Genomic DNA, 115,343 nt, shown 5'->3' with positions numbered 1-115,343 from the left:
AACAGCTGCGTTTGCTTAAAACGTTGCGATAATTGCTCTAAATCTTTAATTCGTTTGCTTCTATCAGCTTTATCTATCGGAAGGTAGCCGCTAAAGGCGTAGCTTTGGCCACTAAATCCAGAAGCCATTAGCGCTTGCAGCATGGCATTTGGTCCAACCAATGGCACTACTTTAATTTGTTGCCTGTGAGCTTCCGCAACAATGTCAGCCCCTGGATCGGCTACGCCGGGGCATCCAGCTTCGCTCATTAAACCAACGTTAATTCCTTTATTTAATTCTTGGAAAAAGGGTTTCAAAGAGTTTCCTCGCTTGTGTTTGCCATAGTCGTGAATTAGCAATTCGCTCTGCGGTATTTTTAATCCTGCCTCCTTTAAAAATTTTCTTGCAGTTTTTTCGTTCTCTACTATATAGGTGTTGATACTGTTAATGGTATCTACTAAAAAAGGAGTAAATGATTTGCTAGCTGCGTTATCAGCTAATGGTACGGGAACTAAATATAAAATGCCTTTCTGCATACAAAATTAAAATTTATAAAAACAAAGGTGCGCAAAGATTGTTCTGTTAAGTTGCTTATGTATCAAATTTAGTTCTACTTAGCGCTAAGGTTGACATATTTTCAATACATAAACCCTTCTTTCTCTGCTGAAACATACGTCAAATATAGTTAAACAGCAAGTTTCTCTTCCATTTGGTAAGCTTTAACGCAATTTAACATTAATTGGTTCTCAAATTGATATACGCTTAACGTTAGGTTAAATAATAAAATTTTAAAACACACAAACATGAAAAGGCTAATGAGATTTCCGGCAATGGTATTCGGGCTTTTTTTGCTGCTAGCAGGAACCACCCAAAGCGCAAAAGCACAATACGACGATGTTTCTTTGCAAACATTTTATGATGAGCTGTCGCCGTACGGCACATGGATTAACGACCCTGAATATGGTTACGTTTGGCGTCCGGATGTAGACCAAGGTGAGTTCAGACCTTATTACACCAATGGACGTTGGGTAATGACCGAGTATGGAAATACTTGGGTTTCTAACTACGATTGGGGTTGGGCTCCGTTTCACTATGGCAGATGGATTTACAATCGTTACAACAGATGGGTTTGGATTCCTGATACTACTTGGGGACCAGCATGGGTAAGCTGGAGAAGTGGCGGTGGTTATTACGGATGGGCACCTTTGGCACCAAGCATCAGTATCAACATCAATTTCGGTCCACGTTACGTAGTGCCTGATTTTTGCTGGAACTTTATCCCAGAGCGACACATTTATTATACCAGCTATCCTAGATATTACAGCGGTAGAAATAGGGTTTATATCCAAAATACCGTGATCATCAATAACACTTATGTGCGTAATAACCGAACTTATTACACCGGCCCAAGAGTTGATGACGTAAGGAGAGCTACCAATAGAAACGTAACAGTTTATAACGTTTCGAGAGTAAACAGTAGAGCTGGCGGAAACAGAATCGAAAATAACACGGTAAACATTTATTCTCCTCGTCCAACTAGAGGCGTTGACAATGCTAAAGCGGCACCGAGAGAAGCGGTAACTGGTGATATCAATAGAGGTAGAATTGATAGAGGATCTGCTGGCGATTACAGGGGCCGCGACAATGGAAGTTATAACAGCAATAATGGAAGAGGCGAACGTTATAGCAATAGAAATGTAGATGATAGCAATATCTCTCGTGGTCGCGATAACAATAATGTGCCTAATAGAGAAAGCAGAGCAGCTGATGACAATCGAAACACCGACAGAGGAACCGTTTTTGGAAGATCTAGAGATGCAAATGGTACATTCGATAGAGGTAATAACACTCAAAATAGAGAAAGTAACGACAACAGAGTTGTAGATAGAGGAAGTGTTTTTGGAAGATCTAGGGAAAACAATAATCCGACAGAGCAAAGAGCTACACCTCCTGCAACACAGGAACGCAGCAGACCAACATTTCCTTCTCGTTCGCAAGAAAATAGCAGCCAACCAAGTACGCCACCTCAACGAGTTGAGCGTATGGAGCGCCAGCAGCCGCAACAACAACAACCACAACGAATGGAAAGAGCGGAGCGTAGTGTTCCGCAATCTTCTGGATCAAGTGGAAGAGGCAGTGAAGGCAGCAGTAGACCTGGCCGTGGCGAGAGCAGCGGCAGACCCGGAAGGGGTTAAACAAAGTGAGAGGGTGGTCAATTGGCCACCCTTTCTTATTTAAAGTAATTCGGTGATTTATAGAAGTTTCAATAAAATTTTTGTCCTTAAAAAGCAAAAGCACTCTGTTTTTGTTATATCTTCGAATTTAGATTTTAACAATTATTTATGGAATTTTTAAGTAGTCCAGAAGCCTGGATATCACTGCTAACTTTAACAGTTTTAGAAATTGTATTAGGGATCGACAACATCGTCTTTATCTCCATCTTAGCAGGTAAACTGCCTCAAAATCAACAGAAAAAAGCAAGGCAATTAGGCTTGGCTTTAGCAATGATTACACGCGTGCTATTGCTAATGTCTTTAAGTTGGATCATGCGCCTAACAGCTCCGTTATTCAATATTGGCGACTGGGTTGGCATTACTAATCCAGAGTGGTTAGAAAAATTGGCCATATCGGGTAGAGATTTGATCTTGCTGGTTGGAGGTTTGTTTCTTATTTATAAAAGTACTCACGAAATTCACAATAAATTGGAAGGTGAACATGAAGAAGAAGGAAAGGCTAAAACTCATTCCTTCGCAGGCACCATCGTTCAAATTTTAATTTTGGATATTGTTTTTTCTCTTGATTCGGTAATTACAGCGGTAGGTATGGCAGATCATATCGAAATTATGATTGCCGCAGTAGTCATTGCCGTTTTAATTATGATGGTTTCTGCTGGTGCAATTAGCAATTTCGTTAACAAGCACCCAACGGTTAAAATGCTAGCACTTTCGTTCTTGCTCCTTATCGGAGTGTCTCTGTTAGCGGAAGGATTAGATCAACATATTCCTAAAGGTTACGTGTATTTTGCTATGGCGTTTTCAGTTTTGGTGGAGATGTTGAATTTAAAGATGAAAAAGAATGCATCAAAGCCAGTAGAGCTACGTAATACGCCAAAAAAAGACAGCGAATAAAAAATATTAGACAATGTTTGGAAAAGGGCTTTCGGAAACGAAGGCCTTTTTTTGCTAGTCTTAAAGTTTAATCAAAGGCTTTTGTTTTCCATCTTTTCACTGCATACTTTTTAATACCTTTGCTCCTCAAATAAAAATTATGGTATCTTTCTTCGAATCTAATTTAGCGGAACTTTCTGTGCATCATGTAGGTAATAAGTCCAATGAAGAGTATTATTCGCTTTCTGAAAGCTCTATGCATGTACAGGATGAAATGTTGAACCAGTTACTGAAGCAATATTTTCTTTCGCCCTTTCAAAAAGTGAATGAAGTTTTTCGTTTTACACATCCGGGAAACGATTTGAATTCGAATGAAATTTATCGTGTAGTAACTGAAATTTTTGCTGACGGATCCACGTTTCACGAAAACAGTAAAAACATCGCTACTTACTTATTTGAGGTAGCAGATCATCCAAAAATTAAAGGGGGGGAGTTATATGTATGTTACTTTGAAAACTTACAAATAGAAGGCGATTTGCATGACGCAGTAGGTATTTTTAGGTCTGAAAGTAAAGAGAGTTATATCAGAGTTTTCCCAGAGCAAAGCGGATTTAACATCAGTTACGAGCAACAAGGGATCAATATCAATAAATTGGATAAGGGCTGCCTTATTTTTAAAACGGATAGGGAAGAAGGTTATAAGGTGGTGGTAGTGGATAACACCAGTCGCACCTCGGATGCTGCCTATTGGAAAGATCAGTTTTTAATGTTAAAAGTGCGTAACGATAATTTCAACCAAACACAAAACGTAATGGATGTGTACAAGAGTTTCGTTACAGAGAAATTGGATCAGGAATTTGAAGTAGAAAAAACGGATAAGATCGACTTGCTTAACAGATCGATGAAATACTTTAAAGAGAAGGAAACTTTTGACATGGATGAGTTTGCTAATGAGGTGATTGCGAATGAAGAAGGCGTAGCACTTTTTAAAAGTTACAAGCAATCTTACGAAGAGGAATTTGATACACCAATTGCGGATACTTTTGATATCTCTACTGCTGCGGTGAAAAAACAGGCGAAGGATTTTAAAAGTATTTTAAAGCTCGATAAAAACTTTCACGTTTATATTCATGGCAATAAAGAATTGATTGAAAAGGACTACGATGCTGAGCGTGGAATGAATTGTTATAAGCTTTATTTTAAGGAAGAGCTTTAAAATTTAGCGATATTAGCGCATGGCAATTCCTAATAAAATCATTAGCAGAAAGGACGAAATCACCAAAGACTTTTTTGCGCTCTTGCAAAGACACATGGATGATATTTTAGCTGGCCACACTGATAAAATGTACCACATCAAAGATTTTGCAGCCGAGCTTTTCATCCATCCTGGGCATTTTAGTAACACCATTAAATTAACTACAGGTTTCTCGCCGTGCCACTTTCTTGAGCAACGCACTTTAGACGAAGCTAAGAAAATGTTGCTGCTTGGTGATATGCCCATCAACGAAATTAGTTATAAACTCACCTTCAACGATCCTACTAATTTCACTAAGTTTTTTAAATCCTTTGAAGGTCTAACCCCAAAGCAATTTAGGAAACAGCATTCTGCAAATACTTAAACTGTCACCATTTTCTTAACTACTTTGTTGCCGAAATTTGTATCAAATATTTAACAAATGAGTCGACAAAAAATAGCCCTAGTAACTGGCGGTAGCCGCGGTTTAGGAAAAAATATGGCTTTGGCATTGGCCAAAAAAGGAAACGATGTAATTATAACATACAACAGTGGCAAACTGGAAGCTGAACAAGTAATTGTAGAAATAGAAAAGACAGGCCAAAAAGCCGCCGCTTTACAACTAAATGTAGGCGAGGTAAAAACTTTCGACAGCTTTGCAGCTGACTTAACTGAAGTGTTAGAAGCGAAATGGAATCAGTCCAACTTTGATTTTTTGGTGAATAACGCTGGCATTGGTATTAACACACCTTTTGAAAGCACCACCGAAGATCAGTTTGATTTGCTGACCAACATACATTTCAAAGGAGTGTATTTTCTGGTTCAGAAACTATTGCCATTCATTGCTAGTCAAGGAAGAATTATTAATGTTTCAACGGGCCTAACCCGCTTCGCCTTACCTGGCTATAGTGCCTACGCAGCAATGAAAGGTGCTATTGAAGTGCTTACCAAATATTTAGCAAAAGAACTAGGTGCTAGGGGTATTACAGTGAATGCTGTTGCACCAGGAGCTATTGAAACTGATTTTGGTGGTGGCGTGGTTAGAGATAACGAACAAGTTAACACGTTTGTGGCTTCTAACACCGCCTTGGGCCGAGTTGGATTACCAGATGATATCGGAGGTGTTATTGCATTTTTGTGCTCCGAAGAGGCTCATTGGGTGAATGCACAAAGAATTGAGGTGTCGGGCGGGATGTTTATTTAATTCATCGTACTTGATAAAAATAAAGAAGTACAAAATGCTTTAATGCGTTTTGTACTTCTTCTTGATATTTAATGATTAAGATTGAATGAGCCAATTACTACTGACCTCTTTTACGCTCATTATCTTTGTTTGAGGTTTGATCAGACCGTTGGCCGCCGGCGTTGGTAATCCCAACTTTCTTTTTATCCTGTTTCACGTCGTTGTGCGCTCTGTCTGCAATAGTACTGTGGTTTGTACCTGCATTATTTTTTGGCGAATTGTTATTTTTCATTGCTTTTGGTTTTAGGTGAATACTTAGTTATATTATTAACTAACCTCTTTAAATCAAGCTTTGTTTTAAAAAAGCAAAAAGCCCATGCGCTAATAACGCATAGGCTTTCGATCTATGTAGAAATCGCTCTGCGATTAGAATTTTAATCCCAATCCAACTTGGAAAACTTGGTTTTTAAATTCTGGAGTAACACGGTCGCCGTTTTCGTTAGTTTTTTGGAAATCAAGTGCATATCTTCCAAAAATTCCAACTTTGTTGCTCAAGTCAAAACGTGCACCAATTACACCTGCTACAATGCTCTTTTTAAATCTATCAGATTCGTCTTCTACAATTTGTTGTTGTGCTGTTCCAAAGCCATTTTCGAACTTGTTATTAGTTGATAAAAGGAATGAAACCTGAGGACCAGCTACTACGTTAAGTCCCTCAGCTAATTTAATGCTTGCTAAAATTGGCAAATCAATAAAGTGCGTAGTTTGGGTAAAAGTACCAAATACTGATTCCGATTTGTAACCTTTGGTAGAGTATAAAAGCTCCGGAGTGAATGCTAGGTTCTCTAATAATTTAATATCTAAAGTTACACCGGCATTGTAACCAACTAGATAATCGGTTTTAAAATCGTTATTGCCATCATCTTTGATAATGTTTGAGAAGTTAACACCGCCTTTAACACCAAATTTAATTAATTTGTCGGTAGATTGTGCGTTTGCTGTAAGACCTGTAACAAACAGACCAAGTACAAGGATTGCTATTTTTTTCATCTTAATTTAGTTTTTAATGGCTAAACATTTTAGTAGCCGTCTATTCATATTAGAAAAGGCTGCAAATATTTTTTAGTTAAGAAGCCTTTTACGTTGATGCATTTATAAATAAACGTGCCAAATGGATATGGCATAGCAATTAGATGTATCTGTTAAATCAGGTTTTTATGGCTTAAACAGCAGATTTTGAAGTGATTAAATTTTATTGGCAGACTAGATAAAAGTTAGTGCCTATTACTTAAAAGTGTATCAAATTTAATACATTGATGTTTAAAAAATGCGATTCAGGTAGTGTTAGCGCTATAATGTGCTAAAAATGCACAACAAAATATTGGTAAGGACAAATTGTTTCCGCATCTTTAAGGGTTTTTCCGCAAGAAACTGCAAAGGGAGAATATTCAAACTTTAAACATACAATGAACAAAAGATTTATTTACGCCATAGCCGTAATTTCTTTATTTGCTTGTGCAAACGCCAAAGCGCAACAGCCATCTTACATTGAACTATTGAAGCAACAACCAAAATGGGTTGATTCTGTGTTCAATAAGTTAAGTACTAAACATAAAATTGCCCAACTGCTATTTGTTAGAGCGCATACTAATTTAAGTAAAGCTTATCAGGATTCGGTAGGTAAAGTTATTAGACGCCAAAAACTGGGGGGCGTAGTGTTTTTTCAAGGTGGACCAGTGCGTCAGGCTTTGTTAACGAAGGATTACCAGAAGAAATCAAAAGTGCCTTTGTTGATTACGTCTGATGGGGAATGGGGATTAGGTATGCGTTTAGACAGCACGATTTCCTATCCATATCAAATGGCTTTGGGAGCGGTGCAAAATAGAGAATTGTTGTACAAAATGGGCTTGGAAGTAGCTAAAGATTTCAAGCGAATTGGTATGCACATGAACTTGGCTCCAGATGTAGATGTAAACAACAATGCTAAAAATCCGGTGATCAATTTCCGCTCATTTGGCGAGAATAAATACAATGTGGCTGAAAAAAGTGCTGCTTATTTATTAGGAATGCAAGATGGTGGTTTGCTAACAAGCATAAAGCACTTTCCAGGTCATGGTGATACCGACGTAGATTCACATTATGATTTGCCTCAGTTGAAGTTCACGAAGGAGCGTTTAGACACCTTGGAACTGTATCCATTTAAAGAATTGATCAAAAAAGGCGCAGCGGGAGTAATGATTGCGCATATGAATATCCCAGCGTTGGATCCAACACCAAATATGCCGTCTACGTTATCTAATCCAATAGTTACCGGTTTGTTGAAAAATGAATTGGGCTTTAAAGGATTGATTATTTCTGACGCGATGGACATGAAAGGCGTAACCAAGTATTTTAAAGATGGTGAAGCTGAGGTAATGGGACTTATTGCTGGTATGGATGTTTTAGAGCTGGCGCATGATAGCAAACAAGCCATTAAAAAGATAAAAGAAGCAATTAAAGATCAACGTATTAGCATGGAGCGGATAGACGAAAGCGTTAAGAAGGTGCTAACCGCAAAATATTGGGCTGGTTTAAATGTTAAGCCTCAAATTGATGAGAACAATATTTCGGAAGACATTAATCGCCCGGAAAGCAGGGCTTTAGTACAACAGCTTGCCGAAGCTAGCATGACCTTGCTTAAAAGCAGAGATGGAATAGCGAGTTTAACACCTAACAAGCGTATGGTAATCATTAACGTTGGTACCACACAGGCTACAACTTTTCAAAATGAAATTGTAGGTACTTACAAAAACTCAATTTCTTTTAACGTAGATAAAAATGCTAACGCAGCTGCTATCGAAGCAGTAGTGAAACAAATTCAAGATGGTGACCAAATTGTGATGGCTATTGTAGATACCAGAACGCGTCCGGGTAATAATATTCCTTTGGGTAAAGATGTGAAGGACATGATTACTACTTTATCAGCAAGAAATGCAATGGTAGCCTTTTTTGCTAACCCTTACAACTTGGCTAATTTGCCAGGTATTGAAATGGCAAGATCAATAGTAGTGGGCTACCAGAAAGAAGATTTTATGCAAAAAGCAGCAGCCGCAATTTTTACTAAAAAGCTAATGCCTACAGGTAAACTGCCTGTTACGGTAAACAGAATGTTTAAATATGGCGATGGCTTATAGTTGATAATAAGAGCAAAAAACAGCGTCCACTTCATGAGGACGCTGTTTTTTTATAGGACAAATTATTTTCTTTACTCTTGCGAAAATCTTAAGATAATTTCTGTTAAATGCCAGGGAATTAAACTATCGCTTTAAGATTGCTTCTCGGAATTAGCGGAGCGAGCAGTACCTCGCAGTGACGATTTCAGCTTCAATAGACTACGTTGATTAAGCTTCTAGTTCGGCTATCAACTCCTTGCAACGCTGCTCCACCTGTTTGCTTACTGGATCAAATAAAGCATTGTCATAATAAGGGTCAGTCACCTCTCCTTCGGGTAAAAAGAGCCTAACTTTCTGCCTTTGTTGTGGCGTTGTCGCTAAACGTAGTACATCTTTCAAGTTATTACTATCCATCACTAAAATGTGATCATACTCATCGAAAAAGCTGGTACTGAAATGTCTGGCTCGCTGAGTGGAAATATCGTAACCTAGTCTTTTCGCTGCTGCAACGCTCCTGTGATCTGGCGGATTGCCTACATGCCAATTTCCAGTTCCTGCGCTATGTACAGTCCAGCCGAGTTTTTTCTCATCAGCTAAATGCTGCAATATGCCATGCGCTAAAGGCGACCGACAAATGTTACCTAAGCAAACCATCAGGATTTTCACGACGTAATGATTAAATGAGTGAGTTTGAATGATTAAATCAAGCTTTGGTTCATCGAACTTCCGACATCAGACTATTTATAAATCTCGTTCAATATTTTAGCTAACCTTACGCCGCCCTTAAGCAGTTGTTGATTCAATGTGCCAATCCAATCGAAATTGTAATTATAGCTCAACTTATCATCTGATTTTATTCCAGTGGCGTAAATGTTGTTGCAGATTTGGTATGATTCGAAAATGCAATCTTTCAAACTAGCTTTGTTCCACTCTGCTAACTGCTGCGGTGTTGTAAAATTGATTGCTTTAGTATATTCCGTAAAACTTAATTGTTGGAAATCAATCAATTTTTCATCCCAAATTTGATGTAGGTTTGAGCGCTGTCCAAACCAAGTAACAGTAATTCTATTGCCTCCTAAATCTTCTTTTCTTGCCGTATGCATCGGTTGGTGCATATCACCAATTAAATGTATCAGCAAGCGCATAGCGAACAATTTTTTGTCGGCTGGCGTTTTAGGGTTTTTTAGCAATGCAATCATCTCGTTGGTTTTGTTGTAGATATTTGCTTCTTTAAAACCATCCAAATAGTTGCCCATTCCAGCTTTATCCAAACCTTCGGGTAAATTGACATAATGCCAAGAGTTGAGGTACTTATAAGTAGTGTCCGATTTGATAAAATCAGCCCAGTTAGCACTCATTGCCAAACTTTCGTTGCCTAATATTTGCTTAATGGCTTTGCGGGCATTAGGCGTGAGGTAGCTGTCTGCAATTTCGCCCACGATACGATGTCCTAAAACACCCCATGCATTAGCAGCGATAGGCGCATAAATTAGTGCTATTGCTACAATTAATTTTTTTAAATTTTTCATCTGTTTATATTCTAAAATACTTAAATCGCTTTAGGTACGCATGTAATTTTTTGCTTCAAGTTAAGTATTACCTCTGTTTGGTCGCTCAAGTTTTCAAGCTGTAATTGTGTAGCATTCCAAGCTTTTACTTTAAAATTGGTAATGTAGCGCCCACTTCTATAACATCCCGAAACTTTTTGCTTGTAATTGGACTTAGTGAAATCTCCCACCAACACTAAAGTATCATTGCGAACTTGATAAGTTCCTTTAGCGTATTCTTTCCAAAGGCCGCCGTTATAGCATTCCTCTTCGTAGTAGTTTACTTTGGAATGTGTTACAAAATCAACATAAAACGAATCGCAAGTGAATTTAAATAGGTGTTGCGTATAAGCTTGTAACTCTTGTTGATGCGCAACACTATCTTGATTCCAAACACCCTGTAAAAAAGCTTCGCCTTTGCCCTGTACATCTGGCAAACGGGAGCAGGATAGGGTAAGAAATAAGTTGAAAGTGAAAAGTAAAAAGTAAAGGCCTCTTCTATTTTTCATTGCTTAAACATTAAACTTTTGACTTTCAACCATAAAACTATTTCAAACTACCAACCATATCCTCAGGCTTAACCCAAGCAGTAAATTGCTCGTCAGTTAATAAGCCAAGTTCAATAGCAGCTTCTCTTAATGTTTTATTTTCTTTATGTGCTTTTTTAGCAATTTTAGCAGCATTTTCGTAACCGATATGCGGATTTAATGCAGTAACCAACATCAACGAATTTTCCATGTGTTGTTTAATTACCGGGCGGTTAGGCTCAATACCAGCGGCACATTTATCGTTAAATGAAACGCAAGCATCGCCAATTAAACGGCCACTTTGCAACACGTTTGCAGCAATTACTGGTTTAAATACGTTTAGTTCAAAATGTCCGTTGCTGGCGCCAACGCTTACGGCAACATCGTTACCCATTACTTGAGCACACACCATGGTCATAGCCTCTGGTTGCGTAGGGTTAACCTTGCCCGGCATAATTGATGAGCCTGGCTCGTTATCAGGAATAATGATCTCTCCAATACCGCAACGAGGGCCTGAGCTCAACATACGGATATCATTAGCAATTTTCATCAATGATACAGCCACTCTCTTGTAAGCACCAGAAAGTTCAACCATGGCATCATGAGCTGCTAAAGCTTCAAATTTGTTAGGCGCAGTTACAAAAGGCAGACCAGTTAAATCGGCGATTTTTTGAGCTACCAATACATCATATCCAGCGGGTGTATTTAAGCCAGTGCCAACAGCAGTACCGCCTAAAGCTAGCTCCTTGATCATTTCCAAAGCATTGTTAATGGCTCTTAAGCCATTGTCCAATTGCTGTACATAGCCAGAAAATTCTTGCTTTAAAGTTAACGGCGTAGCATCCATGAAGTGTGTACGACCAGTTTTAACGATATCACCCCAACCTTCAGCTTTTGTTGCCAAAGTATTTCTTAATGTCTTAATACCCGGAATGGTTACCTCCACCGCTTGCTTATAAGCCGCAATGTGCATTGCAGTTGGGTAGGTATCGTTACTTGATTGCGATTTGTTTACATCATCGTTAGGGTGTAACGATTTTTTTTCGTCCATTAAATCACCACCGCCAATTACGTGGCCACGGTTAGCAATCACTTCGTTTCCGTTCATGTTGCTTTGTGTGCCCGATCCAGTTTGCCAAATTACCAATGGAAACTGATCATCCAATTTTCCGGCAATTACCTCATCGCAAGCTTTGGCAATTAAATCTGTTTTTTCTTTAGAAAGTACGCCTAATTCGTTGTTAGCCAATGCTGCTGCTTTTTTTAAGTAGCCAAATGCGTGGATAATTTCCTTAGGCATTGATGCCTCTGGTCCAATTTTAAAATTGTTTCTAGAGCGTTCTGTTTGTGCTCCCCAATATTTGTCGGCAGGTACTTGAACCTCGCCCATGGTATCATGTTCTATTCTAAAACTCATGGTATTTGAAAAAATTATTTGCCTCAAATTTAACCTTTTTAGCCCTTAAAGGAAATTTATTTAGAAACGTTACATATACATTAGAAAAGCATTTGAAGTAGTTCTTGGCAAATGCATTCCCGCTTTTGGCTGCAATCTTTTTGTTTTAGGAATCGCCGAACTTACGAAGTTTCGAAAACTTCGTAAGTTTAATTCAGGCAATGCCGCAAAAAGTATTTCCGCGGCAATCGGGTTTAATTAACAACAACCCGTGCTATGCACAAGCTTTGGCAAACCCATAACAAACAGGCCAGTGATTTGTCAAAGCTTAGTACAGGCTTACAATGGGGGTGTTGAAAAGCCTTTGCGTTCTTTGCGAAACCTTTTTTTACTCTGCGTTAAAAAAAATAACGGCAAAGATATCTAAGTTGAAATCCCTAAATAATGATTATAAATCCTTTGATATCGCTTCGAGATTACAAATCTCGAAGAGCGGGATTGCAAATCTCGAAGAGCGATTGTAAAAACTACATCAATCGCCTTGCGTTTAATTTCAACAAACAGTAATTTATGGTAAATTGCTAGGATAAATTAAGGGTATGCAACTTAAAGACGTAAAAATTTCCCGTAAAAAACCAATATTTCCAGTAAGTGAAAACTTGCATAAATACCTGCGCACCTACCAACGTGATGCCCGTTTGCCTATCCAATACGAAGATTTAAAAGCATTTACCGAAAGCTTCCCAATTATGGACAAGGATGGGAAAGATACGTTGTGGGAAAGTCCAATTTACGCCCAAGGCCAAATTGAGGAGCTGCACAACGGTCTAAAAATCATCTACGCTAAATTGAAAGCCTCTGGAAACCTGCGCATTGTAGAGCATAAGTATATCGACAGGATTGACTATTGTACTTTTGGTAATACGCATCCATTTCGTATTCGCATTGTAAATAGGCTCAACGATGTGTACGATTATTTTTATGTCAAGAAAGCAGATGCTTCGAGAATTTATGGTTTGGAGCTAGAAGAAATTTTATCGCCTAATCAAGTCAATTACTTGGTTGACGGAAACACTATGATTGAAGAGCATATTGTGGGTTTGCCAGGAGATGTTTTCAATAGCGGAAAGCTGTATCAGGACGATTTTAATCCAACACGTATCGCAAAAGAATTTGTGAAGTTTAATGAACGTTGCTTAGTTACTTTGCTTGGCGACATGCGATCGTACAATTTTGTAGTGCAAATTACGCCAGACTTTGACGATATCCAGTTCCGTATCAGAGCCATTGATTTTGATCAGCAGTTTTACGAAGGCAATATCAGAGTATACATGCCCCAGTTTTTTAAGGAGAACTATCCGCTTGTGAAATTGTGTATGGAACATCTTACCGAAAAAACCGTACAACAATACAAACAAGAGGAACTGTCTTCGTTAGTGCACCGGGTGCGCAGCGAGCGACATCGGTTGACGGACTTGAGGGACGTTTCCTGCAAAGAAGAACTCACTACAAAAGAAAACATCCAGAAGTTGAAAGAAAGTATGGCAAAATATTATCGGGATGATGCTTACAGGCGATGCAGAAACATGACTGATATCATTGAGCTAAATTTAAAGAACATCATTAGGCAGGTGAAATTATAGCTGCCACCGCTAATAGTGGGCAAAAAATCGAAGAGCTTAGCTGAACATCTAAAGATGCTTAACTAAGCTCTGTTTTGTAATAGCAAATTTGCTTAAGCGTGTTGCTCTTCGTGAACGCCTTCAGCAAATTCTTCCACCATTTTGTCGTTAAAAGCTGGAATATCTTCAGGGCTACGACTGGTTACTAAACCTTGGTCTACCACCACCTCTTCATCTACCCACTGTGCGCCAGCATTCATCAAATCTTTCTTAATGGAGGCGTAAGAAGTCATTTTCCTTCCTTCAACTACTTCGGCATTAATTAACGTTTGTGGGCCATGGCAAATTGCCGCCACAGGTTTGCCTTTTTTGAAGAAATCCCTCACAAAAGCTACGGCGTTTTCATTAGCACGCAAAGCGTCGGGATTAATCACACCGCCTGGTAACAGTAAACCATCAAAGTCGTTCACGTTTACCTCTTCAACGATGTTGTCCACTTCAATTTCTTTGCTCCACTGATGATCTTTCATAGCTTTAATGCTACCTTTTTTTGAAGAGATGATACGTACATTAGCACCCTCTTCTTTTAACCTATTTAGTGGTTCAAATAATTCTGATTCTTCGAAGCCATTCTCAGATAGAATAGCGATGTTTTTATTGCTTAACTTTCCCATTTTTCTTTATGTATTTAATAAAACAATCTTTATAAATACAAAAACTTTAAAGGGTTTGTTTTGGGAAATTGAGCACGCTTTCGCTATTATTAATCGTTAGTTCTCTTATGTCTCAAAAAATAAAAGACCAAGTTACACGCAATAACGACATGGTTGATAAGATTTGCAACAAGCCCGTAATAGTTATTAAAAATTTGAAATCGTTCTTTTAGGCTTTCGCTATGTTTTTTCTTGCTTATGCCGCCAACTAAGTACTTGGCAACGTATAAATGGGTATTAACAATGCTAGAGGCTTTTTTAGCAATTTTGATGATCCAGTCGATATCAGCACTGTATTTATAAGTTAAGTTGTAGGGCTCAGTTAAACTGCGTCTAATGTAAATGGCTTGGTGACTAATGCTCATTCCATATTTAAAACTGCGCCAAGTAAAAGTCTCCGGTGCCTGATGCCTTCTCCTTCCCAAACTTTTCCAATTTTCATCGTACATTTCCGTTTCGCCGTAATAAATGTCGGCATTAGGAGCAGTAGCAAAAACCCTTTCCACGGTAGCGGGATCATAAATTTCATCTCCAGAATTCATGAATAATACGTAATCGCCGGTAGCTAATGCCAAACCTTTATTCATTGCGTCGTATATGCCACTATCTTTTTCAGAAACTAATTTTGCTAAACGATCCTCGTGTTTTTTAATGATTGCCAAAGTGCCATCCGTAGAAGCGCCATCAATTACAATGTATTCGATGTTGCCATACGTTTGGTTTAAAACCGATAGCATGGTACGCTCAATGTCCTTTGCGTTGTTGTAAACGATGGTGATGACGGAAAGTTTAGGAAACATAGTGCAATTTTAAGAATAATGATGCTGAATTTAGTCTGGCAATTAAACGTTATTTTAAATCTAACTTTACATCAGAATTCAACCTGCCAATAGGATAACGCATAAAAGTAGGCTCATAATAATCAGAATTTTTGTAGATAAATTCTAGCTGCGCATAAGCGTTATTATTCAAATCCGGATTTTTCACTTTTTCTAACGCTAGTTTTTCTTTTAAAGATGGATTAGTTTGAAGGAATTTGGCGGCCGTATCTTCGAAAACATAAGATGAAAAATGCTCTTTCTGTCCCAAAACCGAGTCGAAAAAATTCCAATTGAAAAAGGAATCCGGTGCTTGCGGCTCCAAGGTTTCTATCAAGTATCTGTTGCTTGGCTGGTTGGCGAATACTACGAAATCTCCGGCATAAAAATTAAGGGTTTGAATTTGTGGCACTACCTTCACCGCCGAGTGCAAATAATGTCCCTCAAATGGCTTTTGCGCCGTTTTCATATCGGCAATGTAATACATCTCCAATGAGAGCTCGGTATCATTTTTGAGCTGCCGCACTTTCACATTGTTCAGTTTCAAAAGCTCAATCACCTTTGTCCAGGCTTTTGGGATAATGTATGCGACGGGCTTTTCTACGGTTAAAGCTGGTTCGAAATTATTCCACTGCTTAATACTTTTAGTATAAGGTTCGTTTCTATCATAATATAATCTGTTTAAACCACTAACCTCACTTGGTTTATACTTTGCTGCATAACCCTTAAATTCAATTTCATCGAACTTATTTTTGTTCAGCTTCCAATCTAGCACAAAGCTTTTTTGCCTACTTACCTGTTCTTTCGCTTTAGCTACGGCTTCACCTATCATTTTGGCATCTTTGTTCACCAAATCAACGTAAGTTTGCAATAAATTGTAGGTTGCAGCCACACGTTTATCAAAAGGTTTCAGCATGTGCGTTTCGGGCATAAAACCGATAGTGTTGTGCAACGCTGCATATCCAGTGCTATACCGTGGGCCTTCCATAAATCCAGTAATACCCTCATCAGGCGTTTCACCAATCGAATTTACATAAGGAATTAGCTCAAAACCTTTGCCTTTCATGGCGCTATAAAGATAAGGCAGCATCTTTTCGGTGAGATAGTCTGCAAGGGTAGCATTTAATTTGTCCTTTTGCGTAGGGATTAAAGTCATGGTATATTGGTAATCCGCACCGTTGCTGGTATGTGTATCTACAAAAATTTCGGGTTGCCAAATGTTAAATATCTGCTGAAAAGTAGCTGAATTTTTGGAATCAGTTTTGATGAAATCGCGGTTCAAATCGTAATTTTTGCTATTGCCTCTAAAGCCGTAAGCAATGGGTCCGTTTTGGTTGGCCCTTGAAGTGCCAGTGCGGTTAAAACTACCATCGATATTATAAACTGGAATAATGCAGATGGTGACATTGTTAGGCAGGCTTCCATTTTTTAGCAGATCTCTAGCTAACATCATGCTGGCATCAATGCCTTCGGGTTCACCAGGATGAATGCCATTGTTTATTAGCAAAACCCTCTTATTGTTTAACTTACTTTGTTTGGCCTCAAACCATCCATTTTTATTTAGCACGAGTAAATGGAGTGGTTTGCCAAAATCAGTACTGCCATAACGCAATAATTTGGCCTGTTTAGGGAATGATTTAGCTAAAGCAGTATAGTAGCTAATCGCTTCATCATAAGTGGTAGTTTCCGTTTTTCCACTTTTTTCGAAAGGAGTTAACTGTCCAAAAGCACTTAATGTACTAAATGCAAAAAGCAAACTTAAATTTATCCGCATCATTTGATGATTTGAGGATAAAAATAGCTTTTTGTTTTACAAGAAGTACATTATCTCAAAAGGAAAACAAATTATCTGATTGATTTAGATGTTAGGCCTTTAGGACCAAAGGTATATTTAAAACCTACGGAGAGGAAATTGTAAATATCTGGAGCACTGCCTAGATTTCTACGAGGGCCTTTGGTGTCATCATAACCGTCTAACCCTTCTCCAAATGTTATGTTAGCTTGGTAATTGAAGTTAAGAATGTATCGGATATCTCCCCATCCATCAGGGAAATAAAAATCAATACCAACATTAATAGGAATGGCGAAATTAGGTTTGTCATCGGCTAAAGCGAAGGCATAACCTGTTTTAGACTGTATTTTTATGTTAGTCACATTGTTCTGGATCATCCCAAAACCCGTACCCAAATAAAAACCTTTAGTATAGTTTAAAAAATCGCTATAATAAAAATCTGTAAACTCACCGGCTCTCACCTTTACATTTGCATTAAACGCAAGGTAAGAATTAGAAAAAGCTCTTTCGTAATCGTCAGGTCCAGCTTTTAAGGTTCCCTTTTGCACCTCTAAACCAGCAGTAATAAAAGGAGTGAAATGATAATCTAGATTCCCAACATATCCTACAGATATTGATGGTTTGGTGATATCGGCAAAAGGTATGGTGCCACCTGCACCACCACCTAAACTCAACCTATAAAAATTTGATTGGCCAAACGCAGTAGCCGTTAAAAAGATCAATAATATAGCTAAGTATCGTTTTTTCAAGTTGTTATAAATTAAGTGCTTGCTCTACAAAAGTATAATCTTTAATCAAAAAAATAAACAATATCTTTGAATTTATGCAAGATATGAAAATAAACGCTGATTCTACAACCAGAAGGTTTATAGAGTATGTTAAAATAGATACGCAATCTGATGCTTCTTCGACTACTATTCCTTCAACAGCTAAACAAAAAAACTTAGGCAAGCTACTGGTTAGTGAGTTATTGGATTTAGGTTTAGCAGATGCGCATTTAGACGAATATGGCTACGTTTATGCCACCATTCCTTCAACAACAAACAAAAAAGTTCCGGTAATTTGTTTTTGTTCCCACATGGATACATCGCCTGATAGCAGCGGCGAAAACGTAAAGCCTATTATCCATCAAAATTATCAAGGGCAAGATTTGATTTTGCCGGATGATCCGTCGGTGGTTTTAAGGATGGATGAGCACAGAGATTTAAAAAATCAAATCGGGAATGATATCATTACTGCTAGTGGCACTACACTTTTAGGTGCCGATAATAAAGCTGGTGTAGCCGAAATTATGGAGGCTGCAACTTACTTGGTACAAAACCCGCAAATTAAACATGGTGTAATTAAAATTTTGTTTACCCCTGATGAGGAAATTGGGCGTGGGGTAGATAAAGTTGATCTTAATAAGTTAGGCGCCGATTTTGCCTATACTATTGATGGTGAAACATTAGGATCTATCGAAGATGAAACTTTCTCTGCCGACGGAGCCAAGTTGGTTATTAATGGCGTAAGTGCCCATCCTGGTTTTGCCAAAGGAAAAATGGAAAGTGCGATTAAAATTTTAGCGGAAATTATCGACGCCCTGCCAAAGGATTTAACTCCTGAAACAACATCGAAGAAGGAAGGCTTTATTCATCCTGTTGGTATGAGTGGTAACGTTGAGCATGCAGAAGCGAGCTTTATTTTGCGTGATTTTGATAATACGTTATTGAAAGCCCATGGCGATACATTAGAGCAAACCGTAAAAAGTGTGATGGATCGCTATCCAAAATCTAGCTACACATTGACCATTAAGGAGCAGTACCGTAATATGAAAGCGGTGCTTGATCAGTACCCAGAAATTATGGAGAATGGCATTGAGGCCCTAAAAAGAGCTGGCCTTAACCCTGTAACACGTAGCATACGCGGTGGTACAGATGGCTCCCGTTTGTCATTTATGGGTTTACCTTGTCCGAATATTTTTACTGGCGGTCATGCTTTTCATGGTAAGCAAGAATGGGTGGCCGTACAGGATATGGTAAAAGCAGTTGAAACTATTGTACATTTAGTACAGGTATGGGAAGAAAGGAATTAGTTAACGGATAACGATTTTAGGTTTACGATTTGCTCACTTTGACTATGCGTTAATGCTTTTCAATCGTAATTCGTAACACTAAAATCTTAACTTACAGCGTAAGTTGTGCCAAGTATTGATCGTTTTCGTCTACATAAACAATGTTGCAATTCCAGCCATACTGCTTACATAGGCGCTTCAACGTAGTTGGATCAATATAAAGCCAATTAAACCAGCTGCCCTTTTGCTTCTTATATTCGTAGCAGTAGCTAATCTCCCCAAAATAATGATCGGTAGGCATCGGCATATCTTCGTATAGGTAGGAAATGTCTGAGCTATCAAATAATAGTTGTCCGTTTGGATTAAGTAAGTTTTTGGCCCTTTGTAGAAAGTCTTCAAATCCTTGTAGTGTCCCAGTTAATCCAATTCCGTTCATCATAAAAAGTAGCGTGTCATATTTTTCGCCTACCTGAAAGAAGTCCTTTAGGAGTGGATTTTTAACGCCACGCTCTTTCATTATCCGAACTGCAATTGGAGAGATGTCAATAGCGGTTACGTTAAATTTACTATCCAAAATTATAGCGTGACTACCTACTCCTGCCCCAACATCTAATATTTTTCCTTGGCACAGTTGTATCGCTTTAAGTTCTATTTCAGGCATTTCTTCCTTATTCCTGAAAAAAACGTCTACCGGCATCTCCTCTGGTTCATCGTATGAGTTATGAAGCCATAAAACTTCGGCTTTGCCAGCAGTGTAAAAATCAAAAAGGGCATTTCCGTAAATATCCATTTTCAAAGATACGGAAACGCCCTTTATAAAATTTGTGCAAAAAGCTTATGCTTTAATTTGCTGTGCTTTGTCTTTCACCATGTCAGCTACATCAGCTAGCTTGTCTTTTGATTTGTCGAATAAATCGCAAAACCAATCACCAATTTTGCTTTTCATATGGCTGTCTTTATCCGATGAGATTACTAATGCTACTACGGCGCCTAAAGCTATCCCCGCTAAAACACCACCTAATATCTTTGTTTGCTTTGTCATAATTAAAATTCTTTATTTATTAAAAAACGGAGGCAGGGCAGTATTGTTTTTGGGATTTGATAAAAAGTAAAGATATTCAGTTTGGTACGGAGACTTTATTGGTGAAATTCAATATTGAAGTTTTAAGAAGAGGCGTCGGCTATATAAGGATTGGAAAGATGAAAAGGTCTAATTGCTAAAGTTATGTTAATTGAAAAGCCTCTAAGTGGATTCTCAAAAACAGAAATAAAAAAAATTTGCATTATTATATAAATTCATTTAAACTTGTTCTTACATCTGTCTCCAAAAAATCTACTGTTGTTGGCGGATCAAACTATTAAAAACCTATTCTATGAAAAATCATCTTATTCCAGCCATTAAATTATTTGGCGAGTTTCTCTCAAAATCAGCTTTTTTTCTAGGCTTCGCCGACTACAGCGTCAAGTATTGATTTTTTTTCTCACTGTATAGTAACTTTTATTTAAGGCAAAGCTTTTTCGGCATTCGCATATTTAAATATTGAAGTTTTCCAGCAGAGAAGATTAAAAATTTTCTGTAAAAACCCCACATCTAACTATAAACTATGAAACGAGTAAATCTTTATGCAATAGGAATTTTTACGGCTATGCTTTTTTTCTCCGATAAGGAGCTAAATGCACAGGCTGAATATCCAAAAGTAAATATTGCATCACCTAACGCAGCGTCTTTGGGTAAATTTGTTGATATCCCTGTTAACTATCATATCAGTATACCTCTAGTTAACATCCCCCTTTATGTTTTTAAAGAAGATTCTATTGAGCTCCCCATTTCTTTAAGCTATTACGCTGGCGGTATAAAGGTAGCTAAGATGGCCAGTTGGGTTGGAACATGCAGTGGGCTATTAATTGCAAAGTTGGTAGAAGTTATTGTATCTGATTGCACATCTAATTAAACTAAGAAAAGAGATGAGAAAAAAGATATTAATAACCACAACTATTTTAATTTCAATCGTAAGCTCTGTAAATGCCCAGCAGTCGTCGAAAGTAGTAGACGTTCCTGCGCCACCGCAAACAACAGCGTTATTTAAAGCTGTAGCGGCGCCAGTTTCGTACTATACAGGACAGCCTGATGTGACCATTCCAATTTATACAATCTTGCAAGATGGCGTTACGATTCCTATTAGCATTTCATTCAACACAAGCGGCATTTTTGTAAATGAAGAGGCAACTGCAATAGGTTTAGGAATAAGGCTAAACTGGGGAGGATCGATAATTAGAAGTGCAAACGGGAGACCAGACGAGAGAGGACTTTTTTTAGAGCAGTATAAAATAAACGAATTAACGGAGGATCTGCCTAAAAACTACAACTTATATGGGCCTGCGCCTGCTGTTTTGACATACCCCTATTGGACTTATCCAAACAGTTTGGACCTATATAAGAAACGTGGAGAAATTTACCATAATGTAAACACTTTTAATAATCCATATAAGGAAGGCAGTGGGATTCTTGTTACTGATTTAAGGCCCGATGATTTTCATTACAATATACTTGGTAATAGCGGGCTTTTTAAATTTAACCAATCGTCAGCTAAATTCATAACGTTTCCATTGGACGATATAAAAATTGAAAAATCAATTTCAGGAGGCATTCTTCAACGATTTGCCATAACCACTAACGATGGGGTTAAGGTCATTTTAGGTGACGATGCAAAAGAATATACTAAAGAATTATTTACGCCTTTTGATCAAAGCTGGTTTGTCAAGAAAATAGTAACCACAAAAAGCAGCGAAATCAATTTTGAATATCTACCTAATACTTATGAAAAGCAACATGATTATACACGTGAATATCGAGTTCCTTATCCTAGCGGAGGATATTCTGAAGAAGGCGGTGGTGGATCCTACTTTGTTACTGAACAATTATTGCAAACAGTGCGTTTTAAGCAAGGCTATCTAATGTTTGTTTATGTTAGGGACCGATCAGATTTAAACCTCACCTCTTCTAATTATCCAAATGCGGGCCTGCCCGCTCCTAGGCTCAGCGAAATTGTTTTATATAACGAAAATAATGTAAAGCTGAAAAGTTTTAAATTTCATCAAAGTTATTTTACCTCAGGTTCTAGTGATAAAGATGGTAACAGACTTAAACTCGATTCCATATCGATTAATGACTCGGGATCCAATGTTGTCGAAAGATATAGGTTTGAGTATTATACCGCCGCACAAATCCCAAATAAAAAAAGTCTCGGAAGAGACCACTGGGGGTACTATAATGGCGCTGACTATAATCAATCTTTAATTCCGTCATCTCTAATTCCCTTGGAAAGTAATGGCTTTAAACCGCTAAGTTACTCCAGTTACAATACTAGAGAGATTAATTCTTCAACGAATAAAATTTTTACTATAAAAAAAATAAAATTTCCCTCTGGAGGGGAAAGAGAATTTGTTTTTGAAGATAACAAAGTTAGTTGGCATGAATTGTTCTCAAAAATGAAAGATATTTCCAATGATGGATTCAATGTATTTGCCCAAGAAACTACGATTAGGGGCCAAACATTAGTAGACTGTTTTCCAGCTCCAAATCAAGTTAATAATAATGGCACACAAAAAACTGTTTATTCAAATGAATTTAATGTGAAAGACTTCAATGACTTGATGACTGGAGAGCCCGGCCTTTTTATAGAAACAACTTTTATTAATCCCAAAGTAACAGTTTCGCAACTCAACTTGTGGGCATACAGAATAGATTTTGGATTGCAAAAGAAAGAAGGAGAGGGATTTTCTGATTTTTATAATCTAGCAAGTTCTGACCGGAATAGCTATTCGGGAAATGTGTTAAGAGCGAAGCTTCCTTATTTGTCCGATGGAACATATAGGCTATATGTAAGAATGACCACACCGCCCGCTTATATTATGAATACTTGGTACGATCAGTATGGCAACACTGTTAGTTATGGACATAACACAACCGTGAAGTTGAGCTATAGAACAAAAAACTTCAGTGATATTAGAGTCGGTGGCCTTAGAATTAGAGAGATTATTGACAGGGATAAAAAGAACGAGTATAAAACTTTATATGAGTACACGGCAGACGGTAACTATCCTTCAGGTCATACTTTAAATATTCCAGAATATAAGGAATATATTATTGGTACTCAAGCCGGAGGGACAAAGCCGTATTATGGATATAGAATTTCTTCGAATCCGGTATTTTCCGTTACTAAAACCCAAGGCAATGTAGTTGGCTACAGCAACGTATCTAAGTATATCATAAGTGAAGGGACGAAGATAAAAGAGGAGTTTGGATACAGTTTTAAAAAAAGCAATAGAGATGGTTATTTAAAAGAATATTACAGCGAAATGGAGCCGAGGACCTGGCAAAGTGGAAAGCTCTTGTATTCTAAGAAGTATAAAAATGATCAGCTTTTGGAAGAAGAAATTTTTGATTATCACGGAATGGATAATGAAACAGATAAAGGTTATACCGAAGAAATAAATACAAGCCTTATAGCTAGAGGTTACGATAGAATTGGGTTTGACGATAGTAAATATAGTATTGAGCCAGATCGGAGGTTTGATAATCCGATTGTAATGAATAATGTTAATCTACTAACCCCCTTATACGGTTTCGATAACTTTTCGGCGGTTTATGCAGAGAGAGTTGGAACTAACCTAAATTATAATGCTTGGGTCTCTCCTATGGCTAAGATTCCTTACTTCAAGTCGTATACTGGTTTTGATAAAATTAGGTCAAAAACAACTAGAAATTACGATGGAGGTATACCGATCATCCAACAAGAAAATTATTTTTATGAAAGTGTACCAACATCATTGGCACTTAGTAAAACCGAGACAATTACTTCTAATGATGAAGTACTAACTACAAAATTTTTATATCCTTCAGATCTAATCTCGGAGCCTTTTATGTCTCAACTCGTGTTAGATAATAGGATAAGTACACCAATTATCACACAAAAGTTCAAGAACAACAACAAAACATATGAAGAAAAGACGATATATACAAAGGACGAGTCTTCTGGTAATATTTTGTTGCCGAAATACTTTTACCAAGCTAATTTTCCTAATAACAACGTTGCTATACCCCTTATTGGAAATCTAGAAAAGACATTATCTTACGATAAGTACAATGCGTTCGGAAATATTTTGCAATATCATTTCGAAAGCGGCATGTATGTTACATTTTTATATAGCTATAATAATCAGTATCCTATAGCGGAGATTAAAAATGCGGATTTTGAAACAGTTTGTTCGGTTCTTGGTGGGCGGGCGGCAGTCGATGATTTTTCTGCTAGTAATCCAACCGATCAACAAATTAGAGCTTGGACTAAGTTGCTAAGAGATAGCGAATTATTGAGGAATTCCCAAGTTATGACCTACACCTATAAGCCCTTGGTAGGCATGACGAGCATGACCGATGCCAAGGGGATGACGACCTATTATGAGTACGACGGTTTCCAGCGGCTGCGGTTGGTCAGGGACCACAGGCAGAACATCGTAAAGACGTACTGCTACGGCTATGCCGGGCAGCCGATAAGCTGCGAGGAGGCGGCGAAGACCTACAGGAGCGCATCCAGGAGCCAGGCGTTCACCAGGAACAACTGTCCGTCCGGACAGGCCGGCTCGACGGTGACGTATACCGTGCCGGAGGGCGCCTATTCGGCCACCAGCCAGGCGTCCGCCGATGCGCTGGCCGCGGCGGACATTGCCGCCAACGGGCAGAACTATGCCAATGCCCAGGGGCAGTGCCTTGCCACGTTCAGCCTCGGCTATTCCGTTCCCAGCGGCAGGTCTTTCCTTCTGGAACTGAGGAACGTGTCCACCGGCCAGTACTATTCCTACTCCATATCTAACAACGGCTCTTATGCGATAACCGGCCTGCCGCAGGGCACCTATTCGGTATCGGTCAACGAATCCAACTACCAGGGGCGCTACATGTTCTACCTTGGCGGCAAGTCTATGGCGGGCACCCGTGTAGGCTTCCCGGAGATGGCTTTCACCTCCTACCAATATCTGTACGTTACGCCGTACTGACCAATATCAATACAACATTAAGTCGTACCAAAAAACATCCCCAATGAAAACATACCACCTATCCATACCAACCTTGGCCCTTCTGCTAATCGGGCAGCTGACGTACGCCCAAACCCCCTCTGCCACGCAGAACTACGTGATGGAGACGTTGGTAAAGGTACCTGGGAAGACTACTGTCGCTTCCCTGAGCGGCCTTACTGTGGGCCAGGCCAACCGGACGATCCAATATTTTGACGGCCTTGGCCGGCCGCTGCAGACGGTGACCTGGCAGGGCAGCCCCACCGGAAAAGATCTGGTACAGGTTTTCGAATACGATGCCCTTGGGCGTGAGGCGAAGAAGTACCTTCCCTATGCCGAGCAGACGGCTGGCGACGGGGGCTATAAGCCCACCGGCATCACCACGCAGGGGCAGTACTACCAACCCTCCGGCGGGTGGGACGCGAACGTGGTGAAGACCCCCAGCCCCTACAGCATCACGGTTTTCGAGCCGAGCCCACTGAACCGAGTGGTGAAGCAGGGCTTCCCGGGCACGGCATGGCAGCCCTCGGCCGGGGCTGCCGACGACCATACGGTCCGTACGGCCTACGGCACCAATTCGGCAAACGAGGTGAAGCTGTGGAGCATCAACGGCGCCGGCAACGGCGCCACTTCCAGCTATTACCAGCCCGGCAGGCTCTATAAAACGACCATCGGGGACGAGAACTGGAAGGCCGCCGATGGGAATGCCGGCACTACCGAAGAGTACAGGGATTTTGATGGCAGGGTGGTGCTGAGGCGGACCTGGGAGACCAGCACAAAAAGCCTGAGTACGTACTATGTGTACGACGACCTGGGCAACCTCCGCTATGTGCTTCCCCCTGCGGTGAACGGGAACGGGCAGGACATCGGCAGCTTCGACGAGACGCAGGCGGTGTTCGACCAGTCCATCTACGGCTACCGCTATGATGGCAGGCGCAGACTGGTGGAGAAGAAGATACCGGGCAGGGGCTGGGAGTACATGGTCTACAACAGGCTTGACCAGCTGGTGCTCAGCCAGGACGCCAACCAAAGGGCGGGCAACCAGTGGTCGTTCACCAAGTACGACGCCCTTGGGCGTACGGTAACGACCGGCATGTTCGCCACGGCCGTTCCCAGACAGCGGACGTATATGCAGGCCGAAGTGGATGCCGAGAGCGACGGTACCGCTCCCGACCATCCCCTGTGGGAGGGCAGGCCCGCCAATGGGGACTATACCGATGTTTCCTACCCGAGGCATTCCGAATATGCCTACACCAGGCTTACGGTGAGCTACTACGACCGGTACGACTTCCCCGGCTCGGCAACGCCACAGTACCAGTATGTGGGAAAGAGCGATATGACAAGGGGACTTGCCACCGGCAGCCTGACCAATGTGCTTGGCACCGGTGACAGCCTGCTGGGCATCATCTACTATGACAACTATGGGAGGGTGAAGAAAACCTTCGTGCAGCACTACAAGGGCGGTGCGGTCAGCGCCAACAGCTACGACGAGGTGGACAACGTGTGGGATTTCGACGGCACGCTGGCCTCTACCGAACGGATCCACCACGTGGACGGATCGGCCGCCACCACCATCTCCACCGTACAGAACTACGACCACATGGGGCGTCCGAGGATCACCGCCCACAGCATCAACGGTGCGGCACCTACGGTGGTCAGCGAGAGCTTGTACAACGAGATCGGGCAGCTGAGGCAGAAGAAACTACATAACGGCATACAGTCTACGGCCTACAGCTACAACGAGCGGGGCTGGCTGCGGAACAGCACCAGTAGCGAATTCTCCATGGAACTGAAGTACGATAACGGCACGCTTCCGCAGTACAACAGCAACATCTCGGGGCAGGCGTACACCAACGGTACGTCCAACAGCTTCGCCTATGGCTACGACAGGCTGAACAGGCTGCTGAACGCTACGGCCACTGGCATGGCCGAGCAGCTGGTCTACGATGTGATGGGCAATATTACCAGCCTCAATAGGGACAACACCGGGGCAAGGGCATACAGTTATGTGGGCAACAGGCTGCAGTCGGTAGCGGGGCTTACGGGCAGCTACGGCTACGATGCCAACGGCAACGCCACCACCGATGGCCGCACGGGCACAACGCTGTCCTACAACCACCTTAACCTTCCGCAGGCGGCAAACAGGTCGGGGCTAAGCATGTCCTACACCTACGATGCCACGGGACGGAAGCTCCGGAAGGTGTCCACTACCAACGCTACTGAAACGACGGACTATGTGGACGGGATCCAGTATGTCAATGGCGTGATCGACTTCATCCAGATGCCCGAGGGCGTTGCGCTGAACAGCGGCGGCAGCTACAGCTATAGATATAATCTTTCGGACCACCTTGGAAATGTGCGGACAACTTTCGATATTTACAACGGTGCTGTGCGGATATTGCAGCGAGACGACTACTATGCCTTTGGGCTGAGGAAGGCGGCGGTTGGGGGAACGAACAAATACCTCTACAACGGCAAGGAGCTGCAGGACGAACTGGGGCAGTACGATTACGGGGCGAGGTTCTATGATCCGATAATCGGAAGGTGGAATGCGGTGGATCCACTGGCTGAATTAATGCGAAGGCATTCACCGTACAACTATGCCTTCAACAACCCTATACGATTTACGGATCCTGATGGGATGGCGCCTGAAGATAGAAGCCACACGCGTACGTTTGAGGAAAGTGCAGATGCAGATGCGCAAAAAATGATGGATGGACAGCACTTTTTCGACTCTCAGATTGCTGTACAGGATCCGGATAAAAAGAAAAAGAAAAATAATGCTTTTATTCTAGCTGGGGCGGTCACAGAAAGTGAAGTAGTTGAAACAACTGTTTCAACAGCATTAAGAGCAGGAGCGTCTAGATTAATTTATGGTCTACTAGGTGTGCTGTTTCTATCAGGAGACAATGAGTCTGCAGCGGTAAGGCAGCAGAAATTTAGCCAACAAATAGTCGATTATCTTAATGAGGGAGATACGGAAGCTTTTTTGGCAGCGGTGGCAAATTGGAACACACAACCAAAAAACCAGCAAAACAAAATTGTATTCAGATATATGGCCGAAGCAGAGTATGGTAATATATACACTACAGGCGATGGGAAAAGTTATTTATTGCCATTCGATAGAAATGGTACATTTTCTAATAAATACATTACCCCCGATGTGTATTTATCTAGTAGAGGAGCTCAATCTAAATTGGCTCTCCCTAATGCGCCGCAGTTGGCAGTTTTTACCTTTGAGTCATTTATACTTCAAACAAAATCCCCTTCCGGACCAGGTGTTTATTCAACTGCTCGTCCTAAATATGGTCAGCCTGGAGGGGGTAGAGAGGCCATAATTTCCCAACCCTTTCCTGTAATTGGGGGGTTCAAATTAAAAAAATAATAGATGCTTAATTATAACATATACAGCCATATTAGTAATAATGAATTTCTAGAAATAGAAAAGCAATTGATTCCAATACAAGAGATAATGATCAATAAGCTAAGTCTATATGGTTGGAAACTAACTAATTCTATTAAAGAAAGTGATGCTTTGATTATTGATTTTATTCTTGATGACGGGTCATTTATAGGAAATATGGGACTTGTCTATATTGATAAACCCGATGAAGCTGTATTTTCTTTCTATGTTACCAAGAGCTACGATGAATTAGAGAATAGATATTTTGTAAAACATTTTATCTCAGAGAATGAAAGCCTAATTTTCTTTGAACAGAATATTTGCTTCGTATTAGATGAGGCAATAAAACTATATGAGCTATGGGATAAGAATTACATTCATGAAAATAATGTAAATTTCTAATAGATTACCGTCTTACAGTTGGCAGATGCGCTCTCTGGGCGCTCTCTGGGTTAAGTGTTCGCTATTTCGGCGGCCACTTAAATCCAAAGTTAAATCGAAGACTCCGTCTGGAAATAGAGTCCTAATGCAATCATTTACCACCTTGGAAATGTGCGCACAACTTTCCATATTTACAACAGTGCTGTGCGGATATTGCAGCGTGACGAAACTATGCCTTTGGACTGAGGAAAGTGGTGATTGGCGGGACGAACAATCCCGCACGTGCGGGATACAACGGCAAGGAACTGCAGGACGAACTGGGACAGTATGACTACGGCGCAAGGTTCTATGACCCGGTAATAGGGAGGTGGAATGTCGTGGATCCGTTGGCGGAAAAGATGAGAAGGCATTCCCCTTATAATTATGCTTTCAACAATCCTATAAGGTTTGTAGATCCAGATGGAATGGCGCCAATTGAAAGAGATAAAGATGGAAATATAATTGCAACACCCAATGATAAAGTGGATAAGAATAAGAATATGGAAACAAGAGATTTGGGTGGCGGAAATTCTTTGACTTTAAGCTATAACTATGTAAATATTTATGCTGATGATGGTACTGCGATAGAAGTTCAACAAGTCGTTGGTGCCGTTTATACTACAAAAGAAGGCTCAGTAGCAGTTAATATTTTAGCTAATCCGAGTCTTGCTAGTAACTGTCATGGTCTTGCTCTTGCCGATGGTAAATTTATTATTGATAATGATGCAGCCGCTAAAATTTTAGAACATGATTACACAGTAACGGATAAGGTTCAGAATGGCACAGTTGCTACTATTTCAGAAGGAGATCCAATTAAACAATCTGGTTCGCTGTGGCACTCAGCAAAAAATGAGAAAGACGGTTTTGTGCAAAAAAATGATATAGCAAAAGCGAGTTCAGGTAATACTTTAGAAGATGTTCGAAACTATAGTCCTACAGCGGCAGGCTCGTCATCATTATCTACGACTTTGTTTAATAAAAAAGGCCCCGACAAAATAATTAATACAAATGCAGGTACAGTTAAAGGGGGAGTAAGAATGTTGCCCAAAAAATGATTTTATGAAAAACTTGTTGTTATTTTTATTTCTTTTAGCACCTCTTGCTAAAAAAGGAGCATAAGTACATCATTAAACAGCACTCGCTTTCGTGTGGTTTGATAGATGGGAAGCCGTTATCTGGTTACAAAATCGCTTTATTGCCAATCTCTAAGGATAAAAAGAATGTGGGACTTTTGCTATGTCAATACCAATACGATAAAACATTCTCAGAATATTCAAATGACGAGAAAATTGAAATATTGGAAGAATTATTGTCTTTCGAAGGAGATACAAGTATTTGTGCCAAGGAAGTATGTAACTATGGCTCTAAATTTTATAAGCGTCCTCTAACTAAATTCTACACTACACAAATAGATGCGCTTTATCTTTTTACAGTTTTAACAGTTGCATCCTATTCACCCAATTATTGCCCATTTCCCGTTCTTTATGATAATCAAACGGGTGAAGAAATAAATAATGATCAAAAGAAAATCAGTAAAATATTTGAGATTTACAGAAAGTGGCTAAAAGAAAATAAAAGTAAAGGATTTGTCAATTACAATGTTCCACTGCGAGATAAAAGGTTTGAATGGTTTTCTACGCAGAAGAATTTTAATTACTACAAAGATGAATTTAAAATTGCGAAACTTGACCGTGCAGCGAGAGTTGTAGGCATATGTAAAGATTAGAAATCTGTGGTATGTAGTACGACTACGGCGCAAGGTTCTACGACCCGATTATTGGTAGGTGGAATGTGGTGGGCCCGTTGGCGGAGAAGATGCGGAGGTATAGTCCTTATAACTATGCGTTTAACAACCCGATCAGGTTTATCGACCCCGATGGAATGGCACCTTAGGTACCAGACGCGAATGGTAACCTTGTTGCTGAAGAAGGCGAGAATGCACTAACTTTGGCTCAATATTTGAATGTTTCGAAGAGTGAAGCCCAAAATATGATAGAAAATCAAGGATTAGTTGGGGAACTTTCGCAAGTTGAAAAGGGACAAGTACTTACTCTTGATAACGTGTTTACTCAATCGATTAAAAATTCTACGAGTGATTATACTTTGGATGCGGCTATTTCTGGTACATCAAAAACCGGTAGTACACCAGAGGACAACTATAACTGTTGGGGGGCTGCAATTTCTGGAAGTCAGGGACAGGATATTAAGGTCGGAGTTGGAATTCCAACGGCAAATGAATTTGATAATGATTTGTCTGCAGGTTATAATCCCGTGGATAAATCATCGTCTACTTTTGGTAATACGGTGCTACGTTTTGCAGATGATAAAAATGTTGCACAGCATGGTGCGGTAGATTATGGTCGTAGCCGTGATGGTACCCAATATGTATATACCAAGAATGGCTGGCAACAAAAACCAGAGGTTATGAAATTATCAGATTTACAAAATAAAATTCCAAGTTATGGTACAGTTAAGGGTATTAATCCTGCTAATAGCGGCTACTATAAGCCTAAGCAATAAGGATTGTAGTTATCATCATCAGAACAATGAACAAATAGTGTTTTATAGTATTACTGACACTGTTACGTTTGAAAAAAATGAATATTTGATGAAGATGAACTCTGTTGGTTTTGATGTTTCAATGTCATCAGAAATCAAATTGAAAAAAATAAATAATATGGAAAGTCCCCGGGTTAGTCTTAGTATTGGAGGAGCAAAATTTATAGCTGTTGGTATGGATATGTTTAGCTCATCTCTTCCAAAAAACGCAGAATACTTTTTTCCTCTAAATAAAGAAAAGATAGTTTGGATTAAAGGGAATGTATTGCAGTTCAAAAAAGTAACTCATTGATCAACAAATAAAATTATAAGCCCCATCTGGCTTAAGCTTGTTCTAGCCCCTTTATGGCTTAAGCAATTTGTCTAGCGCAAGCATTATTGCAACGGTGCTTGTGCTAAAGAATAGAACTACGAGCCCAAAGATGTGAGAATTGCGGCCCTCTGGTTTAAGTGTTCGCTATTTCGGCGGCCACTTAGATCCAAAATTAAACTGAAGACTCCGTCTGGAAATATCTGCCTGAGGAATTTTACTATGTAGAGGATGTGCCCTGATTTGAAGGATATTCCAATGACTTACAGAGAACGAGTTAAGGATTGATGCCAATTCTTGAGGAGCAGGAAGATAATGCAGAAGCCCGCCGATGTAAAAGTTGCTCGCCACAGCCCAAGCGTCCGCTCTCGAAATTCCTATCAACGAATTTGCAATCCGATAAAGGAGATGAGGTGTTTCATCTACGATGTGACGAGCGCTGTTTCGTTTAAGTTTTCCGTAGGACGACTTCAATCCAAAATGAAAACCGAAGACGTTGTCTATTCATCGTAGTATTCGAGAAAATCGATGGCAAAGCTCAGCGACACTCCAACGCAGGAATTGGCAATCGGTATTTATAGTTAATTTACCTACTCTACTCTAGGAGTCATAAATTAAATGTGTCATTAGCGGCGTTATCATAAGCAAAAACTTTCCAAGAAATACCGATCTCTTGATATTTTTCTGTCAGCTTGAGAATATCAAAAAAACCGCTTCGTTTGTTGCCAATTTTTCCTAACTTAGTTATGTGTTCAAAGTTCGCTTTAGCACTGCACAAACAAACAAACATGAAAAAGCTCTTCAATAAAAAACTCAAAGCCTATACACTTACCGAAATTTTAGTGGTACTGGTAATCATAGGCATATTGGTATTGTTGGCATTACCTAATTTAATGCCGCTCATTACTAAAGCAAAAACGACAGAAGCCAAACTACAATTAGAACATTTGGCTAAATTGCAACAAAGTTATTTTTTTGAGCATTCTCGCTATGCCACTACTTTGGACGAAATTGGATTTATACAAGAAAAATTGAGTAGCGACGGAAAAGATGGTAAGGCCAATTATAAAATCGAAATTGTTTCTGCCAATAATAGTGCATTTACTGCGAAGGCAACTGCCGTGGCTGATTTTAACGGAAATGGGACTTTCAATGTATGGCAAATTGATCAGGATAAAAACCTAAAAGAAGTAATACCGGATTAATGTGGTGGTTAAAACTACCTATAATTTTGCTGCTGTTGATGATGGTTTGGCAAGATTGGAAATTTAGGGCGATTTCCGTTTCGCTATTTTTGATAGTTGGTGCTGGGCTAGTCTTACTTAAGTGTCAAATCCAAAATTTAGCTATCTTTTGGCAAGATCTTCAGCTTAACTTAGGTTTTTTACTTTTACAGTTCTTTTTGCTGTTTGGATACTTTGCTTTGAAAGAGCGAAGGTTTGTGAATTTATTTGCCGGTTACTTTGGAGAAGGCGATCTATTTTTTCTGATTTTGCTTGCCGGTTATCTGTCCTTCGCTAATTTCCTTGCTTTTTATCTCGGTAGCTTGATACTCGTAGTTTTGCTTGGATTTTACATGCGTAAGCAAAATCCAAAAATTCCGCTTGCCGGTATGCAGGCACTATTGTTAGCGTTGGCTATGGTTGTCGATCATTTGTTTATTTCTGTGGATCTAACTGAAAATTCTTGGCTGCTATCCTTTTATAAGCTATAGAAATTTTTTTATCTTGTCTTACTAAACCAAACCATGGCTATTCCTACAGAAACGCTTCATCTCATCCATCAAGACATAGCAGTACAATATCGTATCGTGCCTAAACAATTGGTCGGTAATGTATTGTCGGTATATGCCGATGAGGAACAGATAGGTAATGGCCTGTCGGACGAACTGCAAGTGGTATTAAATTATGATATTGCTTTAGAACCTTTGTCCAAAGTAGAGATTAACCGTTTGCTGGCCGTCTACTATTTGAAAAATGAAAATGAAAATCATTCGGAACAGCTGAGTGCAATTTCTGCAAATGATGACTTTTTGACGGTATTGATCAATGAAGCTAAGAAACTCAAAAGTAGTGATATCCACATTGAAACATTTGAACAAAAGGCAAGAGTAAGGGTAAGGATAGACGGAATGATGATTGAACGCTATCAAGTTGGAAAAGAAGATTACCCAGCGTTAGTGAACAAAATTAAGATTATGGCCAATCTGGATATTGCGGAGAAGCGACTGCCACAAGATGGTCGTATTCATTATAAACATAATAATGACGCCGCTTTTGATATAAGGGTTTCGGTATTGCCAACGCTGCATGGTGAAAAAGTAGTACTACGTTTATTGAGCAGCAGTAGTACAAATATCGATCTCAACACTTTAGGACTTTCGGCTGATGGTATGAACCATTACATGCAGGGTGTACAGCGGCCAAATGGTATTATTTTGATCAGTGGACCAACAGGATCGGGAAAGACCACCACCTTGTACGCTACTTTGAAGCTGTTAAATAAAAGTACCCGTAATATCCTTACCATTGAAGATCCTATCGAATACACTTTAGAAGGAATCAATCAGGTACAGTTGCGTGAAAACATAGGTCTGGGATTTGCCTCAGCACTACGTACCTTTTTAAGGCAAGATCCAGATGTGATTATGGTTGGTGAGATTCGTGATTCAGAAACTGCGAATATGGCAATTAGAGCAGCACTTACGGGACATTTGGTGCTATCTACTATCCACACTAACTCCGCTTGGGGTACCGTATCGAGACTTATTGACATGGGAATTCCTAGTTTTCTAGTTGCTAATACACTCAATACTACTGTGGCGCAAAGATTGGTTCGCTTGTTATGCCCGGCTTGTAAGCAACAGGTTGGTTTCCAAGGAGAAGGATATCCAAAGCAATTTACACCTCCAGTTAAATTACAGCATCAGTTTGTAGCTAAAGGCTGTAGTCAGTGCTATTTCACTGGTTATAAGGGCCGAAAAGCGGTATATGAAGTTATTCCTATAGATGCTGAATTGGCTTTTGAAATCAAACAGGAGAATATGTATATTGACGAACATTTGAAAAACCGAAATATAAAAACCTTGGGACAGAATGCTTTTGAACTTTTTGCCAACGGCGAAACCTCCCTAGAAGAAATATTTCCATTACTATTGCATATCTAAATTAAAATGAAGCTTTTCCGTCTGCTCCTATTCACCTTCTCTGCATTTTTGCTAAGCTTTAGTGCTGTAACTGATGTATTTGCCCAAGATCAGGGCCGTGCAGATAGATTGCAGCAAATAGAAAATCGATTAAAAACTTTAGCGGTTACCGTTCCAGGCTTGCAACAAAAAGTTCAACTTTCCATGTCTGGAGTAAGTGCTCAAGAGTTTTTAAAAGCACTAGCCCAAACTAACAACCTTAACGTTAATATTGACCCTCAGCTTAATTTTAAAGTCTATTACAATTTTACCAACGAAACTGCCATAAATATTCTTTTGTTTCTAGCCAAAGAATACGACTTGGACATCAATTTGATAGGTTCTATCATGACGATTTCCAAAGCTGTTGCGCCAAAACAGATCATACAGCCGAAAAGTCTAAGAGTAACTTACAATGCTAGTACAGATCAGCTAGGCTTTGAGCTCAATAACGATTCACTTTCGGCAGTTGCAAAAAAAATCAGTCAAGTTTCTCAAAAAAATGTAATTGTACCTACTGCATTATTAAGTAAAACGGTTTCAGCATTTATAGCAGCTGCACCCTTTGAAACCGCGTTAGATAAACTGGCTTATGCAAATGGCCTAAAACTTACAAAAACCAGTGATAATGTATTTATTTTTCAGGCGCTGGGCGAAGGCGAAGAGCTCTACATCAGTAGCGAAAATAATACTGCAGTAAAACGTAACCTGCGACCTAGTGGAGGCGGCACCGGCGGTACTTCCAATGGCTTTAACCTAACAAGTAAAAACGGACCTAACGGATTAAAACTCTTAAGTGTTGATGCGGCAAATACACCCATCATCGACCTGATAAGAAATGCAACCGCAGAAGCAGGTGTAAATTATTTTCTTTATTCGGATATAAAAGGAAGCGTAACAACTCGATTAAATAATATCACATACGATAACTTTCTGAGCTCCCTTTTGCAGGGTACAGAGTATACGTTCAAGCGGGAAGGTGGTGTATACTTGATTGGTGACAGAAGGTTGGAAGGTCTTCGCTCACATCGTATTGTACAGCTACAGCATCGGTCCTTAGATACTATTCAAATGATGATCCCCAGCGAGTGGAAGAAAGGAGTGGAGATTAAGGAATTTAGGGAACAAAATACCATTTTGCTGTCGGGCTCGGCTCCGCAGATCAACGAAATTGAGAATTATATCAAACAGATTGATCGCGTGGTGCCAATGGTACTGATAGAAGTAACCCTCGTAGATGTTAGGAAGGGAAAAACCGTAAAGACTGGAATTTCGGCTGGCGTATCGGACAGCGTAAAAACTGGTGGAACCATTCTTCCAGGAATTGATTATACCTTCGGTGCCAATTCCATCAACGATTTTCTTTCCCGTTTAGGCAATAACAATTCAATTAACTTGGGTAGGGTAACTCCAAATTTTTATGTGAAGTTGAGTGCGTTGGAAAACAATTCTAATGTAGAAATCCGTTCAGTGCCCAAATTGTCAACGTTGAATGGCCACACGGCTAATTTGAGCATTGGTAGCTCACGTTATTACAGTCAGCGTACACAAAACGTAATTCCATCATTGAATGCGCAAACTGTAGTGACCGAACAGTTTACTGAAGTTAATGCGAATTTGGAAATAGATATTCGCCCAGTGGTTTCTGGCGATGATCAGGTAACATTGAATATCAAAGTTAATATCTCAGATTTTATAGGCAATCCACCATTAAATGCGCCGCCGCCCAAATCTACCAGCAAATTTACCTCCTTAATACGTGCTAAAAACGAAGATATGATTGTACTGGGCGGCTTAGAGCGAACTGAGAAATCGGAAACAGGTTCTGGAGTGCCTTTATTATCACGCATACCAATTATCAAATGGCTTTTTAGCAGTAGAGAAAAGAGCAATAATAAAGTAGTCACTTTGGTTTTTATTAAACCTACTATACTTTACTGATGTTTGATTTGAGATTGTCGACGGTGCTTGGGGTGGAGCTGCACTACGCAGGCGATGGAGAGTATAGTTTGCGATACCTAAAACTGAAACGCATCAGTAACGAACTGGAAGTTGTTGGAAAAAAAATTGCTAGAGGCCCGCTTGTTACAGTACTGGGTCACCTTCCCAAAAGCTTGCCTGTAGCACTCGTTTTATCCGGAAAAGGAGTAATTCACAAAACACTTCCGTTAACTCAAGAACGTACAGCAGCTGCGTTGCATTTTCGGGAAGCCTTTCCAGCAATAGATCCAAAAGATTTCTACGTGCAGCAATTTGAGCAATATCAAGCTGTTTGTTTAAGCATTTCAAGAAAGAATACTGTAGATGAATTGTTAGCTAAACTGATTAAAGTCGGCTTGTCCATATATAGTATAAGTTTTGGCGCTATACCCACCGTGTTGATTTGGCCGCTTCTTAATAGCTACGGCGATGAGCTATTGTTTGATGGTCACAAATTTTTGCTTGAGCAAAAGCAATTTAGATCTTACCAAATTGAAAAAGATGCAAAATCTCCATATCCTATTAAAGTAGCTAGTGAGGTAGTTGAGGAAGAGTTTTTAGTATGTTACGCCTCCGCTTTTCAATTGTTATTGCATGAAAGGCTTGAAATGATTGTGGCGCAGGTTCCATATGTAGAAGAAACCTTCGTAGAGTTTATTGACCAATCGGCATGGAAGAAACGGAGCTTTTACTTTTTGGCCATTTTATTTGCCGCACTAATGATCAGTTTCTTAACATTTAATCATTTCAATACAGCAAATGAGCGTTTGTTTAAAGAAGTTGGTGCTCAAACCTCAAGTAAGGAACAGAAAGAATTGCTACAGCAAGACATTATTAAGCAGGAACAGTTGCTAAAGCTTTTGAACTGGAACGGTGGATATAATTATGGTTATTTGGTTAATGAGCTAGGAAGTAGCATGCCAAGAGCGCTTGCGTTAACAGGAATGGTAATCGGTTATGGGCAGGTTGATGAAGCAAAACCACAAGAAATACCCTATGTTAAGGTGAGTGGGACCACGGATAACCTTACTGCTGTAAACAATTGGGTGTTCTTGCTGAAGGATAAAAAATGGGTGAAAGGGGCTAAATTACTTAGTTTTCAGGAACATGAAGCTGATCGGTATAAGTTTGAAATTTTAATAAGCTATTAATGATACGGTTTAAATTGAATGCTAAAAATAGGAAATGGTTATTGCCTGCTGTGGCATTAATTATTCTTTACATTTCGTATCAGTTTTCGTTCTCCCTAGCTTTTTCTGCTTGGTGGTTAAATCGCACACTCAGCCATGAAACTGAGCGTCATCAAGACGACGCAGTCTATCCCCATTTAAACCAAAAACACTTATTTTATCAAAAGACACTGGCGGATTATAAAGTGAGGACCGGCACAATGGATACAGAAACCTGGCAGGTGCTTTCGGGAATGGCTGTAGCAAACAACTTGCGAATTACTTATGTCCCAAATAAGCTAACTGCCGATACCAGTTCAAGTCAGAAAGTTTTAAGCCAGCAATATCAGTTTAAAGGAAGCTACTTTAGCGTGGTGAAGCTTTTGGATACACTTACAAAAACTCAACGTGTTGGTAAAATTTCTGGCGTTTCCATCGGCTTGCCTAAACAAACTTCTGAAGATAAAAATGATCGTCTTTTAGAGATGACCTTGACTTTAAAAGCGATAGAAAAATAGATATCCTTGAGGGGTAGTATACTGTTTGTCCCACGCTATCTTTTTTACGTTTCACGAAGAATTTTGATTTTTTAGGCAAGAATTCCTATTAAAACACTCATTTTTAAAAATCGCTTTACCTCTAAAATTGCCAAGTTCACCCCTTGAAATGGGGGTGTTCGCACCACAGAAACCGGCGTTGGCAGAAAAAATAAATTTAGCTATTCATAATAATTAGATTTGAAATAAACCATTTAATTCATGATTAAGATATTGTTAGCTGCCCTTGCAACTTTTGTATTTGGATTCGCCTCTGCACAAAATTATAATGTAGAGGCTAACAAAGTGATACCTCCATCACCGACTGCGGCAGGTTTGGGTAAATTTGGGGAGTTCGGCACTTCAGGATTGGCAACCGGGACGATAAATGTTAATGTGCCGATCTATACTGTAAATCATCATGACATTAATCTTCCAATAAGTCTATCTTATAATGGGGGAGGAGTTAAGCCTTCCGATATTCCAGGTTGGGTGGGCTTGGCATGGAACCTTAATGCTGGAGGCGTAATTACCAGAATTGTCAATAGTATACCTGATGATTGCGTTGCACCTAAGTTAGGTTATTATTATGGTAGAAGTTCTTTGTCTTCAATAACTAGTTTTCCTACTACTAATATGATTGCTGAAAGCATTGATGGTTACAGGGATTTTAAGCCGGATAAATTCATATTCAATTTCAACGGAGAATCCGGTAAGTTTTTTTTTGATTTAGAAGGAAATCCTGTAATGGAAGGACAAAAGAAATATAAAATCGATTTCGATATTTCCTACCAATCAAATCATGGCGTTACGCAATTTTTCGACGTTTTTTATATAACAACGGACGATGGAACTAAGTATGAATTTTCTGCTAAAGAATGGACTTACTATGGAGTAAATGGTGATTTGAATGCCCAAAACTATTATGTAAGCTCTTGGTATCTTACTAAAATTACATCGCCGCTTGATAATCAAATCACTTTTACCTACGACATGCCGGGAAATAAGCTCAGATATAGAGAGTCAAGTTTTGAAAAAGTAGTTAGAGGCGGAATTTCAGTGGGAAGCATGGCCTTTCAATTGGAGCAAACAGAAGAAGTTTTGAGCACAACGAAATATGAGACCATCTACCTAAAAGGAATTGAATTTGGGAAAGGAAAGGTAGAGTTTAAAACTTCATTACGTAATGATTTGCGGTATCAGCCTATATATGGTACTGATGTAGCTACCGAAAATAAGTTAGACAGCATCGTTATCAGTTACGATAATAAAGTTTTTAAAAAGTTTGCTCTAGGATACATCGAACCCGCTCTTGGAAGGTTGAAATTAGCATCTGTTGTTGAGTTTGATTCGCAAAATGAACCTTTAGCTCCGCATACTTTTGAATACAATCCGATTGAGCTGCCAGCTTTTGGACTATCCTCGCAAAATAGTTTCAATTCAAATAGCATTGATCATTGGGGATTTTATAACGGAAAATTTAATGGTGTTTCTAGACTGCCAATAACAAAGCTCAATTCAGAAGTCTTTGTAGGAACGGCTATACGCTCTGTAAATCCTATTACTGCACAGGCGGAAATATTAACTAGGGTGACCTATCCTACTGGTGGATACAGCAAGTTTACCTACGAATCTAATGACTATAGTAGTATAAGTGGCTCGCCAGTAAGCGGTACTGACTATGATTGGAGTGAGGTGTTACAGTTTATTTATAACGGCAACACATTTACCGCAGAAGGAGGCGAAGACCCTCATCTTATTCAATTTGTCTTTCCAGAGGAGTCCGTAATTCAAGTATGGGGAGATGCAGAGTCCACCGGACCTAATAACATCTGGAAAAATTCAATAACCAATTCGCCAACATTACGAAAATTGCCTGCGGGAGTTTATACGCTGGCGCAAATTTTCGGAACGGATCAATTACTTGAATGGCAAAATAGTGATATCAACCTCGCTCATGGTTTTTTAAAATATCGATATTCAAAGCCTGTAGCAAAAAAACTGGGAGGTGGACTCAGGATTTCTAAAATTGAAAATTTTGATGGGCTGGATAAGCTCACTGAGAAAAGATTCGAATATAAGGATTTGCAAAACTCATCAAAATCCACCGGAGTTTTATCTAAAGAGCCAGTGTATTTGAGATGGCTATCTGATTTTTGGAATGATGCTATAGCTTTTTGGTTCCAGTCAGAGAACTTGGAGGCGACGCCAGATGGCCCGCCAATATTATATGCGAACGTGAGGGAAATTTTTTCTGATGATAGCTATGTGGATCACTATTATACTACCTATAATGATTATCCTGATGCCGAGGCTTTAACTACGCTACCAACCACAAATGGGATTAATGACTATAACAGCTATGCTTTTCTAAGAGGGATTGAATATGAGACAAGAACCTTTGCAAAAGATAATAATCTAGTAAAAAAAATAGAGACGCAATTCCAAGAGTATAGCGGTCTAAATAAAAATACGGTTAGTTTTGACGTTAGAATAGCAGCAAGTTTTAATGTTGGTACCCAAACACCCTTCCAACAGCTGTTGATTGTGGGTAAGAATATATTGCCTTCCAGGTTTTATGTCAAATCGAAAGAAAAAATAACCGAATATCATCAGGGAGTGGCTGCTGTCGTTTCAGAGAAAGATTTTTCCTATAGCACAAATCATTTACAACTTTCAACTATTTTAGAACATAAATCCGACGGAAACTTAACAAAAACTTACTTTAAATATCCCGGTGATTACATCATCACTTCCCCTAATTCATCTTTTGCTGGCCTACTTTATTTACAAAATCGAAACGTAGTAAATAAAGTTGTTGAGCAATACAACGAAATATTGACACCAGCAAATGTATCTAAGGGATTTGCTAATGGAATTTATAACCAGTTCAATTCAAGCGGTCTAATTTCTTCTGTGTTTTCTTTTAAAAACGAATTTCCTTTGATGGGATTTGTGCCTTCTTACTTAAGTGGAAATAATTTAATTCACGATGTCGGAGCATATGTTGAGCGCCTGAAGATTGAAAAGTATGGAAGCAAGGGAAATATTATTGAACAAAGGAAGGTAGGGGGTGTAGTTAGTTCCTATAAATGGGGATATGATGAAAGGTATCCTATTATGGAAGCGGTAAATGCGAATGAAGACGAAGTTTATATTCAAGATTTCGAGGAGTATACGGGTGCAACATCCGGCGTGGCACAATCTGGGGAAAAATTTTTCAGCGGAAACTTTGTTGTTAACTGGACCGCTCCGAATAGTAAATCTTACAAAATTGATTATTGGTTTTTGGATAATGGCTTATGGAAAATAAAAAGTGAAGCTTTTAACTCGCCAAGTCATACATTGTCTGGTGGAGTAGCCTATGATAATATCAAGGTATATCCATCCGATGCTAATGTCTCAATATATACTTATAAGCCATTGATTGGGTTAGAAAGTGCTTCAGATGCTTCTGGAAAAACCTGGTCTAATAATTATGATACGTTTGGTCGACTTGCTGCACTTAAGGATAATTCTGGACATATCATAAAGAGTTATGATTATAGGTTTCGCAATACCTTGCCGACCCCTATTTATTATAATTCCGAAAAGAAAATAAAGATATTTAGAAATAATTGCGTACCGGATGCACTTGCTGGTTATGTTTGGTATATCGTTCCTGCAAAAAAATACTCTGCCGCAAGTCAAATTGCTGCAGATGCGCTGGCCAATGCTGACCTTACTGCTAATGCTCAAGGCTATGCAAATCAGGCGGCTGGTTGTGTAGTGCTTTTTCCAATTACAATAGGTACAGAAGCAATTGATGGTACTGGTTACATTAGTAATGTGAAGGTATATAAGCAAGGGTCGTTAATGTTGAGTTATGATCCCTCTGTAGAAGAGAAATCGGTAGTTCCTGGAACATATACTTTTGAGGTTAAGGTTGTTGGAAGTCTTTACTCAGAATCATATGGTACTGGATACGGTGCGGTAAGAATGTCTGGAGATGGAGTTGACAGTCAGTGTCAAGCTAATGCTAATAATGGTATTGAGACTGCATACACTTTTACGGTAACACTCGAAGCGGGAACTTATATAAACTTTAACATTATTGCTGGTAATTGTCAATAATGGTACACTTCTTTCGACGCAGAAATATTAACAGGTTTTTTAAAGTTAATTTATGAACAAGATCTTATCTATACTAATGCTTTCCGTTCTTTCGAGCATGCATGTATACGCCCAAACGCCTTCATCGACGCAGAACTACGTGATGGAGACGTTGGTAAAGGTACCTGGGAAGACTACTGTCGCTTCCCTGAGCGGCCTTACTGTGGGCCAGGCCAACCGGACGATCCAATATTTTGACGGCCTTGGCCGGCCGCTGCAGACGGTGACCTGGCAGGGCAGCCCCACCGGAAAAGATCTGGTACAGGTTTTCGAATACGATGCCCTTGGGCGTGAGGCGAAGAAGTACCTTCCCTATGCCGAGCAGACGGCTGGCGACGGGGGCTATAAGCCCACCGGCATCACCACGCAGGGGCAGTACTACCAACCCTCCGGCGGGTGGGACGCGAACGTGGTGAAGACCCCCAGCCCCTACAGCATCACGGTTTTCGAGCCGAGCCCACTGAACCGAGTGGTGAAGCAGGGCTTCCCGGGCACGGCATGGCAGCCCTCGGCCGGGGCTGCCGACGACCATACGGTCCGTACGGCCTACGGCACCAATTCGGCAAACGAGGTGAAGCTGTGGAGCATCAACGGCGCCGGCAACGGCGCCACTTCCAGCTATTACCAGCCCGGCAGGCTCTATAAAACGACCATCGGGGACGAGAACTGGAAGGCCGCCGATGGGAATGCCGGCACTACCGAAGAGTACAGGGATTTTGATGGCAGGGTGGTGCTGAGGCGGACCTGGGAGACCAGCACAAAAAGCCTGAGTACGTACTATGTGTACGACGACCTGGGCAACCTCCGCTATGTGCTTCCCCCTGCGGTGAACGGGAACGGGCAGGACATCGGCAGCTTCGACGAGACGCAGGCGGTGTTCGACCAGTCCATCTACGGCTACCGCTATGATGGCAGGCGCAGACTGGTGGAGAAGAAGATACCGGGCAGGGGCTGGGAGTACATGGTCTACAACAGGCTTGACCAGCTGGTGCTCAGCCAGGACGCCAACCAAAGGGCGGGCAACCAGTGGTCGTTCACCAAGTACGACGCCCTTGGGCGTACGGTAACGACCGGCATGTTCGCCACGGCCGTTCCCAGACAGCGGACGTATATGCAGGCCGAAGTGGATGCCGAGAGCGACGGTACCGCTCCCGACCATCCCCTGTGGGAGGGCAGGCCCGCCAATGGGGACTATACCGATGTTTCCTACCCGAGGCATTCCGAATATGCCTACACCAGGCTTACGGTGAGCTACTACGACCGGTACGACTTCCCCGGCTCGGCAACGCCACAGTACCAGTATGTGGGAAAGAGCGATATGACAAGGGGACTTGCCACCGGCAGCCTGACCAATGTGCTTGGCACCGGTGACAGCCTGCTGGGCATCATCTACTATGACAACTATGGGAGGGTGAAGAAAACCTTCGTGCAGCACTACAAGGGCGGTGCGGTCAGCGCCAACAGCTACGACGAGGTGGACAACGTGTGGGATTTCGACGGCACGCTGGCCTCTACCGAACGGATCCACCACGTGGACGGATCGGCCGCCACCACCATCTCCACCGTACAGAACTACGACCACATGGGGCGTCCGAGGATCACCGCCCACAGCATCAACGGTGCGGCACCTACGGTGGTCAGCGAGAGCTTGTACAACGAGATCGGGCAGCTGAGGCAGAAGAAACTACATAACGGCATACAGTCTACGGCCTACAGCTACAACGAGCGGGGCTGGCTGCGGAACAGCACCAGTAGCGAATTCTCCATGGAACTGAAGTACGATAACGGCACGCTTCCGCAGTACAACAGCAACATCTCGGGGCAGGCGTACACCAACGGTACGTCCAACAGCTTCGCCTATGGCTACGACAGGCTGAACAGGCTGCTGAACGCTACGGCCACTGGCATGGCCGAGCAGCTGGTCTACGATGTGATGGGCAACATCGCCAGCCTCAACCGCGACAATACCGGGGCAAGGGCATACAGTTATGTGGGCAACAGGCTGCAGTCGGTAGCGGGGCTTACGGGCAGCTACGGCTACGATGCCAACGGCAACGCCACCACCGATGGCCGCACGGGCACAACGCTGTCCTACAACCACCTTGACCTTCCGCAGGCGGCAAGCAGGTCGGGACTCAGCATGTCCTACACCTACGATGCCACGGGGCGGAAGCTCCGGAAGGTGTCCAGTACCAATGCTACTGAAACGACGGACTATGTGGACGGGATCCAGTATGTCAATGGCGTGGTCGACTTCATCCAGATGCCCGAGGGCGTTGCGCTGAACAGCGGCGGCAGCTACAGCTACAGATATAATCTATCGGACCACCTTGGAAATGTGCGGACAACTTTCGATATTTACAACGGTGCTGTGCGGATATTGCAGCGTGACGACTACTACGCCTTTGGGCTGAGGAAGTCCGGGCTGAATGGAGATGGTGCGGTATCCCTGAACAACAAGTACCTTTATAACGGCAAGGAGCTGCAGGACGAACTGGAACAGTACGATTACGGGGCTAGGTTCTATGATCCTATTATCGGAAGGTGGAATGTTCTTGATATGCTTGCTGAACTAGCTCCAAATCTAACTCCATTCCGGTATTGTTTCAATAATCCGATTAACTATACTGATCCATTTGGATTATGGGAGAAAACGGCAAACGGCTACATTACGAATAAGAAAGAGGATATAGAGCGATTTTTAAATATGATGCAATTTGAGAATTCTGCATTAAAAAACAACCCTAGTATGTCCCAGATGTCAAGCTTTATAGATGGGGAGATGAAAGGGGGATTAGGAATTTTAAGTAATGGTGGAAAATTGTTAGATGGATTTAGTATAACACAGCAAAGAGATTTCTATGGTGGCAAGCATTGGGTAACAGATCAAAAATCCTATAATAATTTCTGGCACAGCGTACAAGGAGATTTGACGCCAGACGCATTAGATATCAGGACATTGGGTAAAAACATACTCGGAACAACTTATGCAGGTGGAGATAATCCTAAAAAATATAATGGAAAAGATGATTATTCTTATCTCCCTCCGAATCCTGTAGAACTTTCAGCATTTAAACACGATTTAGCTTATGATAGGATGCAAATTAAAGGTTCTGGTGGCTTGTTTAATGACAAACGGGCTATACCCGCAGATTGGACTTTTGTTGGAGAAAACCTGTTACATTCCATAAATCCAAATCTAGATGCGTTAAATAGGTTTCGTGCTGTAGTAGTTGGGGTTGGATTAGGGCTGGGGGCCTTACCAAAAACTATAGAATATTATATGCCAGTGATGGTTTCAGCGCCAAAAAAATAATGAAGAAATTTGTTTTTATAATCTTTATCTGCTTTGCTAGCTCTTGTTCACTGCCAAGTGCAGGTACATTGGGCGGATGGGGTATATTTGTTTTTCCAGTAGGAGAGGAAAATATGGAGAACTATTTAAGGTTGTTCTATCAGAAGCATCCGCAGTTTCAGGTTCCCAACGAGAAGAAATATATTGAAGATTATTGGAAAAAAGGAGGGTATGGCTTTCTTAAAGGAATGTTCTTCTACTTTGATGCCAGACCTGCAAGGGTGCATTATGTAACCTATATAGATGCTGGGTTTGGTGTTGAAAATCCCGGGTATGCAAGGATATCTTTAAGGGCGGTGTACAAGGAAGAAGAAGACAAGTGGTATATCAAAGATGAACTCAGTAAGGAAGAACAGGATAATATCAAAACCGTGTTTGAAAACGAGATTATTCTTAGGTTGGAACAGATCTCGAAAACAAAGTCTTACATTCAAGAATAACCCGCTGTTCGAGATGTTAAGCGCAGCGCATCTCGAACTTCCTATCAACGGATTTGCAATCCGATATAGGGTATGAAGTTTATCACCTATGATATGATGGGCAATATTGTAAGTCTCCATCTTTGGTTCAATCCCTCCGTAGGGCAACTTATCCAAAACGAAAAGCAAATACTTTGCTCAGAATATTTGCAGAGATGAAAGACTTAAATCGAGAACTATAATCGGAAACTCTGTCTAGAAATATACCTCGCAAAGTGCTATTGCACGGAAGGGGATTGAAATTTGGCTATAGGTTTTTCGATAATATATTTGGTATGTAGATCTTAATTTTCACAGAGATTTAAGCGCATAGTGCGCTTTTAACAACCCGGCATACTCCTTAGTAAAGCTTTTTTAATCGAAGCAAAAGTTAGCTTGGAGAAAATCGAAAATATCTCATTATGGAATGCGGTGATATACAGCAGTAGTTTGTCCCATATTTTTCACAAAATATTTTATCTTTTTGGATTAAATCTTAACTTAGGAAAAAGTTAAAAATCTTTATTATGCGCCATCTCATTTCCATAATTGGCAGATGTGTCTGCTTTTTTACCTCGTTAAATTTAAGTGTCGGAAACAAACATCATGCTACCAATTTTCAATCTACACTATGATAAATTGTTATGTAATTACAAAGGAGGATAAACTTAATTCGGTTTTCTCGCATCTACTTCAACATCCATTAACCAAACTGGTAGGTTGGTATGATGGAATTCCCACCAGATATTCCGATTTATTGGATCTCTCAGTTCACATCGTTTTTATAGACTGCGACATGATAGGGAAGTTTAAGAAGCTCATTGAGCGATCAAGGTCAAAAGTGTCGTTTGTTTATCTCTCTAATAATACTGAGTTTGCTTTTCAAGCATTTGAAGATGAGGTTTTGGATTATGTAACCTATCCAGTAGAATTCAAAAGGTTTGAACGGGTAGTAAACAAGTTTGTACGATTTTGCTTGATGCTGCCATCTGCCGATAAATCAAAGACAGTCTCGAGTTCGTTCGATTCTTTTTTTGTAAAACCAGATCCAAAAGCAAAAGTGGAGGTGTTAGTGAATGCATGTAGTGTACTTTTTGTGGAAGCTTTTCATAATGACATAGTGATTCAAATGGAAGATGGTAAAAGATATCTATGTGCTTATACAATTAAAGAAATGGAGGAAAGTCTGTCTAATTGTTTTATAAGAGTACACCGTTCGTTTTTAGTGAATTACAAGAAGATATCAGCATTTGATGGTACCAATATCATTATCGATGCAAATCAGCAATATATCGTCCCATTGGGAGGGGTATACAAAAAAAGCTTCCTAGATAGAAGAAGAGATATGCTTATTAAGAAGACAAGTAAGACTTTTGAGAGTTATTCCATATCAAAAGCCATCAATTACTTTTTGATTTTGATGGCAATCCATGCTGATTTCACAACCGATATCATTAATATATGATGATGAGAAAAACATTTTTTTTTGCAGTTTGCGGTTTTTTAACAGTATTAATCTCGTGTAAAGAGTTCATTGAGCCATCGCTAGAAAATAAGACGCTTAATGCTATAGCACCCGCTGACGGAGTGGAAACCAATTCTTATCAATTAACCTTTTGGTGGGAGCTGGATTCAGATGCCCTGCGCTATCGGTTACAAGTGGCTTATCCATCTTTTGCTTCGGCTCAAAAAATGATTTTAGATACCTTGGTCAAGTCCGACAAGTTTGTTTATACGCTTGATCCTGGAAATTACCAGTGGCGTATTCGTGCCGAGAACGGCAGTAGCAGAACAGCATATGTTACTAAAAGCTTTACTGTACACCCCTCATCACTTAGCGATCAAACGTTGCAAGTAACTTCACCAGTAGGACAAATTTTTACCAATAATTCCGTTATTCCAGTTCAATGGCTGAAGCTTTACGGCGCAACAGGCTACAGGTTGCAAATCGATAAAAACAATTTTTTGAATGAAAATAATTTAACTTTGAATGCAGTCACCGACAATCTTAGCTATCAATATATGCTGCCTCAGGAAGGAAGTTACCAGCTTCGTGTGAGGGCGGAGAATACTAATGAAAGCTCCAAATGGTCTACCGTTAGAAATATTGTTTATGATGCAACGCCTCCAGTTCAAGTGATTTTGAACACGCCAGCTAACGGGCAAACAGTTAGCAAACCTATTAGTTTGAGTTGGAGTGCAGTTAATGATGCAGTGCAGTACGAGTTGGGACTTTATAAAAGTGATATGGTTACTCCATATAACAGTTCTTTTCCACAGGTAGTAAGCAACAATAGCTCTTTATTGACGGTCGGCGAAAGTGGGGAAGCTTTATCTTGGCGGGTTAGAGCGGTTGACAGGGCAGGCAACAAAGGTTCGTGGAGTAATTTCTTTACATTTAACATACAATAAATTGAAAGGAAAGGCATTTACCTATGTATTAATTGTTTGTGTGGCCGCAGTATGGGGGCTTATTATTTATCGTGTCTACGCAGCCGCTAGTGAGGATGATGAGCCATCATTAATTACATCGAGTTCTAAGCCGCAGTATTTTAAGATAATAGACCACCAAGACGATCAAGTAAGCCTTGATCTTAATTATCGTGATCCGTTTAAGGTAGTTGCAGGCTATGAAAGTGACTATGAAAAAAAAGATGCTCAACCTGTCAGTGCTGTAAATAGAGCAAAATTAATACCTATAAAATCGCCTGTGGTTTGGCCAACGATATCATATGGTGGCTATATCAATAATCCAGATACTAAACAAAAAACAGCGCTCCTTACAGTGAATGGAAACTCTGTACTTTTAAAGGAAGGACAGAGTGCTTATGGACTGAAACTATTGAAGAATTCTGTTGATTCATTGAAAATACAGTTTCAGGGCGAAACAAAAATTATAAAGATTAAATAGATGAAAAACAATATTTTTTATTTGACTTTGATCATCTTGACTACCGGTTTCAATGCTAGTTCGCAGTCGTACTTAAAGATGGCTAACTCCGAAGCCTATCAGCATCATCTTTCTTTTCCTGATTATCAGGTTTCTTTTTTCACTTTATCCCCTGAAGTAAAGTTGGATAAGGCTAAAGTAGGGCGCCCATACTATTGGTTAGCCGGCAGCCAAATTAATATCACTAATGGCGGATATAGTGGGAAAGTATTAAACGGTATGTACACTAGCTTTTATTTAAATAAACAGTTGAAGGAACAAGGGAACTTTAATAACGGACTAAAGCATGGAGAATGGAAACAATGGAGAGACGATGGTAGTTTAATTTCTAGAATTAACTTTAACGCCGGATTGGAACACGGTGATTTTTACAGATACGATGAGCACGGTACGCTAATTGAGAAAGGAAAATATTCACATGGTAAGCTTAGCGGTAAATTACGAAAAGTGATTAACGGAGATAGTGTTGTTGTATTAACGTATCGTAAAGGTGTGGAGTTTAAGAGAAACGGAGTTTCATGGTGGAAGTTCTGGAAAAAGCATAAATAGTATCGGATGCTAAGAGCTGGGGCACTTTATTTTGCTATAGTTATCGCTTTTTTTATTGCGGTTGTTTCTGCTTCACTGATTATGCTGGCAGCTCATTATCGCAATAGTTATCTAAAAGTGGTACGCTATCAGCGCTTAATTGATAATTTAGAGTCTGGTATGGTTTACGTCTTAAAGGAAAATCAAAAGAATGGCATTGAAAAATTAGATTTATATGGTTTTGGTACGGACAGTATCTCAATCAATAGGGATTTTTGGGGGATTTATGAGTTGGTCGAGATGCGGGCTTTCATAGAACGTGACACCATTGAAAGCAAGTTTCTTTTGGGAAAACTTCCTGATTCTATTACGTTGTATTTAAGTGACGAAGACAGGCCACTGTCAATAAGCGGTGGCACTAGGATAACTGGCAATATAATGATGCCTAAATCCGGGCTCCGTCAGGCTTATGCCGAAGGAAAGCCTTATACTGGAGATCGGCTAGTTTATGAAGGAAAAATTAAAGATAGTAAACGTGAGCTATCAGGTTTGGATGAAGAGGTGCTTTCGAGCTTACGATATAACCTAGAACATATCGAAGCTAGGAAAGTTGATTTAGTGCAAAATATGCAGCTCCCATTTGGAGGAGCACCACGTCAACTTTATTTAGGAAAAGATGCTAGGCTAGATAACGTATCGTTAAGTGGAAAAATCGTTTTGACTAGTGATTCATTGATTACCATAGGTGCCAATGCGAAGCTAAGCAATGTACAAGTTTATGCGCCTAAGATTAAAGTGGAGAAAGGTTTTAAAGGGCGATGCCAACTATTTGCAAGCGATAGTTTATTGGTGTCAGAAAAAGTGGCATTTGACTATCCTTCAGTAATAGGATTGATCAGAACATCCAATTCAGTTAATCAACCTCAATTGTTGCTTGGGAAAGGATCTAGTTTCGCTGGAGCCATATTTAGCTTTGAAAAAGAGCGCACTTCTATGCAAACTATGGTAAGTTTAGAGCAAGATGTGAAAGTTAAAGGGGAAGTTTTCTGTGCAGGTCTATTGAAACTTGAAAAAGGAATAGTCGTTAATGGAAAAGTGTCCTGTAATCGTTTTATTATGCAAACTGCCCAAACATTATACGAGAATTTCTTAATTGATGTAGCCTTTAATGGCAAGGCTAGAAGTAAGTATTATTTGACTTCACCATTATTTGGGAAAGAAAAAGAAAACAAGGTGCTGCAATGGTTGGATTGATCAAAAGAAAATTAGAAGCTTCTACCTTAATAGAAGTGTTGATTGCCATGGTTATTATTGTAATAGTGTTTACTATAGCTATGCATGTTTTTGCTAATGTAATGAACACCGGTGTGTCTTCTGCTAAGATCAAGGCGGAAAATCAGATACGTTTAATTGCAGCTGACGTGAAAAATAAAGGGCAGATTGATGAGGAAGTTTTAATTTTAGATAGCATCGGTTATGAGCTAAGGGTGATGCCGGCAGTGGCGGCTGGTCTGTCACAGCTGGAAATATCCGCTATACAGGAAGGACGTAAAATCACCATGTATCGTTGTTGGTTTGTAGATAAATTAAATGAAGAAAATTAGGGCATATACCATACTGGAGGTAACTGTTGCCATGTTACTTTCGGCAATATGTATTAGTATCTGCTACACAGCATACGGTATTATAGCAACATATTATACGAAATTTCAAGAAAAAAATGAAAGTGCAGATGCTGTGTTATCTATGAAGCAGGTACTGTGCAAGGATATAGCGAAGGCGACCGTTTTGCTCCAACTGAGAGATGGTATATTATGCCAATCGGATAGTACGAGGGTCTCTTATTTATTTGAAGATGATTATATTTTACGACAAGTAGATCCTGGGAGAATCGACACTTTGAAAGTGGCGGTTAGCGATCTCTATATGGTATTTGAAGGAGTTGAAGCATCGGAGGCCGACACGGTAGATTTGGTTAAGTTTAAAGTAGAACTTTCCAATCAAGCCAAAATTCCAATGGTTTTTTCGAAACATTATAGCTCACAAAATCTATTTCATTGATATGCCTACCGTAGATATCTCTAACTTTCGGTCGCCTAACAAAAAGTCCAAACAGCATAACGCTACAAGTGGGAGTAATTTACGTGAATTACTAAGCAGGGATATATCGTTTGGTGATGGGCAGTTGCCGGATAAGAAAAAGGAAGCATTCTACAATGAACTTGGCACATTGTTAAAATCGGGCATTGCACTTAAAGCAGCGTTGGAACTGTCTTCAAGTTCTTACACTAGTGATAAAGATAGATTGCTTTTTAATGCGATACAGGCTGAAGTGCTTGCAGGAAATTCGCTTTCACAAGCGCTAAGAGAGAGAGGCAAATTTAGTAGTTACGAATATTATAGTGTGCGCATAGGCGAGGAAACGGGAAGATTGGCGGAAGTATTATTAGAACTAGCAAAGTATTACAAAAACAAAATAACTCAGCGGAGAAAGATTATAGGAGCCATTACCTATCCTCTACTGGTATTAACCACTTCGTTTGCAGCAATCTTTTTCATGATTAAGTTTGTAGTGCCTATGTTTGCCGATGTTTTTAAGCGCTTTGGTGGTAAACTGCCTTATATTACATCGCTGATCGTAAGCTTTTCAGATTGGTTTGACAAAAATATCTATCTTTTGCTTTCTCTGCCGATTTTGCTGATCACATTATACCTATGGGCCAGAAAAGCAGATTGGTTCAAAAGATGGTCTACTGTTTTCATACTTAAAATCCCAGTTGTAGGAGAAATCGTTAAGAAAATTTATTTGGCTCGTTTTGCCAATACGATGCGCCTGCTAACAGGAACTAACACTCCTTTGCTTAATGCTATTGAAATGGTAAGGCAGATGATTTCTTTTTATCCAATTGAACAGTCACTGATTTTGGCGGAGAAAGATATCCTACTAGGAAGTGCACTTTCTGCCACGCTAGCTAAGAGTGAATTTTATCCGCCTAAGTTCATTCAAATGATTAAGATTGCTGAAGAGGTCAATAAATTGGAATATTTTTTTGAACAGTTAGCCAGTCAATACACTGAAGAGGTGGAGTACAAGACTAATGCCATCAGCGGCCTGTTGGAACCTTTGATCATTATTTTTCTTGGCTTAGCAGTTGGTGTTATATTAATTGCTATGTACTTACCAATGTTCCAAATGAGTAACAGTTTTTAGAGTTTTTTTCTCTGGAGTTGAGTTTTAAGAAGAATTTGGTTTTTTCTATCCTAAATTACATTGATTTTAGTGTTTTTCTGAAAACACTTTACCCTCCGAAATTACAAGTTTGCACCGCAATTTAAGTCGCTCACAGCTCGAAAACGAGCGTTGGCAAAAAAAATTGTAATGTAGAAAAAATCACTTTAGCTTCAGTTAATGAGAGTGTTATCGATAGGTATAACAATGCTCATAAATTATATCTTAATATTTATAGGAGTAAACTATGCTTAGATTTTTTTCATTTTTTGTCATTTCTATAAAGGGGATGGCTAGAGATATCTCTTTCAAAAGGTCAATATTGATGGTATGGTGCATATTATCTTATTCCATTGCATATGCACAATTGAATGTTCAAAAAATAACAGAGAAAGATCAAGTCAGTATTCAAACACCAAATATGAGCAGTCTCGGTCTATTTGGTGAAGTTCCAGTATCTTATTTTACAGGTATTCCAAATATTGAAGTGCCTTTATATACCTTTTTGGAAGGTAAAATCGCTGTACCTATAAAATTAAGCTATCACGCAAGTGGGTTTCGGCCCGACGTCCACCCCGGGTGGGTTGGCGCAAATTGGTCAATTTCAATGGGAGGAGCAATTACTAGAACTGTTAAGGGCCTTCCTGATGACCTTAATACGTTAGAAAGGGCGCAGCAAACCAGTATTTACCTCACAGACGACGTTGATGAACGAGTTTCTAATGCAAGTAACTTTGGATTTTATTTTAATGTTCCATATTTAAATCCATCGTTATGGAATAATGAAGAGTATGTTAAGGAAATCGCAGGCTTAAATTCAGATATAGAACCTGATGAATTCTCATTCGTTTTTCCAAATGGTTCCGGCAAATTTTATTTAGATATGGATGGGACGTGGAAAGTGAAAAGTGATCGTGCGATAAAGGTTATTTTTAGTGGTAGCTTTTTGCCAGTACCCTTTCAGCCAGTCCCAGGTAGTATATTGCAAAATTTGGGTTATTCAAAAACCTTTGCTGGTTTTACCATTGTTGACACAGATGGAACAAAATATGTATACGGAGGAAGTAGCAATTTTATTGAATATAGTATTGATTTCGTTAATCAGGATAAAGATTTTTGGCAGGCGGATGCATGGTACTTAAAGGAAATCGTAGAGCCATCAGGTAAGAAAGTATCATTTGAATATGAGAGAGGGGCATTCATCAACCAGCTATCGCAAAGTTTTAGTCAGAATTTTGGAACTGGAGGGAGTGGCAGTGGTTTTTGGGTTCCCCCTTGCGGGTTATCTAGTGGCTCTTTCAGAGAAGATTATATAGGTAGGCTAAATTCACCGATCTATCTTAAAAGAATTGTAGGCTTAACAGGTACAATTAACTTTAATAGATCCCCGAGTGGTGAGCTCGATTTTGGGAAAGACTATTATTTGAGCGCTAGTGGTGCAACCATTGCAAGAAGCATTTATGAAATCATTGCTCAGCATTTCAGGTATGATCGAAATATAGGAGGTGCTGGGGGCATTGATAAGCCAAGTTACTTTTACAAAAGAATATTTCCAATTTTATACTATGACGAACAGACATCTTCCGTCCCTGTGAATATCCCTACGTCGGTATCTCAAACGGATGTACACAGCGATGCGTGGGTAAGATGGCTAGCACGAAGATTAGAATGGTATAAGCTAGATAATATCGAAATCAAAAACAATAGCGGCGCAATTGTGAAATCATTTCAGTTTGCGTATGAAGCAGGGGTGAATAAGAGGTTAACTTTGAAATCCGTAAAGGAAGGAAGTAGTTTGGGAGAGTACAATACGCCTTATGTTTTTGAATACAATGCTATGGATGAGGTACCCTATTTTTCTGGCAAAGTAGATCACTGGGGTTTTTACAATGGCATGCTCGCTAATATTACAGATAGGGAGAACAATCCTTCAATCTATTATAACTCTAGAGCTTCCAATTTCAACTATGCACAACAAGGCATGCTGAATAAGATCACATATCCTTTAGGAGGCTTTACAAAATTTGAATATGAAGCTAATAGTGCTAGTCAACAATTGTCAAAAGGAAGGGACGCATTAGAAAGCTATTCGGGTAATGTTGGGGGCATCAGAATTAGGAAAATTACCACTTATGATGCAGCTAATCCAACTAATAACATGGTGAAGGAGTATTTTTATGTCAATGCCTATAAAAATTCAAAAGCTTTCAACTCCCTAACTTCAAGCGGTGTACTTGGCGGTCAATTTCAGTATTTATTTAAAAATTTCAAGGTTAGGTCTGCCACTTCTACAGCTTATTACGAGAAAAACCTGTTCAATTCGTTGTCTCATCTCCCCGGATCAACTAATAGTTTGGGCTCTCATATAGGGTATAGTGAAGTGGTAGAAAAGCTTAATAATAGTAGTTATACCATACACTATTTTACCAATTTTGATAATGGGCATATGGATGAACATTATACTTCTATTAATATGATGGTAAGTCCATATAATGTTTACACTTCATTAGACGAAGAGCGAGGGAAAGCGTATAAAGTGGAACATTATACAGCGACAGATTTGCTAGTAGAGAAAACAGAAACAGAATATCAGGCAATTAATAAATCTATTCAGTTTACAAGGGCCATCAAATCAAAGTCATTTAGGATATGCCCTGGTTCTAATGATATTTATATCGAAGGTGATGCTTATAAAAATTATACTTATGCCTATTTGCCGGTTAAGGTAACGAATACGAAGTATGACATTTTTGGTCTCAACCCGGTAGCTTCGGTTAGAGAGATCACTTACGATAATTTTAAGCAATTAAAAACAGAGAAATTGCAGCGAAGTGATCAACAAACAAGTGGTTTGACTAATTTTTATCCATATGATTTTGCTACTGCTAATACATATGATGAGATGGTACAACATAATATAATTTCTCCCATTATTAAACAGGAAATTTACTTGGAAAATGTGTTGAAAGAAACCTTAAGTACTGAGTATGCCAAAAACCTTAGCAGTAACACGGCACTCATCCTTCCTAAGTTTGTAAAAACCCAAGTGGAAGGTAATGCGTCAGAGGTGAGGCTTGAATATTTTAAATATGATGATAGAGGAAATGTGTTAAGCTTTTCTAAGAATGGCGGTGTAAAGACTAATTATATTTGGAGCTACGGTAAAAATTATCCAGTAGCTGTAATAGAAGGAGTTGATTACGCCACAATAGAAAATATATTTGCTATTCCGTTGGATGAATATAGCAATTACATCCTACATCCAGATATTCCCGGTATTGAGGATTATCACACTTTTCTTGATGTTCTTAGAAACGATTTGATGAGTTATAACTGTATGGTTACTACTTATAGTTATGAGCCTTTAGTAGGAATAATTAGTAAAAAAGATGCAAAAGGAATGTTGTCGACTTATGAGTATGATAACTTCCAGAGATTAAATCATATAAAAGATCAACAGAGCAATATTATTAAGAGCTATAATTATTACACCCGCCCAAAAATTTATCATAGTATTTCAATATCCCAGAAGTTTTATAAAAATAATTGTGGGTCAGGATTTTATGGTTCCGAAGAAGTATACACAGTTCCATTGGGTAAATATACTTCAATCATATCACAGTCAGATGCAGATCTTCAGGCTTACGCCGATATAAGCCAAAATGGACAGGCTTATGCGAATCAAGAGGGCGAGTGCACGTTAGAAGGTACTTATGTATCTCTATGTAGTAGTGGTTTAAGACAAGTGACAAATGGTAATTATAGAGAAGTGTATCTAACTTATTTTGTTAAGGTCACTAAAGATCCATTAGGCCACTTTGTAAAACAATCTCCAGTAAACGTTCAGTATCGTTACCACAATGGATCTGTCATTACATTGAGTGTACTAGGTGGACAGGAATTAGGGGAATATCTGATAGAGAGAGAATATATAGGACCAATCCCGTCCTCACCGCCCAATGAACCGCCATACGCCGGTGAGCTAATTAATTATATGCTTGAACTATTATATAGCCCGAACTATAGTATTACACAACTTGCCAGTTGCGACGCCGAAGCAATTGATGAAGGGGAAGTAGGAGATAATTCACTTCAAAATGGCCAAAGTAATAATATGGTGCATTTCGAAAACTTGACTTCTTTATGTGGATATACTGCAGATATGGACAAGGATATAGTACCTCTATATTATTATAATGATCCGCAGGCCTTGGTGAAGTGTTTTTCTGATAGCACGATGCAATATCCAATAGCAGATGGTTATTATACTTTTTTTAAAACGGTTAACAATGGCCCTAATAAATGGTATAGGATTCAACAGGGAGTAATCATAGAAGAAGGCGTTTGTCAATAAATATGATAGCAATGAAAAACTATTTAAATAAATTTAATTTGGCAATGGTGCTGCTGCTTTGTGGCCACCTAACATACAGCCAAACCCCCTCAAACAATCAGAATTACATAGTGGAAACTGCGGTAAAGGTTCCGGGGAAGACGACTGCAGCCTCTTTGAACGGCCTTCCGGTGGAACAGGCCAACCGTACCATCCAGTATTTTGACGGATTGGGCCGCCAACTTCAGACGGTGAGCTGGCAGGGCAGCGCTGGGAAGAAGGATATTGTGCAGGTGTTCGAATACGATGCTTTGGGGCGGGAAGTTAAGAAGTATCTTCCATATGCCGAGCAATCGGCAAGTGATGGGAGCTACAAGCCCTCCGGCATTACCACGCAGGGGCAGTATTATCAAGTTGGCAGCAGCTGGGAGGCCAATGTGGTGAAGACTCCCAGTCCGTTCAGCCTCACGATTTTAGAGCCCAGCCCGCTCAACCGCATATTGAAGCAGGGCTTTCCTGGAGCTACGTGGCAACCCGCTCCAAATAGTGCCGACGATCATACGGTGCGTACGGCCTACGGAACCAATGCGGTGAATGAGGTGAAGCTGTGGACGGTCAATTCTGCCGGTAACGGTGCCACTGCCATCTACTACCAGCCCGGCAGGCTGTATAAGACGACCACCAAGGACGAGAACTGGAAAATTACCGACGGCAATGTAGGTACAGTCGACGAGTATAAAGACTTTGAAGGCAGGGTGGTGCTGAAGCGGACTTGGGAGACGGCAACGAAGAGCCTTAGTACATATTACGTGTACGACGACCTTGGCAACCTTCGCTACGTATTGCCGCCTGCGGTGAACGAAAACGGGCAGGACATCGCTAGCTTCGATGAAACGCAGGCTGTTTTTGACCAGTTCATCTATGGTTACCATTACGACGGAAGGAAAAGGCTGATCGAGAAAAAGCTTCCCGGAAAGGGCTGGGAATACCTGGTGTACAATAAATTGGATCAGCTGGTGCTGACCCAAGATGCCGTACAGCGGGCGAAGACCCCCCAGCAGTGGCTTGTAACAAAGTACGATATTTTTGGTAGGGTGGCAGTTACTGGTCTATACGAGAAGCCTGGCACCACAGCAGGGGTTTCAGATCGCGTACCGGTACAGACATCTGTGTCAGCGCAGTCACAACAGTGGGAGGAGCGTATATCCACAGGAATTGGCTATACTACTGATCGTTGCTATCCTGGGGTGGCGCTAAGTCATAACCTTACCATCAGCTATTACGACAACTACGTTTTTCCAAATAATACATTCACGTTTGTGCCTTTCGGTACGACTGCCCTGGCCAGTACAATGACAAGAGGATTGCCCACGGCCACCAGGACACTGGTACTAGACCATGAAATGTCTACCATGCTGCTTTCGGTAAACTACTACGATAATGAGGGAAGGGTGGTGCAGTCACACGTACAGCATCATCTTGGTGGTAGCGACCGCACTGATATCGAATATAATTTTGATGGAAGTGTGAAAAATTCTAAGCGTACGCACGTTAAGGGCAATGTTACAACTACTATTGCCACTGCCTATACTTATGACCATGTAGGTAGACTATTGCAGACCAGCAAGGCCATCAATAACGCCTCGCCGACAACTATCAGTGAGAACGTCTACAACGAGATAGGACAGGTAAAGCAGAAGAAACTGGCTGGCGGAATGCAGTCTACTGCCTACACTTACAACGAGCGAGGTTGGCTAAGAAATGGTGCGAGCGGACAGTTCAGCATCGAGCTGAAATATGATGATGGCACGTCGCCGCAGTACAATGGGAACATATCTACACAATTATACACCAATGGGACCAGTAATACCTTTAGCTATAACTATGATCGGTTAAACCGATTAATCAGTGGCCTATCGCCATCGATGAGCGAAACGCTTACCTACGATGTGATGGGAAATATACAGACTTTGCAGCGTGATACTGAAGGGCTAATGACCTATCAGTATACGGGAAATAGGCTTGACCGAATAGTGAGAGGCACCGGAAGCAGTTCTGGCAGTGAGGAAAATGACGACCAAGAAGAAGGTACACCCTTTGCAATCTCCTATCAGTATAATGCCAATGGCAGTTGCACGCTAGATGCCAAGACATGGGCATCGATCAATTATAACTATCTCAACCTTCCCACGAAGGTCGGCATGCCGATGAGGGAGGGTTATTTCCGATATGTTTATGATGCTGCGGGAAGGAAGTTGAGGAAGGCGGACGTCGTTCTTGTTCCCGGTGACGAGGAAGCGGCAGAAGATGAGAACGGCGTGATTACTGGTGGCGGTCCGGGTATAGAACAGCTTAATGGTAATACTATAGATTATATAGATGGTATCCAGTACAACAATGGTGTCATCGACTTCATCCAGACCGAAGTGGGCAGGGCGCAGAACAATGGTGGTGTATATACCTATATCTACAATCTCTCGGACCACCTTGGAAATGTGCGTACAACTTTCGATATTTACAACAATGACATACGAATATTGCAGCGTGACGACTACTATGCCTTTGGACTGAGGAAGGCCGCAATAGGCGGAACGAATAAATACCTCTACAACGGCAAGGAGCTGCAGGACGAACTTGGACAGTACGATTACGGCGCAAGGTTCTTTGATCCGGTGATTGGGAGGTGGAACGTGGTGGATCCGTTGGCGGAACTTGATAGGTCAAGATCACCATATAACTATGCAAGGAATAACCCGATACGTTTTATTGATCCCGACGGGATGTTCTGGGGAGATTTTTTAGATGAGAAAGGAAATAAAATAGGTACAGATGGAATTGACGATAAACGATTATATCTTGTGTCCGATAAAAAAGAACAAGAGCAAATAGCAAGTACTAATAATAAAGGAGGAAAAACTCAGGTTTCTTCGGTTAAGTCAGCTCATCGTGTTTTGAGTGTGGAATCGATAAGAGGTGATCCTAGAGAAAATGAAAGGAGTGGTAAACCTGGAGGCGCAAGCTTTAATGGTGTTTTTAATGAGAGCTTTAATACTGATGTGCAAAAATCAATAATTGATAATGGAACAAAAAATGTTGATAGTTATTATGACGTTGCTAAAGAATCAAATAGAGGCTCATTAGATTATAAAAGCAAATTTAAAGCGGGGGAGCTAATAAATATGAATGGAATTTATATGAACAACCACGAAGCATTAAATTATTTATGGGGTGCCAGTATGAGTACAATTAATTCATCAGGCAAGGTCGAAATAAGTGTTAGCGATGCGCTTTTAGGTGCTGAATTATACAACGTATATGATTATATATTTAAAGACAGTAAAACTTTTTCTAATCAACCCAGTCATAGAGAGGCAATAGCGAGAGGTTATTTTGATTATTCGTTGGGCATTTTCCCTTCAAATTATAGTAGAGATAATAGAGTAAGAAAGGCTATAAGATAATAAACACTATTTTGGATATAATGAATTTTTGTTATCTAATATTTATATTATTATTCATAAGCTCGTGCCAAAGCTTTGATAAGGATTTGTCTTTAAATAAAATTGATATTGACAAATCTCAAGAACTCGATACTTTAGAAAAATATCCCGAAAGGGGTTTGTATATAGTTCAGATTATTCATAAAGGACATTTAGGAAACTTTTCAATTCATTACTGTATTATTAAAAATAATAAGGGGAAAATAACGGCTTATGAAATTGGTAATAAAGGGAGTATAAGAATATCTAAAGACTTTGTCGCATTAGTTTCTTCTTACGGTAAGGCAGATTGGGGGTGGTTTTATGTAGAAAATGGTAAGTTATCGAATAAACTGCCTGGTATTTCAAAGATTTTAGATAGACTAGAATCTCAAAGAATAAAAAAGGATTTTGTTAAAGAAACTAATGGCTATATAACTTTTTATCTAAAAGGCAATATTGTTAAAGCCTTTAACTATGGAAGTTTTGTTACAAAACATGTTGAATTTGACTTTGATAGTTTGGATTATGGCCTATATAAATTAAATAGAGATACACTTAAAATTATTTCAAGAAATGGAGATGATATTTTAAAGCAAAAAAACGGAATTTTTTTTATACCCCCACCGGGATATGGGATTCTTTTTAAGTACAGCAAAAAACAAATTTTGAATGCCGTTGATTCTATCTCAAATTTACAAATTCAACCAAAAACTATAAGAATAGAAGTTGATGATTAGAAAAAAGCCCAGCGATGTAAAAATACCTGCTGTTCAATATGTTAAGAGCAGCGCATCTCGAACTTGGTATGGCTATTGTAATAAGATATAAGATGTTTTGCCAAAGGCTATAGGTTAAGTTAGCCACCATTGACTATGTGGACGGGATCCAATATGCCAACTGTATAGACACGCACCGGGTGGAGTAGCGCTGATCCATAACGCAGCTATAATTACAGTTACAATCTCGCACTCCACTTTTAGTGTAGTGCAACTTCTGATTTCTACAGAGCTGCTTCGCTGGATTGCTGCGTAACTATATTACGCCCTCGATTGCTGAAGGCGGCGTAGTTGGTACCAACAATCATCCCGAACTGGAGTAAAACATAACAAAGAGCTGTAGGCAAACTTAAGGCTTACTATATGCAACAAGATTCTATGAGATTACAGTAGAATGTGGCTTGACACACTAGTGTAGAAAGACTCGAATATTCACCTGTCTTCAATATTATTACTTTAATTAACGAAAATGGGATAAAGCGAATTTGTATTCGCACAGTAAAACTACCAGTTCGCACCGCAATAATAGCAGTTGGCAGAAAAACATTGTAAATATTCTAAATAATTAAGAAGTTGCACAAAATATTTCTTTATGAAAAAAAAATACATCTCTGCCCTAATTTGTTTTCTATTATTATATTGCCATGGGCAGCTGTATGCCCAAAGTTTGGACAAGTTGAACATTACAAATGTGGTTCCACCTTCACCAGAAGTAAGCGCTTTGGGTAAATATTTGGAATTTCCAATGAATTATTCCTCAGGAGTTCCAGTAATTAGTATTCCTCTCTACACTGCTAATTCGGGGACACTTTCTCTTCCTTTATCAATTTCTTACAATTCTTCTGGAATTAAGGTGGAGGAAGTCGCTTCTTGGGTTGGAATTGGTTGGAGCTTGTCAACGGGGCCTAGCCTCTACCGTGTTGTACATGGCCTACCCGATGATTATAGTACGTTAAATGGTTATTTGTATACATCTATAAAAGCCAATATCATTTTCGGTTATCCCGAAACCAGCCCGGAGAAGATTAATGCCTATTATAAGATAAATCAAAATGAACTGGATGTGGAACCCGACTTCTATTATTTTTCAGCAATGGGCTATTCTGGTAAATTTTATTATGACCAGCAGCAGCAGGCTTTTGTGCAGCTTCCGAAAAGTCAAGTAAAATTGGCCTTCAATACCGACACTGATGGAAAGATCGTACAGTGGATAGTTACATTGCCTAATGGGGTTAAATGTTTCTTTGGGCAGACGGAAAATCGCCAGCGTAGCGCTCATGACATATTCAATAGTTCAACTGTATTAAATTTTACGCCTAATGCCAATATATCATCTGGTGAGGCTACTCCTGAACATATTACCATGTGGCAGCCTACAGAAATTAAGCATCCAGATGGTAGTTTATTAGAGTTTTTCTATAATTCTGTGATTTCTAGCGACTTTGGGAGAGGGGGAGAGATGCAAGACTATGTGGGTGACAGCGGCTGTGAATATGCAACTAATCAACTCAACTATTCCACATACGTAAATGTGAGCAGCAAGAGCATTATACAAAAGATCTCAACAGTGAATGCAGACATTGAGTTTGTGACATTACCTACGCTTAGAGAAGATGTCATAGGGGGAAGTCCTGCCTTAGACAAAATTCGGATAAAGAATAAGATGGGACAGCTATATAAAACGTATAAATTTAATACGGCCTATTGGACAAGTCCGACAGAACCTAATCTTATAACTATTCCGCAGGTACTTGGCGGTAATCCTCATACAGTTTCTTATAAAAGGCTATATTTAGCTAGTCTAGAAGAGAGGGATGCGTCAGAAAACAATCCAAAAACGCATACCTTCACTTACAATAGTTTAGATCTGCCAAGTAGGTTGTCTGCGTCTCAGGACTATTGGGGGTTCTATAATAATGCCCCAAATGGCTACCTTCTTAGTCCAAAGATAAAGGCAAGCATAGTAAACGGTGGTTCTTCAGGATATTTGCCGGGAGCTGATAGAAGGGTGGATTCGCTCTATGCCCAAGCTCGCACGCTCACGAGAATCAAATATCCTACTGGGGGTGCAACAGATTTTTCTTACGAAAGTAATAAAGTCTCGGAATCAAGTATAGCTACCGGAGATTTAGATTATTTTCAGTTTTCTGGGCTTAATCAGCAGTATATTGCTTTGCTTAAGACACCGTCGAATCTTGTTCCAGGAAGTTTCAACACCTATTCCCGAACTTTTACAGTTGGGCCAAACCCAACCTATGTAAACTTTGAATATACTGGTTGTAGTGGAAATGTGTCGAGTTTCGATTGTCCATTAATGACTGTGGTTGAAGGAATATCAAACCCTAGCTTTTCGCTCATGCTGAATCAAGCAAACCTATCTTATAACTTGCCAGAGGGAACTTATAAAATTACTACAACAATCAATTTTTCCTTTGAAAATCCAGATCCTGATTTCTCTGTAATCTTAACTTGGGATGAGCAGATCCCTAATCTTAATAATCAAGTTATTGTTGGAGCACTGAGGGTTAAAAAAATTATCGATACTGATAGTTTTGGTGGGCAAATATTGCGCTCATTTTCTTATAGTCAATTTTCGAATATTAATCATTCTAGCGGATACATTCTAAACTTACCTATGCATGTTTTTAAGATTGCTTGTGGATCATCTGGCATAATATCAACCGTTAGTTTACCAAATGTTACTAGAAGAGTGTCTCAAAGTGCCGCACCTTTAAACGGTGGTGATGGTCAGATGGTCAGATATACAAACATTGTTGAGTATCTAGATGATAGCAAACATTATAAGACGGAATATACTTACTCACATGACCTTTATGATTTTATCAGTTATACGGTGAGTTCTTACCCATTTGCTCCGATAATTTATCGCGATTGGCGATCTGGGTTGATGCAAAAGAAGCAAGTTTATGAGTATATAACGAGTGGATATAGGCCTATATCCTCAAAACAGGTTTTTTATAAAGATTATGATGGTCAATCAATTTCTTTAATTGGACTAAAACATGGATCTACACCTTATCCGGGAAGCTTTAATTTAAAGGAATATGGAACTTATACAGAGTGGTATTTGAAAAGTAAGGAGATAGACACCTTATATTCTTATGATAGTGGAGGCGTGAAGAAAGTAATACAAAGCAAAGATTATGGTTACGATAAGAATGCCTTTTATCTGTTAACGGATACCTGGACATATGGAAGTGATGGACAGACATCACATCAGCGCATCAGTTACCCAAGTCATTATGATGTAAGCACAGGATTTAATACTGCAACATTACTTGCAAAGAATATTGTCGATTTACCGATACGAAAAGAAAGTCATGTTAATAATAAAATTGTTGATGGAGAAATAATAAAATATAATGATATGGGCCAGCCTATTTCATTGTATAGTTACGAAGGCATAAATATAGATACAGTTGCAATTAACTCTTTAGTTGTCCTTCCAAATTATTATAAATTTAACGCTGATATTGGTTATGACGGTACCATTAAAAGCAATATGGCAGAAGTAAGGAAGCGGGGCGGTGTTACAGTGTGTTTTCTGTGGAGCTACAAAGGTCAACACCCTATAGTAGAAATCAAAAATGCGGATTATACGACAGTTGTTTCAATATTAGGCCATTCTTTAATAGACGAGCTTGCCAATAAAAATCCCACAGATATCGAGATTAAAAATACAGTAGACCTGCTTAAGGCAAGTAATTTATTGCGATACTCCCAGGTCACCAGCTATACCTATAAGCCTTTAGTTGGTATGACTAGCATGACCGATGCCAAGGGTATGACGACCTATTACGGTTACGACAGCTTTGGGAGGCTCGATACGGTCAGCGACCATTACGGGCATATCATCAAGAAATTTGACTACCACTATAAACCATAGGCCATGAAGACATTTCATCTACAAATCACGACCTTGGCGCTGCTGCTGTGTGGACAGCTGTCGCGGGCCCAGGGCCCCATCACGCAGGGCGCCATGAACTATTCTGTATATAGTGGCCAGTCCGAGCTATCGGCAACTGGCAGCGTAACGCTCACTGACGGTTTCCACGCCCCGTCGGGGAGCAGCCTACGTGTCTTTATAGTTCCCCAAACATGCGGTCCATTGGCATCGGTTCCCAGTGCTGGCCAGAACTACATCCTTTCCCGCACGTTCAGGGTCGCCGGTGTAAGTGCACAGAACCTGAACGATGCCCGGACGCTGTGCCAGGAGAACCGGACCATCCAATATTTTGATGGCCTGGGCCGTCCTCTTCAGACCGTCGAGGTCGGGGCCAGCCCCTCGTATACGGACATCGTTACCCCCGTTTCCTACGATGCGCTGGGCAGGGAGCCGGTGAAGTACCTTCCCTATGCTGCCGGCAGCGGTTCCAGCGGGAGCTACAGGCCCACGGCGATAGCCGACCAGCTGTCCTTTTATGCCTCTGCGCCGCAGGGGGTCGTGCAGAACGTGAGCCCCTTCAGCGTTACGGTGTTCGAGGCCAGCCCCCTGAACCGTGTGGTGAAGCAGGGCTTCCCGGGCACGGCATGGCAGCCCTCGGCCGGGGCTGCCGACGACCATACGGTCCGTACGGCCTACGGCACCAATTCGGCGAACGAGGTGAAGCTGTGGAGCATCAACAGCGCCGGCAACGGGGCCACTTCCAGCTACTACCAGCCCGGCAGGCTCTATAAAACGACCATCGGGGACGAGAACTGGAAGGCCGCCGATGGGAATGCCGGCACTACCGAAGAGTACAGGGACTTTGATGGCAGGGTAGTGCTGAAGCGGACCTGGGAGACCAGCACAAAAAGCCTGAGTACGTACTATGTGTACGACGACCTTGGCAACCTCCGCTACGTGCTTCCCCCTGCGGTCAACGAGAACGGCCAGGACATCGGTAGCTTCGAGGAGACGCAGGCGGTTTTCGACCAGTTCATCTACGGCTACCATTACGATGCAAGGAAACGGCTGATCGAGAAGAAGGTGCCCGGCAGGGGGAGGGAGGAGATGGTGTACAACGGGCTTGACCAGGTGGTGTACAGCCGCGATGCGGTGCTCGCCGGCCAGGGGCGCTGGCTTTTCAGCAAGTACGACGCCTTCGGGCGCACCATCATCACCGGGCTCTACGGGGGCTACAACACCCGTGAGCAGCTGCAGTCCACGTTGGACGTGCAGACGGTGCTGTGGGAGAGCAGGAGCGATGATGGCCCCTCTGGCACGGGCTACACCTCGGCCTGCCAGCCGGTCCCCTTCTCCATCGTGGAGTACCATACCATCCATTACTTTGACGACTATGCCATACCGGGGATCCCCTACCAGCCTGTTGGCTACAGCCAGATGCTGAATGGGCTTCCCACGGCCAGCAGGGTGAAGGTGCTGGGCAGCGCCGATAAGTGGCTGTGGACGGTGCAGTGCTACGACGACTACGGCAGGGTGGTGCGCAGCTGGTCGCAGCACCACTTGGAGGGCACCGACGTTACCGACAACACCTACAACTTCGACGGCAGCCTGAATGGCAGCACCAGGGTGCATACCAAGGGGACGTCCGCCACCACCATTGCCACTACCTACGGCTACGACCACATGGGCCGGGCAACGACGACCGCCCACAGCATCAACGGGGCCGCCCCTACCACGATCAGCGAGAACTTGTACAACGAGATCGGGCAGCTGGGGCAGAAGAGGCTGGCCGGCGGGATGCAGCAGACCAGCTACGGCTACAACGAGCGGGGCTGGCTGCGGAACAGCACCAGTAGCGAATTCTCCATGGAGCTGAAGTACGATAACGGCACGCTGCCGCAGTACAACGGCAACATCTCGGGGCAGGCGTACACCAACGGCACGTCCAACAGCTTCGCCTACAGCTACGACAGGCTGAACAGGCTGCTGAACGCTACGGCCACTGGCATGGCCGAGCAGCTGGTCTACGATGTGATGGGCAATATTGCCAGCCTCAACAGGGACAACACGGGGACAAGGGCATACAGTTATGTGGGCAACAGGCTACAGTCGGTAGCGGGGCTTACGGGCAGCTACGGCTACGATGCCAACGGCAACGCCACCACCGATGGCCGCACGGGCACAGCGCTGTCCTACAACCACCTTAACCTTCCGCAGGCGGCAAGCAGGTCGGGACTCAGCATGTCCTACACCTACGATGCCACGGGGCGGAAGCTCCGGAAGGTGTCCACTACCAACGCTACTGAAACCACGGACTATGTGGACGGGATCCAGTATGTCAATGGGGTGATCGACTTCATCCAGATGCCCGAGGGCGTTGCGCTGAACAGCAGCGGCAGCTACAGCTACAGATACAACCTATCGGACCACCTTGGAAATGTGCGGACAACTTTCGATATTTACAACGGCGCTGTGCGGATATTGCAGCGTGACGACTACTACGCCTTCGGGCTGAGGAAGGCGGCGGTTGGTGGGACGAACAAATACCTTTATAACGGCAAGGAGCTGCAGGACGAACTTGGACAGTATGATTACGGCGCAAGGTTCTACGATCCGGTAATAGGCAGGTGGAATGTGGTGGATCCGTTGGCTGAGATGATGAGGAGGCATTCTCCATACAACTATGCGTTCAACAATCCAATAAGGTTCATAGACCCAGATGGGATGGGTCCAGAATCGGTTCATCTTGATAAGTACGGAACGGTACTTAAAAATGTTGATGATGGAGATAATGGAGTGTATGTTCATGAAAAGGCTAAAACCGAAGCAGATGTAGATAAGAAATATAGTTCCAAAAATACTGGTGCTGGTGGGGAAAAAATTGGTGAGTTAGGAGGCAAGATTAATATGGATAAGGTTTATTCAAATTTATTAGATAAAAATGTTGCAATCGCTGATGATATCTGGAACCCAAATACATTTCGGAAGCTAGTAAAAAATCGTGGGGATTGGGATTATAAGAATGATAAAAAACATATAATTGGCCTTGGTAATGATGGCAAAACAACATTTTCCTTTGAGGGAAGGACTATGGAATCTCAGGATTTCGGGAATCATCATTATGGTGTTGTGGGCAGGGCATATGGCTTCCCTAAAGAAACTTTGCTGATTCGGGCTGGTAAGGCACAAATGGATGCCGGAACGTCTTTGCCTCAGTGGCAGAATTACAGGACGACTACCACTAGTACACCCTATGGAACTAATAGCTCCACGTTTATGTTGCCACCTTATGGTGATGACCCTAGAGATCAAATGTGGATTAAATCAGGCTTTAATTATTATGACAAGAAATATTAACAGAATTATAAAGGTCGCTGTTCTTGCGGTTGTTATATCCTTTATTGCTTACCTAGCCTATATGTTTTTTGCTTTTGACTTGTTTGAGACCGACAACGATAAATTGAAAGTAATTGATGTTAGTGGAAGGCCGTATAAAATTGTCCTATATCGCATTAATGGAAACGCCACAGTTCAGAGTGGGATTCAAGTCAGAAAATTAGATGGCGAAAACGAATCTACTTTAAAGCACTATGACAGATATGATTCTTTGATATCTTACTCAGTATTCAAAGGCAGTTTGGAGCTTGTGCTTAAAAATACTAATTTCCAAAAGCAAAAGCCAGATACCTTATATCTTAAGCTACCTTAGTAGTAAGGATAAAGTCAAGGCCCAATGGAATGTTCCATCGGGCCTTGCTGTTTATTGCCTACTTCCATCTGTTCCTTTAGATTAGCAGATAGTATTTTAGGAACCCAGCTGTTCGAGATGTTAGCTTTTCCCCTGGGCTGGAACTGGTTTGGATTTCGCTAGTGCCGGAGCTATTATGGCAGCCGATGGTAAAATGGCATCGTTAGTGAGCCAGGGTTATACTTCTGGAACCCCGGGCATAATGGGGGCAACAGCCCAATCTGCGAAATCATTAGCTGGATTTGGAGGTGTTTTAGGGAATACTGCGACAGCTATATCTGTTGGCGTTCTTTATGTTGAGGGTAAGCAAGTGTATAACGGACAAATGGATGGAGGAAGGTTCGGCTACCATGTTGCCTCATTCGGTGCCGCTGCCGGAATTGGTTTTTCTTTTGGAGGTCCCGCAGGACCCGCTGTTCGAGATGTTAAGCGCAGCGCATCTCGAACTTCCTATCAACGGATTTGCAATCCGGTATAAAGACATACCTCCTCGGTGTAGTTAAGTGTTCCTTATTTCAGCTGTCACTTAAATCCAAGAAAACAGCCGAAGACTCCGTCTGGAAATATAGCCCTGATGCGATATTTTACTTCCTTGGAAAGGTGTGTGCAGTTTTTCTATATTTACAAATCACTATGAAACTAAGATGTTAAAATCAATAATCTTTTCATTTACGCTAGCCATGTTGTTGAGCTGCAATCAAAACAAAAACTATACCAGTACAAATCACACCACATCGATGTCAAACAAAGGTGGCTCTGCCCTTCAACAGGAGGATTTTACTGAGTTTTTTAAGAAGTTTGATTCAGATTCGGTTTTTCAGCGGACAAGAATAAAATTCCCTCTCCAAATAGTTAATATGGATGAAACTGGTGAAAAACAAAAAGAAAACTATATTTCAGCGAAGGAGATTAGCCACATTGGGATTGGTAAGCTAAAAGAACCCAATATGGCATTAAAGAAAAAACAGGTGGCTATGGATAAATTTGAAATACAATTTACAACAGATGACACTGGTTACGAAGTGAACTATTTTTTTGAAAGAAGATTGGGTAAATGGTTTTTAATTTCAGTTAGGGATTTATCAGACTAGTTTTAATCACTTTAGAAAAACGCATTAACTACTTGTTTCATCAGTTTAGTGCAGTGGCAATTAGCTATCGTTCAAAAAAATCCCCAAGCCTTTTAACGGACTTGGGGATGGTAAAAATTTATAAGATGTTGAGAATTAAACTTCTTCTTCGCTAACAAATTTTGCATTGAAATAATCTCTATTCATGCGGGCGATATTTTCCAAAGAAATGCCTTTTGGACACTCAGCTTCGCATGCGCCAGTATTGGTACAGTTACCAAAGCCTTCTTCATCCATTTGTGCAACCATGCTTTGTACCCTGCGGTAACGCTCTGGCTGGCCTTGAGGTAATAATGCCAACTGAGATACTTTTGCCGAAACAAAAAGCATAGCCGAAGCATTTTTACAAGTAGCCACACAAGCACCACAACCAATACAAGCTGCCGCTTCAAAAGCTGCATCAGCTTGTGCCTTTGGAATAGGAAGCGCATTTGCATCTTGTGCATTACCTGTATTTACAGATACGAAACCACCAGAAGCAATGATACGGTCGAAAGCAGAACGGTCTACCGCTAAATCTTTAATTACTGGAAATGCTTTTGCTCTCCAAGGTTCAACTACAATGGTATCACCGTCCTTAAATGAACGCATGTGTAGTTGACAAGTAGTTACTAAGTCTTTTGGTCCGTGCGGCTGTCCATTGATGAACATTGAGCACATCCCGCAGATACCCTCTCTACAGTCGTGATCAAACACTACTGGCTCTTCACCTTTAGTAATTAGTTGTTCGTTTAAAACGTCAAACATCTCTAAGAAAGACATGTCTGGAGAAATTTCGGAAAGCTTGTAATCAACTAATTTACCAGCTGAATTTTTGTTTTTTTGACGCCAAACTTTTAGCGTTAAATTCATATTTCCTGTACTCATTTTGTTGAGATTTAAGTATTGAGTAACAAGTATCGAGTATCAGATTTTTATTCAAGTCCTGATACTTGATACTCATCTCTTGCTACTATTTATAATTCCTTTGTGCTACTTTAATATTTTCGTAGTTCAATTCTTCTTTGTGTAACTCGAACTGACTCTCGCCTTTGTATTCCCAAGCGGCTACGTATGAGAAGTTAACGTCATCACGTTTAGCTTCACCTTCTTCTGTTTGGTGCTCTTCCCTGAAGTGACCGCCGCAGCTTTCTTCTCTGTTAAGGGCATCAATACACATTAGCTCACCCAATTCAATAAAGTCGGCAACACGGTGCGCTTTTTCTAATTCTGGGTTGAACTCATCCGCAGAACCTGGTACTTTAACGTCAGACCAAAATTCTCTACGCAAAGCCTGAATATCGCTAATTGCTTTTTCCAAACCTTGTCTGTTACGAGCCATACCACAATATTCCCACATAATGTGGCCTAATCTTTTGTGGAAGTGATCTACAGATTTAGTACCGTTAATGCTTAAGAACTTATCTATCGTTGCTTTAACGTTGTTCTCAGCCTCCACAAATGCAGGGTGGTCAGTAGGAATTGCTTTAGTAGCAATTTCTTTTGATAAGTAAGCACCGATAGTGTAAGGCAATACGAAATAACCATCAGCCAAACCTTGCATCAATGCCGATGCACCTAAACGGTTGGCGCCGTGGTCAGAGAAGTTAGCTTCACCTGTACAATACAAGCCTGGTATGGTAGTCATTAAATTGTAATCAACCCAAACACCGCCCATGGTATAGTGTACCGCTGGATAAATACGCATTGGTGTTTCGTAAGGATTTTCACCAGTAATTTGCGCATACATGTCGAACAAGTTACCGTATTTTTCTTTCACCACCTCACGTCCCAAGCGCATGCAGGTTTCCTTGTCAGGATTATGGTTTCCTTGTTTGCTAGCTTCGATACGTCCGTAACGCTCTGTGTTAGCGGCAAAATCCAAATACACAGCCAGTTTAGAAGCACCTACACCGTAACCTGCATCACAACGTTCCTTAGCCGCACGTGAAGCCACGTCACGAGGAACTAAGTTACCGAAAGCAGGGTAGCGACGCTCTAAATAGTAATCTCTTTCCTCTTCTGGAATATCCTGAGGTTTACGAGGATCGTCTTTTTGTTTTGGAACCCAAATACGACCGTCATTACGTAACGACTCCGACATTAAGGTTAATTTCGATTGGTGATCACCCGATACTGGGATACAAGTAGGGTGAATTTGTGTATAGCAAGGGTTAGCGAAGAAAGCACCTTTTTTGTGCACTTTCCAAGCTGCGGTAACGTTGCTACCCATTGCATTGGTAGATAAATAGAATACGTTTCCGTAACCACCAGTACCTAAAACTACAGCGTGACCGAAGTGGCGTTCTAATTCGCCAGTAATTAAGTTACGAGCAATGATACCACGAGCTTTGCCGTCAATTACAACTACATCAAGCATTTCGTGGCGGGTGTACATTTGTACTTTACCCATACCCACTTGGCGCTCTAACGCACTGTATGCACCTAATAACAGCTGTTGTCCAGTTTGTCCGGCAGCGTAAAAAGTACGTTGTACCTGTGTACCACCGAAAGAACGGTTATCTAACAAACCGCCATATTCACGAGCCAAAGGCACACCTTGAGCCACACATTGGTCAATGATGTTTACACTTACTTCCGCTAAGCGGTGTACGTTCGCTTCACGTGCCCTGTAGTCGCCACCTTTAATGGTATCGTAAAATAAACGATAAACGCTATCACCATCATTTTGATAATTTTTTGCTGCGTTGATACCACCTTGCGCTGCAATAGAGTGCGCTCTACGAGGTGAGTCTTGAAAGCAAAAACATTTTACTTTGTAGCCCATTTCAGCTAAAGTAGCAGCTGCAGATGCACCCGCTAAGCCTGAACCTACTACAATTACTTCTAAACTTCTTTTGTTTGCTGGGTTAACCAACGGGATAGAAGATTTATATTTTGTCCACTTTTGGGTTAATTCTCCCTCAGGGATATTTGAATTTAGTTTCGACATTTACTTAATCTTTTTAGTTAAACGTTTCTGTTTAGCTGATCCATCCAAAATGAACTGCAATTGGCATTAATGCAAATACTAACGGAACAATAATAGAGAACCAAACGCCAATTGTTCTTACCACTGGTGTCCACTTTTTATGGTTCCATCCCATAGATTGGAAAGCAGATTGAAAACCGTGCAGTAAGTGGTAACCTAAAGAGATTACTCCTAAAATGTAAACTGCAACCACAATTGGGCTTTGGAATATCATTACGATATTTTGGAAAGTATTGTGCTCTTGGTGCGTGTATACAGCAACCTTGGTTGGCCACCAAAAATGGTAAAGGTGCATTACCAAGAACATTAAAATTAATGTGCCCAATAAGCCCATACTACGTGAGTACCATTTGCTGTTAGCCTCGGGCTTGTTGTAAGCATATTTTTGAGGTCTGGCAGCATTGTTTTGTTGCGTTAAAATTAACGACTGTACAATGTGCAGAATGATGCCCAAAAATAGGCCAATTTCCAAAATGCGAACGATAATGTTATGCCCCATGAAATCGGCAGCTACATTAAATGTTTCGCCTCCATCATTTAAAAAAATCAGCGCATTTATAGATACGTGTATAATAAGGAAAGAGATCAGAAATAAACCCGTTAACCCCATTACAAACTTTTTACCTATAGATGATGTAAAAGCTTTACTTAAACTACTCATTAGATTTGGTTATTTAATTAATTCTAGTGTGCAAAAGTATTTAAAATATGATTTAAAATAGTAACCACAACAACAAAAACACGATAAAGCACTTATTTAGAAACGTTCTAAAAAAAATGAGCTTTTGGCAACGTTTGCGCTTGTACTTTAAGTAGTTAATTTAAAAATGAGCGGCATTATTTTCATCGGTAAGAGTAGCCCTGCTGTACGCTGCTATCTTTTTGCTCTGGGCTGCCTGTCATCCCGAGGAACAGCCTGCCCCGAAACTTCGGAGAGGAATCTATTTCTGCATGGCTAGACCAACAGATCCTTCTCCCGAAACTTCGGGATCAGGATGAGAGATAAACAAAAAGTATATCCGCTGCCATCAGGTTTAGTTGACACAAAAACGTGCAACGAAACTTAGCGTTCTTTGCGGTTCTCTTGTTCTTCTTTGCGTTAAAATTAACCGCAAACTTTTTTTAAGTTTTTGACAAAGTGCCGCAAAGGAATAGGTCGCCTTTCATTCCAATTTGCTTTTCGCTTCAATTAGAAGTACTTTTATACTATTATTAAAAATATCAATTGGATTTTAAAGAATTTGGATTTAATGCGGAGCTTTTAGAAGGCCTGCTAGCAATGGGTTTCAAGAACGCTACTCCTATACAACAACAAGCTATTCCTATCATTACTGCGAATAAAGACTTGATAGCTTGTGCACAAACGGGTACGGGCAAAACAGGAGCCTTTTTGCTGCCCATTATGAATATGCTTACGCAAAAGCACGAGCGTCATAACAATGTGCTGGTGCTTACACCAACAAGAGAACTTGCTCAACAAATCGATCTACAGGTAGAAGCACTTTCATATTTCACCAACATCAGCTCGCTAACAGTATACGGCGGCGGAGATGGGGTAGCCTATGAGCAACAAAAGCGCTCCATGCGTGAAGGGGTTGATATTATCATTGCAACGCCTGGAAGGCTGATCTCTCACCTTGCTTCAGGTCTTTTAAAAATGGATAAACTGGAGCATTTGGTGTTGGATGAAGCGGATAGGATGCTGGACATGGGTTTTTATGAAGACATCATGAAAATTGTAGGTTACCTGCCGAAGGAGCGCCAAACAGTGATGTTCTCCGCCACCATGCCTCCAAAAATAAGGAAGTTAGCAGGCAGTCTACTAAAAGAACCTGAGCAAATTAATATCTCTATTTCTAAGCCAGCGGAAGGTATTAATCAGCAAATTTATTTGATTCACGACGAACAAAAGGTACCATTGTTAACTGAATTGTTAAAATCGGCTACTTACAATCGCATCATTGTTTTTGCCGGACGTAAAGAAAAAGTGAAGGAATTGGGTAAGGTGTTCCGAAAAATTGGATTAAAAGCAGAAGCCTTTCATAGTGATTTGGAGCAGAAGGAACGTGAAGCCATTATGCTCGACTTTAAAAATGATAAGTTGAATGTGTTGATTGGTACGGATGTGTTGAGTAGGGGTATCGACGTAACAGGGATTGATTTAGTAATTAACTACGATGCACCACAGGATCCTGAAGATTATATTCACCGCATTGGTCGTACGGCAAGGGCGGCTACCACAGGCACCGCAATTACTTTGGTAAACCCTAAAGACAAAAGGCGTTTGGCTAATATCGAAAAACTAATTGAACGACAAATAGATAGGATGCCTTTGCCTGAGCATTTTGGTGAAGCGCCAAAAGACGAGCCTACTGGAGAAAAGAAACCTTATAAAAAGAAGAAGTTTTTTAAGAAGAAACCTAAGGCGGTTTAGCCACAGATGCACAGATAATTTCATTGAAAATGACTATTTTAACAAAATAATCATTTACCAATGAATTTTATTTCTAAGCAAGAGACTTTTGAAATTATAGGTCTATATATGGAAGTGCATAATAACCTAGGAGCTGTATTTTTAGAGATAGTCTATAAAGATGCGCTTGAGTATGAATTTCAGGCTAGAATATCTTCTATCAGCGAAAAGAGTACTTTGTAAATTATAAAGGTTGTTTTGCCGCATAAGTTCTTTGCGGATTTTGTAGTTTTTAATACTATTATTTTGGAAGTTAATGCACTAGCTGTATTGCAAATGAACATGTGGCGCAAGCCATCAATTATTTGAAAGTTTCTAAAAATCGAGTTGCACTTGTTGTTAACTTTGGAGAAGTTCGCTTGAATTACAAAAGATTAATATTGTAAATCGACGCAGACATACAGATAGGGATTCTTGATATCTTAAAATTAAGATCTGTGCATCTGTGGCAAATCAAAAAAGTATGCAAAACCTTCCACCATTAGCCGAAAGATTACGTCCGCAAAACTTAGATGAATATGTAGGACAAAAGCATTTAGTGGGCGAAGGGGCTGTATTGCGAAAAGCGATTGAAAGTGGCCGTATACCATCCATGATTTTCTGGGGCCCGCCGGGTGTAGGTAAAACTACCTTGGCTACCATCATTTCCCAAAACTTAGATAGGCCTTTTTTTGCACTTAGTGCCATCAATTCGGGGGTTAAGGATGTACGTGAGGTCATCGATAAAGCTGCGGCAATGAAAGGGAGCTTCATGGGAATGCCCATCTTGTTCATTGATGAGATTCATCGCTTTAGCAAATCGCAGCAAGATAGCTTATTGGGTGCCGTGGAACGTGGCTTAGTCACTTTAATTGGCGCTACTACAGAAAATCCAAGCTTCGAAGTGATATCCGCATTGCTTTCTCGTTGCCAGGTTTACATCCTTCAAAATTTAACAGAAGAAGAATTGGTTGGCTTACTTCACACCGCCATTCAAAAAGATGAAATCTTATCGACAAAAAAAATCGACATTAAAGAACATGAAGCTTTAATTAGATTAAGTGGTGGCGATGCTAGGAAGCTACTCAACGTTTTAGAAATTGCCATTAACGGCGTTGGCGGAAATGAAATAGTGCTCACTAATGAAAATGTGTTAGCTCATGCACAACAAAATTTAGCACTTTACGATAAGGCTGGTGAACAGCATTACGATATCATTTCAGCATTCATTAAATCTATACGCGGTAGCGACCCCAATGGAGCAGTATATTGGTTGGCTAGGATGATTGAAGGCGGAGAAGATCCGTTGTTTATCGCCCGCCGTTTAGTCATATTAGCTTCCGAAGATATTGGCAACGCCAACCCTAATGCACTGTTGCTAGCCAATAATTGTTTTCAAGCTGTTAACGTTATCGGCTTTCCAGAAAGTAGGATTATTCTATCACAATGCGTAACTTACATGGCATCATCGGTAAAAAGCAATGCCGCTTACGAAGCCATTAATCAGGCGCAGGCATTAGTGAAACAAACCGGCGATTTGCCTGTGCCGCTGCACTTACGCAATGCGCCAACTAAGCTCATGAAAAATATTGGCTATGGCGCCGATTACAAGTATTCACATGCTTACGAAGGTAATTTTGAAGCACAAGAGTATTTGCCAGAAAAATTGAGCGGAACAAAATTATACGATCCCGGAAGAAACCCGGCAGAGGATAAGCTCCGCGAAAAATTAAAACAGAATTGGAAAAATAAATATAACTACTGATATATGCTGAGCACTTTTTTATCGCATCAATGGAAAGCTTTTTGGCGTAGCCGAAATAAGGCAGGGAGCATTGCCGCACAAATAGTTTTGGGTTTTTTTATGCTTTATTTCTTGGTGGTAGCTATAGGCGTAGGTTTTTGGATGACAAGCATCATTGAGAAGATTATGCCGGGCATTAGTCCCACTATAGTTTTTAACGGCTTGATTTTATATTACTTCTTGCTTGATTTGGCTATAAGGATACAAATGCAAGATCTGCCAACGTTGAGTATTGTTCCCTATCTTCATTTAAATATTTCTAGAAGAACGATCGTGAACTTTTTGAATTTACGGTCGCTATTTTCATTCTTTAATGTACTGCCGCTATTTATCTTTTTGCCATTCATTTTTATCAATATTAGTGCTGCGGGAGGGGTTGTTGATGTGGTGGTATACTTGCTATCCATACTAGGACTTATCGTTTTTAATAACTTTTTAGTGCTTTACATTAAACGAAGGGCTATCAATAATGTATTAATTTTTGCAATTGGTATTTTGGTGGTATTGGGCCTAGCCGCTTCAGATTATTACGGATTGATCTCCATTAGAGCGTTTTCCAACTTGGTGTTTCAAAACGTTGTAAGATATCCGTTTTTAGCGTTGATATTTCCATTGGCAGCATTTGCGATATTCTATATAAACGCCAAATTTTTGACTGCAAATTTGTATACCGAGGAATTGAGTTCAAAGGATGATAAAAAGGTAAGTACAGATTATCCATTCTTAAACAGCTTCGGTAGAGTGGGAGAATTAGCAGCTCTTGAGCTAAAGCTAATTTTACGACATAAGCGTTCCAGAAGTTCGGTAATTATGGGATTTCTGTTTCTATGCTACGGCTTTTTCTTTTACCGCCTGCCATTAATTGAAAATAATGAATTTGGAAAAATGTTGTTTGCCGCAGTTTTTATGACTGGAATTAACATCTCCGTTTATGGTCAATTCATGTTTGCTTGGCAAAGTGCCCATTTTGATGGTTTATTGGTAAATAAAATTGATCATCGGGATTTTATTAAAGCAAAATTTCTACTGTTCACTATTGGCAGTACATTAATTACTGCTCTTTCAGCATTTTACGGATTTATGAGCTATAAGTTATTGTTGTTGCATTTAGCTACTTACATCTATAATATTGGCGTGAGTACCATTGTGGTATTGTACTTTGCTAATTTTAACTACAAACGATTAGATATTACCAAAAGTGCAAGTTTTAATTGGCAAGGCGTTGGAGCTTCACAATGGTTACTTAGTTTGCCGCTCCTACTAATACCGTTAATTATCTACATACCTTTTGGCGTACTAAACCAACCTTACTGGGGTTTGGCAGCACTATCGCTTTTAGGGTTGCTAGGCTTGTTATTACGCAATTATTTTATCAAGATAATTGTGAACAAATTTGAAAAACAACGATATAAAATAGCCGAGGGCTTTAGAGAATAAAATTATGATTGAAGTAAAGAACTTAGTTAAAAGTTACGCTGGTCGTACGGTTGTAAATATTGAACAACTAAACATTAAAACTGGGGAAACAATAGGTCTGGTAGGTAATAATGGCGCTGGGAAAACAACTTTCTTCCGCATGTTATTGGATTTAATTCGCCCAGACGGCGGTGTTATCCTTTCCAAAGATATGGACGTTTCAAAATCCGCTTCTTGGAAAGATTATACAGCATCCTATTTGGATGAAGGCTTTTTGATTGATTACCTCACTCCCGAAGAGTACTTCGTATTTATAGGCAGCTTGCATGGGCTAAGTGCCGCCCATGTTGCAGATTATTTGAGGCAATATGAGGAATTTTTTAATGGCGAAATCTTAAATCGTGGCAAATATATCCGCGATTTTTCTAAAGGAAATCAAAATAAGGTTGGTATCGCGGCAGCGCTAATGCAGAAACCGGAACTTTTAATTTTAGATGAACCTTTCGCTAACTTAGACCCCACTACGCAAATTAGGCTAAAAAGTTTGTTGAAAAACTTAAGTCAAACGCAAAAACTAACGACGTTTATTTCTAGTCACGATTTAAATCATGTTACTGATGTTTGCAACAGAATTGTGTTGTTGGAAAAAGGTAGCGTAATCAAAGATTTTTACACCGATGAAAACTCTCTAAAGGAGCTAGAAGCTTATTTTTCAGAGTAAAGTGTATGCTATTTTGGTCAATATTATAGCCTGTTTTGCAGAAAACACAAACCAATTAGCTGCTATAACGTTTACTAGATTAAAGGGTAGTCATATTATCTATGGGTTTTTTTAGCGAATTGTAAAATTGGCATTACCTTTGACTACACAAAAAACAACATTTAATAAACGAAATAAAAAAAGATGATGACTACAAAATTTAAGACAGCAACTGTCGCTATAGCTTTATCGGTAGGTGCAATGATTTTTCAAAGCTGCGATAGCTTAAACAATACTCAAAAAGGTGCTGGTATTGGAGCTGCTGCAGGAGGTGTAATTGGTGCTTTAATTGGTAAAAAAGCAGGTAATACTGCGGTTGGAGCCGTAATTGGAGCAGCGGTTGGCGGTACTGCCGGTGGTTTCATTGGTAAAAGAATGGATAAACAGGCAGCTGAAATTAAACAAGCAATTCCAGGTGCTGAAGTAATTCGTGAAGGTGAAGGTATCATCGTGAGATTCGATAGTGGAATTTTGTTTGATTTTAACAAAACTGACCTTAAGGATGCAGCAAAAGTGAACATTCAGTCGTTAGCTTCTTCATTAAATCAATATCCAGGAACAGATGTTAAAGTAATTGGTCATACAGATAACGTAGGAACAGCTTCAGTTAACCAAAGCATTTCAGAAAAAAGAGCTGCTGCAGTAAAAACATACGCTGTTTCGCAAGGTGTTCCGGCATCTCGTTTAGTAACAGAAGGTAAAGGTTTCAACGAGCCAATTGCTGACAACTCAACAGAAGCAGGACGTGCTGCAAACCGCAGAGTAGAAATTGTAATTGTTGCTAATGAGCAATTGAAAAAAGAAGCTCAAGAAAAAGCAGGATAATTTAAATCAATTGATATAAGAAACCCCGAAGTAATTCGGGGTTTTTTTATTCGTAAATGTCTGCAAAGTACTCGATAGCTAATCCTTTAAGCAACATTTCCTGCTCCATCGAGGCGTAGGATGGTATTGGCTTAATTAATTTCCAATGCGGCCAGCCGTCTTGGTCTAAGCCTTCTAGTTCATAAAATCCCATTTCACTTAACAAACGACAAGTAGCAATGTGCATTAGCTCTTCTTTTTGTCGCTTACTAAATTTGCCAGGACCTTTTCCCAATTCCTGAACACCAATTAAAAACAAAATTACCTTAAGGTCAGGTATTTCCGAATCAAAATCCTGAGCTATCTTTTCTTGCAGCGCTTTCCATTTGATATTGATTTCGGATGCCTTCATGCTGCAAATATAGTGTTAATGAATTTTACATTATTAAAAAAGCGCTGCTTTAGTTTGTCCTAAATTTGATAAGATATTCTTCTTGTTTTAAAGGGTATCCATTTTTTGATTTAAAGCTTTTGTTGGTAATCACAAATTCATACTCCTGATTAGCTTTCAACTCTACGTTTAACACTAATGTGCTGTCGTCGTTTTCATGCCCCTTAATGCCAGTAATAGGAAAGTATATTTTTCCCCTTTCTGAGAAACTAATAGAATACTTCTTTGGGATCATAGGTTCCGAAAAATTTATTCTCAGGTCCTTTATTGTAGCATCCACATTGTTAGCTCCGTTACTAAATGGAGATAAACTCACTACTGTGGGGAGCAAATTTTGATAGGTAGTGATAATTGCTTGTTTGTCTATTTTTTCGGGAAAAAAATGCGACTTCTCTAAAAAATGCTCTACCGAGCTTTCATTGGCGAAATCCAATTCGATGATATCCCTAATGGCTTGGGTTTTGTCATTCGCTTGATGATAGTATGCTTTACAGATTTCATAGCCAATATAATAGCCTAAATCTGCATCTTCTGGTCTTTGCCTACCATTGTAAAGCCAGTTTTCGAAATTGTTGGAAAACATTTCTCTTTTGAAAAGCGCCTTTATGCTTGTAGCATTGGCCTTGCCATAGCTTAAATATTTAGTATTAAGTGGTTTTTGCATTGCTAATTCAGCTACGAAATCGCAAGCGCCTTCTCTAATTACCTGGCTTAACAAGCTGGAGCCATTTTGATTTTGTTGGGTGTGGATATATTCGTGGATATTGAGATAAACAATGTTGTCTAGTGATTGCTCTTTAAATACGTTCTTAAACCAGTCGTTGTCAAATTCCGAGACATCAGTTGTTGCATTTCCAGTTGCAATTTCGGCACCTACGAGTATCATATTATTTTTTACCGTCCCGCCTGAACGCAATGCGCCAATCGTGAAGTAGATTTCTGCGGGTTTCAAATCGGGGTAAATTGCTTTCAACTTTTTAATCCCTTCTTCCAATTCGGTGGTTTTATGTTTTACGGTAAGGGTATTGGGTCTTATCGAATTCCAGAATTTAGGAAGTTTATCAATAAGCGCTATCCAAAGGGTATCGTTATATTGCCTGGCAGCCATAAAAGCTTTCAGCCCCTTGCTACCTTTATTAATGTATTCCGAATTGATGATCTTGATCTTATTTGATAAATCACTTGTTTTTTGAATGGCATCATAAGCTGTCCAAAAATTGTCAATATCTGTAGTGTGTATCAAGCTAGGTTTTTGAGCAACTAGGCTTTTGCAAAACACGATTAAAACTAGCGTAATTAAGATGTGTCTGTTCATATCGTTATATGACAACATCAAAAGTTACGATGTTTCATGTTCGGCGAAATAAATTTATCTCGTTTCTAAATCGTTTCAATTTGATATGGATGTTAAATTTCTAGCTTTGTAACATGAGGTCGAAAATAAATGTTGGCTTAATGGCCTACGGAATGTCTGGTAAGGTATTTCACGCACCCTTTATCGCTGCTAATGATGGCTTTAATTTTGTAGCCGTTACAGAGAGGAGTAAAAAACAAGCGGAAAAAGATTATCCAGGCGTGATTAGCTACGATAGTATTGACCAACTGATTTCCGATGAAAACATTGATCTCATTATCATCAACACCCCAAATTACACACATTACGAGTATGCGAAAAAGTGTTTGTTGGCGGGTAAACATATTTTGGTTGAAAAACCATTTACGGCAACAACAGTGCAGGCTGCAGAGCTTTTTGAATTAGCTAGGCAGGTTGGAAAAAAGGCTTTAGTTTATCAAAATAGAAGGTTTGATAGCGGATTCAAAATCACCAAACAAATTATCGAAAGCGGGCAATTAGGTAAACTAACGGAGGTTTACTTCAGATTCGATAGATATAGAAATGAAATTGGCCCTAAGCTTTTTAAAGAGGACAGCACTTTTGAAGCCAGCGGTTTACAATATGATTTGGGTCCACATCTGATTGATCAGGCGGTGGCTTTATTTGGTAAGCCTGAAAGATTTTATAAAGTTTTGGCCAGCAACAGACAAGAAAGTCAAGTAGACGATTACTTTTTCATTCATTTAGCGTATCCTAATCAATTGAATGTGTATTTAACCGCAACGTTGCTAGCAGCAGATATTCCTCCGGCCTTTGTAGTGAATGGATCAATGGGTTCGTTTTCAAAAAATCACGGCGACGTGCAGGAAGCTCAACTTTTAAATGGAATGAAGCCAACAGATAAAGGCTATGGCGTGGAAGGGCAAAGTGATGCAGGAAAGTTGACTTTGGTAACTGGTGCTAATGAAAGAAAGGTGGAGGTATTAACATCGCCGAAAGGCAACTATGGAGAGCTGTTCGAGGCTGTGTATCAAACTATCACAAATGATGTGCCTTATCCAATTACTGAAGCGGATATCATTGCACAATTGGCAATTTTAGAATCTAAATAAAAATACTTTTTCAATAAAAAGTTTGGTTTGCTGTATTAATCGAAATTCGGCAGTTAGTCAATCCAGTCGGTATAAATTATTTATACTTTTGGACGACCAAATACAATTCAAATGTCCGTTTATCAAATAGGAGAAGGAACGCTAACTATTGCTGTTTTAAAACAAATAATTGAAGCAAATCAGCATATTCAACTTTCCAAAGAAGCTACTGAACGAATCCTAAAATGCAGGCGATACCTCGATGAAAAATTAAATAAAACAGAAGAACCGATTTACGGCATCAATACTGGTTTTGGTTATTTGCAGCATGTTAAGGTAGCGGCAAATCAGCTTACGCAATTACAGCATAACTTGCTATTGTCGCATGCTTGTGGCACTGGCGAGGAAGTGCCTAAACCTATCGTGAAATTGATGTTGCTGTTAAAAATTCAGTCGCTGAGTTATGGGCATTCAGCTGTTGCGCTAAGTACGGTACAGCGTTTAATCGATTTTTTTAACCACGATATTTTGCCAGTAGTTTACACGCAGGGATCTTTAGGTGCATCAGGTGATTTGGCTCCCTTGGCGCATTTGGCTTTGCCGTTGATAGGTGAAGGCGAGGTTTGGTACAAGGAAGAAAAAGTTCCGAGTGAAAAGCTAAACCAGCGAATGAATTGGCAGTCACTAACTTTGCAGAGCAAGGAAGGCTTAGCGCTAATTAATGGTACGCAATTCATGAGTGCTTATGGAGTGCATTGCCTGTTGCAGGCTGAAAATCTGTTGGCTTGGGCCGATGCCATTGCTGCTACAGCGATTGATGCTTTTGATTGCCGTATTGATCCATTCTTGAATTTGAGCCACGTGATTCGCCCGCATGAAGGTCAGTTAACGACAGCTAATAATATCAAAAATTGGTTAGAGGGGAGCGAATTGATAGCACAGCAAGGCAAGCAAACGCAGGATCCCTATTCGTTTAGATGCGTACCTCAGGTACATGGCGCAAGTAAGGATAGTGTAGCGTATATCCAATCTGTTTTTGAAACGGAAATCAATTCTGTTACTGATAACCCAAATGTATTTCCTGATGAAGATTTGATTATCTCCGCAGGAAATTTCCATGGTCAGCCGCTGGCTTTAACACTTGATTTTTTGTGTATGGCATTGGCCGAAATTGGATCTATCTCTGAACGTAGAACTTTCCAACTGATTTCGGGCACTAGAGGATTACCGCCGTTTTTGGTAAAAGAAGCAGGATTAAATTCGGGATTGATGATTACGCAATACACAGCAGCATCAATTGCCAGCGAAAATAAGCAGTTGTGTACGCCTGCATCTGTAGATAGTATAGTAAGTAGCAACGGACAGGAAGATCACGTAAGCATGGGCGCAAATGCGGCAACCAAATGCTTGCGAGTGGTTGGAAATGTGGAGCGTATTTTAGCAATAGAATTGATTACTGCTATGCAAGCCTTGGAGTTGCGGAGGCCATTGAAATCGTCGCTGAAAATTGAGCAGTTATTAGTTGATTTTCGAACTGTGGTTAAGTTTAATGAGGCAGACAGGTTGTTGGCTGGAGATATTTCCCGAAGCGTACAGTTCATTAGAACCAACCAGCCTTAGCTATTAATCGAAAAAGACCTTTGCGATTTGCTTCACTTTGCGGTTATCAATTCTGAATTAAGTTCAGAATGAAGTGCTTGGTTTGGTATTGCTTTTCGAGATCTTGCCTGCATGATAGGTTAATTCAAGCCTTAGCTAGTTGCAATCCTATATTGTAAATTATAGGCTTAAGCTGTAGGCTCTGTAATAGCGTTAAATATTTTTTATATTTGGTTTACCTATGACAGCCAAACAACTTTTTACCTCTGTAGCTGATGACATGGTGGTGAACAAAATCTACGAGATAAGAAATCAAAAAGTAATGCTAGATCGCGATTTAGCGGAGCTTTATAATGTTGAAACAAAAAGATTAAATGAGCAAGTTAGAAGAAATATAGATAGGTTTCCCGATGATTTTATGTTTCAATTAACTGAAAGTGAATGGGAATCTTTGAGGTCGCAATTTGCGACCTCAAAGGCTGGAAGAGGAGGAAGAACTTATTTGCCTTATGTTTTCACCGAACATGGTGTATTGATGTTATCGAGCGTTTTAAACAGTCCACAAGCGATACAAGTTAATATTCAAATTGTACGGATTTTCACTAGATTAAGAAATTTGCTTAGCGAACACTCAGAACTCAAATTGGAAATTGCTGATATTAAAAAGCACCTACAAAACCACGACAAAAACATTGAGCTGGTTTTTAGTTATCTAGATAAGCTCATTGATAAGGAAAACCAGCCGAGAAAACGTATTGGTTTTAAACCCGACGATTTGTAGTAGTAGTAGTGCTCCAACCAGCAACAATCGCAAACTCGTTTAAATTATACTTTGCAACATTGATATCCTGTATTACAAAGTTATAGCCTTCAGCTGTGAGCTCGGCTAAATTTACACTTTGCGATCTTCTTTACTTTGCGGTTTATAGATTTCTCGCTCTTCGAGATTTGCAATCTCGAAGCACTATCATAGGATTTTTAATCCTAACCGTGATTAGATTAAAAGGATTGCAAATCCTTGTATACGAATTCCAGATTACAAATCTGGAATAGCTTCATTAGCTTTGACAAACCTCTAGCAAGTTGGCTAGAGGTTTGTCAAAGCTTGCCATTGGCACAGGTTTTATTAATTAAACCTGATTGCAGTGGAAATACTTTTGCTTGAGATTACCTAGTATCTTGCAGTAACAATCACGGCAAAAGATTGCAACGAAAAGCAGGGCTTTCGGATCCGACACGCTGCTACAATTGCTTTTCAAAATATCAATCTTAGCAGGTACAGCCTATAACCGATAACTAAATCCAAAATTTTTCTACGCCAACTATTTGGTAATTAAACAAATCTCCCTATCTTTGCAGTCCCTAAAAAACTGGGGAATTATATATTTTTTAACAAATTAAATAAAAGCAAGTGAATACGTTAAGTTACAAAACTGTCTCTGCGAATGCTAAAACCGTTAACAAACAATGGGTTGTAGTTGATGCTGAAGGAGAGATTTTGGGGCGCTTGTCTTCTAAAATTGCAATGATTATTAGAGGAAAAAACAAGCCTGAGTACACCCCACACGTAGACTGCGGTGATAACGTAATTGTTATCAATGCAGACAAAGTTAAGTTGACAGGCAGCAAAATGGTTGATAAAACCTATGTGCGCTATACTGGTTATCCAGGTGGTCAGCGTTTCATTTCTCCAAAAGAGTTGTTGGCAAAACACCCTGAGCGTGTGGTAGAGAAAGCAGTGCGTGGTATGTTACCTAAAACCAAATTAGGCAAGAAGTTATACACTAACTTATTTGTTTATGCTGGTGCTGAGCATCCTCATACGGCACAATCGCCAAAAACCATTAAACTTTAATTAAAAGTAAAAGAGAAAAGAAATGTCAACAACAAATACTTCTGGTAGAAGAAAAACTGCAGTTGCTCGTATCTATTTAAAAGATGGCAACGGTGCTGTTACCGTAAACGGTAAAGATTATAAAGTATATTTCCCAACCCTACCTTTACAATACATTGTTAACCAAGCTTTCGAAGTTGCGGAAGTTGCTGGTAGATATGATGTACAAGTAAACGTAGCTGGTGGTGGTGTTAAAGGACAAGCTGAGGCTGTTCGTTTAGCAATTGCTAAAGCTATTGTTGAATTAGATGCTGAGAAAAAATCTGCGCTACGTGCTAAAGGTTTAATGACCCGTGACATGCGTATGGTTGAGCGTAAGAAACCAGGACGTGCGAAAGCTCGTAAGAGATTCCAATTCAGTAAACGTTAATCTTAAGGAGACAATACAATGGCAAGAACAACATATCAAGACTTATTGGATGCAGGTGTACACTTTGGTCACCTTACCCGCAAATGGAATCCAAAAATGGCTCCTTACATTTTCATGGAGCGCAATGGTATCCACATTATAGATTTAAACAAAACTTTAGCTAAAACTGAAGAAGCTGCTTCGGCGATTAAACAAATCGTAAAATCTGGTCGTAAGATCTTATTTGTAGCTACTAAAAAACAAGCTAAAGAAATTGTAGCAGAGCAAGCTAAAAAAGTAAACATGCCTTTCGTAACTGAGCGTTGGTTAGGTGGTATGTTAACTAACTTCGCTACTGTACGTAAGTCAATCAAGAAGATGTCTAACATCGACAAGATGACTAAAGATGGTACTTACGCTATTCTTTCTAAAAAAGAGCGTTTGATGATCCAACGTGAGCGTATCAAATTAGAGAACCTTTTAGGTGGTATTGCTGATTTGAACCGTTTACCTGCGGCTATCTTCTTAATCGACGTGAAGAAAGAGCACATTGCTGTTGCTGAAGCTTTGAAATTAAACATTCCTACTTTCGCAATGGTGGATACTAACTCTGATCCTTCAAACATCGATTTCCCTATTCCAGCAAATGATGATGCTACTAAATCAATCTCTTTGATTACTGACATCATTGTTAAAGCTATCGAAGAAGGTTTAGATGAGCGTAAACGTGAGAAAGATGAAGAAGCAGAGAAAGAAGCTGTAGCTGCTAAAGCTGCTGCTGATGCTCCTGAAGCTCCGGCAAAAAAAGCGTCTAAAAAAGAAGCTGCTGAAGTAGAGGCTTCATCTGAAGATAATACAGAAGCTTAATTTAAGTGTAAGTTGTGGGTTTTAAGTTATATGTTTTACAACGTATAACCTATAACTTACAACTTATCACATTTTATAGAAAATCAAAACATTAAATAAAGATGTCTACAGTACAAATTTCTGCGGCAGATGTAAACAAATTACGTCAACAAACAGGTGCCGGTATGATGGATTGCAAAAAAGCATTAGTAGAAGCCAATGGCGATTTCGAAGCTGCTGTTGATTTATTGCGTAAAAAAGGCCAAAAAGTATCAGCTGCTCGTTCGGGCAATGCTACTTCTGAAGGTTTAGTATTAATCAACGTTTCGGCTGATGGTACCAATGGTAAATTAGTAGCTTTAGCTTGCGAAACTGAACCTGTTTCTAAAGTTGAAGATTTCCGTAACCTAGCTCAAACTATTTTAGCTACAGCTGTTGCTAATAATCCTGCTACTGCTGAAGAATTGTTAGCTATTACTTTGGAAGATGGACGTACAGTTGCTGAAACTATCACTGAGCTAACTGGTAAAATTGGCGAGAAAATCGTTATCCAAGAGTATGCAAACATCTCTGGTGAGCAAGTAGTTTCTTACATCCACTCAAACGGTAAAATGGGTGTATTAGTTGTATTTGAAGGTGCTAACGGTACAGATATTACTGAAGCTGGTAAAGATGTTGCAATGCAAATTGCTGCAATGAGCCCAATTGCTGTTGATAAAGATGGCGTTGATGCTGCTACAGTTGAGCGTGAAATCGAAATCGCTAAAGACGTAATCCGTCAAGAAGGTAAACCAGAAGAAATGGTTGAGAAAATCGCTGCTGGTAAATTGAACAAATTCTACAAAGACAGTACTTTATTAAACCAAGAGTTTGTTAAAGACGGTTCTATGGACGTTCGTAAATTCTTGGACAATACTGTAAAAGGATTAACCGTTACTTCTTTCAAACGTGTACAATTAGGTGCTTAATTTTTAAGCCCAAATGAAATATGAAATCCCGATTTTACATCGGGATTTTTTGTTTTATAACATTTTGGTAAACTTGTAAATGCAATTGCTACAAAACCAAAACGTTTTCCTGCCCCAAGGTTTACAAACTTCACAAGATATTACCGTTGAAAATGGCTTGATTAAAGCTGTAGAAAAAAGTCAAAGTGCGCTCAAATCAGCTCATTATTTGCTTCCCGGATTTGTTGATCTGCAAATTTATGGTGCAGCTGGAAAGCTTTTCTCTGCCGAACCATCTCTCGATAATATTAGAATTATAGAAGATCAGCTTTTGCAGGAGGGTACCACGAGTTTCCTAATCTGTTTAGCTACCAATACTCCGGAGGTCTTCAATCAATGCATTGATGTAATTAAAGCTTACAGGAGCAGTGCCAGAAATTGTTTGGGCTTACATTTGGAAGGGCCATTCATCAACCCCGAGAAAAGGGGAGCACATGTAAAGGAATATATCCGCAAGGCCAGCTTAGATGAAATTAAGGCCCTCCTCAACTTTGGTGATAGTACCATTAAAATGATGACGCTTGCGCCAGAGCTGCAGGATGATGAAGTAATCCAGTATTTGCTAGATCATGATGTTGTAGTTTCACTGGGACATAGCAGCGCTACTTTTGATCAAGCTACTCAGGCCTACAATAAGGGCATACAAACCACCACACATTTGTTCAACGCGATGTCACCTTTGCAGCATCGTGCACCGGGCATTCCAACTGCTGTAATGAATCATCCGACTGCCATGGCAAGTATCATTACCGATGGACTCCATGTGGATTTTGAAGTAGTGAAGATGGCTGCCAAGTTGATGAAAGAGCGTTTGTTTATCATCACGGATGCCGTTACCGAATGCAATGAAGGTCCGTACCAGCACCATGCGGTTGACGGAAAGTTTGTAATGCCTGATGGCACCTTATCGGGTTCAGCGATGACCATGTTGCAATCTATCAAAAACTGTGTGCAGCATTGCGATGTTTCATTTGCTGATGCTGTAAATATGGCTAGTTATTATCCCGCAAAGCTCATCGGTAAGGAAAGCATCATAGGAAGTTTGAAAGTTGGAAAAGAAGCAAACATGGTAATGTTAAGTGAACAACTGGAGGTGCTAAATGTGTTTTACAAGGGCGAGGAAATTAAAAGTGAATAAAGCAGCAGCAAATTAAAAAAACTTAATAATTTTGCCTTTTATGAAGTATAAACGTATCCTCCTCAAGTTGAGTGGCGAATCGCTTATGGGCGAAAAGCAGTATGGTATTGATAATGAAAGAGTTAAGCAGTACGCTGAAGATATCAAAGCAGTACACGACCAGGGCTTAGAAATAGCAATTGTAATAGGAGGAGGAAACATTTTCAGAGGCTTAAGTGCTGAAAAATCTGGAATGGACAGGGCGCAGGCTGACTATATGGGTATGTTAGCCACCGTGATTAATAGCATGGCCTTGCAAGATGCACTAGAGAAAGTAGGATTAAAAACACGTTTGCTTTCGGCAATTAAAATGGAGCAGATTTGCGAACCGTTTGTACGCCGTAGAGCTGTGCGTCACTTAGAAAAGGGACGTGTCGTGATTTTTGGTGCAGGTACAGGAAACCCATATTTTACCACTGATTCAGCCGCTGCCTTAAGAGCTATTGAGATTAATGCGGATGTTGTGCTTAAGGGAACACGTGTAGATGGTATTTACACAGCTGATCCGGAGAAAGATGCTACAGCAACGAAATATAATCATATCACATTTAAGGAAGTTTACGATAAAGGCTTAAATGTAATGGATATGACTGCTTTTACGCTTTGCGAAGAAAACCAGTTGCCTATTATTGTGTTTGATATGAACAAACATGGTAACTTCATGAAAATTGCCAAAGGCGAAGAAATAGGTACTTTGGTACAGGGTTGATGAAATTCTTAATTTTTCTGTTGCTGACTACACCAGCGCTTGCACAAACAATATTTAGTATTAAAGATGAAAACAAAGCTCCTATTTCGGGAGCTTCTGTTTTCTTAATGGGTGATGAAAATAAACTGATCGCAATCTCAGATTCTATTGGCACCCTTCAAATAAAGTTGATCGAGAAAAGCAGTTACCTTATCCATTTGATAGGCTATGAGGACAAAATTTGTTCTAATATAGAATTGGCTTCAAACCAAACGGTTGTATTAAAAAGCAATATTTATCAGCTAAATGAAATTGTTGTTCCTCCGGTTAAGCTAAAGCGGGTAAAACTAATCAACAAGCCTGAAAACTGGAGCTTTGGAGAAAGCAACAATGTTAAAACTACGTTTGAAAGGGTTACTCCTGTATTGATAGAAAACGAAGGATATCTGAGAAGATTTACACTTTTTACAAACCAAAACATCAAAGGAGAGGTCAGGATATTTAGATTTATAATCCATGAAAATGACAATGGGATACCGGGGAAATCAGTAATCAACAAAAATGTAATTGGAGCTATTAAGGACGGAAAAATGATTTTCGATCTAGATAGTCTTGGATTATTTTTAAATAGTGGAAGTTATTACATAGGGTATGAGACTCAAAACAATGGAAACTTTAGTAATCATGCAAAAAAATTGGAAACAAAAAAGGGAACATATTTGGAATACCCTATGATATTTATAAAGGGTAAATCTACTTCCGATCCTAAAGCGTTTTACAGAAGTAATCTAAAAAACTGGGTGGAAATGACATGGAGCGATGAGAAAGCCGGGAAAAAAGGCTTTAACGATTTTGCTTACGAGTTAGAAATGGATGTTAATCGCTAGCTAAATAGCTTCATTTTTTATATTTTTGTATCAAATCACAAAGAACGATGAATGACCTCATAAAGAAACAGTTGAACGATGCGCAGGCTAACATGGAAAAAGCGCTGTCGCATTGCGAGTCTGAACTGACAAAGATTAGAGCTGGAAAGGCATCTGCTGGTATGTTGGATGGAATTATGGTGGAATATTACGGCAACCCAACGCCTTTAGCGCAAGTGGGTGCAATTAATACTCCCGATGCTCGTACAATCATAATTCAGCCTTGGGAAAAAAATATGCTAATCCCAATTGAGAGAGCGATTATGGAAGCAAATATTGGTATCAATCCTCAAAACGATGGCTCAATTATTCGCTTAGTTGTTCCACCTTTAACTGAAGAGCGCAGGAAAGAACTGGTTAAAAAAGTGAAAGAGGAAGCTGAAAAAGGTAAAATTGCCATTAGAAATATCCGTAAGGATGCTAATGAAAAGATAAAGAAGCTGAAAGCTGAAAGTGTATCAGATGACGAAATCAAAGTAGGTGAGGGCGAAGTGCAAAAAGTTACTGATGCTTACATTGTTAAGGTTGATAAGCACGCCGAACTGAAGGAAAAAGACATCATGACGGTATAATACGAATCACAATATCGTTGAAATGTAATATAAAAGGGAACGTAACTCAGCTACGTTCCCTTTTCCTATTTTTGTACCCCAATCATACAAAACGAAAATGAACTTATTACTGGAGTATCTTAAAGCCCATAAATGGGTGGTAGTGCTTGCGCTATTTCTTGCAGCCGTTAATATAGGTTTCTCTTTAATGGATCCTTATTTTACTGGTCGCATTGTAGATCGTTTCATCGAAAGAAAAGACGAACTTGATCGCTCATCCTACGTTTGGGGCGTACTAGGCTTGGTAGGCTTGGCGGTTGGTGCAGCAATGATATCTCGTATCGCTAAAAACTTTCAGGATTATTTCACCAATATCATCGTTCAAAAGGTTGGGGCTAAAATGTATGCCGACGGATTACAACACTCCTTAGAACTCCCATATCAGGTGTTTGAGGATCAACGCAGTGGCGAAACTTTGGGCATCCTACAAAAGGTGAGGATAGATTGCGAGAAATTCGTTACCTCATTCATCAGTGTCATCTTCGTGAGTTTGGTTGGAATGGTATTCGTTATTGTGTATTCCCTATCGGTAAGTTATAAGGTTACTTTGATTTATTTGGCCTCCATTCCGGTAATTGCTTTTATCAGCTGGTTTTTAAGTAAGAAAATCAAGGTAATTCAGCGTTCTATCGTAGCAGAAACTACGGCGCTTGCGGGATCAACAACAGAATCTTTAAGAAATATTGAATTAGTTAAAAGTTTAGGTTTGGCTAATCAGGAAATTGAACGCTTAAATAAAACCACATATAAAATTTTAGGCCTGGAACTCAAAAAAGTAAAATTTGTACGTAGCATGAGTTTTGTACAAGGTACCACTGTTAACTTGGTTCGCAGTACGATGGTAGTGGTATTACTTATTCTAATCTTTGAAAACACCATTTCACCTGGTCAATATTTTTCATTCCTGTTCTACTCCTTCTTCCTGTTTGGACCGCTTCAGGAGCTTGGTAATGTGATTTTAGCATGGCGTGAAGCCGAGGTGTCATTAGGGAGGTTTAAAACGATTTTAAGCACTCCTATCGATAAAAAACCAGAACACCCTGTTGCCCTGAAGAAGATTGAGCAGTTGACATTCAACGAAATTAGCTTCAAACACCTTACAGGCAAAAGTAATGCGCTAAACAATATCAGTTTTAGCGTTAACAAAGGTGAAACTATTGCATTTGTTGGCCCATCTGGCTCCGGAAAAACTACCTTGGTAAAGCTTTTGGTTGGCCTTTATCAGCCAGTTGAAGGTAAAGTGCTTTATAATCAGGTTTCTGGTAAGGAAATTAATTTAGATGAGCTAAGGGAAAAAATTGGTTTTGTAACGCAGGATACACAACTTTTTTCCGGTACTATTAGAGAGAACTTACAATTTGTGAAGCCTAATGCTACTGATGAGGAGTGCTTAAAAGTACTTCGCCAAGCAGCTTGCCATACGCTATTAGCTAGAGCCGATAAAGGTTTAGACAGTGTGATTGGTGAGGGTGGCGTTAAGGTATCTGGTGGAGAAAAGCAGCGTCTTTCTATTGCCAGGGCATTACTGCGCAATCCAGATATTTTAGTGTTTGATGAAGCTACTTCGTCACTGGATTCCATTACGGAAGAAGAAATTACAGCTACAATTAAGGATGTATCTAAGCTAAGCGAGCAGATTACCATATTAATTGCCCATCGCTTGTCAACTATTCGCCATGCGGACAAAATTTATGTGCTTGAGAAAGGCCAGATTGTAGAACAGGGCAAGCACGAAGATTTGGTAGATGAAAAAGGTTTGTACTACGCAATGTGGAGGCAGCAAGTTGGAGAGAGGTAGTTAAAATTGCTATTCCGAAGTGCTATTACTAGTACTTCGGAATGACAATAGCCAGTCTTATTTCACTATCCTTAGCAAATACTCACCGTAACCACTTTTAACCAATGGCTTAGCAATTTCCTTAAGTTGATCAGCGGTGATGTAGCCCATGCGATAAGCGATTTCTTCAATGCAGCCAATTTTAAGGCCTTGTCTTTCTTCAATAATTTGAACAAACTGGCCTGCCTGCATTAGTGAGGCGAAGGTTCCAGTATCTAGCCAAGCAGTTCCTCTACTTAATACACCAACTTTTAGCTTTCCACGGGTTAAATACTCTTTATTCACGTCCGTGATTTCATACTCGCCACGGGGAGAAGGTTTGATGTTCTTTGCAATCTCAACCACGTCATTATCGTAAAAGTAAAGTCCTGGCACCGCATAATCTGATTTCGGCTGCGTAGGTTTCTCTTCAATAGAGATCACATTTTTATTGCCGTCAAATTCAACCACGCCATATCTTTCTGGGTCTGATACTTGGTATGCGAATACTACTCCACCTTCAGGATCAGCGCTTTGTTGAAGCAACTTCGCCATTCCATCGCCGTAGAAAATATTATCGCCCAACACTAGGGCTACTTTATCTTTTCCAATAAACTCTTCGCCAATTACAAAAGCTTGCGCTAATCCGTTAGGTTCTGGTTGCACTGCGTAACTAAATTTGCAGCCCAAGTTTTGGCCGTCTCCTAATAACTTTTGGAAATTTGGCAAATCGTGAGGCGTAGAAATTATTAAAATTTCATTGATACCTGCCAACATTAAAGTCGACAAAGGATAATAAATCATCGGCTTATCGTAAACTGGCATCATTTGTTTGCTGCAAGCCAATGTTAGAGGGTGCAACCTAGTGCCGCTTCCGCCAGCAAGTATAATTCCTTTCATAATTCAATAACTAGTTGCTGGTTGATGAGCTTTTCTGTAACTCGCTTATACAAGCGGCCAAGCTATCAGTCCAATAAGGTACATTTATGTTGTAGGTGGTTTTTATTTTGGTTTTATCCATTACCGAAAAGTGGGGCCTTTTAGCTTTAGTAGGATAGGCACTTGTGGGTATTGGATGTACATCGACTATCGTGTTGCTGAGTTTGAAAATCGCTTTTGCAAAATCAAACCACGACGTTACTCCCTCATTACTGAAATGGTAAATGCCGTACACTTTCTTCTCGCTTTTGATAATATCAAAAATGGCATTAGCTAGATCGATGGCGTAGGTAGGCGTTCCAACCTGATCAGCAATGATATTTAACTCGTCACGTTCGGTGCCCAACTTCAACATTGTTTTTACAAAATTATTGGCAAATTCCGAATACAGCCAACTTGTACGGATGATGATGTGTTTTTCCAATATTTCGGCAATAGCCAGTTCTCCAGCTAGTTTTGTAGCTCCGTAAACACTAATAGGTTCAGCTACATCATCTTCTTGCAGTAACTTAACTTCGTTTCCTTCAAACACAAAATCCGTAGAAATATGAATTAAAGTAGCCTGATATTGGTTACACAATTGCGCTAAATTTTTTGCTCCACTTTCGTTTACGGCCTTGGCAATTTCGATTTCGTCTTCGGCCTTGTCTACCGCTGTATATGCAGCGCAATTAATTACGTAGTTTGGTTTTTCTTTCTCAAAAAGAAGAGCTAAATCGGTGGTGTTTAAAATATTCGCAGTTTTTTCATCTGGGAAAATTACATTTTCAATGCTTCTTAAAGTAACAACCTTTTTGATACATTGACCAAGTTGTCCGCCAGCTCCTATCACTAACACATTATGCATTTTTATCTGTGCTGATATTGGTTTTCGTAATAAGATTGATAATTACCTGAAGTAACATTGCTCAGCCATTCTTCATTTTCTAAATACCAGTCCACTGTTTTTTCCAGCCCCTCTTCGAACTGTAAGCTTGGTACCCAGCCTAACTTTTCCTGCAACTTGGTTGAATCAATGGCATAACGTAAATCGTGGCCGGCCCTATCGGTTACAAAAGTTATTAGCTTAGCCGACGTTCCTTCTTCACGACCTAATTTCTTGTCCATGATTTTGCAAAGCAGATGAATCAGATCGATGTTTTTCCATTCATTATGGCCTCCTATATTGTAGGTCTCGCCGGTTTTAGCCTGATGAAAGATGACGTCAATCGCTCTAGCATGATCTTCTACCCATAGCCAATCTCTAACGTTTTCACCTTTTCCGTATACAGGAACCGGTTTATTGTTTTTAATGTTATTGATTGCCAAGGGAATTAATTTTTCTGGAAAGTGGTGCGAGCCATAATTATTCGAGCAGTTGGAAATAACGCAGTCTAATCCGTAGGTATCATGATAAGCCCTAACAAAATGATCAGAACTTGCTTTTGAAGCTGAGTAAGGACTGTGAGGATCGTAAGCTGTAGTTTCGGTAAACATTCCTGTTTCACCTAGCGCTCCGTATACCTCGTCCGTACTGATATGGTAAAAACGTTTTTTGTCGTAATCTCCTTTCCAATATTCCCTTGCAGCGTTAAGTAAATTCACTGTTCCAATCACATTCGTCATTACAAAGGCAGATGGATCAGCAATTGATCTATCCACGTGGCTTTCAGCAGCTAAGTGAATCACGGCATCGAAATTTTCCGTACTGAATAACTCGTTGATTTCGGCTGAATCGGTAATATCGATTTTTACAAACGTATAGTTTGGACTGTATTCAATGTCCTTCAAATTCGCCAAATTACCTGCATAAGTGAGTTTATCCAAATTAACGATTTGATATTCTGGATATTTAGTTACAAATCTGCGTACAACATGGGAGCCAATAAAGCCTGCTCCACCTGTAATCAATATTTTTCTCATTTATTTTTACTATGCTATTTAAGGAATTTGCCAGTCTTTTACAAAAGTATAAGAATATGTTAATTTTAAAAAAAAAGGTTTTATTCAATAGCTTAATAGCAGCACAATGCTAGCTAAAGTTTGATGCAACAGACCGCTCAAGCTCCTCGTACCAATCCTTTCCGTATTTTCTGATTAGCGGATCTTTCAAAAACTGATAAACGGGAACCTTTAATTCTCTGCCGAACGTACAAGCATCTTTGCAAATGTGCCACCTGTCATAGTGCAGCACTTCAAACTCAGGGTATTTAGTAATTCTGATAGGATATAAGTGGCAAGAAATTGGTTTTTTCCAATCCACTATTCCTTGTTCGTACGCTTTTTCAATAGCACATTTTGTAATCCCATTCTCGAAAGTTACGTAGGCACATTCTTTATTGCCATCCACGCAAGGTGTGGTTAAATCACCATCGATATCCAATACGGAAGTTCCATATTGTTCAATGGCTTCAATGCCTTTCGGTGCTAATAGGTGTTTTATCTTTGGATAAATTTCCTCTAAAACCTTTTTTTCATTTTGTTCAAGAGGTGCGCCAGCATCTCCTTCTATACAACAAATTCCTTTACACTTACTTAAATTGCAAACAAAATCCTCTGTAATGAGGTCTTCGTGTACAAGGGCGCTTTGTACTTCTATCATTCCACTAGTTTATTAATTGCAAAAATAACAATTAATGTGTCAATAATAGCGATATTAATTCCCTATTGGATACTTTAATCCGTCAGCTGATTTAATTTCAAGTGTTACCGATCCTACCAAAATTTCAACTTGAGCCTTAACTGGTACACGATTATTATCATCAGTAATCCATAGATAAAGCTTACTATCTTTTTTAAAGATACGCCCAGGTTTAATAGAAGGGCTAAATTTTAGGCATCTAATTTCTCCAAGTTTAGATTTAATTACTTCTTTTCCAATATATTGGATTTCAAGTGATGAAATTTCATCTCCCAGAAAGTAATTTAACTTAAAGGTGTCATTTATCTTGAGTTTAGAAATATCTAGGCTACGGGCAAAATAGTATGCGGAAACTAAGTCGAAAGTTTGTGTTGTAGGTGTAGCAAAAGTACCGGTGTTGGCCACAACTTTTTTGCTATCCTGATAAAATCGGGCTTTGTCTTGTCTTTTATAACTGGCTTCCCTAATATTCTCTTGATAGAAATAAGGCGTGAGCTCTGTTTTGTCGATATACGAATCGTAGTGATCTCTAATTTTATAGAAGATGTCGAATGTGCCGGAAGTACGAGCATCCACCTCTAATCTGAAAGTCGGTCTGCCATCAAACTTTAAATCCGAGGATAGTACTTTTATCGTTGCTTCAGCGGCAGTGATGAAACCATATTTGAGTTTATAGCTCAATACTTCGCCTTCTTTAAAAGCGACATCCTTTTTTGTTGGAAGTTCTTGTGCCCAACCAAATTGGAAGCCTAAAGTTATTACAAATAGCAATGCAAATCTTTTCATAAGTGGACTGGAACAAAAAGCAATCCAAAATTTGCATTGATGCTGTTCTTCAAATGTTAATGTTTGTTAAAACGAAATCAAAATCTGTTAACAGGCGTTTTTGGTAACCTGTGATACTAATCCTTACGCTTAAAAATTGGTACAGTAGAACAAGGCTCACCGTACATTATACTTTTCACTACTGGCGTAAGCAGTGCTGTAACATCAACATAGGCAGACACTGGAATTAATGGATTAGCACAACCTTTTACTACCACTCGTTCACCTGCAAAATCATTAACGTTGATTTTCGCTAATGCCTTAGAGAAAAGAATCGTATCCAGGGTGTTTAAGTCTCCAAAAACAATTTCCTTAGCATATGGCTTCATTTTGTTGGCCAATAACATGTATGCCCAGGTTGGTACAATCGCATCGGCTGTGCAAGTAATAGCCACATTTTTATCTTGATATTGTGTCCAGTCGTGATCCTTAACAAATGCTCTAAAATCTTGTTCTTTTAATATTAAGCCGTGAAATAAGTTATCCTTGATATCGTAAAGCACACGCTCACTTTTGTCTAAATAATCTTCCAAATTGAAAGTAATCAAACCACTTGAGGCAACTTTATTGACGATGTTTTCTTGAATATCCATGGACTAAAATTAAAGTTTGATGCAAATATACAGCAAAGATCAAAATTATTGTCCGTAGCGGAAGGTATTATTAGTTCATGAAATGTAATGTTTTACGAGTTTTTCCCATGCCTGACGGAACATGAAGAAGTGGAGAAGTAAGTTTTCGGTTTCAATTAAACTCCGCTTTCCTTAAACTCATTGTCATCGCTCAGTTCCTTGCTTTCCCATTCTAAAAGTGCGTTATTTGGTACTTTTTTTATTGGTATCATTGCAGATTGGCTTTGGATGTTATACCCAACGTTTGATGCTCTATTGTAGCAAGATATTAAGGACCATCGGGCTTGATCGGAATCATTAGAAGCGGATGTATGCAATAAGTTGGAATGGAATACAAGCACATCACCGGGTTTAAGCGCTACATAAACCAAATCAAAATGCTTTAATGCCAGATTTACGTAATGAAGATCCGCACCTCGTTGTTCTCCTACAAAAAGATGTTCAAATCTTCCCATTTTGTGAGATCCTTTGAGTACTTGTAAACAACCATTTTCTTTTGTAGCCTCGGTAATCGCTGTCATCACAGAAATCAGTTGATTGGGAAATAGGAATTGATCCTTGTACCAATAGCCGTAATCTTGATGCCATTCCCAGGCCCCACCCACCCTAGGTTCCTTTTGCATCAGTTTTGTATGAAAATGGCAAACTTCTGCATCGCCTTCCAGCAATGAATCAACCATATCGATCATCCGCTCGCTTCTGGCATGATATCCATAGACGTCGTCTCCCGGTGTGTACCATAGAGATAATTTTGTTTTTTTACCTTGCTTGTCGTCCAAATCAAAAGCATGATTTAGCATTACATTATCCTGAATAGCTGTGGTATATAATTTATCCACTTCGCTTTTCGATAAAAACTCCCTGCAAATAACATAACCATCTCTGTGGTAATCTTGTATTTGTTGTTCGGTTAATTGAAATGATTTCATTTTAAATGTTAATCCTGTAAATGTTAGTTGAACCCCTATCTTAATCAGTCGATTTGCGTAGCGCAGATCGAATTTTGATCCGATTGTGCCCATTACAAATATTGTGTTAGTAATTTATCTTTTTTGCTATTTTCATATCAGAAACCGATACTTTCATATCATTTTTTAAGAATTATTTTTAATATTTGATATAGTAATACTACTCCTATGAACCCAAATATAGAACACCTGCCTAAAGACACTTCAGAATCATTCGTGATCAAATATTTTAACTACCCGTATTTTCCAACGCCTTGGCACTATCATCCTGAATTTGAGCTTGTGTTAGTTACAGAAAGCACTGGTAAAAGATATATAGGAGATAATATCAGTGATTTTCGGGAAATGGATTTAGCGATTATAGGCCCAAACTTACCACACACTTACAAAAATGATGAACTATATCATCAAAAAGATTCCGGAAAAAGGGCCAAGTCCATTGTGATTCATTTTTCTAAAAACTCGCTGGGTAACGATTTTTTATCTTTACCTGAGGCCCAAAAAATTAATTATTTATTAAACAACTGCAATGGCGGCTTTGATATTAAAGGCAAAACGAATAAAGAAGTGCGTGAAATAATGGTAGAAATGCTGGATCAAAAAGGGATCGTGAGGTGGCAATCACTGCTGACCATTTTGGCTATAATTTCCGAATCAGATGATTTGACGCAAATATCTAATGCTAATTTAGTGGGGGTTAACGACAAAGAGTCTGAGCGGTTATCAAAGATCATTGACTTTATATACTCAAATTATATGGACGATGTTAAAATAGCGGACATTGCAAGGGTAACAAATATGACGGAAACCTCTTTATCTCGTTTCTTCATCCAAAGGACTAGAAAATCTTTGTCGGCCTTTTTAATGGAAATTAGACTTTATAGTGCGTGTACGATGCTGCAAAAAAATAATTTAAATATCTCCGAAATAGGCTATCAGAACGGGTTTAATAATTTATCAAACTTTAATAGGCAATTCAAAAAACATTACCTATGCTCTCCTAAAGAATATAGAAGACAGTTTTTAGAAAAGTCAAAATTGAATATTATTTAATCAATTCGAAAGAAGCTTTCAAATTTGCGGTGGAAGAATTTCCAACGAAAATGTCAAATACGCCCTCCTCGAAAATAAAATCTAAATCATCATTGTAGAAGCTGAGTTGCTCTGGAGTTAACTCAAATTCTACCTGGGTTTTTTGGCCTTTCTGCAAAAATATCTTTTTAAAGCCTTTTAACTCTTTCACTGGACGAACTACAGAGCCCACTAAATCTCGGATGTAAAGTTGAATAACTTCCTCGCCATCGTAATTACCAGTGTTTGCCACATCAACGGTTATTTTCAGCGTGTCTCCGGAAGTTTTCAATGTATTGCTTGAAAGTTTCAAGTTCTTAATTTCAAAATTAGTATAACTTAATCCATAACCAAATGGATATTTTGGACTGTTTTTTAAGTCGGTATACGCCGAAACGTAGTCTAATTCGTCTTCACGAGTAAAGGGCCTTCCGGTGTTGTAATAATTGTAATAAATTGGAATTTGCCCTTCAGCCCTAGGGAATGTCATTGGTAGTTTAGCTGCTGGATTATAACTTCCAAAAACTACATCGGCAATAGCGTTTCCTGCTTCTGTTCCTAACCACCACGTATAAGCGATGGATTCAATATTGTCTGCTGCCCAATTAAATATCAGCGGTCTTCCAGCACTAATTAGCAATACAATAGGTTTTCCAATTTTATGGATTTCTTTAAGCAAATCTTCTTGGACACCTGGTAATCGAATAGAACTTCTGCTTTTCGCTTCGCCACTCATGTTAGCGGCTTCACCCAGCGTCATAATTACTACGTCTGCATTTTTAGCAATTTGGATGGCTTCCTCAAATTGAGATTTATCCGAGTCGTTCACATTGCAGCCTTTTGCATATACCAATTTTGAGTCTGGGGATAATTGATTTTTTAATCCATCATAAATCGGCACAATTAACTTGTTATCATCTGGCCAAGAAGTTGACCAAAATCCCAGATTATCTGAGATTGCCTTCCCAAAGGGCCCGATTAACGCAATATTTTTTGTGCTTTTAGAGAGCGGTAACAGTTGCTTTTCATTTTTTAGCAGAACAATACTCTTAGCAGCGATTTCTCTTGCATGTTTACGGTGTAATGGATTATTCGATTGAGCATCTTGCCGTTTTTGATCGGAAAATTTGAAAGGATTGTCGAAGAGCCCAAGCTCATATTTTTTTGTCAAGATACGTCGTACGGCTTCGTCAATTAGTGCAACGTCCACTTTTCCATCAGTTACCAACTGAGCCAAATGGTTTTTGTAGCTGCGGCTTTCCATATCCATATCAGAACCAGCAACGATCGCTTTTAAAGCAGCTTCGTAATGATCTTTTGCATAGCCATGCTGAATCATTTCTCCAATACTTCCCCAATCGCTCACAACAAATCCTTTGTAATTCCATTGTTTTTTTAAGATTTCCCTTTGAAGAAACTTGCTTCCTGTGGCTGGTATGCCATTCAAATCATTAAAAGCATTCATAAAAGTTGCCACGCCTTCATCAGCGGCGGCTTTAAATGGAGGTAAATATGTTTCGTAAAGTTGTCTAACACTAATATCTACGGAATTGTAATCGCGGCCACCTATTGCCGCTCCGTACGCTGCGAAATGTTTAGCGCAGGCCATTAGTGCATCGGTACTGCCTAAGCCTTTTCCTTGAAAACCTTTAACGCGAGCTTTTGCCACCAGCGAGCCCAAATAGGGATCTTCCCCGGCACCTTCCATTACTCTGCCCCACCTAGGATCACGCCCAATATCAACCATAGGTGCAAATGTCCAATGGATGCCATAAGCTGCGGCCTCTACAGCTGCATAGCGAGCAGATTTTTCAATGGCCTGCATATCCCAGCTAGCGGCTTCAGCTAGAGGAATTGGATAGTTGATCCTGTAGCCGTGAATAACATCTTGACCAAATAATAAAGGTATTTTCAGCCGGCTTTCCATCGCCATTTTTTGCAATTCGGTAGTTTGTTTAACTGTAGTTACATTAAGCATTGCGCCTACTTGTCCTCGTCTAATCTGCCCTTGCTTATCGCCATCTTTTGTAACAGGGCCTGTATTTGCCCATTCTCCTGAGTACTGGTTAAGTTGCCCAATTTTTTTTTCCAATGTCATTTTCGACATTAAATCTGTCACGAATTTATCTGCATTTTGCGCAAATACATTGTTGGCAATTGAAATTAATAGTAAGCCAAAAGCAAGCTTCATTATTTTATGATTAAAGTTCGTTTTCAAAGCAAGTAGTTAAAGGTTGATCAGGATTTCGGAATTTACATTTTCGATATCAAATACTTGTTGCGGTTTCATTGCTTCCCTTGCCTTTATCGTATTAAAAAAGTTAGTATCAAAGTAAACATCTTGTAAGTTAGTAGTTGGATCAATTAACTTAATCGTTTCTGTTTTTGTTACCGCCGTATTGTCGTTTACCTTTGGATAAACCTTATTTTCGAATCCATGTAAAATCACTTTTATCTTTTTAAAATTAGAGGCATAGTTTCCTTCAACTTTAGTGAATTTAAGCGTTTTATTTTTAGGATTAAACTGGATCGTTCTTCTGTAAAAATTATTTTTTTGATAATTTAAAGTAGCTCCATCGTCTTCATAATAAATAAAATCATTGTTATTTTCTCCATTGTAAACGTGTAGCAACAACACATCTGTGGGTTTTTCTTTAGCTGATTGGGTAATGGATTGAAGCGGGACTATTGCAGATTCCTTTACGTATAATGGCAAATTATAAAGAGGAAAATCCTGTAAAAGTTCTTGGCTTCCGTCTATTTTTTCATCTGTAAAGATATTATACCATTTTCCTTTCGGGAAATATACTTTTTTTGATTTTTCTTTGCTGGTAAGTGGTGAAATTAAAAAAGCATCTCCAAAAATGAACTGATATTGGTACTTTAAATCGTATATATTGTTATCAAATGGATAGTCCAAGCACAAACTTCTTGCAATAGGGATACCCGTTTTGGAAGTTTCGTAGAATTTGGAATACAGATAGGGCATCATTTGATATCTGAATTCGATATAGGTTTTTGAAATGGCCTCGGCCTCTTCGCCATAAGCCCATGGTTCGTTTGACATTTGATACTGACCGCGATGGTTTCGCAAATAAGGAGAGAAAACTCCCACTTCTACCCATCTGGTGTACATCTCCTTAGTTGCTTCACCAATATAACCGCCCAAATCTGGCCCAACAAATGGAATACCAGAGAGGCCCATTTGATTGTTTAGCAAAACGCCAAGCAATATATGCTCATCTTTGGCCTGGTTATCTCCGCTCCAAACGGTAGCGAAACGCTGGATACCCGCAAATGCGGAGCGAGTCATTACAAAACGCCTTTTGTTTCCTCCATACTTCTGAAAAGACTCAAATGAAGAGCGGGCCATTAAAAAGCCGTACAGGTTATGAGATTCGAGCGGAGTTGATTTTCTGCCGTCGTAGTCGAATACTACATTGTCTGGCATCGATTGTCCGCCAATAGCTGGCTCGTTCATGTCGTTCCAGTAGCCGTTAATTCCTACATCTTGATAAATTTTCATCTGATCTGCCCACCATTGCCTAGCCTTCGGATTCGTAAAATCGGGATAGTAGTTCATATTTGGCCATATATCCGCTTTGTAAAGTTCATTATCTGTGTAACGCAGGAAAATATCGTTTCTCAGTCCATCATTGTAGGCCGAGTATGTAGCGTCTATCTTTATACCAGGATTTACGGAAGCGGTTAACTCAATTCCCATATCTGATAATCTGCTAGCCATGCCTTTCATATCAGGGAAACGTTTAGTGTTGATGCGAAATGGCTCATAGTCCACTAAATAATCGGCGTCTAGAACAATGCAATCCAACGGAATTTTTTTATTTCGGAAGGTATTAGCGATAAACATTACCTGGCTTTCAGGATAGTAACTATTTCTGGATTGATGGTATCCTATGCTCCATTTTGGCGGCAAAGGCATTTTGCCAGTTAAAGAAATATAGTGCTCAATTACTTTTGCCACGCTTTGGTCGTACATAAAAAAGTAATCCATGTCGCCACCGTCAAAAGTTACCGACGAAAAGCGGGTATTAGATGCGCCAAAATTGAAGGTTCCTTTGAATGAATTATCATAATACATCCCATATACCTGATCCTTAAAAATTCCGATATAAAATGGAATGCTGATATACATCGGAATTTTATCGTTATCGTACTTATAATTATCTACATTCCAAGTGGTAACTACCGACGCATATCTGTCTAGGTTTCCTAGTGATTCGCCCATTCCAACAAAACGCTCACCTTGCTGAAGCCTTTTATATACAGTGGTTTTGTCGCCAATAAAGGTTGTTCCCATTCCTTTGCCGGGCATATCTTCATTAATGATTTCGCCTTTATCATTTTTAAAAACTATTCTGAAATCAGGAGCCTTATCAATTTCTACTTTGATGTTAGCTGTAGATAATTTAATCTTCCCTTCTTCATCAGCTACTTTAAAGGCATTAAAACTTGGCTTTTCATTTGAAACTAATGCAAATGAATAATCATTTATTTCTTGATTTTTAGTTATCTGAACGCGAATGATATTCGCTGAATAAGCAGAAACCTCAAAAGAAAAGTTTACTGTTTTCCCGGCAATTCCGTTTTTAGTTTTCGAGTAAGATACAATGCGACCTGAATTTTGTAGCTGTGCTAAAGCATTAATTGTGTAGCATAGTAAAGCGATGCATAGTGTAATTTTAAAACGGATCATAGCATATGATTAAGTTAAAATTCAGCTTAACTTCTTTATTGTATAAAAGGGCTCGAAAAACCCAGTTTCTTTAACCCCCTTTGTACTTCGGGAATTTTCATGAAAATGTTCCACATTAATCCAGTTCTATAATTTTCCAACATCACCACAATTGGCCCCTGATCAATTGCCAAATAAGTGTTGGACGACCAGTCTTTTGTTTGATTAAATCCGTCATGAAATCCATAAGGTCCCCAAATTTTATACCCTAAATTTTCATAGAAATGACGCAAAGCCTGCATACTCTCTTTTGGTGTATAAGGCATTGAAGATATCGCAGCTGTTGGTTGGATAACGCCAAAATCATTTGATGGACTATGTGCAACATATCCAATGTTACTGTCTCCAGCTGTTAAGCCCCAACAATTCTCTCCGTAGCCTTTGTATTTTTTTGGATTTTCAATACAATAAGCTCTATTAATTAAGGTGTGATTTTTTGTCTGTTGAGCATAGTCTATGCCGTTATCGTCTGTTAATTTATTGGGATTAATGCCCATGTAGGTATACTGTTCAAAAAATAATGGGCCACCTTTATCCTCTCCATAATTACCTAAAGGCAGCTTAATTCCGTAATATTCTTTATCACAAATAAAACCTGGAGCTTTTGACCAGGTTCCCTCATAAACCGCTTTATCTATAGCATAATAATTTGACGATGCAGCCATGATGTAAGTGATTAATGCCTCGTTATATCCCCAAATTGGAAAGTTTTTATCAAATCCGTGTGTATCACTCCAGTGCCAATAAAGTTTGTTTTGTCCGTTAGTGTACCATTTCCAATTCGAGGTATCCCACATTTGATTGATTCTTTTTGAAAGGTATTTTTCTTTAACTACATCTCTGTTGAAATACGCCCTTGCACATAAAAAACCCATCATCAAATAGGAGTGTTCAACAATATCGCCACCATTATCTACGTTATCGAACGCAATCGGCAGGCCGGTATCTCCATGTATAAAATGAGGATATATTCCATGAAAACTTTTTGATTTGCTCAAAAAATCGGCGATCTTAATGAGCCTATCCAGAGCGGCTTCACGACTAATCCATTTTCTTTCTACCGCAACTATCATTGACATAATTCCGAAACCAGTACCGCCTACAGCACAGGCTTCAGGGCCGAAAGTGCCCTTACTTAAATTTGGTTCTCCCCAAGCTTCGTTGATGTAATCCCAATAAAAGTCGGCTTTAACCGTATTGCTGCGTTCACGAGCCATGCCACTATTTGGATGGCCATAATGCCAAAAAAACCGGAACGTTTGTTTTTGGACTATCTCCATCAGTTGGTCGTCAGACAATCCCTTTTTAACTCCTACAACCGGAATATTTTCAGCACATGTAATTTCATTTTTAGCGGGCTTGTATTGTGCGTAAACAGCTGCGTTAGCCAATGTAATTAAGCCCAAAAGGGCGAAAATTTTTATTTTTCCCATTTAATTCTGCTTATGTCAACTTTATCTGAATTTGTTCCTATCATAATTTCAAAGTCGCCACTTTCCCAATCGAACTTCAAATCAGCGTTATAGAATTTCAGCATTTCTGGCGTTATTGTGAATGTAACTTCTTTGCTCTCCCCGGCGCTAAGCGCCACTTTACTAAAGCCTTTTAATTCTTTAACCGGTCTTGTAATACTTCCAACTACATCACGGATATACAATTGGACAATTTCTTCACCGTCATATTTTCCAACATTTTTTACAGTGATTGTTGCAATAAGAGGTTTATTGCCTTTCAATGAGCTAGCACTTAGTTTCAAATTGGAATATTCGAAACGGGTAAAACTTAGGCCAAACCCAAATGGAAACAGCGGTTCGTTTCTTTGATCTAAGTAATTAGAGCGATATTTTTCAAAGTTGCCCTCTTTGTTCTTAATTGGCCTCCCTGTGTTTTTGTGGTTGTAGGTTATCGGGATTTGGCCTATGTTTCTTGGAAAAGTTGCTGTAAGTTTCCCCGACGGATTTACTTTTCCGAACACTACATCGGCAATTGCGTTTCCCGCTTCTGTACCAGCAAACCAAACATTTAGTAAAGCGTCAGTGTGATCAACAAGGTTAGATAAATCTAACGGTCTGCCGGTAAAAAGAATTACCACCACGGGCCTGCCAAGTGCACTCACCGCTTTTAACAGATTGATTTGATTTTGAGGGATGGTAATGTCGGTTTTGCTAGCGCTCTCCCCCGACATTTCTGATGCTTCACCAAGCGCCAATACGATAACATCTGCCTTTTTTGCGGTTGCTACAGCTTCGTCTAATAACTGCTGTGTTGTTTCCTTTGATATTGAGGAGGCATTAGCATCAACTAGGTAGCTGTTTTTAGCAAGCGCTAAATTTTCAGTGATGTTTGCACCCTTAGCGTAAAGAACTTTACTACTTTGGTTTTTGAATCCTTCTAAAACTGTAACGGCATACTCCGGTTCTCCAGCAACGCTCCAAGTGCCCAGCATATTCTCTTTATTATCAGCTAATGGGCCAATTAATGCAATTGTTTTATCGGATTTAATTGGAAGTGTTTCATTTTGATTTTTCATTAAAACAAAAGATTTCGCTGCGATTTTCCTTGCTTCTTCTCTGTTCTTTTGCGTAAAAATCTCTGTTTTTTGGCGCTTCTCGTCCAAGTATCGATATGGATCATTGAACAAGCCCAGTTTATACTTCGCTTCCAAAATTCTCCTACAAGCAATATTTATATCATTTACATTAACTTTTCCTTCTTTTACAGATTTCTTGAGAGTCAGTAAGTAATCTTCTCCTACCATATCCATATCTGTTCCAGCTTTGATAGCTAGCGCAGCAACTTCTTGCCTGTTGCCTAAGCCGTGGTCGATCATCTCATGGATTGCTGTAAAATCGGTGACAACAAAGCCATTGAATCCCCATTGGTTTCTCAACAATTCGGTCATCAACCACTTATTTGCCGACGATGGAACACCATCCACTTCATTAAAGGAAGTCATAACGGTGGCTGCACCTGCTTCGATTGCTGCTTTGTACGGGCCGAAATACTCGTTGAACATTCGTAGTTTGCTCATGTCAACGGTGTTGTAATCTCTGCCGGCATCAGGTGCGCCGTAAAGTGCGAAGTGTTTTACGCAGGATAGGATGGTGCTTTTAGCGGACAGGTCATCGCCTTGGTATCCTTTTACCATCGCTTTGGCAATTTCACCGGCAAGATACGGGTCTTCTCCATTTCCCTCGGCAACCCTACCCCAACGAGGATCACGTGAAATATCTAACATAGGAGAAAAAGTCCAGTTAATTCCATCTGCAGATGCTTCGCTTGCGGCAATCTGTGCACTTCTTTTGATCAGTTGCATATCCCAAGTAGCGGATAGCGCTAAGGGGATCGGAAAGGTTGTTTTATAGCCATGAATTACATCCAATCCGAAAATTAATGGAATTTTCATCCTGCTCTTATTTACCGCTATTTCTTGGGTTTTTCTAATTCTATCAAACCCTGTCATGTTTAAAACAGCACCCAGTTTACCGTCTCTGATACTTTTTTCTGCATCGGAATTAACGGCTTCTCCAGTCTTTATGTCGCCGGGGGGACTGGTTAAATTCAACTGGCCAATTTTTTCCTCCAAAGTCATTCTTGACATGAGGTTGTCAATAAAAGCCGACATTTTTCGGTTTCCCGATTGCGAATAAGCAGGTTGAAAAGTTACTGCAATTAAGAGAAGTGATATGAAAATTGATGGTCGATTTGTTTTTAACATTTCCTGTTTTACAACACGTTTATCTTCGGTTACTATACAAACATATCGTTATCAAGCAATTCATTCATGTACTTTCATATCACATATCAATACTTTGATGCCAAAAACAGCTTCGTTAAAATTGGGTGTTTGTTATTTTGTGTATTATCAGCGGCACATTGTAAGCATTTAAAATAAAAAAACCGTTCCGAAATCATCGGAACGGTTGATAAAGTTATATCCTTAAGATGTAGGAGCTTAATAGAATTTCACCCTGTTATCTTTTATATCTGCTTTAGTTTGCAATACTTGGAAAGCATTTCCAATAGCACGTTGGCTACTAGTCATCATCATCGCTTCTTTTTGTTTGAATGTATTTGCAAGCGGCGCCGGATTAGTGAAACCCTGTACTACAAATGCGTAAACGCCTCTTTCTCCATCAATTGCTTTTGAAAGTTTGCCTACTTGTGATCCAAATACAGTACCTATCACTTTATTTTCTTGTGATAAACCTGGGATAATTGGATTCGCAAATACCATGTTTTCTACCGGAGTAGCAGTTTTGCCTAACTTTTGAGCAACAACATCGATGTTTGAAGTACCACTTAAAGCTTTGTCAAATTTCTCAGTTAACATTTTTGCTTTTTTAGCGTTCATTACCTGAGGCTCGATTTGCTTTTTAACATCTGCCAACGAAAGCTGTCCTTTAGGCTTGATGCTTGTAACTTGAGCTACCACATAAGAATTATCCATGTTATAAACCTGAGGTAACACATCTCCTTTATCAGCATCATAAGCATCTCTTATTAACTGACGAGGATTGTCTAATCCCGGAGCATAACCTTGTGTAGCTGTTATTCTTTCAGCAATACCTACATTATAGCCTTGTTTCTGGGCTAATGAATTGAAGTTATCACTTTTTACTTCGTTTAAAAATGCAGTTGCTTTTTTGTAAGCAGCATCTCTAGTTTTTTGGCTAGGAGCTAAGTTTTTCTCGATGTAAGCTAGTTTAACAACTTTCGATGAACCTACTTGCTTTTCGATTTTGATCACATGAATGCCAAATTGAGATTTTACCACTTTAATGTCGCCAGCTTTACCATTGAAAGCTGCGTTTTCAAATTCAGGTACCATAGCACCACGAGCAAAAGTACCTAAATCACCACCTTGATCTTTAGAACCATCAACGCTATATTTTTTAGCCAATTCAGCAAAGTTGCCTCCGCCTTGAGCTAATTTTTTCAAAGAATCAGCCAGTTTAAAAGCCTTGTCTTCACCACCTACTTGAGCAGGATTGATTAAGATATGCGCAGCTTTAACTGAATCAGGCGAGAAACGGCTATCCACTACTTTAGCTAACTTATAAGAGTTGCCCGAAAATTTAGGTCCGTAGAAACTTCCAACAGGATAGTTGAAAATTACTGAATCAACCGCAGGGTCAAGCTTTCCTTTTGATAGATAGGTGAAAGGCACCTTTACATCCGAGTTGTTAGCCGCAAATAATGAATCATTAGGCGTGGTTTTAAAGTCAACCGCTAATTTCTCCACTTGATTTCTAACAATTGCGCTATCAGCAGCGGTAGGTTGGATGCTGAATGATACGTATTGGAAATCTCTTGTTTCCTGAGGATTGTCAAAACGTTTTTTGTTAGCGTCATAATATTCTTGATAATCAGCATCAGTTAATTTTACGTTAGCATCAAGAATAGAACTGTAATCCAAGTTTACGTATTTAAAATTAACTAGCTTGTTGCGATTCATGTACTCATCATTTGCTTCTAATGAAGTAACATACATTGAGTTGCCGATTAGCCTAGTGTATTTTTGCTGCAATGCTTGTTTTTCGATTTCAGTTTCTAATAACAACCACTGTTTTGCTAATTCTGGATTTTTCTCTCTTGATTTTAGCGAAGTCATGATTGCAGTTTTATCCACTTGGCCCGTTTGAGGATTGCCGAAATACTGCGTAATTAGTGGACTAGGTTTGCTGCCTTGTACCAAATCAAAAAGCTCATCAGAAGAGATGTTTAAGCCAACGCGGTCATATTCTTTTCCCATTACTACGTTTGCCACTTCTGATTGCCATACTTGATCTACAGCCATCGACTGCATTTGGGCGTTCATTACACCGCCATATTGCTGTTTAAACTGAGCCGAAGTCTGCTCAACTTTAGTGTTAAATTCATCGTATTTGATGTCTTCGCCGTCAACACTGCCAACTACAGTTCTTGATGCTGCACCAAATATAGCAGTACCTTGTTGTAGTAACGGTTCTAAAACAAATAACGCCAATACTACTGCGATACCTCCAACCAAAAAATAACCCATTTTGGTACGCATGAAAGTCATTAAACCCATATTATTCTATTAAATCTTTATTTTTAACTTAATTTTAAGAGGGCGCAAGATACAAATTTGCATGAAATTAGAAAACATTAAATTTTAATTGTTTTTTCAGTTGAAAACGAGATAGATACAGGCTAGAAAATAACTAGTTTTTATGGAAGTTTTCCATTCTCAATGTTGCCTACACCCGATGGCATAGTGATGCTATAAGTGCTGAAATCTTGCGGTGCCGAAAAGCTTGTGCCATTAAGGATGTTGCCGTCTTTTGTAGTTACCGTGCCCTGCGGCGAAAAGTACATCTTTTTGTTTTCGTCCCAGGTAAGCTCGTTGGTGGTGAAGGTCATATTGTCGGACACTACTACCACGTTTTTCCGGAATATTGTTACTTTTTCGGTTTCTTTATTGATTGCATAATCGGAAGTTATACTGCCTTTGGAACGCATAAATTCATCGTAGAAATAGATTTTAACACCTTTGGGCATTTCGCTGTACACGGCACCTGCCGATGGTGTAACCTTGTCTAGAATTGGTGCATAACCTTTAGCTTTTACCTTTGCCGAGTCGCTGTAAACTACTTCTACATCATAGGTTCTGTCTTTGCTTAACGTTACCTTATTGGCATCAATAGCCGTAACATTTTTCAGGTCATCTCCTCCGCAAGAAAAAAAAGCGGTAAAAACGATCATTAAAAAGTAAAGCGTTTGACCTTGTGTTTTCAAGATGCAATTTATTTTTGTTTTGCCAATAAGCTTGCGGCTTTCTAGCAGGAGAAATTAATCAAATCTAAATCGTTGAAACCATTTATCGTTAAGCAAGAAACTCAAATGAAAGTTTACATAACGCTCTTGGATTAAACCATTGTTTACATTACCTCGTCTGCCAATTTCCGCAGCAACATTCATTTTGTAGAACGACGATCGTCCGTAGGCTGATTGTAGTGGAAGACCAAGGCCGAAAGTAACAGCAGTCTGTTTAATGTCTTGGTTATTCATCTGAATGTAGGTTTTATCGTAGGTAAAGCCCAATCGATAGTCTACCCTTTTAAAATAGCCATTGATCGCTGATAAGTCGGGAGTAAACTGACCGCCAACAGAAAATCCGTAAGTATCTTGTAAATTCTGATTTACATTGTTTATGGCTAACTGCGACCATTTGCCCATCCTATAATCGGCTCCTATTAACCATTTGTTTTCTTTTTGAACCGAAAAGCCAAAATTATGTACTAAAGGAAGTTTTACTTTTGTTTTTGCATTCTCCACTACAGCCAAGGTATCAAAGGCCGAATTTGCATTGCCCTGTGAGTCTTTACTGTAAATCATAGTATACTGACTAAGTTCGGAATTCAATTTGCTTGAGGAAGAACCTGAATAGCCTACTACTAAAGAGGTTTTACTGCCTAGGCGGAAATCGTATTGTGCACCATAGCTGTAATTAAAACCGTAGATGCTATTTTTAGTCTGCTGACGTGAATTGAAAGTTCCAGGATCATCAATGAATTCTGTTGAACTGCTTTGGATCAGATTGCCAAATAAATACTCCACGTTGGCACCAATTCTGAAATGGTCGCCAAACTGTACGCCATATCCTAAATACGCTTTTGATAGTCCGCCTTCACCGTTGTAAATATAGTCTGCAGATTTCGTATTATCTGTTGAATTGCCAATGTTTACGGTATTTTTAAAATCATATCCTAAATTAGAATATGGCAAAATACCTATACTAATTGCTGATTTTGTAGTCACCGGAAATGCCATAGCTACGTGGCTTAATGAAGAATTGAAGTTTTTTTCACTAAGGTTGCTCGTTCTTAACGTAGTGAAGCTTCCAGACATGCCAATATCCAACGTCGTTAAGCTTATGCCAGCATAGGATGCCGGATTTTGCATGTTGATGTTGTTAATATAGCTTGATCTAAAAACGCCGGTAGAAATACCCCCCATGGCACGTTGCTGTGGCAAAATAGAGTTTCGTAAGTTGCCTAAGCCAAACTTAGAATATGGAGATTGTACTGTCGTTTGCGCATTTGCTCCAGCAAAGATCACCAAAAGGCAAGCAACATACACGTATTTCAATTTGTTATTCATTTTATAATGTAAAAACTTCATTCAATCCTTTTAAAACCAAATAGGGTTCATGGGTAATTTGACCGGCAAATATGCTATTTTTTAATTGCTTGTTCAAAAAAAGCGAATCACCTCCGGTAATTACTATTTGTAAATCTTTATTTTTCTTGCTCTCTAGGTCGATAAAACCTAGGATTTCGTTAACGGCTCCTTGCAGAACTCCTCTCTTTATAGCATTTTGCGTGTTGTTACCTTCTTGTATTTCTTCCTGCTCTCCGTCCCAACTAATTAAGGGCAGGCGGCCAGTATAATAGTTCAAAGCCTTAAAACGCATATTTAATCCTAAGCTTATACTTCCGCCGAAATATTCACTGTTTGCATTAAGTACATCATAGGTGATACATGTACCTGCATCAATCATCAAACTGTTTTTGCCGTTGTATAAGCAATGCGCAGCAATAACTTTTGCCCATCTATCTAACCCAAGTGTACTAGGACTTAAATAGTGATTCTTTATACCTCCAATTATTTCAGTACTAAAACGGACATAATCGGTGTTTTCTTTCAGCACTTCCTCCAGCTGTTCAGCAGTTTGATTTACGCTTGAAATAGTAGAGTTTGTTATTT

At 39.8% G+C, this 115,343-nt stretch carries 94 protein-coding genes and 1 pseudogene (2 of these 95 cut by a window edge); 62 read left to right on the top strand and 33 right to left on the bottom strand.

Translation table 11 applies throughout. The annotated features are described in order from the left end of the window. Window positions 1-515 carry the 5' portion of an SAM-dependent methyltransferase gene (locus ACY2A0_RS07055; protein ID WP_461788858.1) on the bottom strand. Its footprint begins 199 nt before the window's first position, so the window shows 515 of its 714 coding nt (coding positions 1-515); the start codon lies at window positions 513-515; its stop codon lies off the left edge, out of view. 267 nt (window positions 516-782) lie between these two features. On the opposite strand from ACY2A0_RS07055, the gene ACY2A0_RS07050 reads away from it, so the two are divergent. The 5 genes from ACY2A0_RS07050 to ACY2A0_RS07030 all read left to right on the top strand — a co-directional run bounded on the left by ACY2A0_RS07050 (window position 783) and on the right by ACY2A0_RS07030 (window position 5,524). Beyond that, window positions 783-2,174, top strand: a complete 1,392-nt coding sequence (locus tag ACY2A0_RS07050; protein WP_461788857.1) for a DUF6600 domain-containing protein — start codon at window positions 783-785, stop codon at window positions 2,172-2,174. Between the two features lie 147 nt (window positions 2,175-2,321). Beyond that, window positions 2,322-3,107, top strand: coding sequence for a TerC family protein (locus ACY2A0_RS07045; RefSeq protein WP_461788856.1), 786 nt, complete (start codon window positions 2,322-2,324; stop codon window positions 3,105-3,107). A gap of 139 nt (window positions 3,108-3,246) precedes the next feature. Beyond that, window positions 3,247-4,302, top strand: a complete 1,056-nt coding sequence (locus ACY2A0_RS07040) for a nucleoid-associated protein (RefSeq protein ID WP_461788855.1) — start codon at window positions 3,247-3,249, stop codon at window positions 4,300-4,302. Window positions 4,303-4,321: 19 nt separating this feature from the next. Next, window positions 4,322-4,705, top strand: coding sequence for a helix-turn-helix domain-containing protein (locus ACY2A0_RS07035; RefSeq protein ID WP_461788854.1), 384 nt, complete (start codon window positions 4,322-4,324; stop codon window positions 4,703-4,705). A 57-nt stretch (window positions 4,706-4,762) separates the two neighbouring features. After that, a complete protein-coding gene (locus ACY2A0_RS07030; RefSeq protein ID WP_461788853.1) occupies window positions 4,763-5,524 on the top strand; it encodes an SDR family NAD(P)-dependent oxidoreductase in 762 nt (253 codons plus the stop codon). Window positions 5,525-5,621: 97 nt separating this feature from the next. Here the strand turns inward: ACY2A0_RS07030 and ACY2A0_RS07025 are convergent, their stop codons facing one another. Further along, window positions 5,622-5,795: a hypothetical protein gene (locus ACY2A0_RS07025; protein WP_461788852.1), complete on the bottom strand. Its 174-nt coding sequence runs from the start codon at window positions 5,793-5,795 to the stop codon at window positions 5,622-5,624. Between the two features lie 134 nt (window positions 5,796-5,929). Beyond that, complete coding sequence (locus ACY2A0_RS07020; protein ID WP_113638345.1) at window positions 5,930-6,553, bottom strand: porin family protein; 624 nt, start codon at window positions 6,551-6,553, stop codon at window positions 5,930-5,932. A 416-nt stretch (window positions 6,554-6,969) separates the two neighbouring features. On the opposite strand from ACY2A0_RS07020, the gene ACY2A0_RS07015 reads away from it, so the two are divergent. Then, complete coding sequence (locus ACY2A0_RS07015) at window positions 6,970-8,676, top strand: glycoside hydrolase family 3 protein (RefSeq protein WP_461788851.1); 1,707 nt, start codon at window positions 6,970-6,972, stop codon at window positions 8,674-8,676. A 207-nt stretch (window positions 8,677-8,883) separates the two neighbouring features. Here ACY2A0_RS07015 and ACY2A0_RS07010 read toward each other — a convergent pair whose 3' ends face one another. From ACY2A0_RS07010 to fumC, 4 genes are all read right to left on the bottom strand, one after another. After that, the gene (locus tag ACY2A0_RS07010) at window positions 8,884-9,321 is read right to left on the bottom strand and encodes a low molecular weight protein-tyrosine-phosphatase (RefSeq protein ID WP_461788850.1); all 438 of its coding nucleotides are present in this window, start codon (window positions 9,319-9,321) and stop codon (window positions 8,884-8,886) included. A gap of 71 nt (window positions 9,322-9,392) precedes the next feature. Continuing rightward, window positions 9,393-10,184: a S1/P1 nuclease gene (locus tag ACY2A0_RS07005; RefSeq protein WP_461788849.1), complete on the bottom strand. Its 792-nt coding sequence runs from the start codon at window positions 10,182-10,184 to the stop codon at window positions 9,393-9,395. A 20-nt stretch (window positions 10,185-10,204) separates the two neighbouring features. Further along, entirely contained in the window at window positions 10,205-10,711 is a 507-nt protein-coding gene (locus ACY2A0_RS07000) for a fumarate hydratase (protein ID WP_461788848.1), read from the bottom strand. Between the two features lie 37 nt (window positions 10,712-10,748). Continuing rightward, entirely contained in the window at window positions 10,749-12,146 is a 1,398-nt protein-coding gene (gene fumC, locus ACY2A0_RS06995) for a class II fumarate hydratase (RefSeq protein WP_461788847.1), read from the bottom strand. A gap of 578 nt (window positions 12,147-12,724) precedes the next feature. On the opposite strand from fumC, the gene ACY2A0_RS06990 reads away from it, so the two are divergent. Then, window positions 12,725-13,768: a hypothetical protein gene (locus ACY2A0_RS06990; protein WP_461788846.1), complete on the top strand. Its 1,044-nt coding sequence runs from the start codon at window positions 12,725-12,727 to the stop codon at window positions 13,766-13,768. Between the two features lie 92 nt (window positions 13,769-13,860). Here the strand turns inward: ACY2A0_RS06990 and ACY2A0_RS06985 are convergent, their stop codons facing one another. The 4 genes from ACY2A0_RS06985 to ACY2A0_RS06970 all read right to left on the bottom strand — a co-directional run bounded on the left by ACY2A0_RS06985 (window position 13,861) and on the right by ACY2A0_RS06970 (window position 17,819). Then, window positions 13,861-14,421: a type 1 glutamine amidotransferase domain-containing protein gene (locus ACY2A0_RS06985; RefSeq protein WP_461788845.1), complete on the bottom strand. Its 561-nt coding sequence runs from the start codon at window positions 14,419-14,421 to the stop codon at window positions 13,861-13,863. 89 nt (window positions 14,422-14,510) lie between these two features. Continuing rightward, window positions 14,511-15,260, bottom strand: a complete 750-nt coding sequence (locus ACY2A0_RS06980; RefSeq protein WP_461788844.1) for a glycosyltransferase family 2 protein — start codon at window positions 15,258-15,260, stop codon at window positions 14,511-14,513. Window positions 15,261-15,309: 49 nt separating this feature from the next. After that, window positions 15,310-17,055, bottom strand: coding sequence for a M14 family metallopeptidase (locus ACY2A0_RS06975; protein WP_461788843.1), 1,746 nt, complete (start codon window positions 17,053-17,055; stop codon window positions 15,310-15,312). 68 nt (window positions 17,056-17,123) lie between these two features. Then, window positions 17,124-17,819, bottom strand: coding sequence for a hypothetical protein (locus ACY2A0_RS06970; RefSeq protein WP_461788842.1), 696 nt, complete (start codon window positions 17,817-17,819; stop codon window positions 17,124-17,126). Window positions 17,820-17,902: 83 nt separating this feature from the next. Here ACY2A0_RS06970 and pepT point away from each other — a divergent pair, with 83 nt between their 5' ends. Continuing rightward, complete coding sequence (gene pepT / locus ACY2A0_RS06965; RefSeq protein ID WP_461788841.1) at window positions 17,903-19,144, top strand: peptidase T; 1,242 nt, start codon at window positions 17,903-17,905, stop codon at window positions 19,142-19,144. A 91-nt stretch (window positions 19,145-19,235) separates the two neighbouring features. On the opposite strand, the gene ACY2A0_RS06960 is transcribed toward pepT, so the two are convergent. Then, window positions 19,236-19,913: a class I SAM-dependent methyltransferase gene (locus ACY2A0_RS06960; RefSeq protein ID WP_461788840.1), complete on the bottom strand. Its 678-nt coding sequence runs from the start codon at window positions 19,911-19,913 to the stop codon at window positions 19,236-19,238. A gap of 45 nt (window positions 19,914-19,958) precedes the next feature. Then, window positions 19,959-20,165 (bottom strand): YtxH domain-containing protein, encoded by a 207-nt coding sequence (locus ACY2A0_RS06955; RefSeq protein ID WP_461788839.1) that lies wholly within the window; start codon window positions 20,163-20,165, stop codon window positions 19,959-19,961. A 562-nt stretch (window positions 20,166-20,727) separates the two neighbouring features. Here ACY2A0_RS06955 and ACY2A0_RS06950 point away from each other — a divergent pair. The 34 genes and pseudogenes from ACY2A0_RS06950 (at window position 20,728) to ACY2A0_RS06785 (ending at window position 70,762) form a co-directional block, all read left to right on the top strand. Further along, complete coding sequence (locus ACY2A0_RS06950) at window positions 20,728-21,075, top strand: hypothetical protein (protein WP_461788838.1); 348 nt, start codon at window positions 20,728-20,730, stop codon at window positions 21,073-21,075. 13 nt (window positions 21,076-21,088) lie between these two features. Beyond that, on the top strand, window positions 21,089-25,174 hold the full coding sequence (locus ACY2A0_RS06945) for a DUF5977 domain-containing protein (protein WP_461788837.1): 4,086 nt from the start codon (window positions 21,089-21,091) through the stop codon (window positions 25,172-25,174). A gap of 43 nt (window positions 25,175-25,217) precedes the next feature. After that, window positions 25,218-28,577 carry a DUF6443 domain-containing protein gene (locus tag ACY2A0_RS06940; protein ID WP_461791305.1) on the top strand — a complete coding sequence of 1,120 codons (3,360 nt, stop codon included), beginning with the start codon at window positions 25,218-25,220 and terminating at the stop codon, window positions 28,575-28,577. Window positions 28,578-28,580: 3 nt separating this feature from the next. After that, window positions 28,581-28,997, top strand: a complete 417-nt coding sequence (locus tag ACY2A0_RS06935; RefSeq protein ID WP_461788836.1) for a hypothetical protein — start codon at window positions 28,581-28,583, stop codon at window positions 28,995-28,997. A gap of 230 nt (window positions 28,998-29,227) precedes the next feature. Then, window positions 29,228-30,070, top strand: a complete 843-nt coding sequence (locus ACY2A0_RS06930; RefSeq protein WP_461788835.1) for an RHS repeat-associated core domain-containing protein — start codon at window positions 29,228-29,230, stop codon at window positions 30,068-30,070. Between the two features lie 44 nt (window positions 30,071-30,114). After that, window positions 30,115-30,741, top strand: a complete 627-nt coding sequence (locus tag ACY2A0_RS06925; protein WP_461791304.1) for a hypothetical protein — start codon at window positions 30,115-30,117, stop codon at window positions 30,739-30,741. Between the two features lie 17 nt (window positions 30,742-30,758). Beyond that, a pseudogene (locus ACY2A0_RS06920) lies at window positions 30,759-30,905 on the top strand (RHS repeat-associated core domain-containing protein); the annotation flags it as partial. A gap of 99 nt (window positions 30,906-31,004) precedes the next feature. Next, a complete protein-coding gene (locus ACY2A0_RS06915) occupies window positions 31,005-31,535 on the top strand; it encodes a hypothetical protein (RefSeq protein WP_461788833.1) in 531 nt (176 codons plus the stop codon). An 88-nt stretch (window positions 31,536-31,623) separates the two neighbouring features. Further along, complete coding sequence (locus ACY2A0_RS06910; RefSeq protein WP_461791303.1) at window positions 31,624-31,866, top strand: hypothetical protein; 243 nt, start codon at window positions 31,624-31,626, stop codon at window positions 31,864-31,866. A gap of 806 nt (window positions 31,867-32,672) precedes the next feature. Beyond that, the gene (locus tag ACY2A0_RS06905) at window positions 32,673-33,089 is read left to right on the top strand and encodes a type IV pilin protein (RefSeq protein WP_461788831.1); all 417 of its coding nucleotides are present in this window, start codon (window positions 32,673-32,675) and stop codon (window positions 33,087-33,089) included. Further along, window positions 33,089-33,598, top strand: a complete 510-nt coding sequence (locus tag ACY2A0_RS06900; protein ID WP_461788830.1) for a hypothetical protein — start codon at window positions 33,089-33,091, stop codon at window positions 33,596-33,598. Before ACY2A0_RS06905 ends, ACY2A0_RS06900 begins: the two co-directional genes overlap by 1 nt. A 33-nt stretch (window positions 33,599-33,631) precedes the next feature. Next, window positions 33,632-35,050 carry a GspE/PulE family protein gene (locus tag ACY2A0_RS06895; protein WP_461788829.1) on the top strand — a complete coding sequence of 473 codons (1,419 nt, stop codon included), beginning with the start codon at window positions 33,632-33,634 and terminating at the stop codon, window positions 35,048-35,050. 6 nt (window positions 35,051-35,056) lie between these two features. Next, on the top strand, window positions 35,057-37,009 hold the full coding sequence (locus tag ACY2A0_RS06890) for a secretin and TonB N-terminal domain-containing protein (RefSeq protein ID WP_461788828.1): 1,953 nt from the start codon (window positions 35,057-35,059) through the stop codon (window positions 37,007-37,009). Further along, a complete protein-coding gene (locus tag ACY2A0_RS06885) occupies window positions 37,009-38,199 on the top strand; it encodes a hypothetical protein (protein WP_461788827.1) in 1,191 nt (396 codons plus the stop codon). Before ACY2A0_RS06890 ends, ACY2A0_RS06885 begins: the two co-directional genes overlap by 1 nt. After that, entirely contained in the window at window positions 38,199-38,735 is a 537-nt protein-coding gene (locus tag ACY2A0_RS06880) for a hypothetical protein (protein ID WP_461788826.1), read from the top strand. The genes ACY2A0_RS06885 and ACY2A0_RS06880 overlap by 1 nt, the downstream gene beginning before the upstream one ends. Window positions 38,736-38,975: 240 nt before the next feature. Then, on the top strand, window positions 38,976-42,866 hold the full coding sequence (locus ACY2A0_RS06875) for a DUF5977 domain-containing protein (protein WP_461788825.1): 3,891 nt from the start codon (window positions 38,976-38,978) through the stop codon (window positions 42,864-42,866). A gap of 52 nt (window positions 42,867-42,918) precedes the next feature. Beyond that, on the top strand, window positions 42,919-46,221 hold the full coding sequence (locus ACY2A0_RS06870; protein WP_461788824.1) for a DUF6443 domain-containing protein: 3,303 nt from the start codon (window positions 42,919-42,921) through the stop codon (window positions 46,219-46,221). Continuing rightward, complete coding sequence (locus ACY2A0_RS06865; protein WP_461788823.1) at window positions 46,221-46,700, top strand: hypothetical protein; 480 nt, start codon at window positions 46,221-46,223, stop codon at window positions 46,698-46,700. Before ACY2A0_RS06870 ends, ACY2A0_RS06865 begins: the two co-directional genes overlap by 1 nt. 649 nt (window positions 46,701-47,349) lie before the next feature. Then, window positions 47,350-48,183: a LytR/AlgR family response regulator transcription factor gene (locus tag ACY2A0_RS06860; protein ID WP_461788822.1), complete on the top strand. Its 834-nt coding sequence runs from the start codon at window positions 47,350-47,352 to the stop codon at window positions 48,181-48,183. Further along, window positions 48,180-49,130, top strand: a complete 951-nt coding sequence (locus ACY2A0_RS06855) for a hypothetical protein (RefSeq protein WP_461788821.1) — start codon at window positions 48,180-48,182, stop codon at window positions 49,128-49,130. The genes ACY2A0_RS06860 and ACY2A0_RS06855 overlap by 4 nt, the downstream gene beginning before the upstream one ends. Window position 49,131: 1 nt before the next feature. Further along, window positions 49,132-49,629 (top strand): hypothetical protein, encoded by a 498-nt coding sequence (locus ACY2A0_RS06850; protein ID WP_461788820.1) that lies wholly within the window; start codon window positions 49,132-49,134, stop codon window positions 49,627-49,629. Further along, entirely contained in the window at window positions 49,630-50,217 is a 588-nt protein-coding gene (locus ACY2A0_RS06845; protein ID WP_461788819.1) for a toxin-antitoxin system YwqK family antitoxin, read from the top strand. 6 nt (window positions 50,218-50,223) lie between these two features. Further along, the gene (locus tag ACY2A0_RS06840) at window positions 50,224-51,450 is read left to right on the top strand and encodes a hypothetical protein (RefSeq protein ID WP_461788818.1); all 1,227 of its coding nucleotides are present in this window, start codon (window positions 50,224-50,226) and stop codon (window positions 51,448-51,450) included. Beyond that, a complete protein-coding gene (locus ACY2A0_RS06835) occupies window positions 51,438-51,800 on the top strand; it encodes a type II secretion system protein (RefSeq protein WP_461788817.1) in 363 nt (120 codons plus the stop codon). Before ACY2A0_RS06840 ends, ACY2A0_RS06835 begins: the two co-directional genes overlap by 13 nt. Further along, window positions 51,787-52,257 (top strand): hypothetical protein, encoded by a 471-nt coding sequence (locus ACY2A0_RS06830; protein ID WP_461788816.1) that lies wholly within the window; start codon window positions 51,787-51,789, stop codon window positions 52,255-52,257. The genes ACY2A0_RS06835 and ACY2A0_RS06830 overlap by 14 nt, the downstream gene beginning before the upstream one ends. A gap of 1 nt (window position 52,258) precedes the next feature. Then, window positions 52,259-53,407 (top strand): type II secretion system F family protein, encoded by a 1,149-nt coding sequence (locus ACY2A0_RS06825; protein ID WP_461788815.1) that lies wholly within the window; start codon window positions 52,259-52,261, stop codon window positions 53,405-53,407. Between the two features lie 265 nt (window positions 53,408-53,672). Then, a complete protein-coding gene (locus ACY2A0_RS06820) occupies window positions 53,673-57,779 on the top strand; it encodes a DUF5977 domain-containing protein (RefSeq protein WP_461788814.1) in 4,107 nt (1,368 codons plus the stop codon). 11 nt (window positions 57,780-57,790) lie between these two features. Continuing rightward, the gene (locus ACY2A0_RS06815) at window positions 57,791-61,219 is read left to right on the top strand and encodes a DUF6443 domain-containing protein (RefSeq protein WP_461788813.1); all 3,429 of its coding nucleotides are present in this window, start codon (window positions 57,791-57,793) and stop codon (window positions 61,217-61,219) included. A 20-nt stretch (window positions 61,220-61,239) separates the two neighbouring features. Next, window positions 61,240-61,977, top strand: a complete 738-nt coding sequence (locus ACY2A0_RS06810) for a hypothetical protein (RefSeq protein WP_461788812.1) — start codon at window positions 61,240-61,242, stop codon at window positions 61,975-61,977. Window positions 61,978-62,608: 631 nt separating this feature from the next. Further along, window positions 62,609-65,923 carry a hypothetical protein gene (locus ACY2A0_RS06805; RefSeq protein WP_461791302.1) on the top strand — a complete coding sequence of 1,105 codons (3,315 nt, stop codon included), beginning with the start codon at window positions 62,609-62,611 and terminating at the stop codon, window positions 65,921-65,923. Between the two features lie 222 nt (window positions 65,924-66,145). Continuing rightward, window positions 66,146-69,280 carry a DUF6443 domain-containing protein gene (locus ACY2A0_RS06800; RefSeq protein ID WP_461791301.1) on the top strand — a complete coding sequence of 1,045 codons (3,135 nt, stop codon included), beginning with the start codon at window positions 66,146-66,148 and terminating at the stop codon, window positions 69,278-69,280. Then, complete coding sequence (locus tag ACY2A0_RS06795) at window positions 69,264-69,632, top strand: hypothetical protein (protein ID WP_461788809.1); 369 nt, start codon at window positions 69,264-69,266, stop codon at window positions 69,630-69,632. The genes ACY2A0_RS06800 and ACY2A0_RS06795 overlap by 17 nt, the downstream gene beginning before the upstream one ends. A gap of 175 nt (window positions 69,633-69,807) precedes the next feature. After that, window positions 69,808-70,149: a hypothetical protein gene (locus ACY2A0_RS06790; RefSeq protein WP_461791300.1), complete on the top strand. Its 342-nt coding sequence runs from the start codon at window positions 69,808-69,810 to the stop codon at window positions 70,147-70,149. Window positions 70,150-70,408: 259 nt separating this feature from the next. Beyond that, window positions 70,409-70,762 carry a hypothetical protein gene (locus ACY2A0_RS06785; RefSeq protein WP_461788807.1) on the top strand — a complete coding sequence of 118 codons (354 nt, stop codon included), beginning with the start codon at window positions 70,409-70,411 and terminating at the stop codon, window positions 70,760-70,762. A 135-nt stretch (window positions 70,763-70,897) separates the two neighbouring features. Here the strand turns inward: ACY2A0_RS06785 and ACY2A0_RS06780 are convergent, their stop codons facing one another. The 3 genes from ACY2A0_RS06780 to ACY2A0_RS06770 all read right to left on the bottom strand — a co-directional run bounded on the left by ACY2A0_RS06780 (window position 70,898) and on the right by ACY2A0_RS06770 (window position 74,433). Beyond that, window positions 70,898-71,668 (bottom strand): succinate dehydrogenase/fumarate reductase iron-sulfur subunit, encoded by a 771-nt coding sequence (locus ACY2A0_RS06780; protein WP_461788806.1) that lies wholly within the window; start codon window positions 71,666-71,668, stop codon window positions 70,898-70,900. 85 nt (window positions 71,669-71,753) lie between these two features. Beyond that, window positions 71,754-73,733, bottom strand: a complete 1,980-nt coding sequence (locus ACY2A0_RS06775; protein WP_461788805.1) for a fumarate reductase/succinate dehydrogenase flavoprotein subunit — start codon at window positions 73,731-73,733, stop codon at window positions 71,754-71,756. A 31-nt stretch (window positions 73,734-73,764) separates the two neighbouring features. Further along, entirely contained in the window at window positions 73,765-74,433 is a 669-nt protein-coding gene (locus ACY2A0_RS06770; RefSeq protein ID WP_461788804.1) for a succinate dehydrogenase cytochrome b subunit, read from the bottom strand. 564 nt (window positions 74,434-74,997) lie between these two features. On the opposite strand from ACY2A0_RS06770, the gene ACY2A0_RS06765 reads away from it, so the two are divergent. The 7 genes from ACY2A0_RS06765 to ACY2A0_RS06735 all read left to right on the top strand — a co-directional run bounded on the left by ACY2A0_RS06765 (window position 74,998) and on the right by ACY2A0_RS06735 (window position 81,029). Next, window positions 74,998-76,206 (top strand): DEAD/DEAH box helicase, encoded by a 1,209-nt coding sequence (locus tag ACY2A0_RS06765; RefSeq protein WP_461788803.1) that lies wholly within the window; start codon window positions 74,998-75,000, stop codon window positions 76,204-76,206. A gap of 60 nt (window positions 76,207-76,266) precedes the next feature. Continuing rightward, window positions 76,267-76,428, top strand: a complete 162-nt coding sequence (locus tag ACY2A0_RS06760) for a GxxExxY protein (RefSeq protein WP_461788802.1) — start codon at window positions 76,267-76,269, stop codon at window positions 76,426-76,428. An 86-nt stretch (window positions 76,429-76,514) separates the two neighbouring features. Next, a complete protein-coding gene (locus tag ACY2A0_RS06755) occupies window positions 76,515-76,631 on the top strand; it encodes a GxxExxY protein (RefSeq protein WP_461791043.1) in 117 nt (38 codons plus the stop codon). A gap of 77 nt (window positions 76,632-76,708) precedes the next feature. Next, on the top strand, window positions 76,709-77,989 hold the full coding sequence (locus tag ACY2A0_RS06750) for a replication-associated recombination protein A (RefSeq protein ID WP_461788801.1): 1,281 nt from the start codon (window positions 76,709-76,711) through the stop codon (window positions 77,987-77,989). 3 nt (window positions 77,990-77,992) lie between these two features. Continuing rightward, window positions 77,993-79,465, top strand: a complete 1,473-nt coding sequence (locus tag ACY2A0_RS06745) for a DUF5687 family protein (RefSeq protein WP_461788800.1) — start codon at window positions 77,993-77,995, stop codon at window positions 79,463-79,465. Between the two features lie 4 nt (window positions 79,466-79,469). After that, window positions 79,470-80,165, top strand: coding sequence for an ABC transporter ATP-binding protein (locus tag ACY2A0_RS06740; protein WP_461788799.1), 696 nt, complete (start codon window positions 79,470-79,472; stop codon window positions 80,163-80,165). 183 nt (window positions 80,166-80,348) lie between these two features. Beyond that, a complete protein-coding gene (locus tag ACY2A0_RS06735; protein ID WP_461788798.1) occupies window positions 80,349-81,029 on the top strand; it encodes an OmpA family protein in 681 nt (226 codons plus the stop codon). Window positions 81,030-81,075: 46 nt separating this feature from the next. Here ACY2A0_RS06735 and ACY2A0_RS06730 read toward each other — a convergent pair whose 3' ends face one another. Together ACY2A0_RS06730 and ACY2A0_RS06725 are read right to left on the bottom strand one after the other, a co-directional pair. Then, a complete protein-coding gene (locus tag ACY2A0_RS06730; protein WP_461788797.1) occupies window positions 81,076-81,420 on the bottom strand; it encodes a hypothetical protein in 345 nt (114 codons plus the stop codon). A 49-nt stretch (window positions 81,421-81,469) separates the two neighbouring features. Continuing rightward, complete coding sequence (locus tag ACY2A0_RS06725) at window positions 81,470-82,774, bottom strand: gliding motility protein GldB-related protein (protein ID WP_461788796.1); 1,305 nt, start codon at window positions 82,772-82,774, stop codon at window positions 81,470-81,472. A gap of 113 nt (window positions 82,775-82,887) precedes the next feature. On the opposite strand from ACY2A0_RS06725, the gene ACY2A0_RS06720 reads away from it, so the two are divergent. The 12 genes from ACY2A0_RS06720 to ACY2A0_RS06665 all read left to right on the top strand — a co-directional run bounded on the left by ACY2A0_RS06720 (window position 82,888) and on the right by ACY2A0_RS06665 (window position 94,781). Beyond that, window positions 82,888-83,907 carry a Gfo/Idh/MocA family oxidoreductase gene (locus ACY2A0_RS06720; protein ID WP_461788795.1) on the top strand — a complete coding sequence of 340 codons (1,020 nt, stop codon included), beginning with the start codon at window positions 82,888-82,890 and terminating at the stop codon, window positions 83,905-83,907. A gap of 111 nt (window positions 83,908-84,018) precedes the next feature. Further along, complete coding sequence (hutH, locus tag ACY2A0_RS06715) at window positions 84,019-85,506, top strand: histidine ammonia-lyase (protein ID WP_461788794.1); 1,488 nt, start codon at window positions 84,019-84,021, stop codon at window positions 85,504-85,506. Window positions 85,507-85,726: 220 nt separating this feature from the next. Then, a complete protein-coding gene (locus ACY2A0_RS06710) occupies window positions 85,727-86,266 on the top strand; it encodes an ORF6N domain-containing protein (RefSeq protein ID WP_461788793.1) in 540 nt (179 codons plus the stop codon). 630 nt (window positions 86,267-86,896) lie between these two features. Further along, window positions 86,897-87,340: a 50S ribosomal protein L13 gene (gene rplM, locus ACY2A0_RS06705; RefSeq protein WP_461788792.1), complete on the top strand. Its 444-nt coding sequence runs from the start codon at window positions 86,897-86,899 to the stop codon at window positions 87,338-87,340. 22 nt (window positions 87,341-87,362) lie between these two features. After that, window positions 87,363-87,749 carry a 30S ribosomal protein S9 gene (gene rpsI / locus ACY2A0_RS06700; protein WP_113638386.1) on the top strand — a complete coding sequence of 129 codons (387 nt, stop codon included), beginning with the start codon at window positions 87,363-87,365 and terminating at the stop codon, window positions 87,747-87,749. Window positions 87,750-87,767: 18 nt separating this feature from the next. Then, a complete protein-coding gene (gene rpsB, locus ACY2A0_RS06695; RefSeq protein ID WP_113638387.1) occupies window positions 87,768-88,595 on the top strand; it encodes a 30S ribosomal protein S2 in 828 nt (275 codons plus the stop codon). A gap of 101 nt (window positions 88,596-88,696) precedes the next feature. Then, window positions 88,697-89,542 carry a translation elongation factor Ts gene (gene tsf, locus ACY2A0_RS06690; RefSeq protein WP_113638388.1) on the top strand — a complete coding sequence of 282 codons (846 nt, stop codon included), beginning with the start codon at window positions 88,697-88,699 and terminating at the stop codon, window positions 89,540-89,542. A 79-nt stretch (window positions 89,543-89,621) separates the two neighbouring features. Beyond that, on the top strand, window positions 89,622-90,719 hold the full coding sequence (gene nagA / locus ACY2A0_RS06685) for an N-acetylglucosamine-6-phosphate deacetylase (RefSeq protein ID WP_461788791.1): 1,098 nt from the start codon (window positions 89,622-89,624) through the stop codon (window positions 90,717-90,719). A gap of 40 nt (window positions 90,720-90,759) precedes the next feature. Continuing rightward, a complete protein-coding gene (pyrH, locus tag ACY2A0_RS06680; RefSeq protein ID WP_113638390.1) occupies window positions 90,760-91,467 on the top strand; it encodes a UMP kinase in 708 nt (235 codons plus the stop codon). After that, on the top strand, window positions 91,467-92,333 hold the full coding sequence (locus ACY2A0_RS06675) for a peptidase associated/transthyretin-like domain-containing protein (RefSeq protein WP_461788790.1): 867 nt from the start codon (window positions 91,467-91,469) through the stop codon (window positions 92,331-92,333). Before pyrH ends, ACY2A0_RS06675 begins: the two co-directional genes overlap by 1 nt. Before the next feature lie 47 nt (window positions 92,334-92,380). Further along, window positions 92,381-92,944 (top strand): ribosome recycling factor, encoded by a 564-nt coding sequence (gene frr / locus ACY2A0_RS06670; RefSeq protein ID WP_461788789.1) that lies wholly within the window; start codon window positions 92,381-92,383, stop codon window positions 92,942-92,944. 97 nt (window positions 92,945-93,041) lie between these two features. Then, window positions 93,042-94,781, top strand: a complete 1,740-nt coding sequence (locus ACY2A0_RS06665) for an ABC transporter ATP-binding protein (protein WP_461788788.1) — start codon at window positions 93,042-93,044, stop codon at window positions 94,779-94,781. 57 nt (window positions 94,782-94,838) lie between these two features. Here the strand turns inward: ACY2A0_RS06665 and rfbA are convergent, their stop codons facing one another. The 7 genes from rfbA to ACY2A0_RS06630 form a co-directional block, all read right to left on the bottom strand. Further along, entirely contained in the window at window positions 94,839-95,699 is an 861-nt protein-coding gene (gene rfbA / locus ACY2A0_RS06660; RefSeq protein WP_461791299.1) for a glucose-1-phosphate thymidylyltransferase RfbA, read from the bottom strand. Window positions 95,700-95,709: 10 nt separating this feature from the next. Continuing rightward, the gene (gene rfbD, locus ACY2A0_RS06655) at window positions 95,710-96,585 is read right to left on the bottom strand and encodes a dTDP-4-dehydrorhamnose reductase (protein WP_461788786.1); all 876 of its coding nucleotides are present in this window, start codon (window positions 96,583-96,585) and stop codon (window positions 95,710-95,712) included. Window positions 96,586-96,587: 2 nt separating this feature from the next. Then, window positions 96,588-97,640: a dTDP-glucose 4,6-dehydratase gene (rfbB, locus tag ACY2A0_RS06650; protein WP_461788785.1), complete on the bottom strand. Its 1,053-nt coding sequence runs from the start codon at window positions 97,638-97,640 to the stop codon at window positions 96,588-96,590. Window positions 97,641-97,749: 109 nt separating this feature from the next. After that, complete coding sequence (locus tag ACY2A0_RS06645) at window positions 97,750-98,319, bottom strand: DUF3109 family protein (protein WP_461788784.1); 570 nt, start codon at window positions 98,317-98,319, stop codon at window positions 97,750-97,752. 54 nt (window positions 98,320-98,373) lie between these two features. Then, window positions 98,374-99,144 (bottom strand): DUF3108 domain-containing protein, encoded by a 771-nt coding sequence (locus tag ACY2A0_RS06640; RefSeq protein ID WP_461788783.1) that lies wholly within the window; start codon window positions 99,142-99,144, stop codon window positions 98,374-98,376. Between the two features lie 116 nt (window positions 99,145-99,260). Then, on the bottom strand, window positions 99,261-99,776 hold the full coding sequence (locus tag ACY2A0_RS06635; RefSeq protein ID WP_461788782.1) for a DUF2480 family protein: 516 nt from the start codon (window positions 99,774-99,776) through the stop codon (window positions 99,261-99,263). A 155-nt stretch (window positions 99,777-99,931) separates the two neighbouring features. Beyond that, the gene (locus ACY2A0_RS06630; RefSeq protein ID WP_461788781.1) at window positions 99,932-100,744 is read right to left on the bottom strand and encodes a phytanoyl-CoA dioxygenase family protein; all 813 of its coding nucleotides are present in this window, start codon (window positions 100,742-100,744) and stop codon (window positions 99,932-99,934) included. Between the two features lie 207 nt (window positions 100,745-100,951). Here ACY2A0_RS06630 and ACY2A0_RS06625 point away from each other — a divergent pair, with 207 nt between their 5' ends. Then, the gene (locus tag ACY2A0_RS06625; protein WP_461788780.1) at window positions 100,952-101,836 is read left to right on the top strand and encodes an AraC family transcriptional regulator; all 885 of its coding nucleotides are present in this window, start codon (window positions 100,952-100,954) and stop codon (window positions 101,834-101,836) included. On the opposite strand, the gene ACY2A0_RS06620 is transcribed toward ACY2A0_RS06625, so the two are convergent. From ACY2A0_RS06620 to ACY2A0_RS06585, 8 genes are all read right to left on the bottom strand, one after another. Next, window positions 101,829-104,045 (bottom strand): glycoside hydrolase family 3 N-terminal domain-containing protein, encoded by a 2,217-nt coding sequence (locus tag ACY2A0_RS06620; RefSeq protein WP_461791298.1) that lies wholly within the window; start codon window positions 104,043-104,045, stop codon window positions 101,829-101,831. The genes ACY2A0_RS06625 and ACY2A0_RS06620 overlap by 8 nt on opposite strands. Window positions 104,046-104,081: 36 nt before the next feature. Next, window positions 104,082-106,571 (bottom strand): glycoside hydrolase family 31 protein, encoded by a 2,490-nt coding sequence (locus tag ACY2A0_RS06615; RefSeq protein WP_461788778.1) that lies wholly within the window; start codon window positions 106,569-106,571, stop codon window positions 104,082-104,084. Between the two features lie 35 nt (window positions 106,572-106,606). Then, window positions 106,607-108,043 (bottom strand): glucoamylase family protein, encoded by a 1,437-nt coding sequence (locus tag ACY2A0_RS06610; protein ID WP_461788777.1) that lies wholly within the window; start codon window positions 108,041-108,043, stop codon window positions 106,607-106,609. Next, on the bottom strand, window positions 108,031-110,328 hold the full coding sequence (gene bglX, locus ACY2A0_RS06605) for a beta-glucosidase BglX (RefSeq protein WP_461788776.1): 2,298 nt from the start codon (window positions 110,326-110,328) through the stop codon (window positions 108,031-108,033). The genes ACY2A0_RS06610 and bglX overlap by 13 nt, the downstream gene beginning before the upstream one ends. Before the next feature lie 237 nt (window positions 110,329-110,565). Continuing rightward, window positions 110,566-112,665: a peptidylprolyl isomerase gene (locus ACY2A0_RS06600; protein WP_461788775.1), complete on the bottom strand. Its 2,100-nt coding sequence runs from the start codon at window positions 112,663-112,665 to the stop codon at window positions 110,566-110,568. Window positions 112,666-112,805: 140 nt separating this feature from the next. Next, window positions 112,806-113,372, bottom strand: coding sequence for an LptA/OstA family protein (locus tag ACY2A0_RS06595; protein WP_461788774.1), 567 nt, complete (start codon window positions 113,370-113,372; stop codon window positions 112,806-112,808). A gap of 54 nt (window positions 113,373-113,426) precedes the next feature. Then, window positions 113,427-114,758 carry a hypothetical protein gene (locus tag ACY2A0_RS06590; protein WP_461791297.1) on the bottom strand — a complete coding sequence of 444 codons (1,332 nt, stop codon included), beginning with the start codon at window positions 114,756-114,758 and terminating at the stop codon, window positions 113,427-113,429. Beyond that, on the bottom strand, window positions 114,739-115,343 hold the 3' portion of the coding sequence (locus tag ACY2A0_RS06585; protein ID WP_461788772.1) for a type III pantothenate kinase. 133 nt of this gene lie beyond the right edge of the window; 605 of the gene's 738 nt are visible here — the last part of the coding sequence; its start codon lies beyond the right edge, outside the window; it ends in the stop codon at window positions 114,739-114,741. The genes ACY2A0_RS06590 and ACY2A0_RS06585 overlap by 20 nt, the downstream gene beginning before the upstream one ends.

The sequence above is a fragment of the Pedobacter sp. genome (assembly GCF_965249885.1).
Taxonomy (GTDB): domain Bacteria; phylum Bacteroidota; class Bacteroidia; order Sphingobacteriales; family Sphingobacteriaceae; genus Pedobacter.
This window is presented reverse-complemented; position numbering and strand designations above follow the sequence as displayed.

What these genes read in the sequence shown, in the direction of transcription:
- ACY2A0_RS07050 (WP_461788857.1), top strand. Translation starts at nt 783, where the DNA reads ATGAAAAGGCTAATGAGATTTCCGGCAATGGTATTCGGGCTTTTTTTG.
- ACY2A0_RS07045 (WP_461788856.1), top strand. Translation starts at nt 2,322, where the DNA reads ATGGAATTTTTAAGTAGTCCAGAAGCCTGGATATCACTGCTAACTTTA.
- ACY2A0_RS07040 (WP_461788855.1), top strand. Translation starts at nt 3,247, where the DNA reads ATGGTATCTTTCTTCGAATCTAATTTAGCGGAACTTTCTGTGCATCAT.
- ACY2A0_RS07035 (WP_461788854.1), top strand. Translation starts at nt 4,322, where the DNA reads ATGGCAATTCCTAATAAAATCATTAGCAGAAAGGACGAAATCACCAAA.
- ACY2A0_RS07030 (WP_461788853.1), top strand. Translation starts at nt 4,763, where the DNA reads ATGAGTCGACAAAAAATAGCCCTAGTAACTGGCGGTAGCCGCGGTTTA.
- ACY2A0_RS07025 (WP_461788852.1), bottom strand. Translation starts at nt 5,795, where the DNA reads ATGAAAAATAACAATTCGCCAAAAAATAATGCAGGTACAAACCACAGT.
- ACY2A0_RS07020 (WP_113638345.1), bottom strand. Translation starts at nt 6,553, where the DNA reads ATGAAAAAAATAGCAATCCTTGTACTTGGTCTGTTTGTTACAGGTCTT.
- ACY2A0_RS07015 (WP_461788851.1), top strand. Translation starts at nt 6,970, where the DNA reads ATGAACAAAAGATTTATTTACGCCATAGCCGTAATTTCTTTATTTGCT.
- ACY2A0_RS07005 (WP_461788849.1), bottom strand. Translation starts at nt 10,184, where the DNA reads ATGAAAAATTTAAAAAAATTAATTGTAGCAATAGCACTAATTTATGCG.
- ACY2A0_RS07000 (WP_461788848.1), bottom strand. Translation starts at nt 10,711, where the DNA reads ATGAAAAATAGAAGAGGCCTTTACTTTTTACTTTTCACTTTCAACTTA.
- fumC (WP_461788847.1), bottom strand. Translation starts at nt 12,146, where the DNA reads ATGAGTTTTAGAATAGAACATGATACCATGGGCGAGGTTCAAGTACCT.
- ACY2A0_RS06990 (WP_461788846.1), top strand. Translation starts at nt 12,725, where the DNA reads ATGCAACTTAAAGACGTAAAAATTTCCCGTAAAAAACCAATATTTCCA.
- ACY2A0_RS06985 (WP_461788845.1), bottom strand. Translation starts at nt 14,421, where the DNA reads ATGGGAAAGTTAAGCAATAAAAACATCGCTATTCTATCTGAGAATGGC.
- ACY2A0_RS06980 (WP_461788844.1), bottom strand. Translation starts at nt 15,260, where the DNA reads ATGTTTCCTAAACTTTCCGTCATCACCATCGTTTACAACAACGCAAAG.
- ACY2A0_RS06975 (WP_461788843.1), bottom strand. Translation starts at nt 17,055, where the DNA reads ATGATGCGGATAAATTTAAGTTTGCTTTTTGCATTTAGTACATTAAGT.
- pepT (WP_461788841.1), top strand. Translation starts at nt 17,903, where the DNA reads ATGAAAATAAACGCTGATTCTACAACCAGAAGGTTTATAGAGTATGTT.
- ACY2A0_RS06960 (WP_461788840.1), bottom strand. Translation starts at nt 19,913, where the DNA reads ATGGATATTTACGGAAATGCCCTTTTTGATTTTTACACTGCTGGCAAA.
- ACY2A0_RS06955 (WP_461788839.1), bottom strand. Translation starts at nt 20,165, where the DNA reads ATGACAAAGCAAACAAAGATATTAGGTGGTGTTTTAGCGGGGATAGCT.
- ACY2A0_RS06950 (WP_461788838.1), top strand. Translation starts at nt 20,728, where the DNA reads ATGAAACGAGTAAATCTTTATGCAATAGGAATTTTTACGGCTATGCTT.
- ACY2A0_RS06945 (WP_461788837.1), top strand. Translation starts at nt 21,089, where the DNA reads ATGAGAAAAAAGATATTAATAACCACAACTATTTTAATTTCAATCGTA.
- ACY2A0_RS06940 (WP_461791305.1), top strand. Translation starts at nt 25,218, where the DNA reads ATGAAAACATACCACCTATCCATACCAACCTTGGCCCTTCTGCTAATC.
- ACY2A0_RS06935 (WP_461788836.1), top strand. Translation starts at nt 28,581, where the DNA reads ATGCTTAATTATAACATATACAGCCATATTAGTAATAATGAATTTCTA.
- ACY2A0_RS06915 (WP_461788833.1), top strand. Translation starts at nt 31,005, where the DNA reads ATGATAGAAAATCAAGGATTAGTTGGGGAACTTTCGCAAGTTGAAAAG.
- ACY2A0_RS06910 (WP_461791303.1), top strand. Translation starts at nt 31,624, where the DNA reads ATGAAGATGAACTCTGTTGGTTTTGATGTTTCAATGTCATCAGAAATC.
- ACY2A0_RS06905 (WP_461788831.1), top strand. Translation starts at nt 32,673, where the DNA reads ATGAAAAAGCTCTTCAATAAAAAACTCAAAGCCTATACACTTACCGAA.
- ACY2A0_RS06900 (WP_461788830.1), top strand. Translation starts at nt 33,089, where the DNA reads ATGTGGTGGTTAAAACTACCTATAATTTTGCTGCTGTTGATGATGGTT.
- ACY2A0_RS06895 (WP_461788829.1), top strand. Translation starts at nt 33,632, where the DNA reads ATGGCTATTCCTACAGAAACGCTTCATCTCATCCATCAAGACATAGCA.
- ACY2A0_RS06890 (WP_461788828.1), top strand. Translation starts at nt 35,057, where the DNA reads ATGAAGCTTTTCCGTCTGCTCCTATTCACCTTCTCTGCATTTTTGCTA.
- ACY2A0_RS06885 (WP_461788827.1), top strand. Translation starts at nt 37,009, where the DNA reads ATGTTTGATTTGAGATTGTCGACGGTGCTTGGGGTGGAGCTGCACTAC.
- ACY2A0_RS06880 (WP_461788826.1), top strand. Translation starts at nt 38,199, where the DNA reads ATGATACGGTTTAAATTGAATGCTAAAAATAGGAAATGGTTATTGCCT.
- ACY2A0_RS06875 (WP_461788825.1), top strand. Translation starts at nt 38,976, where the DNA reads ATGATTAAGATATTGTTAGCTGCCCTTGCAACTTTTGTATTTGGATTC.
- ACY2A0_RS06870 (WP_461788824.1), top strand. Translation starts at nt 42,919, where the DNA reads ATGAACAAGATCTTATCTATACTAATGCTTTCCGTTCTTTCGAGCATG.
- ACY2A0_RS06865 (WP_461788823.1), top strand. Translation starts at nt 46,221, where the DNA reads ATGAAGAAATTTGTTTTTATAATCTTTATCTGCTTTGCTAGCTCTTGT.
- ACY2A0_RS06860 (WP_461788822.1), top strand. Translation starts at nt 47,350, where the DNA reads ATGATAAATTGTTATGTAATTACAAAGGAGGATAAACTTAATTCGGTT.
- ACY2A0_RS06855 (WP_461788821.1), top strand. Translation starts at nt 48,180, where the DNA reads ATGATGATGAGAAAAACATTTTTTTTTGCAGTTTGCGGTTTTTTAACA.
- ACY2A0_RS06845 (WP_461788819.1), top strand. Translation starts at nt 49,630, where the DNA reads ATGAAAAACAATATTTTTTATTTGACTTTGATCATCTTGACTACCGGT.
- ACY2A0_RS06840 (WP_461788818.1), top strand. Translation starts at nt 50,224, where the DNA reads ATGCTAAGAGCTGGGGCACTTTATTTTGCTATAGTTATCGCTTTTTTT.
- ACY2A0_RS06835 (WP_461788817.1), top strand. Translation starts at nt 51,438, where the DNA reads ATGGTTGGATTGATCAAAAGAAAATTAGAAGCTTCTACCTTAATAGAA.
- ACY2A0_RS06830 (WP_461788816.1), top strand. Translation starts at nt 51,787, where the DNA reads ATGAAGAAAATTAGGGCATATACCATACTGGAGGTAACTGTTGCCATG.
- ACY2A0_RS06825 (WP_461788815.1), top strand. Translation starts at nt 52,259, where the DNA reads ATGCCTACCGTAGATATCTCTAACTTTCGGTCGCCTAACAAAAAGTCC.
- ACY2A0_RS06820 (WP_461788814.1), top strand. Translation starts at nt 53,673, where the DNA reads ATGCTTAGATTTTTTTCATTTTTTGTCATTTCTATAAAGGGGATGGCT.
- ACY2A0_RS06815 (WP_461788813.1), top strand. Translation starts at nt 57,791, where the DNA reads ATGAAAAACTATTTAAATAAATTTAATTTGGCAATGGTGCTGCTGCTT.
- ACY2A0_RS06810 (WP_461788812.1), top strand. Translation starts at nt 61,240, where the DNA reads ATGAATTTTTGTTATCTAATATTTATATTATTATTCATAAGCTCGTGC.
- ACY2A0_RS06805 (WP_461791302.1), top strand. Translation starts at nt 62,609, where the DNA reads ATGAAAAAAAAATACATCTCTGCCCTAATTTGTTTTCTATTATTATAT.
- ACY2A0_RS06795 (WP_461788809.1), top strand. Translation starts at nt 69,264, where the DNA reads ATGACAAGAAATATTAACAGAATTATAAAGGTCGCTGTTCTTGCGGTT.
- ACY2A0_RS06790 (WP_461791300.1), top strand. Translation starts at nt 69,808, where the DNA reads ATGGCAGCCGATGGTAAAATGGCATCGTTAGTGAGCCAGGGTTATACT.
- ACY2A0_RS06785 (WP_461788807.1), top strand. Translation starts at nt 70,409, where the DNA reads ATGTCAAACAAAGGTGGCTCTGCCCTTCAACAGGAGGATTTTACTGAG.
- ACY2A0_RS06780 (WP_461788806.1), bottom strand. Translation starts at nt 71,668, where the DNA reads ATGAGTACAGGAAATATGAATTTAACGCTAAAAGTTTGGCGTCAAAAA.
- ACY2A0_RS06775 (WP_461788805.1), bottom strand. Translation starts at nt 73,733, where the DNA reads ATGTCGAAACTAAATTCAAATATCCCTGAGGGAGAATTAACCCAAAAG.
- ACY2A0_RS06770 (WP_461788804.1), bottom strand. Translation starts at nt 74,433, where the DNA reads ATGAGTAGTTTAAGTAAAGCTTTTACATCATCTATAGGTAAAAAGTTT.
- ACY2A0_RS06760 (WP_461788802.1), top strand. Translation starts at nt 76,267, where the DNA reads ATGAATTTTATTTCTAAGCAAGAGACTTTTGAAATTATAGGTCTATAT.
- ACY2A0_RS06750 (WP_461788801.1), top strand. Translation starts at nt 76,709, where the DNA reads ATGCAAAACCTTCCACCATTAGCCGAAAGATTACGTCCGCAAAACTTA.
- ACY2A0_RS06745 (WP_461788800.1), top strand. Translation starts at nt 77,993, where the DNA reads ATGCTGAGCACTTTTTTATCGCATCAATGGAAAGCTTTTTGGCGTAGC.
- ACY2A0_RS06740 (WP_461788799.1), top strand. Translation starts at nt 79,470, where the DNA reads ATGATTGAAGTAAAGAACTTAGTTAAAAGTTACGCTGGTCGTACGGTT.
- ACY2A0_RS06735 (WP_461788798.1), top strand. Translation starts at nt 80,349, where the DNA reads ATGATGACTACAAAATTTAAGACAGCAACTGTCGCTATAGCTTTATCG.
- ACY2A0_RS06730 (WP_461788797.1), bottom strand. Translation starts at nt 81,420, where the DNA reads ATGAAGGCATCCGAAATCAATATCAAATGGAAAGCGCTGCAAGAAAAG.
- ACY2A0_RS06725 (WP_461788796.1), bottom strand. Translation starts at nt 82,774, where the DNA reads ATGAACAGACACATCTTAATTACGCTAGTTTTAATCGTGTTTTGCAAA.
- ACY2A0_RS06720 (WP_461788795.1), top strand. Translation starts at nt 82,888, where the DNA reads ATGAGGTCGAAAATAAATGTTGGCTTAATGGCCTACGGAATGTCTGGT.
- hutH (WP_461788794.1), top strand. Translation starts at nt 84,019, where the DNA reads ATGTCCGTTTATCAAATAGGAGAAGGAACGCTAACTATTGCTGTTTTA.
- ACY2A0_RS06710 (WP_461788793.1), top strand. Translation starts at nt 85,727, where the DNA reads ATGACAGCCAAACAACTTTTTACCTCTGTAGCTGATGACATGGTGGTG.
- rpsI (WP_113638386.1), top strand. Translation starts at nt 87,363, where the DNA reads ATGTCAACAACAAATACTTCTGGTAGAAGAAAAACTGCAGTTGCTCGT.
- rpsB (WP_113638387.1), top strand. Translation starts at nt 87,768, where the DNA reads ATGGCAAGAACAACATATCAAGACTTATTGGATGCAGGTGTACACTTT.
- tsf (WP_113638388.1), top strand. Translation starts at nt 88,697, where the DNA reads ATGTCTACAGTACAAATTTCTGCGGCAGATGTAAACAAATTACGTCAA.
- nagA (WP_461788791.1), top strand. Translation starts at nt 89,622, where the DNA reads ATGCAATTGCTACAAAACCAAAACGTTTTCCTGCCCCAAGGTTTACAA.
- pyrH (WP_113638390.1), top strand. Translation starts at nt 90,760, where the DNA reads ATGAAGTATAAACGTATCCTCCTCAAGTTGAGTGGCGAATCGCTTATG.
- ACY2A0_RS06675 (WP_461788790.1), top strand. Translation starts at nt 91,467, where the DNA reads ATGAAATTCTTAATTTTTCTGTTGCTGACTACACCAGCGCTTGCACAA.
- frr (WP_461788789.1), top strand. Translation starts at nt 92,381, where the DNA reads ATGAATGACCTCATAAAGAAACAGTTGAACGATGCGCAGGCTAACATG.
- ACY2A0_RS06665 (WP_461788788.1), top strand. Translation starts at nt 93,042, where the DNA reads ATGAACTTATTACTGGAGTATCTTAAAGCCCATAAATGGGTGGTAGTG.
- rfbA (WP_461791299.1), bottom strand. Translation starts at nt 95,699, where the DNA reads ATGAAAGGAATTATACTTGCTGGCGGAAGCGGCACTAGGTTGCACCCT.
- rfbD (WP_461788786.1), bottom strand. Translation starts at nt 96,585, where the DNA reads ATGCATAATGTGTTAGTGATAGGAGCTGGCGGACAACTTGGTCAATGT.
- rfbB (WP_461788785.1), bottom strand. Translation starts at nt 97,640, where the DNA reads ATGAGAAAAATATTGATTACAGGTGGAGCAGGCTTTATTGGCTCCCAT.
- ACY2A0_RS06645 (WP_461788784.1), bottom strand. Translation starts at nt 98,319, where the DNA reads ATGATAGAAGTACAAAGCGCCCTTGTACACGAAGACCTCATTACAGAG.
- ACY2A0_RS06640 (WP_461788783.1), bottom strand. Translation starts at nt 99,144, where the DNA reads ATGAAAAGATTTGCATTGCTATTTGTAATAACTTTAGGCTTCCAATTT.
- ACY2A0_RS06635 (WP_461788782.1), bottom strand. Translation starts at nt 99,776, where the DNA reads ATGGATATTCAAGAAAACATCGTCAATAAAGTTGCCTCAAGTGGTTTG.
- ACY2A0_RS06630 (WP_461788781.1), bottom strand. Translation starts at nt 100,744, where the DNA reads ATGAAATCATTTCAATTAACCGAACAACAAATACAAGATTACCACAGA.
- ACY2A0_RS06625 (WP_461788780.1), top strand. Translation starts at nt 100,952, where the DNA reads ATGAACCCAAATATAGAACACCTGCCTAAAGACACTTCAGAATCATTC.
- ACY2A0_RS06620 (WP_461791298.1), bottom strand. Translation starts at nt 104,045, where the DNA reads ATGAAGCTTGCTTTTGGCTTACTATTAATTTCAATTGCCAACAATGTA.
- ACY2A0_RS06615 (WP_461788778.1), bottom strand. Translation starts at nt 106,571, where the DNA reads ATGATCCGTTTTAAAATTACACTATGCATCGCTTTACTATGCTACACA.
- ACY2A0_RS06610 (WP_461788777.1), bottom strand. Translation starts at nt 108,043, where the DNA reads ATGGGAAAAATAAAAATTTTCGCCCTTTTGGGCTTAATTACATTGGCT.
- bglX (WP_461788776.1), bottom strand. Translation starts at nt 110,328, where the DNA reads ATGTTAAAAACAAATCGACCATCAATTTTCATATCACTTCTCTTAATT.
- ACY2A0_RS06600 (WP_461788775.1), bottom strand. Translation starts at nt 112,665, where the DNA reads ATGGGTTTAATGACTTTCATGCGTACCAAAATGGGTTATTTTTTGGTT.
- ACY2A0_RS06590 (WP_461791297.1), bottom strand. Translation starts at nt 114,758, where the DNA reads ATGAAGTTTTTACATTATAAAATGAATAACAAATTGAAATACGTGTAT.